This is a genomic window from Pseudomonas sp. BT76 TE3572, assembly GCF_050435365.1.
GTDB classification, from domain to species: Bacteria; Pseudomonadota; Gammaproteobacteria; order Pseudomonadales; family Pseudomonadaceae; genus Aquipseudomonas; species Aquipseudomonas fluorescens_W.
Genome location: NZ_JBNDKE010000001.1, coordinates 5,305,817 through 5,417,605 on the forward strand (window position 1 = coordinate 5,305,817; position 111,789 = coordinate 5,417,605).

Annotated in this window: 109 protein-coding genes and 1 pseudogene (2 of these 110 only partly in view); 63 read left to right on the forward strand and 47 right to left on the reverse strand. The window is 60.0% G+C overall.

Annotated elements, in window-relative coordinates; genetic code table 11:
- Positions 1–439, reverse strand: partial view of an acetaldehyde dehydrogenase ExaC gene (gene exaC, locus ABH912_RS24075; protein ID WP_033054129.1) — the start only. 1,082 nt of this gene lie to the left of the window's left edge; only the first 439 of its 1,521 coding nucleotides appear in the window; its start codon is at positions 437–439; its stop codon lies beyond the left edge, outside the window.
- Between the two features lie 424 nt (positions 440–863).
- Here exaC and ABH912_RS24080 point away from each other — a divergent pair, with 424 nt between their 5' ends.
- The 4 genes from ABH912_RS24080 (at position 864) to ABH912_RS24095 (ending at position 5,255) form a co-directional block, all read left to right on the forward strand.
- Positions 864–2,777: a sigma-54-dependent Fis family transcriptional regulator gene (locus tag ABH912_RS24080; protein WP_033054131.1), complete on the forward strand. Its 1,914-nt coding sequence runs from the start codon at positions 864–866 to the stop codon at positions 2,775–2,777.
- Between the two features lie 222 nt (positions 2,778–2,999).
- Positions 3,000–4,349: a UDP-N-acetylmuramate:L-alanyl-gamma-D-glutamyl-meso-diaminopimelate ligase gene (gene mpl, locus ABH912_RS24085; protein ID WP_033054133.1), complete on the forward strand. Its 1,350-nt coding sequence runs from the start codon at positions 3,000–3,002 to the stop codon at positions 4,347–4,349.
- The gene (gene ubiX / locus ABH912_RS24090; protein WP_033054135.1) at positions 4,346–4,978 is read left to right on the forward strand and encodes a flavin prenyltransferase UbiX; all 633 of its coding nucleotides are present in this window, start codon (positions 4,346–4,348) and stop codon (positions 4,976–4,978) included. Before mpl ends, ubiX begins: the two co-directional genes overlap by 4 nt.
- Positions 4,971–5,255 (forward strand): YceK/YidQ family lipoprotein, encoded by a 285-nt coding sequence (locus ABH912_RS24095; RefSeq protein ID WP_033054137.1) that lies wholly within the window; start codon positions 4,971–4,973, stop codon positions 5,253–5,255. The genes ubiX and ABH912_RS24095 overlap by 8 nt, the downstream gene beginning before the upstream one ends.
- A 118-nt stretch (positions 5,256–5,373) precedes the next feature.
- Here ABH912_RS24095 and ABH912_RS24100 read toward each other — a convergent pair whose 3' ends face one another.
- From ABH912_RS24100 to ABH912_RS24110, 3 genes are all read right to left on the reverse strand, one after another.
- Positions 5,374–6,015 (reverse strand): oxidoreductase, encoded by a 642-nt coding sequence (locus ABH912_RS24100; RefSeq protein ID WP_033054138.1) that lies wholly within the window; start codon positions 6,013–6,015, stop codon positions 5,374–5,376.
- A gap of 27 nt (positions 6,016–6,042) precedes the next feature.
- Positions 6,043–7,761: a C13 family peptidase gene (locus tag ABH912_RS24105; protein WP_033054140.1), complete on the reverse strand. Its 1,719-nt coding sequence runs from the start codon at positions 7,759–7,761 to the stop codon at positions 6,043–6,045.
- 112 nt (positions 7,762–7,873) lie between these two features.
- Complete coding sequence (locus tag ABH912_RS24110; protein ID WP_008152797.1) at positions 7,874–8,329, reverse strand: MaoC family dehydratase; 456 nt, start codon at positions 8,327–8,329, stop codon at positions 7,874–7,876.
- A 196-nt stretch (positions 8,330–8,525) separates the two neighbouring features.
- On the opposite strand from ABH912_RS24110, the gene ABH912_RS24115 reads away from it, so the two are divergent.
- From ABH912_RS24115 to ABH912_RS24135, 5 genes are all read left to right on the forward strand, one after another.
- On the forward strand, positions 8,526–8,888 hold the full coding sequence (locus ABH912_RS24115; RefSeq protein ID WP_046055557.1) for a CidA/LrgA family protein: 363 nt from the start codon (positions 8,526–8,528) through the stop codon (positions 8,886–8,888).
- On the forward strand, positions 8,885–9,601 hold the full coding sequence (locus ABH912_RS24120) for an LrgB family protein (RefSeq protein ID WP_056744547.1): 717 nt from the start codon (positions 8,885–8,887) through the stop codon (positions 9,599–9,601). Before ABH912_RS24115 ends, ABH912_RS24120 begins: the two co-directional genes overlap by 4 nt.
- A 10-nt stretch (positions 9,602–9,611) precedes the next feature.
- A complete protein-coding gene (locus tag ABH912_RS24125; RefSeq protein ID WP_429511818.1) occupies positions 9,612–10,202 on the forward strand; it encodes an LON peptidase substrate-binding domain-containing protein in 591 nt (196 codons plus the stop codon).
- A gap of 491 nt (positions 10,203–10,693) precedes the next feature.
- Positions 10,694–10,879, forward strand: a complete 186-nt coding sequence (locus ABH912_RS24130) for a hypothetical protein (protein WP_156363895.1) — start codon at positions 10,694–10,696, stop codon at positions 10,877–10,879.
- 61 nt (positions 10,880–10,940) lie between these two features.
- Positions 10,941–11,552 carry a hypothetical protein gene (locus ABH912_RS24135; protein ID WP_429511819.1) on the forward strand — a complete coding sequence of 204 codons (612 nt, stop codon included), beginning with the start codon at positions 10,941–10,943 and terminating at the stop codon, positions 11,550–11,552.
- 95 nt (positions 11,553–11,647) lie between these two features.
- On the opposite strand, the gene ABH912_RS24140 is transcribed toward ABH912_RS24135, so the two are convergent.
- Together ABH912_RS24140 and ABH912_RS24145 are read right to left on the reverse strand one after the other, a co-directional pair.
- On the reverse strand, positions 11,648–12,964 hold the full coding sequence (locus tag ABH912_RS24140; protein WP_033054144.1) for a bifunctional DedA family/phosphatase PAP2 family protein: 1,317 nt from the start codon (positions 12,962–12,964) through the stop codon (positions 11,648–11,650).
- Positions 12,965–13,008: 44 nt separating this feature from the next.
- Positions 13,009–13,704: a DNA-3-methyladenine glycosylase gene (locus ABH912_RS24145; RefSeq protein ID WP_033054145.1), complete on the reverse strand. Its 696-nt coding sequence runs from the start codon at positions 13,702–13,704 to the stop codon at positions 13,009–13,011.
- A gap of 189 nt (positions 13,705–13,893) precedes the next feature.
- On the opposite strand from ABH912_RS24145, the gene ABH912_RS24150 reads away from it, so the two are divergent.
- The 13 genes from ABH912_RS24150 to ABH912_RS24210 all read left to right on the forward strand — a co-directional run bounded on the left by ABH912_RS24150 (position 13,894) and on the right by ABH912_RS24210 (position 26,473).
- Positions 13,894–15,165 carry a glutamate-5-semialdehyde dehydrogenase gene (locus ABH912_RS24150; protein ID WP_429511820.1) on the forward strand — a complete coding sequence of 424 codons (1,272 nt, stop codon included), beginning with the start codon at positions 13,894–13,896 and terminating at the stop codon, positions 15,163–15,165.
- Position 15,166: 1 nt separating this feature from the next.
- Positions 15,167–15,856, forward strand: coding sequence for a nicotinate-nucleotide adenylyltransferase (gene nadD, locus ABH912_RS24155; RefSeq protein WP_429511821.1), 690 nt, complete (start codon positions 15,167–15,169; stop codon positions 15,854–15,856).
- Positions 15,857–15,928: 72 nt separating this feature from the next.
- The gene (rsfS, locus tag ABH912_RS24160; protein ID WP_033054148.1) at positions 15,929–16,423 is read left to right on the forward strand and encodes a ribosome silencing factor; all 495 of its coding nucleotides are present in this window, start codon (positions 15,929–15,931) and stop codon (positions 16,421–16,423) included.
- A gap of 9 nt (positions 16,424–16,432) precedes the next feature.
- Positions 16,433–16,900 carry a 23S rRNA (pseudouridine(1915)-N(3))-methyltransferase RlmH gene (gene rlmH, locus ABH912_RS24165; RefSeq protein ID WP_007937439.1) on the forward strand — a complete coding sequence of 156 codons (468 nt, stop codon included), beginning with the start codon at positions 16,433–16,435 and terminating at the stop codon, positions 16,898–16,900.
- 10 nt (positions 16,901–16,910) lie between these two features.
- Positions 16,911–18,806 carry a penicillin-binding protein 2 gene (gene mrdA, locus ABH912_RS24170; RefSeq protein WP_033054149.1) on the forward strand — a complete coding sequence of 632 codons (1,896 nt, stop codon included), beginning with the start codon at positions 16,911–16,913 and terminating at the stop codon, positions 18,804–18,806.
- Between the two features lie 31 nt (positions 18,807–18,837).
- Positions 18,838–19,941, forward strand: coding sequence for a rod shape-determining protein RodA (gene rodA, locus ABH912_RS24175; RefSeq protein ID WP_050482761.1), 1,104 nt, complete (start codon positions 18,838–18,840; stop codon positions 19,939–19,941).
- Between the two features lie 17 nt (positions 19,942–19,958).
- Positions 19,959–20,969, forward strand: a complete 1,011-nt coding sequence (gene mltB, locus ABH912_RS24180) for a lytic murein transglycosylase B (RefSeq protein ID WP_149628091.1) — start codon at positions 19,959–19,961, stop codon at positions 20,967–20,969.
- Entirely contained in the window at positions 20,969–21,979 is a 1,011-nt protein-coding gene (locus ABH912_RS24185; protein ID WP_033054152.1) for a septal ring lytic transglycosylase RlpA family protein, read from the forward strand. Before mltB ends, ABH912_RS24185 begins: the two co-directional genes overlap by 1 nt.
- Positions 21,980–22,163: 184 nt before the next feature.
- Entirely contained in the window at positions 22,164–23,321 is a 1,158-nt protein-coding gene (locus ABH912_RS24190; RefSeq protein WP_033054153.1) for a D-alanyl-D-alanine carboxypeptidase family protein, read from the forward strand.
- 80 nt (positions 23,322–23,401) lie between these two features.
- On the forward strand, positions 23,402–23,677 hold the full coding sequence (locus ABH912_RS24195; RefSeq protein WP_008152827.1) for a DUF493 domain-containing protein: 276 nt from the start codon (positions 23,402–23,404) through the stop codon (positions 23,675–23,677).
- Complete coding sequence (gene lipB / locus ABH912_RS24200) at positions 23,677–24,324, forward strand: lipoyl(octanoyl) transferase LipB (RefSeq protein ID WP_008152829.1); 648 nt, start codon at positions 23,677–23,679, stop codon at positions 24,322–24,324. The genes ABH912_RS24195 and lipB overlap by 1 nt, the downstream gene beginning before the upstream one ends.
- Before the next feature lies 1 nt (position 24,325).
- Positions 24,326–25,348, forward strand: coding sequence for a lipoyl synthase (gene lipA, locus ABH912_RS24205; protein WP_008152832.1), 1,023 nt, complete (start codon positions 24,326–24,328; stop codon positions 25,346–25,348).
- Between the two features lie 174 nt (positions 25,349–25,522).
- A complete protein-coding gene (locus ABH912_RS24210; protein ID WP_429511822.1) occupies positions 25,523–26,473 on the forward strand; it encodes a S66 peptidase family protein in 951 nt (316 codons plus the stop codon).
- A 116-nt stretch (positions 26,474–26,589) separates the two neighbouring features.
- On the opposite strand, the gene ABH912_RS24215 is transcribed toward ABH912_RS24210, so the two are convergent.
- From ABH912_RS24215 to leuS, 5 genes are all read right to left on the reverse strand, one after another.
- Positions 26,590–27,912: a lytic murein transglycosylase gene (locus tag ABH912_RS24215; protein ID WP_033054157.1), complete on the reverse strand. Its 1,323-nt coding sequence runs from the start codon at positions 27,910–27,912 to the stop codon at positions 26,590–26,592.
- Between the two features lie 62 nt (positions 27,913–27,974).
- Complete coding sequence (gene arfA, locus ABH912_RS24220; RefSeq protein ID WP_429511823.1) at positions 27,975–28,139, reverse strand: alternative ribosome rescue factor ArfA; 165 nt, start codon at positions 28,137–28,139, stop codon at positions 27,975–27,977.
- Between the two features lie 112 nt (positions 28,140–28,251).
- Complete coding sequence (gene holA / locus ABH912_RS24225) at positions 28,252–29,289, reverse strand: DNA polymerase III subunit delta (RefSeq protein ID WP_033054159.1); 1,038 nt, start codon at positions 29,287–29,289, stop codon at positions 28,252–28,254.
- A gap of 39 nt (positions 29,290–29,328) precedes the next feature.
- Positions 29,329–29,934, reverse strand: coding sequence for an LPS assembly lipoprotein LptE (gene lptE, locus ABH912_RS24230; protein ID WP_033054161.1), 606 nt, complete (start codon positions 29,932–29,934; stop codon positions 29,329–29,331).
- Positions 29,935–30,022: 88 nt separating this feature from the next.
- A complete protein-coding gene (leuS, locus tag ABH912_RS24235) occupies positions 30,023–32,629 on the reverse strand; it encodes a leucine--tRNA ligase (RefSeq protein WP_429511824.1) in 2,607 nt (868 codons plus the stop codon).
- A gap of 279 nt (positions 32,630–32,908) precedes the next feature.
- On the opposite strand from leuS, the gene ABH912_RS24240 reads away from it, so the two are divergent.
- The gene (locus tag ABH912_RS24240) at positions 32,909–33,229 is read left to right on the forward strand and encodes a hypothetical protein (RefSeq protein ID WP_033054165.1); all 321 of its coding nucleotides are present in this window, start codon (positions 32,909–32,911) and stop codon (positions 33,227–33,229) included.
- A 108-nt stretch (positions 33,230–33,337) separates the two neighbouring features.
- A complete protein-coding gene (locus ABH912_RS24245) occupies positions 33,338–34,096 on the forward strand; it encodes a YdcF family protein (protein ID WP_033054168.1) in 759 nt (252 codons plus the stop codon).
- Positions 34,097–34,223: 127 nt separating this feature from the next.
- On the opposite strand, the gene lnt is transcribed toward ABH912_RS24245, so the two are convergent.
- The 5 genes from lnt to miaB form a co-directional block, all read right to left on the reverse strand.
- The gene (gene lnt / locus ABH912_RS24250) at positions 34,224–35,747 is read right to left on the reverse strand and encodes an apolipoprotein N-acyltransferase (protein ID WP_429511825.1); all 1,524 of its coding nucleotides are present in this window, start codon (positions 35,745–35,747) and stop codon (positions 34,224–34,226) included.
- Positions 35,748–35,762: 15 nt separating this feature from the next.
- Positions 35,763–36,602, reverse strand: coding sequence for an HlyC/CorC family transporter (locus ABH912_RS24255; protein WP_008152854.1), 840 nt, complete (start codon positions 36,600–36,602; stop codon positions 35,763–35,765).
- A gap of 5 nt (positions 36,603–36,607) precedes the next feature.
- Positions 36,608–37,102 (reverse strand): rRNA maturation RNase YbeY, encoded by a 495-nt coding sequence (ybeY, locus tag ABH912_RS24260; protein WP_033054170.1) that lies wholly within the window; start codon positions 37,100–37,102, stop codon positions 36,608–36,610.
- The gene (locus ABH912_RS24265; protein ID WP_033054171.1) at positions 37,095–38,111 is read right to left on the reverse strand and encodes a PhoH family protein; all 1,017 of its coding nucleotides are present in this window, start codon (positions 38,109–38,111) and stop codon (positions 37,095–37,097) included. The genes ybeY and ABH912_RS24265 overlap by 8 nt, the downstream gene beginning before the upstream one ends.
- Before the next feature lie 206 nt (positions 38,112–38,317).
- Positions 38,318–39,646 carry a tRNA (N6-isopentenyl adenosine(37)-C2)-methylthiotransferase MiaB gene (miaB, locus tag ABH912_RS24270; protein ID WP_033054384.1) on the reverse strand — a complete coding sequence of 443 codons (1,329 nt, stop codon included), beginning with the start codon at positions 39,644–39,646 and terminating at the stop codon, positions 38,318–38,320.
- 134 nt (positions 39,647–39,780) lie between these two features.
- Between miaB and ABH912_RS24275 the strand changes: the two genes are divergently transcribed.
- Positions 39,781–40,110 (forward strand): DUF1820 family protein, encoded by a 330-nt coding sequence (locus ABH912_RS24275; RefSeq protein ID WP_007894425.1) that lies wholly within the window; start codon positions 39,781–39,783, stop codon positions 40,108–40,110.
- Between the two features lie 170 nt (positions 40,111–40,280).
- Here the strand turns inward: ABH912_RS24275 and ABH912_RS24280 are convergent, their stop codons facing one another.
- The 4 genes from ABH912_RS24280 to ABH912_RS24295 form a co-directional block, all read right to left on the reverse strand.
- Entirely contained in the window at positions 40,281–40,835 is a 555-nt protein-coding gene (locus tag ABH912_RS24280; protein ID WP_033054173.1) for a tetratricopeptide repeat protein, read from the reverse strand.
- A gap of 224 nt (positions 40,836–41,059) precedes the next feature.
- Positions 41,060–42,343 (reverse strand): glutamate-1-semialdehyde 2,1-aminomutase, encoded by a 1,284-nt coding sequence (hemL, locus tag ABH912_RS24285; protein ID WP_033054177.1) that lies wholly within the window; start codon positions 42,341–42,343, stop codon positions 41,060–41,062.
- A gap of 29 nt (positions 42,344–42,372) precedes the next feature.
- Positions 42,373–42,996 (reverse strand): thiamine phosphate synthase, encoded by a 624-nt coding sequence (thiE, locus tag ABH912_RS24290; protein WP_429511826.1) that lies wholly within the window; start codon positions 42,994–42,996, stop codon positions 42,373–42,375.
- Positions 42,997–43,028: 32 nt separating this feature from the next.
- Positions 43,029–43,826 (reverse strand): hydroxymethylpyrimidine/phosphomethylpyrimidine kinase, encoded by a 798-nt coding sequence (locus ABH912_RS24295; RefSeq protein ID WP_429511827.1) that lies wholly within the window; start codon positions 43,824–43,826, stop codon positions 43,029–43,031.
- Positions 43,827–44,150: 324 nt separating this feature from the next.
- Here ABH912_RS24295 and ABH912_RS24300 point away from each other — a divergent pair, with 324 nt between their 5' ends.
- The 4 genes from ABH912_RS24300 to ABH912_RS24315 all read left to right on the forward strand — a co-directional run bounded on the left by ABH912_RS24300 (position 44,151) and on the right by ABH912_RS24315 (position 50,494).
- Positions 44,151–46,535 carry a 7TM diverse intracellular signaling domain-containing protein gene (locus ABH912_RS24300; protein WP_429511828.1) on the forward strand — a complete coding sequence of 795 codons (2,385 nt, stop codon included), beginning with the start codon at positions 44,151–44,153 and terminating at the stop codon, positions 46,533–46,535.
- A gap of 74 nt (positions 46,536–46,609) precedes the next feature.
- The gene (locus tag ABH912_RS24305) at positions 46,610–48,259 is read left to right on the forward strand and encodes an acyl-CoA dehydrogenase family protein (protein WP_429511829.1); all 1,650 of its coding nucleotides are present in this window, start codon (positions 46,610–46,612) and stop codon (positions 48,257–48,259) included.
- A gap of 21 nt (positions 48,260–48,280) precedes the next feature.
- Positions 48,281–49,780: an AMP nucleosidase gene (gene amn, locus ABH912_RS24310; RefSeq protein ID WP_178082220.1), complete on the forward strand. Its 1,500-nt coding sequence runs from the start codon at positions 48,281–48,283 to the stop codon at positions 49,778–49,780.
- Positions 49,781–49,852: 72 nt separating this feature from the next.
- A complete protein-coding gene (locus ABH912_RS24315) occupies positions 49,853–50,494 on the forward strand; it encodes a pseudouridine synthase (RefSeq protein ID WP_033054187.1) in 642 nt (213 codons plus the stop codon).
- Here ABH912_RS24315 and ABH912_RS24320 read toward each other — a convergent pair.
- Both ABH912_RS24320 and ABH912_RS24325 read right to left on the reverse strand, forming a co-directional pair.
- The gene (locus tag ABH912_RS24320) at positions 50,489–50,698 is read right to left on the reverse strand and encodes a DUF2788 domain-containing protein (protein WP_007937369.1); all 210 of its coding nucleotides are present in this window, start codon (positions 50,696–50,698) and stop codon (positions 50,489–50,491) included. The genes ABH912_RS24315 and ABH912_RS24320 overlap by 6 nt on opposite strands.
- Positions 50,699–50,906: 208 nt before the next feature.
- Positions 50,907–51,386 (reverse strand): Lrp/AsnC family transcriptional regulator, encoded by a 480-nt coding sequence (locus ABH912_RS24325; protein WP_007937367.1) that lies wholly within the window; start codon positions 51,384–51,386, stop codon positions 50,907–50,909.
- Positions 51,387–51,822: 436 nt separating this feature from the next.
- Here ABH912_RS24325 and ABH912_RS24330 point away from each other — a divergent pair, with 436 nt between their 5' ends.
- Positions 51,823–52,845 (forward strand): DUF6515 family protein, encoded by a 1,023-nt coding sequence (locus tag ABH912_RS24330; protein ID WP_429511830.1) that lies wholly within the window; start codon positions 51,823–51,825, stop codon positions 52,843–52,845.
- Here the strand turns inward: ABH912_RS24330 and ABH912_RS24335 are convergent.
- Together ABH912_RS24335 and ABH912_RS24340 are read right to left on the reverse strand one after the other, a co-directional pair.
- Positions 52,830–53,735, reverse strand: a complete 906-nt coding sequence (locus ABH912_RS24335; protein ID WP_429511831.1) for a cation diffusion facilitator family transporter — start codon at positions 53,733–53,735, stop codon at positions 52,830–52,832. The two genes, ABH912_RS24330 and ABH912_RS24335, sit on opposite strands and share 16 nt — an antisense overlap.
- 29 nt (positions 53,736–53,764) lie before the next feature.
- Positions 53,765–54,184 carry a polyribonucleotide nucleotidyltransferase gene (locus tag ABH912_RS24340; protein WP_429511832.1) on the reverse strand — a complete coding sequence of 140 codons (420 nt, stop codon included), beginning with the start codon at positions 54,182–54,184 and terminating at the stop codon, positions 53,765–53,767.
- Positions 54,185–54,294: 110 nt separating this feature from the next.
- Here ABH912_RS24340 and hrpB point away from each other — a divergent pair, with 110 nt between their 5' ends.
- The gene (gene hrpB / locus ABH912_RS24345; RefSeq protein WP_429511833.1) at positions 54,295–56,811 is read left to right on the forward strand and encodes an ATP-dependent helicase HrpB; all 2,517 of its coding nucleotides are present in this window, start codon (positions 54,295–54,297) and stop codon (positions 56,809–56,811) included.
- 65 nt (positions 56,812–56,876) lie between these two features.
- Here the strand turns inward: hrpB and ABH912_RS24350 are convergent, their stop codons facing one another.
- Positions 56,877–57,797, reverse strand: coding sequence for a LysR substrate-binding domain-containing protein (locus tag ABH912_RS24350; RefSeq protein ID WP_008152888.1), 921 nt, complete (start codon positions 57,795–57,797; stop codon positions 56,877–56,879).
- 225 nt (positions 57,798–58,022) lie between these two features.
- Between ABH912_RS24350 and ABH912_RS24355 the strand changes: the two genes are divergently transcribed.
- From ABH912_RS24355 to ABH912_RS24375, 5 genes are all read left to right on the forward strand, one after another.
- Positions 58,023–59,513, forward strand: a complete 1,491-nt coding sequence (locus ABH912_RS24355; protein ID WP_429513150.1) for an aldehyde dehydrogenase — start codon at positions 58,023–58,025, stop codon at positions 59,511–59,513.
- A gap of 23 nt (positions 59,514–59,536) precedes the next feature.
- Complete coding sequence (locus ABH912_RS24360; RefSeq protein ID WP_429511834.1) at positions 59,537–60,907, forward strand: aspartate aminotransferase family protein; 1,371 nt, start codon at positions 59,537–59,539, stop codon at positions 60,905–60,907.
- Between the two features lie 396 nt (positions 60,908–61,303).
- The gene (locus ABH912_RS24365) at positions 61,304–62,290 is read left to right on the forward strand and encodes an ABC transporter substrate-binding protein (RefSeq protein ID WP_429511835.1); all 987 of its coding nucleotides are present in this window, start codon (positions 61,304–61,306) and stop codon (positions 62,288–62,290) included.
- A gap of 9 nt (positions 62,291–62,299) precedes the next feature.
- Positions 62,300–63,103 carry an ABC transporter permease gene (locus ABH912_RS24370; protein WP_033054201.1) on the forward strand — a complete coding sequence of 268 codons (804 nt, stop codon included), beginning with the start codon at positions 62,300–62,302 and terminating at the stop codon, positions 63,101–63,103.
- The gene (locus tag ABH912_RS24375; RefSeq protein ID WP_429511836.1) at positions 63,091–63,927 is read left to right on the forward strand and encodes an ABC transporter ATP-binding protein; all 837 of its coding nucleotides are present in this window, start codon (positions 63,091–63,093) and stop codon (positions 63,925–63,927) included. Before ABH912_RS24370 ends, ABH912_RS24375 begins: the two co-directional genes overlap by 13 nt.
- A gap of 108 nt (positions 63,928–64,035) precedes the next feature.
- Here the strand turns inward: ABH912_RS24375 and ABH912_RS24380 are convergent, their stop codons facing one another.
- The gene (locus ABH912_RS24380; RefSeq protein ID WP_429511837.1) at positions 64,036–65,109 is read right to left on the reverse strand and encodes an endonuclease/exonuclease/phosphatase family protein; all 1,074 of its coding nucleotides are present in this window, start codon (positions 65,107–65,109) and stop codon (positions 64,036–64,038) included.
- Positions 65,110–65,366: 257 nt separating this feature from the next.
- Positions 65,367–66,041 carry a YciC family protein gene (locus tag ABH912_RS24385; protein WP_033054208.1) on the reverse strand — a complete coding sequence of 225 codons (675 nt, stop codon included), beginning with the start codon at positions 66,039–66,041 and terminating at the stop codon, positions 65,367–65,369.
- A 178-nt stretch (positions 66,042–66,219) separates the two neighbouring features.
- On the opposite strand from ABH912_RS24385, the gene ABH912_RS24390 reads away from it, so the two are divergent.
- From ABH912_RS24390 to ABH912_RS24400, 3 genes are all read left to right on the forward strand, one after another.
- Positions 66,220–66,978 (forward strand): DUF2076 domain-containing protein, encoded by a 759-nt coding sequence (locus tag ABH912_RS24390; protein WP_429511838.1) that lies wholly within the window; start codon positions 66,220–66,222, stop codon positions 66,976–66,978.
- Between the two features lie 137 nt (positions 66,979–67,115).
- A complete protein-coding gene (locus tag ABH912_RS24395; protein WP_046048735.1) occupies positions 67,116–67,595 on the forward strand; it encodes an NYN domain-containing protein in 480 nt (159 codons plus the stop codon).
- A gap of 22 nt (positions 67,596–67,617) precedes the next feature.
- Positions 67,618–68,229 carry a 3'-5' exonuclease gene (locus ABH912_RS24400; protein WP_033054214.1) on the forward strand — a complete coding sequence of 204 codons (612 nt, stop codon included), beginning with the start codon at positions 67,618–67,620 and terminating at the stop codon, positions 68,227–68,229.
- Positions 68,230–68,251: 22 nt separating this feature from the next.
- Here the strand turns inward: ABH912_RS24400 and ABH912_RS24405 are convergent, their stop codons facing one another.
- Positions 68,252–68,704, reverse strand: coding sequence for an Lrp/AsnC family transcriptional regulator (locus ABH912_RS24405; RefSeq protein ID WP_008149219.1), 453 nt, complete (start codon positions 68,702–68,704; stop codon positions 68,252–68,254).
- A gap of 163 nt (positions 68,705–68,867) precedes the next feature.
- Here ABH912_RS24405 and yedA point away from each other — a divergent pair, with 163 nt between their 5' ends.
- Complete coding sequence (gene yedA, locus ABH912_RS24410) at positions 68,868–69,794, forward strand: drug/metabolite exporter YedA (protein WP_429511839.1); 927 nt, start codon at positions 68,868–68,870, stop codon at positions 69,792–69,794.
- 52 nt (positions 69,795–69,846) lie between these two features.
- Positions 69,847–71,181, forward strand: coding sequence for a DEAD/DEAH box helicase (locus ABH912_RS24415; RefSeq protein WP_429511840.1), 1,335 nt, complete (start codon positions 69,847–69,849; stop codon positions 71,179–71,181).
- Between the two features lie 226 nt (positions 71,182–71,407).
- Here the strand turns inward: ABH912_RS24415 and ABH912_RS24420 are convergent, their stop codons facing one another.
- Together ABH912_RS24420 and ABH912_RS24425 are read right to left on the reverse strand one after the other, a co-directional pair.
- On the reverse strand, positions 71,408–72,649 hold the full coding sequence (locus ABH912_RS24420; RefSeq protein ID WP_429511841.1) for a TIGR03862 family flavoprotein: 1,242 nt from the start codon (positions 72,647–72,649) through the stop codon (positions 71,408–71,410).
- A gap of 187 nt (positions 72,650–72,836) precedes the next feature.
- Positions 72,837–73,757 (reverse strand): histone deacetylase family protein, encoded by a 921-nt coding sequence (locus ABH912_RS24425; protein ID WP_429511842.1) that lies wholly within the window; start codon positions 73,755–73,757, stop codon positions 72,837–72,839.
- Between the two features lie 73 nt (positions 73,758–73,830).
- On the opposite strand from ABH912_RS24425, the gene ABH912_RS24430 reads away from it, so the two are divergent.
- The 3 genes from ABH912_RS24430 (at position 73,831) to ABH912_RS24440 (ending at position 75,963) form a co-directional block, all read left to right on the forward strand.
- A complete protein-coding gene (locus tag ABH912_RS24430; protein ID WP_429511843.1) occupies positions 73,831–74,400 on the forward strand; it encodes a GNAT family N-acetyltransferase in 570 nt (189 codons plus the stop codon).
- 103 nt (positions 74,401–74,503) lie between these two features.
- Positions 74,504–75,373, forward strand: a complete 870-nt coding sequence (gene tesB / locus ABH912_RS24435) for an acyl-CoA thioesterase II (protein ID WP_033054222.1) — start codon at positions 74,504–74,506, stop codon at positions 75,371–75,373.
- The gene (locus tag ABH912_RS24440; RefSeq protein WP_033054223.1) at positions 75,370–75,963 is read left to right on the forward strand and encodes an HAD family hydrolase; all 594 of its coding nucleotides are present in this window, start codon (positions 75,370–75,372) and stop codon (positions 75,961–75,963) included. The genes tesB and ABH912_RS24440 overlap by 4 nt, the downstream gene beginning before the upstream one ends.
- 80 nt (positions 75,964–76,043) lie before the next feature.
- Here the strand turns inward: ABH912_RS24440 and ABH912_RS24445 are convergent, their stop codons facing one another.
- The 4 genes from ABH912_RS24445 to ABH912_RS24460 form a co-directional block, all read right to left on the reverse strand.
- A complete protein-coding gene (locus tag ABH912_RS24445) occupies positions 76,044–77,003 on the reverse strand; it encodes an alpha/beta hydrolase (RefSeq protein ID WP_429511844.1) in 960 nt (319 codons plus the stop codon).
- Positions 77,004–77,897, reverse strand: a complete 894-nt coding sequence (gene ypfJ / locus ABH912_RS24450) for a KPN_02809 family neutral zinc metallopeptidase (RefSeq protein ID WP_033054225.1) — start codon at positions 77,895–77,897, stop codon at positions 77,004–77,006.
- 216 nt (positions 77,898–78,113) lie between these two features.
- On the reverse strand, positions 78,114–78,947 hold the full coding sequence (locus tag ABH912_RS24455) for an aldo/keto reductase (RefSeq protein ID WP_429511845.1): 834 nt from the start codon (positions 78,945–78,947) through the stop codon (positions 78,114–78,116).
- Positions 78,931–80,679 carry an FAD-dependent oxidoreductase gene (locus tag ABH912_RS24460; protein ID WP_033054226.1) on the reverse strand — a complete coding sequence of 583 codons (1,749 nt, stop codon included), beginning with the start codon at positions 80,677–80,679 and terminating at the stop codon, positions 78,931–78,933. Before ABH912_RS24460 ends, ABH912_RS24455 begins: the two co-directional genes overlap by 17 nt.
- A gap of 177 nt (positions 80,680–80,856) precedes the next feature.
- Between ABH912_RS24460 and ABH912_RS24465 the strand changes: the two genes are divergently transcribed.
- The 4 genes from ABH912_RS24465 (at position 80,857) to ABH912_RS24480 (ending at position 84,542) form a co-directional block, all read left to right on the forward strand.
- Complete coding sequence (locus ABH912_RS24465; RefSeq protein WP_429511846.1) at positions 80,857–81,633, forward strand: IclR family transcriptional regulator; 777 nt, start codon at positions 80,857–80,859, stop codon at positions 81,631–81,633.
- 113 nt (positions 81,634–81,746) lie between these two features.
- A complete protein-coding gene (locus ABH912_RS24470; protein WP_429511847.1) occupies positions 81,747–82,802 on the forward strand; it encodes a Gfo/Idh/MocA family protein in 1,056 nt (351 codons plus the stop codon).
- A gap of 2 nt (positions 82,803–82,804) precedes the next feature.
- Positions 82,805–83,620 carry a sugar phosphate isomerase/epimerase family protein gene (locus tag ABH912_RS24475; protein WP_429511848.1) on the forward strand — a complete coding sequence of 272 codons (816 nt, stop codon included), beginning with the start codon at positions 82,805–82,807 and terminating at the stop codon, positions 83,618–83,620.
- A 43-nt stretch (positions 83,621–83,663) separates the two neighbouring features.
- Positions 83,664–84,542 (forward strand): DMT family transporter, encoded by an 879-nt coding sequence (locus ABH912_RS24480; protein ID WP_033054230.1) that lies wholly within the window; start codon positions 83,664–83,666, stop codon positions 84,540–84,542.
- A 46-nt stretch (positions 84,543–84,588) separates the two neighbouring features.
- On the opposite strand, the gene ABH912_RS24485 is transcribed toward ABH912_RS24480, so the two are convergent.
- Positions 84,589–85,890, reverse strand: coding sequence for an MFS transporter (locus ABH912_RS24485; RefSeq protein WP_429511849.1), 1,302 nt, complete (start codon positions 85,888–85,890; stop codon positions 84,589–84,591).
- A 307-nt stretch (positions 85,891–86,197) separates the two neighbouring features.
- On the opposite strand from ABH912_RS24485, the gene quiC reads away from it, so the two are divergent.
- Positions 86,198–88,099 carry a 3-dehydroshikimate dehydratase QuiC gene (gene quiC, locus ABH912_RS24490; protein ID WP_429511850.1) on the forward strand — a complete coding sequence of 634 codons (1,902 nt, stop codon included), beginning with the start codon at positions 86,198–86,200 and terminating at the stop codon, positions 88,097–88,099.
- A gap of 102 nt (positions 88,100–88,201) precedes the next feature.
- Positions 88,202–88,879: a TetR family transcriptional regulator gene (locus tag ABH912_RS24495; protein ID WP_429511851.1), complete on the forward strand. Its 678-nt coding sequence runs from the start codon at positions 88,202–88,204 to the stop codon at positions 88,877–88,879.
- Positions 88,880–88,915: 36 nt separating this feature from the next.
- On the opposite strand, the gene ABH912_RS24500 is transcribed toward ABH912_RS24495, so the two are convergent.
- From ABH912_RS24500 to ABH912_RS24510, 3 genes are all read right to left on the reverse strand, one after another.
- Positions 88,916–89,770 (reverse strand): shikimate dehydrogenase, encoded by an 855-nt coding sequence (locus tag ABH912_RS24500; RefSeq protein WP_429511852.1) that lies wholly within the window; start codon positions 89,768–89,770, stop codon positions 88,916–88,918.
- A 5-nt stretch (positions 89,771–89,775) separates the two neighbouring features.
- Entirely contained in the window at positions 89,776–90,216 is a 441-nt protein-coding gene (gene aroQ, locus ABH912_RS24505) for a type II 3-dehydroquinate dehydratase (protein WP_008084592.1), read from the reverse strand.
- Between the two features lie 141 nt (positions 90,217–90,357).
- On the reverse strand, positions 90,358–91,269 hold the full coding sequence (locus tag ABH912_RS24510) for a LysR substrate-binding domain-containing protein (RefSeq protein ID WP_429511853.1): 912 nt from the start codon (positions 91,267–91,269) through the stop codon (positions 90,358–90,360).
- A gap of 338 nt (positions 91,270–91,607) precedes the next feature.
- Between ABH912_RS24510 and ABH912_RS24515 the strand changes: the two genes are divergently transcribed.
- Together ABH912_RS24515 and ABH912_RS24520 are read left to right on the forward strand one after the other, a co-directional pair.
- The gene (locus ABH912_RS24515) at positions 91,608–92,036 is read left to right on the forward strand and encodes a hypothetical protein (RefSeq protein WP_033054241.1); all 429 of its coding nucleotides are present in this window, start codon (positions 91,608–91,610) and stop codon (positions 92,034–92,036) included.
- Entirely contained in the window at positions 92,033–92,479 is a 447-nt protein-coding gene (locus ABH912_RS24520) for a DUF2442 domain-containing protein (RefSeq protein ID WP_429511854.1), read from the forward strand. Before ABH912_RS24515 ends, ABH912_RS24520 begins: the two co-directional genes overlap by 4 nt.
- A gap of 54 nt (positions 92,480–92,533) precedes the next feature.
- On the opposite strand, the gene trmA is transcribed toward ABH912_RS24520, so the two are convergent.
- Both trmA and ABH912_RS24530 read right to left on the reverse strand, forming a co-directional pair.
- The gene (trmA, locus tag ABH912_RS24525) at positions 92,534–93,613 is read right to left on the reverse strand and encodes a tRNA (uridine(54)-C5)-methyltransferase TrmA (RefSeq protein ID WP_429511855.1); all 1,080 of its coding nucleotides are present in this window, start codon (positions 93,611–93,613) and stop codon (positions 92,534–92,536) included.
- Positions 93,610–94,905, reverse strand: a complete 1,296-nt coding sequence (locus ABH912_RS24530; RefSeq protein WP_033054244.1) for an NCS2 family permease — start codon at positions 94,903–94,905, stop codon at positions 93,610–93,612. Before ABH912_RS24530 ends, trmA begins: the two co-directional genes overlap by 4 nt.
- 214 nt (positions 94,906–95,119) lie before the next feature.
- On the opposite strand from ABH912_RS24530, the gene ABH912_RS24535 reads away from it, so the two are divergent.
- Together ABH912_RS24535 and ABH912_RS24540 are read left to right on the forward strand one after the other, a co-directional pair.
- The gene (locus tag ABH912_RS24535; protein ID WP_429511856.1) at positions 95,120–95,575 is read left to right on the forward strand and encodes a DUF4879 domain-containing protein; all 456 of its coding nucleotides are present in this window, start codon (positions 95,120–95,122) and stop codon (positions 95,573–95,575) included.
- 66 nt (positions 95,576–95,641) lie between these two features.
- Positions 95,642–96,193, forward strand: coding sequence for a DJ-1 family glyoxalase III (locus ABH912_RS24540; protein WP_033054246.1), 552 nt, complete (start codon positions 95,642–95,644; stop codon positions 96,191–96,193).
- A gap of 6 nt (positions 96,194–96,199) precedes the next feature.
- Here ABH912_RS24540 and ABH912_RS24545 read toward each other — a convergent pair whose 3' ends face one another.
- The 3 genes from ABH912_RS24545 to ABH912_RS24555 form a co-directional block, all read right to left on the reverse strand.
- Positions 96,200–96,487: a HigA family addiction module antitoxin gene (locus tag ABH912_RS24545; protein WP_033054247.1), complete on the reverse strand. Its 288-nt coding sequence runs from the start codon at positions 96,485–96,487 to the stop codon at positions 96,200–96,202.
- Between the two features lie 13 nt (positions 96,488–96,500).
- Positions 96,501–96,779 (reverse strand): type II toxin-antitoxin system RelE/ParE family toxin, encoded by a 279-nt coding sequence (locus tag ABH912_RS24550; RefSeq protein WP_033054248.1) that lies wholly within the window; start codon positions 96,777–96,779, stop codon positions 96,501–96,503.
- Positions 96,780–96,863: 84 nt separating this feature from the next.
- The gene (locus ABH912_RS24555) at positions 96,864–98,102 is read right to left on the reverse strand and encodes an MFS transporter (protein ID WP_429511857.1); all 1,239 of its coding nucleotides are present in this window, start codon (positions 98,100–98,102) and stop codon (positions 96,864–96,866) included.
- A gap of 361 nt (positions 98,103–98,463) precedes the next feature.
- Between ABH912_RS24555 and ABH912_RS24560 the strand changes: the two genes are divergently transcribed.
- Genes ABH912_RS24560 through ABH912_RS24570 form a run of 3 tightly spaced genes read left to right on the forward strand, consistent with a single transcriptional unit; the run spans position 98,464 to position 101,142 of the window.
- On the forward strand, positions 98,464–99,903 hold the full coding sequence (locus ABH912_RS24560; RefSeq protein ID WP_033054250.1) for a cytochrome ubiquinol oxidase subunit I: 1,440 nt from the start codon (positions 98,464–98,466) through the stop codon (positions 99,901–99,903).
- Between the two features lie 3 nt (positions 99,904–99,906).
- Positions 99,907–100,914 (forward strand): cytochrome d ubiquinol oxidase subunit II, encoded by a 1,008-nt coding sequence (gene cydB, locus ABH912_RS24565; protein ID WP_008149156.1) that lies wholly within the window; start codon positions 99,907–99,909, stop codon positions 100,912–100,914.
- 57 nt (positions 100,915–100,971) lie between these two features.
- Positions 100,972–101,142 (forward strand): DUF2474 domain-containing protein, encoded by a 171-nt coding sequence (locus ABH912_RS24570; protein WP_080932640.1) that lies wholly within the window; start codon positions 100,972–100,974, stop codon positions 101,140–101,142.
- A gap of 83 nt (positions 101,143–101,225) precedes the next feature.
- On the opposite strand, the gene ABH912_RS24575 is transcribed toward ABH912_RS24570, so the two are convergent.
- Together ABH912_RS24575 and ABH912_RS24580 are read right to left on the reverse strand one after the other, a co-directional pair.
- Positions 101,226–102,350, reverse strand: a complete 1,125-nt coding sequence (locus tag ABH912_RS24575) for a methyltransferase (RefSeq protein WP_429511858.1) — start codon at positions 102,348–102,350, stop codon at positions 101,226–101,228.
- 175 nt (positions 102,351–102,525) lie between these two features.
- The gene (locus ABH912_RS24580) at positions 102,526–103,257 is read right to left on the reverse strand and encodes an autoinducer binding domain-containing protein (protein ID WP_429511859.1); all 732 of its coding nucleotides are present in this window, start codon (positions 103,255–103,257) and stop codon (positions 102,526–102,528) included.
- A 344-nt stretch (positions 103,258–103,601) separates the two neighbouring features.
- Here ABH912_RS24580 and ABH912_RS24585 point away from each other — a divergent pair, with 344 nt between their 5' ends.
- On the forward strand, positions 103,602–104,378 hold the full coding sequence (locus ABH912_RS24585) for a ferredoxin--NADP reductase (protein ID WP_033054254.1): 777 nt from the start codon (positions 103,602–103,604) through the stop codon (positions 104,376–104,378).
- Positions 104,379–104,423: 45 nt separating this feature from the next.
- On the opposite strand, the gene mscL is transcribed toward ABH912_RS24585, so the two are convergent.
- Positions 104,424–104,837 carry a large-conductance mechanosensitive channel protein MscL gene (gene mscL / locus ABH912_RS24590; RefSeq protein WP_033054255.1) on the reverse strand — a complete coding sequence of 138 codons (414 nt, stop codon included), beginning with the start codon at positions 104,835–104,837 and terminating at the stop codon, positions 104,424–104,426.
- A gap of 561 nt (positions 104,838–105,398) precedes the next feature.
- Between mscL and radA the strand changes: the two genes are divergently transcribed.
- Positions 105,399–106,766, forward strand: a complete 1,368-nt coding sequence (gene radA / locus ABH912_RS24595; protein ID WP_033054257.1) for a DNA repair protein RadA — start codon at positions 105,399–105,401, stop codon at positions 106,764–106,766.
- Between the two features lie 322 nt (positions 106,767–107,088).
- Positions 107,089–108,050: pseudogene (locus tag ABH912_RS24600) on the forward strand (IS110 family transposase).
- Positions 108,051–108,079: 29 nt separating this feature from the next.
- On the opposite strand, the gene ABH912_RS24605 reads toward ABH912_RS24600, so the two are convergent.
- Positions 108,080–108,448, reverse strand: a complete 369-nt coding sequence (locus ABH912_RS24605) for a PilZ domain-containing protein (RefSeq protein WP_033054258.1) — start codon at positions 108,446–108,448, stop codon at positions 108,080–108,082.
- Between the two features lie 158 nt (positions 108,449–108,606).
- Between ABH912_RS24605 and ABH912_RS24610 the strand changes: the two genes are divergently transcribed.
- From ABH912_RS24610 to yjiA, 3 genes are all read left to right on the forward strand, one after another.
- The gene (locus ABH912_RS24610; RefSeq protein WP_429511860.1) at positions 108,607–110,673 is read left to right on the forward strand and encodes a carbon starvation CstA family protein; all 2,067 of its coding nucleotides are present in this window, start codon (positions 108,607–108,609) and stop codon (positions 110,671–110,673) included.
- A gap of 14 nt (positions 110,674–110,687) precedes the next feature.
- Positions 110,688–110,885: a YbdD/YjiX family protein gene (locus ABH912_RS24615; protein ID WP_008154232.1), complete on the forward strand. Its 198-nt coding sequence runs from the start codon at positions 110,688–110,690 to the stop codon at positions 110,883–110,885.
- Between the two features lie 90 nt (positions 110,886–110,975).
- Positions 110,976–111,789, forward strand: the 5' portion of a protein-coding gene (gene yjiA / locus ABH912_RS24620) for a GTPase (RefSeq protein WP_429511861.1). The gene runs 164 nt beyond the window's last position; the window shows 814 of its 978 coding nt (coding positions 1–814); the start codon lies at positions 110,976–110,978; the stop codon falls past the right edge of the window.

The following is a 111,789-nucleotide window of genomic DNA, read 5'->3' on the forward strand; positions in this document are numbered from 1 at the left end:
CGGTATTGCCGTCGATTTCGGCGGCGCTGCCTTCCTGGGCGCGGATGCAGCCAGCGAAGTAGCGGAAGTGGTCGGCGGCCAGCGGGATGTCGGCGTTGAGGGTTTCACGCACGGCTTTGCCGTTGTCCCAGGATTCGGTGATTGCCAGGACTTCCAGGTTCTGTTCGATGCGGTCGGCGATTTTCAGCAGCACCAGCGAGCGCGCCTGGGCGGACGTGGCGCCCCAGGCATCGGCGGCCGCGTGGGCAGCGTCCAGGGCCTTTTCGATGTCTTCGGCCGTGGAGCGCGGGAATTCGGCAATCGGTTGGCCATTGACTGGCGAGGTATTGGTGAAGTACTGACCTTTGACAGGCGCGACGAACTCGCCGCCGATGTAGTTACCGTATTTACTCTTGAACGAAACGATAGCGCCTTCAGTACCGGGGTGAGCGTAACGCATAGTGATTTCTCCTTGGCTTTTGTACTTATCAGAGAGGCGCATGTGCGCTTGCTATAAGCGTAGAGCAAAGGTCGGGCCACTGCCTTGCAGGTCAGGCAAATCAAGGCCTTACGTTACTTTTGTCGGACAGGCGGACCGCGCCTGTGACGCTTTCGGTACAGCCCCCGTGACACTTTGTACCGCTTGCGGCACAACCTGTGACCGTGCGGTCTTGCCAGCATTGCAATGAAGGCTAGGCTGGAGGATGCTCGGCGTTCTGTGGCGAGGGAGCTTGCTCCCGCTGGGTTGCGAAGCAGCCCCAAGATGTCTGCCGATTATGGTTTTTGGCGAGCGCTTCGCACTCGAACGGGAGCAAGCTCCCTCGCCACAAGATGTGTTCAGCCCTTGATGGGATCAGCACAGCTCTCGGGGAGAACAATAAGAAATGCACGACAACCATTTGAGTCGCCATGCCCAGCAGGTCCTGACTGTCACTCAGGGGAAGTCCCACCTGCACGGTCCCGGCAGCGATCCGTCGATTGCCCGTTCCTGGCTGCGCTGTCTTGAGGATTATCATCTCGACCCGGCCCTGACCATGGCGCCGACGGTGCTGGAACATGGCCGCGTCCTGGAAAGCCGCGAGCGCTTGCAGCAAGTACTGCACATCGCCGGCAGCGAAATGACCAGCCTTCATCAGCAACTCTCCGGTGCCGGCCATGCGGTCCTGCTGACCGACGCCCGCGGCGTGATCCTCAATTGCGTCACCGCGCCTGCCGAGCGGAAGATTTTCGAGCGCGCCGGCCTGTGGCTCGGGGCGGACTGGAGCGAAGCCTGCGAAGGCACCAACGGCATCGGCACCTGTCTGGTGGAGCGTCAGTCACTGACCATCCACCAGGACGAGCACTTCCGCGGCCGTCATACCGGCCTGACCTGCTCGGCGAGCCCGGTGTTCGACCCACACGGCGAACTGCTGGCGGTGCTCGACGTGTCCTCGGCGCGCCATGAGGTCTCTCGTCAAAGCCAGTTCCACACCATGGCCCTGGTCAATCTTTCGGCGAAGATGATCGAGAGCTGCTACTTCCTGCGTTATTTCGACAATCAATGGTTGCTGCGTTTTCACCTTCAGGCCGAATCCGTCGGGCTGTTCAGCGAAGGATTGCTAGCGTTTGACGGGGAAGGGCGGATCAGCGCGGTCAACCAGAGTGCGCTGAACCTGCTGGGGCATATTCGCGGAGGGCTGCTGGGCAAACCGGTGGAGGCGTTTTTCGATTGCTCGCTGGATGAATTGCTCGGCCGCGCCAGCGTCAATGCCAGCGCCAGTTGGCCGTTGCGTACGCGCGACGGGCGGAGTCTGTTTGCGCTGTTGCGCGGGCAGCCACGCAGCGTTCCGGTGCCGGTGGTGCAAAGTCCGGTGATCGCCGAACCTTCGCGCTTGTCGGGCATTTGTCTGGGCGACACGGGGTTACAGGAAGACTTCCGCAAATCCTTGCGCGTGTTCGAGCGGGACGTACCGCTACTGATCAACGGCGAAACCGGATCCGGCAAAGAAGCATTTGCCAAAGCCGTCCACCAGGCCAGCCAGCGAGCAGAAAAAGCCTTCGTCGCCCTCAACTGCGCCGCCATCCCCGAAAGCCTGATCGAGAGCGAACTGTTTGGCTATCGCGGCGGCAGCTTTACCGGCGCTCGCAAGGAAGGCATGCGCGGCAAGTTGCAGCAGGCTGATGGCGGGACTCTGTTCCTCGATGAAATCGGCGACATGCCCCTGGCCTTGCAGACCCGGCTATTAAGGGTGCTGGAAGATCGTCAGGTGGTGCCGATCGGCGGTGAGCCGGAATCGGTCAATGTTCGGATCATCAGCGCCACTCACCGTAATCTGCTGGAACGTGTGCAGGACGGCAGCTTCCGCGAGGATTTGTATTACCGGCTCAATGGACTGGAAGTTGCTTTGCCGGCGTTGCGTGATCGCAGTGATAAGTCCCAGTTGCTCGACTTTTTGCTGGCTGAAGAGGCCGGCGGGGAAACCGTATTGATCGACGGTCCGGCACGCCAGGCGTTGCTGGCCTTCGCCTGGCCGGGGAACGTGCGGCAGTTACGCAATGTGTTGCGCACGTTAGCGGCGCTGTGTGACGGCGGGCGGATCGGGCTGGAGGATTTGCCGGCGATGATTCGTCAGGCCCGGCCGGTTCCGGTTGTTGCCGTTGAAGAGCCTTCGGACCATCCGCTGGATGACGCTGAGCGGCTGGCGTTGCTGAATGCGCTGGAACAGACGCGCTGGCATATGACACATACGGCTGAACAACTTGGCGTCAGCCGTAATACGCTTTATAGAAAGCTGCGTAAACACGGCATCGCCCGGTAAACCGCTTTTGTGGCGAGGGAGCTTGCTCCCGTTCGGCTGCGCAGCAGTCGTAAATCCAGAGTTCGCGGTGTATCTGAAAAAAGGAGGTGGCCGGTTTTGGGGCCGCTGCGCGACCCAGCGGGAGCAAGCTCCCTCGCCACAGAGACCGGGACACCATCAGCTAAAGAGTGCGATTTTTCCCACCCTAAGCTAACCTGCGGCCATGTTTTACGAGGTCGACTAATGCACATTCACATTCTTGGTATCTGCGGCACTTTCATGGGTTCGATGGCGGTTCTGGCCAAAGAGCTGGGCCATCACGTGACGGGCTCCGATGCCAACGTCTATCCGCCGATGAGCACTCAGCTGGAAGCTCAGGGCATTGAGTTGACCCAAGGCTATGACCCGGCGCAGCTCGATCCGGCACCGGATCTGGTGGTGATCGGCAATGCCATGTCTCGCGGCAACCCGGCTGTCGAATACGTGCTGAATAAAGGCCTGCCCTACGTCTCCGGCCCGCAATGGCTGTCAGATCACGTGTTGCAAGGTCGCTGGGTGCTGGCCGTCGCCGGTACTCATGGCAAAACCACCACCAGCAGCATGCTCGCCTGGGTGCTGGAGCACGCGGGCATGAGCCCGGGTTTCCTGATCGGCGGCGTGCCGCAAAACTTCTCGGTGTCCGCTCGTCTGGGTGATACCCCATTCTTCGTGATCGAAGCCGACGAGTACGACAGCGCGTTCTTCGACAAGCGCTCCAAGTTCGTTCACTACCGCCCGCGCACGGCGATCCTGAACAACCTGGAATACGATCACGCCGACATCTTCCCCGATCTGCCCGCTATCGAGCGGCAGTTCCACCATTTGGTGCGGACTATTCCGAGCGAAGGCCTGGTGATCCATCCGACCACCGAGCCTGCGTTGCAGCGTGTGATCGAGATGGGCTGCTGGACCCCGGTGCAAACCACCGGTGCCGGCGGTCAGTGGCAGGTCAAACTGCTCAGCGAAGACGGTTCGAAGTTTGAAGTGATGTTCGAAGGCGTCGCTCAAGGTGTGGTCGAGTGGGACATGACCGGCCAACACAACGTCGCCAACGCGCTGGCCACGTTGGCTGCGGCGCGCCACGTCGGTGTTGTGCCGTCCATGGGCATCGCGGCGCTGAGCGCATTCAAAAGCGTCAAGCGCCGGATGGAGAAAGTTGCGGAGGTCCGTGGCATTACCATCTACGACGACTTCGCTCACCATCCGACGGCGATTGCGACGACCCTCGACGGGCTGCGCAAGCGCATCGGCGATGCACCGTTGATTGCGATCATCGAGCCGCGCTCCAACTCCATGAAGCTCGGTGCTCACCGCGACGGCTTGCCGGAAAGCGTGGTCGATGCCGATCAAGTGATCTGGTACGCGCCGGCCAACCTCGGTTGGGATCTGGGGGCTACTGCTGCGTTGTGCACGGTGCCGTCGATCGTCAGTGATTCGCTGGAAGGCATCATCGAACGTGTGAAGAGCCAGGCCCAGCCCGGCACTCACGTGGTGATCATGAGCAACGGCGGCTTCGGCGGCCTGCACGGCAAACTCGCCGAGGCGCTGCGATGAACAATGGCCCGGAACGCATCACGCTGGCGATGACCGGCGCTTCCGGCGCCCAGTACGGTTTGCGCCTGCTTGACTGCCTGATTCGCGAAGACCGCGAAGTGCACTTCATGATCTCCAAGGCTGCGCAACTGGTGATGGCCACCGAGACTGACGTTACGTTGCCGCCCAAACCCCAGATGATGCAGGCCTTCCTCACCGAATACACCGGCGCTGCCGCCGGGCAGATTCGGGTGTATGGCAAGGAAGACTGGATGTCGCCAGTGGCCTCGGGCTCTGGCGCGCCGGCGGCGATGGTGGTGGTGCCGTGTTCCACCGGGACCTTGTCGGCCATCGCGACGGGTGCCTGCAACAACCTGATCGAACGTGCCGCGGATGTGACGTTGAAGGAGCGCCGTCAGCTGATTCTGGTGCCGCGTGAGTCGCCGTATTCGAGCATCCATCTGGAGAACATGCTCAAGTTGTCGAACATGGGCGTGACGATTTTGCCGGCGTCGCCTGGCTTTTATCATCAGCCGCAAACCATCGACGACCTGATCGACTTTGTCGTGGCGCGGATTCTCAATCTGCTGAACATTCCCCAGGACATGCTGCCGCGTTGGGGCGAACACCATCTGACCAGCGATGAATAAGCTGCTGGCGATTGTGCTGGCGCTGCAATTGGCTGGCTGCGCCACGGCGCGAACGCTTGATGCCGCCAAGCCTGGTGCACCGGTGGTGTATTCGGGGACGCGTCTGGATTTGTATGCCATGAACGGCGGCTGCTGCGCCATGGACCGCTTCGGCGCCGAAGCGCCGAGCTACCCCGGCATCGACCTGCCTGCCAGCGCGTTGCTCGACACGCTGCTGTTGCCGCTGTCGGTGCTCACGGTGATCGGGGTAAGTTTTCAGGCAACGGGCGGATTGTAAGACTGAGCGCGGCTCTTGTGGCGAGGGAGCTTGCTCCCGCTGGGCCGCAACGCGGCCCCAAAATAGGGACTGCTGCGCAGTCCAGCGGGAGCAAGCTCCCTCGCCACAGGTCCGCGGATTATTTGCCGAGTTTGCGCAACTCATCCGACTCAACAATCCGCACCCCATCCTGCTCTTCCAGCGCCAGTCGCCACATCGCGCGGGCCAGTTGGCAGGCTTCGATGCCGCGGTATTTGCCGGGGATCAAGCGGGACAAGGGGGCGACGAATTGCTCGGCCATACGCGGTTCCATACGCTCGCCCAGCAGCAGCGAAGGTCGGCAAATGGTCAGTTGCGGCCAGTCCTGTGCGCGCAATGCATATTCCATCTCGCCTTTGACCCGGTTGTAGAGAATAGAGGACCTGCGATCAGCCCCCAGGGCACTGATCACGATCAGGTGCCGTGCGCCCATCTCCCGTGCACGTTTGGCGAATGCCACCACCATGTCCAGGTCTACCGCGCGAAACGCCTGTTCCGAGCCGGCTTTCTTGATTGTGGTGCCCAGGCAGCAATAGGCAATGTCGACACGACCATTCAATTGCGGCAGAAACACCGCAGGGTCGCCGACCGGGTTTTCCAGATGGGGATGTTCGGCCAAGGGCCGGCGTGAGGGCGCCAATACTCGTGAGATCGTGGGCTCATTGAGCAGGCGATCAAGTAAATGTTCACCGGTCAACCCGGTAGCTCCGGCAAGCAGTACGTGCTGAGGCGTCAAGTACATAGTGTTTCCCCCTTGATACTATTCAGCTTAGTTGCTCTTTGGGTCCTTGCTGTCGCTGGAAACACTTTGTAGTGCCTTGCGTGCCTGCTGCTTGCGTAACAGTTGCCAGTGGGAGAGGACGGTTTTCGGCGCCCAGATCTGCGGTTCAGAGGCTTCGAAGCTGTCCGCCAGTTCACGTTCGGCGACGGTGGCCTTGGCCTGTTTGAAGGCTTGCTCCAGATCGTCGGTCTGGTTCAGTGCCTGGGCGAACAGCGCGTCGCCGAAGTAGGTGAAGTTGGCTTCTTCCGAGCAGCCGAAGGACACGCGGTCAGCGCGCGAGGCGGTCATGATCAGGGTGCGTTCATCCTTGAGTGCCGGAATGAAGCCACCGGAGTAACAGGATGAAATCACGATGATTTTGTCGCGGTTTTTCAACGGAGAGAGCACTGCGGCAAGTTCGTCGGCCGGCAGATCGGACAGTTCCATGCGCGGCTGGTCGAGCACCAGTTCGTGTTCGCTGGTGCCGTGGCTGGTCAGGTAGATGAAGATCAAGTCTTCCGGGCCACTGCGTTCGGCCAGGGTGGCGGCCGCGCGGCGCAGGTTTTCCCGGGTGGCCATCGGCCGGTCGACGAGGTGGTCGCGATGGTTCACCAGGCGGATCTGGCCAAACGCACCAAAGCGACTGTTGAGCATGTTGCTGACGTAATCGGATTCGCGCAGGAACACGCTTTGCTTGCCGTCACCGCCCAGGGTCAGGGTGTACAACTCGACTGCCGGGGTCGAAGCCGGCACGCTGGACAGTGCATCGTCGAGCAAACGGCCCTGGGCCAGCAAACCGAGTTCCAGGCTGTCGGGCAGCAGCTTGCCGTTGGCATCGCGAACACGCTGGCCAGCAATCCACGTGCCGTTTTGCACTGTGCCGTCAGTCAGCACCAGGGTGCCATGCCCCGAGTAACTGTCACCGTCGAATTGACCAATATAGAAGCTGCCGTCGGACAGGTTCAATCGACCTTGGCCGGCGAAGCGCCAGTCACTGAACTGGCCGATGTAATGGCTGCCGTCGGCCCCGATCAACTCGCCCTTGCCGTTCAGCGATCCTTCCTTGAATTGACCGAGCCAGACATCACCGTCGGCGTTCTCGTAACGGCCCTTGCCGTGCAGTTGGTTGTTCTTGAAGCCACCGACATAGATATCGCCATCGGCGCTGTTGAACGTCCCGTTGCCTTCGAGCTGACCGTCGACGAAATGCCCGGTGAACTGATTGCCGCTGGCGTCGCCCCGCTGGCCTTCGCCGTTGGGTTTGCCGTGGGCGAACTGGCCCTGATACGAGCTGCCGTCTTCGAGTTCGAGACGACCCAGCCCTGAATATTGATCGGCCTTGAATTCACCGCGGTAGGTCATACCGTTTTCTTTGAGGGTGCCTTCGCCGTCCCGTCGACCGGCTTTGAAACTGCCGGTGAAGCTGCTGCCGCTGGTGGTCAGTGTGCCCTTGCCGTCGAACAGCCCCAGACTGAATCCCCCGCGATAGACTTCGCCGTTACTGCCGTGCCATTCGCCCTGGCCATGCCATTGGCCCTTGTCGAAATCGCCGGCGTACCAGCTGCCGTTCGGGTAATCGATACGGCCCTGGCCTTGCAGCAATCCGTTGACCAGTTCACCGCGATAGCGTCCGCCGTCCGGCAAGCGGGCATCGGGGGGCAACAGCGATTCGCCGTCGCCGCAAGCGGTGAGCAATAGGGTCAGAGCGAGGAGTGCAAGTGGGCGCATAGCGGGATCCGGGCAATTAGGCGACCGAGTATGCCGCAGCTGTTTGACCTTATATAGCCAGTAAACAGGAGAGGGCGCGAAACAGCATGAGCTGCTTCGCATCCGGGATGGGTTACACGAAGCAGAGGGACAGTGGCTCAGCGATGTAGGCCGGTTTGTCCGAGCCTTCGATCTCAAGCGTGGCGGTGGCCTTGAGCAGCCATTGGCCGGGTTTCTTCTCGGTGACTTCGTTCATGTCGACCTTGAGTCGTACCCTGGAATTGACCTTCACTGGCTGGATGAAACGCACGGTATCCAGGCCGTAGTTGACCACCATCTTCGCCCCTTCAGGGAGGATCAGGATGTCTTCCATCAGTTTGGGGATCAGCGACAGCGACAGGAAACCGTGTGCAATGGTGCTGCCAAATGGCGTTTGCGCGGCTTTGACCGGGTCGACGTGGATGAACTGATAGTCCCCAGTGGCTTCGGCGAACAGGTTGATACGCTCCTGATCGATGGTGAGCCATTCGGAACGTCCGAGTTCCTTGCCGACATAATCTTTGAGCTCTGCAACTGGAACATAGGGCATTGAGACTCTCCTTGGGTTCATCGGTTTTATAGTTTTTGAGGTGGGGGGATTTGACCTCCCGGATTACCACTTTAGATCAACATGGCAAATGGCTCCGGTCAACTGACCATGATTTTGGCGAATGCCGGTCTATAGCGTTGGCGTGCTTATAATGCTCGGCCCGCTTGTGCGGGATGATATTGGCGGGAGATGACGGATGTTGTTACGTGGCCTGACCTGGCTGGTGCTGTTCCAATTGCTGGGCACAGCCATCAACCACTTGTTTTTACCGGTGCTGCCGGGGCCGATTGTTGGCCTGCTGTTGCTGCTGGTGTTCCTGATCAGCCGTGGCCAGGTCGGCGAACCGCTGAGTCTCGCGGCCAGCAGTCTGTTGCGTTACCTGCCGTTGCTGCTGGTGCCGCCAGCCGTAGGCGTGATGGTTTACGCCAAGGACATTGCCGCGGATTTCTGGGCCATCGTCGGTGCGCTGGTGTTGTCTCTGTTGCTGTCCATGGCCTTCGCTGGCGTGCTGATGCAGCGCATGGTCAAGCGTCACGCTCATCGTGAGGACGGCCAATGATCTTCGACTGGCACGGCGCCTGGACGTCGGTGATTCATCATCCGTTGTTCGGCATCGGTATTACGCTGGGGGCTTATCAACTGGTGCTGGCGGCATTCGAGAAAACCCGCTGGATCTTCCTGCAACCGGTGCTGGTCTCGATGCTGCTGGTGATCGGCGTATTGGTGGGTTGCGGCCTGACCTATGCCGAGTACCGCAAGAGCACTGAGATCCTCAGCATCCTGCTCGGGCCTGCGACCGTTGCGCTGGCTGTGCCGCTGTACCTCAATCTGCGACGCATTCGGCAGTTGTTCTGGCCGATATTTACTACGCTGGTGATAGGTGGCGTCGTCGCCACCGGCATGGGCGTTTTGTTAGGCTGGTCGTTTGGTGCCGAACACATGATCCTGATGACCATGGCGCCGAAGTCTGTGACCTCGCCGATTGCCATGTTGGTGGCGGAGCAGATCGGTGGCGTCGCGGCGCTGGCGGCAGTGTTCGTGTTGATTACCGGAGTGATCGGGGCGATCTTCGGGCCGAGTCTTTTGACCCGGCTGGGTGTGCACAGTCCTGAGGCGCGCGGCATGGCACTGGGCATGACGGCGCACGCGGTAGGCACTGCGGTGGCGATGCAGGAAAATGAAGAATGCGGCGCCTTCGCGGCGCTGGCGATGAGTCTGATGGGCGTGGCCACGGCAGTTTTCCTGCCGTTGGCGGTGTCGATGGTGGTGTAAGGAAATGTCTATGAGCTTGCCGCTTTTTCCGCTGAACACGGTGTTGTTTCCTGGCTGCATCCTCGATTTGCAGATCTTCGAGGCGCGCTACCTGGACATGATCAGTCGCTGCATGAAACAGGGCGGCGGCTTCGGCGTGGTGTGCATCCTCGACGGCGAAGAAGTCGGCATCGCCCCGGCGGGCTACGCGCTGGTCGGATGCGAGGCGCTGATCACTGATTTCAAACAGCAGGACAATGGTTTGCTGGGCATTCGGGTGCAGGGCGGGCGGCGTTTCCACGTGTTGCGCACCGAGGTTCAGCGCGATCAGCTGACCATCGCCGAGGTCGAGTGGCTGGAAGACGAACCTGAGCAACCGCTGCAGGACGAGGACGCCGACCTGGTTGCGCTGCTCAAAGCGTTGGCCGAACACCCGATGGTCGAAGCATTGAACATGGGTACCGAAGCAACCGGGCAGCAGTCGTTGGCCAATCAGTTGGCGTACCTGTTGCCGTTTGCCGAAGTGGACAAGATCGACCTGCTGCAACTCGATGATCCGCAGCAGCGACTGGATGCGATTCAGGCGCTGCTGGATGAGTTGCAGGGTGAGTTGTTTGCCTGAGTGAGGGGCGATGCGCCGTACTTAAATCGCTGGTTTTTTGCGTGCACAAAAAAGTCTTGCAGGTTTAACCATGCAAGGCTTTTTTTGATCAGTTTGGGTGTCAATTGGCCGCTAAGAGTAAAGTGGGTTGACTTTGTTTGGTCAGGTAGAGGTGTGGTCGTTTTAACGTGTCTACAACTTGATAATTATTAGCGAGGCCCTCGGTCGAAGAGGGCAGTCCGGTTATCCGGGTAGGGCAAAAAGTCACCTGTGACGTTCAACGAGGAGCTGACGGATAGTACTACGCAATCAATCTGTTGGTTATCGATGACGATGATGTAATGTTCGAATCTCTATTAATTCAGGCCTTATAGTTGTGGTTTGCAGTTTTATTTTGAAGTAAGTGCGCCGTAGGTGGGTGCTTGTCGGGTTAACAACTTTATATTAGTCTTTGGTTTCGCTTGCAGGAAGCGGGCGAAGTAACCGACTAACTAATTAAGGAGTTAATGGCCGTGATGACTATTCAAAGCAATGAGCTGGAATTCTGGGATGACATTTTTGCGCGCTATCTGCAGGTGAAGGGGCATCAGGAAGGTTGGGAGTATGCTTTTAATAATGCAGGCCGGTTTGCAGACCTGGCGGTTGAAGAACGACGTGAGCGTAATCGCATCGAAGACAAACGTAAAGACGAAGAATAAAGGGCCGGCTGAGTCCAGCGTGACGTTCGTGTGAATTTTAAATGGAATTTCAAGGTGTATCATGGAACAAAGCGAATTGAATTTGAAACACTCTTTCCTGGCGACTCTGGAGTTTGAAGGGAAGCCTGTTGTCATGAACTTTGAGCGGATGAAAAAACGCTTGGAAAATGACCGTTATAGCGTGCGCGAGCGTACCGAATTCGAGTTGATATTGCGTGGAGATAAGTATTCCAACTACTTGACGCTTGCTGACAAGGAAAGGCACGAGCCGCAATTGTTTTATTTTGAATGCCTGGGTGATAAATATACGATTCTGGTCGCCGAAGGCTCTGCTCAAGGGTTTTATTTGAGCATGGAAGGCTCGGAAAGAGTCTGTGTGCCTGTGGGAGAGGATCCGACCATGTTTCGTTTGTATGACGGTCATAAAGTGGTGGTGTATGACAGGCCTGACGTAGATCTTTTTGGTATTCACCTTGTTAGTTGGTCGACAAAGAGTTCGGTGTTTAAGCTTGGAGAGAGAGGTGATTACTATTTTTCGGACAGTAAGGAGGGGCGGTCCGAATTTGCACTGTTCCCGGATTCGACGGAGTTCGCAGTCAGGGTGATTTCCTCGGGTCATGGACACTCGATTGAGCGCAATGGAATCCCCCATCTGCCGACTGCAAACAATTAATTACTCAGATTGAGCTTGCGCGCTTAGATGGCTGGCGTTCATCAACGGCCGGTCAATTGATCGGGTACGCCCTGCTCCAGTCAGGGCGTTACCCGTTAGTACGCATACCGCAACATCGCATGGGGTAAATGCCGCAGCGCGAAGAACCCGAACAGCGCCACCAGTGCCGGTAACACCAGCCACCAGACCTTCGGTGGCAAGGCGTTGAGCGGCGCCGGGCGCTGACTCAGCCACAAACTCGCCGCACACACGCACGCTGCCAGCATCGCGCCGGCCAGCACATCCGTCGGCCAGTGGGCGCCCAGGTACACCCGGGACAGGGCAATCGCCAGCGCTGGCAAGCAACCTAACAGCAGCCAGGTAAGGCGCATGCGCGGTGGTTGTCCGCGGCCGGCCAGCACGGCTAGCGTCAGAAACAGCGCAAAAGAGCCCGAGGCATGGCCGCTGGGCATGCTGTAGCTGGTCAGAGGATCGCTCAATACTTCCGGGCGTAGGCGGGCGAAAAAGTGTTTGGTCGCGGTGTTGCCCAGTGCGGTGAACAGCAGGGTGCTGCCGGCGAAAATCGCCTGGCGCCATTGCCGGGTGAGCAACAGCAAACCCGTCAGCAGGGCGCTGAACAACAGCATGTTGCGAAACTCGCCGATCAGCGTGAACGTCACCGCCACTTCATCGAGCAGCGGGCTTCGGTGTTCCTGCACCAGGGTCATCACACCCTGATCGAGGGCGGTCAGGTGCGGATAGCCGATAAACAGTCCCGCCAGAATCAGGAAGCTCATTCCGGTAATCATCATCGTCGCTTTGCGATGACGGCGCAGACTGCTGGTGGCGCTCAAGCCCACCATGACGACGATGCTACCGGCGACGATGCCGGCCTCAGGCCAGAAGCCCTCCGGCAAAGGCAAGCGAATCGCCGCGCCTGTGGCCCAACCGGGCAGCAGATACGCGACGCTCCAACCGGCGGCGGCTAGCAAGCTGACGGCGGCGAAGCGCGGGAAGGGCATGTCGAACATCCCGGCGACCATCGGCAACATCGGTCGCAGCGGACCGATGAAACGTCCGACCAACAGGCTGGCAATGCCGTAACGCTGGAAATACGCCTCGGCCCCGGCGATCCATTCCGGATGATGGCGCAACCCAGGCAGGCGCCGGATGTTCTGATGGAAATGTCGTCCGATGAAGTAAGAGACGATATCGCCCAGAACGCCGGCGACGAATCCCAGTAATAGCGTTTCGCCCAGCGACAGCGCACCGCTACCGGCCAGTACCGCCACGGCAAACAGCAACACCGTGCCGGGCACGATCAGCCCGGCAATCGCCAGGCATTCCACAAAGGCCACTATGAACACCGCCGCGGCCAGCCATTGCGGGTTGACCGTCAACCAACCGGTCACGCTATCGAGCCATGGGCCCATAAAAACAACTCCCTCTTATTAATTGACCCCCGCAGGAGTTGTACTCACAGCAAAAAATAATCGCGACCTTCGACCTGACCCCGTCGCAGCGGGTTTCTCGTGCAATACGGCGCGTAAGCCGCATCGACGAAACGGTACATCAAATGCTCATCGCGGCCGTGGGGAATGCCCAGGCGCGTGGTTTGTATGATGTGAACAGGCGCCGGGCCGACATCCTCCACCAACAGCACTTCATGGTCGAAGCGCTTGGCGTCCCAGACTGGCACCTTCAGGCCCAGCGCCTTGCAGAGCAACGTCTGTCCGGCGCAAAGCTTTTGCGAGGGGCGAGGGCGGCCTTGGGCGTCGGGATTGTTCAGCAGCATTTGCGCCAGGCTCGCCGGCCCGCTCAAGTCATCGACCCACGGATAGGCGGATTTGATCAGCACAGCATTGCCCGGGCCCTGGGCGCTGAAGTTCAGGGAGTCGCCGCCCCGGGCGTAGTACATATAGATGTGGCCGCCATCCAGAAACAAAGCCTTACGTTTTTCTGTGTAGCCGAGGGAGGCGTGGCTGCCTTTTTCTTCGAAGTAATAGGCCTCGGTCTCGATAATCCGGGCGCTGAGCCACAGGTCGTCGACCCGGTGACGAATGACTTTGCCGAGTAAATCCCGGGCCAGCGTTTGGGCGTCTCTGTCGAAAAATGCATCCGCGAGCCCCTTGGGCAGGCCCGTCGCGGACGTGCGAACGGTCAGGTTAGTCATGATGAACGGCGTTTATCAGGGCTGATTGAGTCGCGATGATAACAATTTGCAGCTTAATCACGGCTGAACGTCGGCAAATTGCCCTCCATTTCGACCATCCGCCCGTCACCGCTGTTAGTCCCGGGACGCGACAGCTATAATCTGCCGCTTTACTCTTTACCAAGACCTTAGCAAAGACCACTCCAGACCATGACTGAGTCCGTTCTTGACTACATGACCCGATTGGGTCGCGCTGCCCGCGAAGCTTCTCGCGTCATCGGCCGTGCCAGCACCGCGCAGAAAAACCGCGCCTTGCAGGCTGCTGCCAATGCGTTGGACGCCGCACGCGCCGAGCTGACGGCTGCCAATGAGCTGGATTTGGCCGCTGGCCGTGCCAATGGTCTTGAACCGGCATTGCTTGAGCGTCTGGCGCTGACCCCGGAACGCATCGACGGCATGATCGTCGGTTTGCGTCAGGTGGCGGCTCTGCCGGACCCGGTCGGCGCGATCCGCGACATGAGCTTTCGCCCGTCGGGTATTCAGGTCGGCAAGATGCGCGTGCCGTTGGGCGTGATCGGGATCATCTACGAATCCCGGCCGAACGTGACGATCGATGCCGCCAGCCTGTGCCTGAAGTCCGGCAACGCGACCATCCTGCGTGGCGGCTCCGAAGCGATTCATTCCAACCGTGCCATTGCCGCCTGCATCCAGCGCGGTCTGGCCGAAGCCGATTTGCCTGCCGCCGTGGTGCAAGTGGTCGAAACCACTGACCGTGCCGCCGTTGGCGCACTGATCACCATGCCTGAATACGTCGACGTCATCGTGCCCCGTGGCGGCCGTGGCCTGATCGAGCGCGTTAGCCGTGACGCCCGCGTGCCGGTTATCAAGCATCTGGACGGTATCTGTCACGTCTACGTCAGTGCCCACGCCGATCTGCCGAAAGCCCAGCGCATCGCGTTCAATGCCAAGACTTACCGTTATGGCATCTGCGGTGCGATGGAAACGTTGTTGGTGGATCAATCCGTTGCCAAGGATTTCCTGCCGTCGATGGCTGCACAGTTCCGCGAAAAAGGCGTCGAACTGCGCGGCTGCGAGCGCACCCGGGCGATCATCGAGGCGGTGGCGGCCACGGAAGAAGACTGGAACACCGAATACCTGGCGCCGATTCTCTCGGTCCGTGTGGTTGACGGGCTGGACCAGGCCATCGAACACATTAACAAGTACGGCTCCCATCACACCGATTCGATCGTCAGCGAAAACCTTGCTGACACCCGGCGTTTCGTCGCGGAAGTCGATTCGTCGTCGGTAATGATCAACACCCCGACGTGCTTCGCCGATGGCTTCGAATACGGATTGGGTGCCGAGATTGGCATTTCTACTGATAAGCTGCACGCCCGCGGCCCGGTGGGCCTCGAAGGTCTGACCTGCGAGAAGTACATCGTGGTCGGTGATGGCCAGTTGCGCGGCCAGGCGTCGGACTGACTTGGGCGACCTCGACCTGTCAGCCCCGGTAACCGCCAGCGAGCCTGCACCTCGACGCATTGGCATGCTGGGCGGGACCTTCGACCCGGTGCACATCGGCCATTTGCGCAGTGCGCTGGAAGTCGCCGAATCGCTGGCGCTCGATGAGCTGCGTCTGACACCCAGTGCCAGACCGCCTCATCGCGGTACGCCGCAAGTGTCGGCGGAAGACCGTCTGGCGATGGTCGAGTGCGCGGTGGCCGGTGTGGCGCCGTTGGTGGTGGACGCCCGCGAATTGCAGCGGGACAAACCGTCCTACACCATCGATACCCTGGAACTGATGCGCGCCGAACTGGCCGTTGAAGACCAGGTTTTTCTACTTTTGGGCTGGGACGCATTTTGCGGCCTGCCCACTTGGCACCGCTGGGAAGAGTTGCTCCAGCATTGCCACATCCTGGTGCTGCAACGCCCGGATGCCGACAGCGAACCGCCGGATGCCTTGCGCAACCTGCTGGCAGCGCGCTCGGTGAGCGACCCGCTGGCCCTCAAAGGGCCGAGCGGACAGATTGCATTCGTCTGGCAGACACCGCTCGCGGTATCCGCCACCCAGATCCGTCAACTGCTGGCCAGCGGTAAGTCGGTACGTTTCCTGGTGCCCGACGCGGTCCTGGCCTACATCGATGCGCACGGTCTCTACCGTGCGTCGAACTGAAAAAGGGAGCGCTTCAACACACGTGAACGCGTGTACCGAAGCGCCCGAACATACGAGCAAAACGAGTTTTATATGACGAACAAAGACGTAACTAAAGTAAAGCGCAAAGGCACGTTCAAGAGCGCCCCTCTGCCAGTAGAGGTTCCAACCGGCCCTGAGCTGCGCGGCGAAGAGCTGGTCAAGGTTGCAGTAGCGGCCCTGGAAGACGTGAAAGGCCAGGACATTCAGGTCATCGACGTTCGTGAAAAGCAGAGCATCACTGACTTCATGATCATCGCTACCGGTACCTCCAACCGCCAGATCGGCGCGATGCTGGATAAGGTCCGCGAAGCGGTCAAAGCCCTGGGCGTGAAGCCGCTGGGTGAAGAAGGCAAGGGCGACAGCGACTGGGTCCTGCTGGATATGGATGATGTCATCGTGCACATGATGACCGCTTCGGCTCGTCAGTTTTACGACCTGGAGCGTCTGTGGTCCGGTGCAGAACAGAGCCGCGCTCTGAACGCTGCTCACCACAGCCCGGAAAACACCCATGAGCACTTCGTCAAGCTCAACAAAGACCAGCAATAAGGGACCGCTGTGCGACTGCGACTGATCGCCGTCGGTTCTCGCATGCCCAAGTGGGTGGAAGAAGGCTGGCATGAATATGCCAAGCGTCTTCCGTCCGAGCTGGCGCTGGAACTGGTGGAAATACCGCTCAACACCCGTGGCAAGAACGCCGACGTGGCGCGCTTCATCCGTCAGGAAGGCGAAGCCATGCTGGCCAAGGTCGGGCCGAACGAGCGTGTTGTGACCCTCGAAGTCCACGGCAAGCCCTGGAGCACCGAGCAGCTGGCGGTCGAGCTCGATCGCTGGCGGCTGGACTCGCGCACGGTGAATTTCATGGTCGGCGGCCCCGAAGGGCTGGCGCCGGAAGTCTGTGCCCGGGCCGATCAGCGCTGGTCGCTCTCGCCGTTGACGTTGCCGCACCCGCTGGTGCGAATCCTGATCGGCGAACAGCTGTATCGTGCCTGGACAGTCCTGTCCGGCCACCCTTACCACAAGTAGTTCTGCCCTCATGCCCCAGCCGATCCGCATCAAGGACCACGAAAAAGACGCCCGTCTGGTGCGTGGCCGCGTCGTGTTCGGGGCAATTGCGGTCGTGACGCTGATCGCAGTGCTGATCGCGCGGCTGTATTTCCTCCAGGTGATTCAGTACGAGTACCACTCGACCCTGTCGGAAAACAACCGCGTCCATGTGCAGCCGATTCCGCCGACACGCGGGCTGATTTTCGACCGCAATGGCGTGGTGGTGGCGGATAACCGGCCCAGCTTCAGTCTGAGCATGACCCGCGAACGCTCCGGCGACTGGCAGCAAGTACTCGACGTCATTGTCGAAGTGCTGGAGCTGACGCCCGAGGATCGGGTGATCTTCGAGAAACGCATGCGTCAGGGGCGTCGGCCGTTCGAGCCGGTGCCGATCCTGTTCGAGCTGACCGAAGAACAGATCGCCCGCATCGCGGTGAACCAGTTCCGTCTGCCGGGCGTGGAAGTGGTCGCGCAGCTGGTGCGTCACTATCCGCAGGGCGCGCACTTTGCGCACTCGGTGGGTTACATGGGGCGGATCAACGAGAAAGAGCTCAAGTCTCTGGACCCGGTGAGCTACAGCGGCACCCATCAAATTGGCAAAACCGGCATCGAGCGCTTCTACGAGCCCGAATTGCACGGTCAGGTCGGTTACGAAGAAGTCGAGACCAACGCCCGTGGCCGCGTGCTGCGGGTACTCAAACGTACCGAACCGATTTCCGGCAAGGACATCGTCCTGAGCCTGGACATCAAATTGCAGGAGGCCGCCGAAGCTGCACTCGGCGGTCGCCGTGGCGCCGTGGTGGCGCTGGACCCGAAAACCGGCGAAGTCCTGGCGATGGTCAGTCAGCCGAGTTTTGACCCGAACCTGTTCGTCACCGGCATCAGTTTCAAGGCCTATTCCGAGCTGCGCGATTCCATTGATCGGCCGCTGTTCAACCGCGTGCTGCGCGGCCTGTACCCGCCGGGCTCGACCATCAAGCCGGCCGTGGCAATTGCCGGCCTGGATGCTGGCGTTGTGAACGCGTCGAGTCGGGTGTATGACCCCGGCTATTACCAGTTGCCCAACTACGATCACAAATACCGTAACTGGAACCGTACCGGTGACGGCTACGTCGATCTGGACACGGCGATCATGCGGTCCAACGACACCTACTTCTATGACCTGGCCCACAAACTGGGAATCGATCGGTTGTCGGCGTACTTGAGTAAGTTCGGCATCGGCCAGAAGGTTTCGCTGGACATGTTCGAAGAGTCGCCGGGGCTGATGCCTACACGTGAGTGGAAGCGTACAACCCGGCGTCAGGCCTGGTTCCCGGGCGAAACGCTGATTCTCGGGATCGGTCAGGGCTACATGCAATCAACGCCATTGCAACTGGCCCAGGCCACGGCGCTGGTCGCGAACAAGGGTGTCTGGAACCGTCCGCACCTGGCCAAGACCGTCGAAGGCGAGCGGCCGAAGGATGAAAACCCGATGCCGGACATCATTCTGCGTGACCCGTCTGACTGGACCAAGGTCAACCACGGCATGCAACAGGTGATGCACGGTGCCCGGGGTACGGCACGCAAAGCGGCGATCGGCGCTCAATACCGCATCGCGGGTAAAAGTGGTACTGCTCAGGTGGTCGCGATCAAGCAGGGCGAGAAGTACGACCGCTCCAAGGTTCAGGAGCGCCATCGCGACCACGCCTTGTTCGTCGGCTTCGCACCCGCCGACAACCCGCAAATCGTGGTGTCGGTGATGGTCGAGAACGGCGAGTCCGGTTCCGGCGTCGCCGCGCCCGTGGTGCGTCAAATCATGGACGCCTGGCTTCTGGACCAGGACGGTCGGTTGAAGGCCGAATACGCCAGCCCTATCAGTGCGGAGGCTACGGCCCGTGAAGAGTAATTTCGATCGCATCCTCTCCAGCGAGGATGTGATGCGTCGCCGCGCGACGCTGTTGCAACGCATGCACATCGACGGCCCGTTGCTGATCCTGCTGCTGACCCTCGCTGCCGGCAGCCTGTTCGTGCTGTATTCGGCCAGCGGCAAGAGCTGGGATCTGCTGGCCAAGCAAGCCACCTCGTTCGGCATCGGCCTGGTGTCGATGATCGTCATCGCCCAATTCGAGCCGCGCTTCATGGCCCGTTGGGTGCCGGTCGGTTATGTGATCGGTGTGCTGTTGCTGGTGGTGGTGGATGTCATGGGCCACAACGCCATGGGCGCCACACGCTGGATCAACATTCCCGGGGTGATCCGCTTCCAGCCCTCGGAATTCATGAAGATTCTGATGCCGGCCACCATCGCCTGGTACCTGTCCAAGCGCACCTTGCCGCCGCAGCTCAAGCATGTGGGCGTCAGTCTGTTTCTGATCGGCTTGCCGTTCATCCTGATCGTGCGTCAGCCCGACCTCGGCACTTCGCTGCTGATCCTCGCCGGTGGCGCTTTCGTGTTGTTCATGGGCGGCCTGCGCTGGCGCTGGATCATCAGCGTAATCGCCGCCGCCGTGCCGGTGGCCGTCGCGATGTGGTTTTTCATCATGCACGACTACCAGAAACAGCGAATCCTGACCTTCCTCGACCCCGAAAGCGATCCGCTGGGCACTGGCTGGAACATCATCCAATCGAAAGCCGCCATCGGTTCCGGCGGTGTGTTCGGCAAGGGCTGGCTGCTCGGCACTCAGTCGCACCTGGACTTCCTGCCGGAAAGCCACACGGACTTCATTATTGCGGTCATGGGCGAAGAATTCGGCCTGGTAGGTATCTGTGCACTGCTACTGATTTACCTGTTGTTGATCGGCCGCGGACTGGTGATTACCGCCCAGGCCCAGACATTGTTCGGCAAATTGCTCGCGGGCAGCCTGACCATGACGTTTTTTGTTTACGTTTTCGTCAACATCGGTATGGTCAGTGGCCTGTTGCCGGTTGTGGGGGTGCCGTTGCCGTTCATTAGCTACGGAGGAACTTCGCTGGTAACGCTGCTGTCAGCGTTTGGGGTTTTGATGTCGATCCATACCCATCGTAAGTGGATCGCTCAGGTTTGAATAAGGTGAAGATTTCAATGCAAGTAATGCGTGGCTGGGCGACTCGATATGCGCCATGGGTCGGCCTGGTAAGCATCCTTGGCACAGCGCAGGAAGCGTTGGCCGGCGATTACGAAGGCTCACCCCAAGTGGCCGAATTCGTCGGTGAAATGACCCGCGACTACGGTTTCGCCGGTGAGCAGCTGATGAGCGTGTTCCGCGAAGCCGAGCGCAAGCAGTCGATTCTGGACGCGATCTCGAAACCGGCCGAGCGGGTCAAGCAGTGGAACGAATATCGTCCGATGTTCATCACCGACGCGCGCATCGCCCGTGGTGTGGACTTCTGGCGTCAGCACGAGGCGGTACTGGCCCGTGCCGAGCAGGAATATGGCGTGCCGGCGCAGGTTATTGTTTCGATCATCGGCGTTGAGACCTTTTTCGGCCGCAATACCGGCAATTTTCGGGTAATCGACGCCTTGTCGACCCTGGGTTTCGACTATCCTCCCCGTGCCGAATTTTTCCGCAAGGAATTGCGTGAGTTCCTGTTGCTGGCCCGGGAAGAGCAGGTCGATCCGCTGACGCTCAAAGGCTCTTACGCTGGCGCGATGGGTTTGCCGCAGTTCATGCCGAGCAGCTTTCGCGCCTATGCGGTGGACTTCGACGGTGACGGCCACATTAATATCTGGACCAATCCGGACGATGCCATTGGCAGCGTCGCCAGTTATTTCAAGCGTCACGGCTGGGTCGCCGGCGAACCGGTGGTCAGCCGCGCCGATGTACGTGGCGATCAGGTGGACGAAGGTTTGACCACGGGCATCGAGCCGACTAAAACCGTCGGGGAGTTGCGGGCGCTGGGGTGGTCAAGTCATGATGCGCTGCGCGATGATATGCCGGTCACGGCTTTCCGCCTGGAAGGTGACAATGGCCCCGAATACTGGATGGGCTTGACGAATTTTTACGCAATCACGCGTTATAACCGCAGCGTGATGTACGCCATGGCCGTACATCAACTGTCTGAACAGCTGGTCCAAGCACGGGGCGTCAAGTAATGCGGGCATTGCCTATGAATAAACCCCTGAAGCTGATGGCATTCGCCGCGTTGGCGGTGCTGCTCGCCAGTTGCTCGACCAGCCGCGCGCCGACCCAAAAGTCTTCCACCGCCGTGCGCGCAGCGCCAGGCCTGGACATCAACCGTGCGCACAAAGATGGCGCGCCGTGGTGGGACGTCGATGTATCGCGCATCCCGGATGCCACGCCGACCCTGCATACAGGTCCTTATAAAGCCAACCCGTACACCGTGCTGGGCAAGACGTATTTCCCGTTGCAGGAATCCAAGACCTACGTGGCCTCGGGCACTGCGTCCTGGTATGGCACCAAGTTCCACGGTCAGAACACCGCCAATGGCGAGGTTTACGACCTGTACGGCATGAGTGCCGCGCACAAGACCTTGCCGCTGCCAAGTTACGTTCGGGTGACCAACCTGGACAACAACAAGAGCGTCGTCCTGCGAGTCAACGACCGCGGGCCGTTCTATTCGGACCGAATCATCGACTTGTCCTACGCGGCCGCCAAGAAGCTCGGCTATGCCGAAACCGGTACCGCGCGGGTCAAGGTCGAAGGCATTGACCCGCAGCAATGGTGGGCAGCCAAAGGCCGTCCGGCGCCTTTGATGCTTAACGAGCCGCAAATCTCGCAAAATAGCGCCCCGACGATTACGGCTTCGGCCGGTACCGTCGAACAATGGACACCACCGCCGCAGCAGCACGCCGCGGCCGTTGTGCCCGTACCGATGGATGCAAAAAAAAACGCTTCTGTACCAGCCTCTGGCCAGTATCTGCAGGTGGGCGCGTTCGCCAACCCGGACGCTGCAGAGCTCCTGAGATCGAAGCTCAGCGGGATGGTGAGCGCTCCGGTGTTCATCAGCTCGATCGTGCGCAATCAACAGACGCTGCATCGGGTGCGCCTGGGGCCGATCGGCTCGCCGGGTGAAATCCAGCAAGTGCAGAACAGTGTGCGCCTGGCCAATCTCGGTTCGCCGAGCCTGGTCACTGCCGAGTAATACGTAGTACTTGATTGACGGTTCGCTTGCGGTTTGGGGGGTGGACCTGGTTGTTGGCTCGTTGAAGAACAAAAGCCCGGCAAGGGTTACAGAGTGAGCAACTGAACACGCGATGACCCGTTAGAAGGTCATCTGATTAGTTTTGCCCCTTAGGGCAGTTTCCATTAGCGATTTCGAGAGACGGATGAACATCACCACCTTTGCCAAACGCCTGTGTCTGCTAGTCCCGCTGCTCCTCTCGCCTGCCGCTTTCGCGGTCGAGATGATGCCGTCGCCACCGCAACTGGCCGCCAAAGCCTATGTACTCATGGACGCCAGCAGCGGCAACGTGCTGGTGGAGAACAACGGTGACCAGCGTCTGCCTCCGGCCAGCCTGACCAAGCTGATGACCGCGTACATCGCGACCCTGGAAATCCGTCGTGGCCAGATCGGCGAAAACGATCCGGTGACCGTCAGCGAGAACGCCTGGCGTACCGGCGGTTCGCGGATGTTCATCAAGGTCGGCTCGCAAGTCACTGTCAGCGACCTGCTGCACGGCATCATCATTCAGTCGGGTAACGACGCCAGCGTTGCGCTCTCCGAGCACATCGCCGGCAGCGAAGACGCCTTCGCTGACATGATGAACAAAACCGTGGCCGATCTGGGCATGACCAACAGCCACTTCATGAACCCGACCGGTCTGCCGAACCCGGAGCACTACTCGTCGGCTCACGACATGGCGGTGCTGGCTCGCGCGATCATCCACGAAGATCCGGCTCACTACGCGATCTACTCGCAGAAAGAGTTCTTCTGGAACGGTATCAAGCAACCTAACCGTAACCTGCTGCTGTGGCGCGACAAGACGGTCGACGGCCTGAAAACCGGCCACACCGACGAAGCCGGCTATTGCATGGTGTCTTCGGCTGTACGTGACGGCATGCGCCTGATCGCCGTGGTGTTCGGCACCAACAGCGAAGTGGCTCGCGCCTCTGAAACCCAGAAGCTGCTGACTTACGGTTTCCGCTTCTTCGAAACCCAGACGTTCTATCAGAAAGGCGCCGAGCTGGCTCAGGCTCCTGTCTGGAAAGGCACCACCAATCAAGTCAAGGCCGGCCTGGCTGAAGACCTGACCATGACCCTGCCAAAAGGCCAGCTGAAAAAGCTCGCCGCCAGCATGACCATGAACCCGCAACTGGTTGCGCCAATCGCCAAGGGCGACGTAATCGGTAAAGTCGAAGTGAAGCTGGACGACAAAGTCGTGCACAGCGCTGACCTGATCGCTCTGGACGCGGTCGACGAGGGTGGTATCTTCCGCCGCATGTGGGATAGCATCCGTCTATTCTTCTACGGCTTGTTCAACTGAATTAGTGTGGACCTGCATGGCCCTGTTCCAATCCGGAACGGGGCCATGTCCGTTGCCACGGCTTACGAGGCCGTTACGCCATGACAGACACCGAAGTAAAGGCGCCAAAAATCGAATTCCCCTGCGCGGATTACCCTATCAAGGTCATCGGCGACACCGGCGTGGGTTTCAAGGACAAGATCATCGCGATCCTTGAGAAGCACGCGACCGTTGACCACAAGACCCTGGCCGAGCGCCAGAGTACCAACGGCAAGTACACGACTATCCAGCTGCACATCATCGCCACCGGTCAAGAACAGCTGTACGACATCAACAGCGAGTTGCGGGCTACCGGTTTCGTGCACATGGTGCTGTGATGTCTGGCACGCTGGGCTTTCGCGAGCTCGGCCAGATGGCTTACGAGCCGGTCTGGCATGCCATGCAACGCTTCACCAACGAACGCGGCAGCGATGCCGCGGACGAGATCTGGCTGGTCGAGCACCCACCGGTGTTCACCCAGGGGCAGGCCGGCAAGGCCGAGCACTTGTTACTCCCGGGAGATATTCCGGTGGTAAAGGTTGATCGCGGTGGTCAGGTGACTTATCACGGTCCCGGCCAATTGGTGGCCTACCTGTTGCTCGATGTGCGCAAGCTGGGTTTCGGCGTGCGTGACCTGGTCAGCCGCATGGAACAATGCCTGATCGAGTTGTTGGCCAGCTACGGCGTCACTGCCGTGGCCAAGCCGGATGCTCCAGGTGTCTACGTCAATGGGGCGAAAATCGCTTCTCTGGGTCTGCGGATCCGCCACGGTTGCTCCTTTCATGGCCTGGCCCTGAATGTGGACATGAACCTGGAACCGTTTCGACGGATTAATCCCTGCGGCTACGCCGGGCTGGCGATGACCCAGCTGAGCGATCACGCAGGATCGATTGAATTTGCCGAGGTAAGTGCCCGGCTGCGCGCGCAGCTCGTCAAACACCTCGACTATGCTGAGCAGACGACCCTAACGGGCGGAATCGACTGATATGACTACTGATGCAGTGCAAACCATGATCCCGACGCTGGATGTCACCGAGCGTCCGGCCCCGCGTGCCAAGGTTGAAGCCGGCGTGAAGCTGCGCGGCGCCGAGAAGGTTGCACGTATCCCGGTGAAGATCATTCCGACCACCGAACTGCCGAAGAAACCTGACTGGATTCGCGTGCGTATCCCGGTTTCCCCGGAAGTCGATCGCATCAAAGCCCTGCTGCGCAAACACAAGCTGCACAGTGTCTGCGAAGAGGCGTCCTGCCCGAACCTGGGCGAATGCTTCTCCGGTGGCACCGCGACCTTCATGATCATGGGTGACATCTGCACCCGTCGCTGCCCGTTCTGCGACGTTGGCCACGGTCGTCCGAAGCCACTGGACACCAACGAGCCGGAAAGCCTGGCCATCGCCATCGCCGACCTGAAACTCAAGTACGTGGTGATCACCTCGGTTGACCGCGACGACTTGCGTGACGGTGGTGCCCAGCACTTTGCCGACTGCATCCGCGAGATCCGCAAGCTGTCGCCGAACGTGCAGCTCGAAACCTTGGTCCCGGATTACCGTGGCCGCATGGACGTTGCGTTGGAAATCACCGCTGCCGAGCCGCCTGATGTGTTCAACCACAACCTGGAAACCGTGCCGCGCCTGTACAAGGCTGCGCGTCCGGGTTCGGATTACCAGTGGTCGCTGACCCTGCTGCAACGCTTCAAGCAGATGATGCCGCACATTCCGACCAAGTCCGGCCTGATGCTGGGTCTGGGCGAGACCGACGAAGAAGTGATCGAAGTCATGAAGCGCATGCGCGAACACGACATCGACATGCTGACCCTGGGCCAGTACCTGCAACCGTCCCGCAGCCACTTGCCGGTGCAGCGTTTCGTGCACCCGGACGTGTTCGCCTGGTTCGCCGAGGAAGGTTACAAGATGGGCTTCAAGAACGTCGCTTCCGGCCCGCTGGTACGTTCCTCGTATCACGCCGACGAGCAGGCGAAACTGGTTAAAGCCGAGCTGATGTCGTCCTGATCGGTTGCAAGACATGAAAACGCCCGCAAGGCCTTGCGCCTTGCGGGCGTTTTTTTGCCTTGCCCACGGCAATCAGCGTTTTTTCCTGCAACCTGCGGGGCAACGAACCCTCTTCTGTTTGTCCCCGTTCCTGACTACTGTGTGCTTGACGTTTTCACGCAGGGAGATTCATGGATGACCGTTCGACCGACCCACACCCTTTGTCCTCATGCACCCGTTCCGGCTTTGCCGTCGCAAGGGCTGATCGGCGTCATTGCTCCCGCCGGTCCCGCAGCGCTGGACACCGATAAAGCCATCGCCTGGATGCGCGCTCGCGGGTATTCACTGCGGGTTTTCCCCGGCGTGTATGAGAAAGACGATTACCTGGCCGGCAGTGATGATGTACGGCTCAATGACCTGCACGCAGCGTTCGCCGACAGTGAGGTCGACGCCATCATTTGCATGCGTGGGGGGTACGGTACGCCGCGGTTACTCGATCGCATCGACTTCGAATTGCTGCGCAGCAATGCCAAACCATTCATCGGCTACAGCGACATCACCGCGCTGCACTTGGCGATCAGCCGTTATGCGGGCTTCGTGACTTTTCATGGCCCGATGCTCAACGCCGACCTGCTGGGTGACAAGCAAAAACCTACCGAGCCTTCATTCTTCAACATGCTCAGAGGGCAGGTGAAGGCCGGCAGCGTGTTGACGCACCCGGTGGCCTACCCGTTGACCACCATCGAGCCTGGTATCGCTCACGGCCGTTTGCTGGGGGGCAATTTGTCGATGATCGCTGCGACCATGGGCACGCCGTATGAGTTGGAAGCCGAGGGCGTCATCCTGTTCATCGAGGACATCAACGAGCCGCTGTATCGCATCGACCGGCTGCTGACCCATCTGCGGCTTGCCGGCACGCTGCACAAGCTGCGGGGGGTTTTGGTGGGGGATGTGGCGGGGGTTGATACGGTTTCTCTGGAGCGCTTGCTCAAGCAGACCTTCGAGCCATTGCGGATACCGGTGTTGTCCGGCTGGCGCAGCGGGCATTGCGATCCGAACCTGACGTTGCCGATGGGCGCGCTGGTGAGGCTGGATGCGGGGAACAAGGAATTGGTGTTGGAGCAGGATGTGGTGACCAAACGTTAGATCGTCACAGCCTGACAGTCAGTCATCGCGGGCAAGCCCGCTCCCACAAGTTCAAGGTGAATACCGCATTTGCGTACACCTTGCCCCTGTGGGAGCGGGCTTGCCCGCGATGCTTTTCAGCGGTTACGCAAACCTTCCAGCAACTTGTGCGTCGGATACCCATCCGCCGGCCAGCCAAACGACTGCTGGGCACTGCGGATCGCCTTGCGGGTGTTGGCGCCGATAATGCCGTCGGCATTGCCCGCGTCGTAGTTCTGCGCGCTCAGCAGGCTTTGCAGTTCGATCCGCTCGGTACGGCTCAGCGGCAAATCATCTTTGGGCCACGTGCCGCTGATGAAGCCTGAACCGTTGAAACGTTCGGACAACAGGCTCACCGCCAAGGCGTAGGACGACGAGTTGTTGTACTTGAGGATCGCGCGGAAGTTGTCGAGGACCAGGAACGCCGGGCCACGGTAACCGGCCGGCAGCAGCAGGGCGGCTGACAGGTGTTCGGAGCCCGGCGGAACCTGGCCGCCATTGGGCAGGGTGACGCCCAGTTGCTGCCATTCAGCGACGCTCTTGCGAATCGTGCCATCGGCCAGGATGTAGTTGAAACTGCCCGGTAGCTGCACTTCAAAGCCCCACGGCTGGCCTTTCTGCCAGCCCGAGCTTTGCAGGTAATGCGCCGTCGACGCCAGCGCGTCGGCCGGGCTGCCCCAGATGTCGCGGCGGCCGTCGCCATCGAAGTCTACGGCGTGGGTGTTGTAGGTGGTCGGGATGAACTGGGTCTGGCCCATGGCACCCGCCCAGGAACCGAGCATTTTCTCAGGTTCGATATCACCCTGTTGCAGGATCTGCAGGGCGGCGATCAGTTGCGCGTGGGCAAATCCGGGACGCCGACCTTCATAGGCCAGGGTCGCCAGGGAATTAATCACCGACTTGTTGCCCTGAAACTGCCCGAAGTTACTTTCCATGCCCCACACCGAGACCAGTGCCTGACGATCGACGCCGTAGCGCTGTTCGATGCTTTGCAGGATGTCGGCGTACTGGCTGACCAGCGCCTCGCCTTTGCGTACCCGCAACGGCGAAAGGGCGCCGTCGAGGTATTCCCACACCGGGCGGGAGAATTCCGGCTGGCTGCGGTCGGCACGGATCACGCTGGTGTCGAGGCTGACATTGGCGAAGGCGCGGTCGAACAGATCGGCGCGGATACCGGCGGCCAAAGCGTCCTTGCGGAACCCTGCCTGCCATTCGGCGAAGGTCTGGGTGGGCTGGATGTCGAGATTTTCACCCGTCGGAACCACGGGCGGAATGACCGCAGGGGCTGTCGCAACGGGGAGGGTCTGAAGCGGCTTGGCGTCGGCTGCGGTCGGTTTTTCCGCGCAGGCGACTAGCAAAACGAGGCTGGAGGCAGCTATCAGTTGGCGCAGGGGCCAACGACTGGAAATACAAAGGGGCATGCACGGGTCCAGAGAGTACGAATCAGGTGCAGACCTTAACATGTTGAGCGAGCGCTTGCCTTTCAGGCTGCCAGAAAGTAAGAAGCCTCCCAGCTATTAGACTGGAAGGCTTCGCGGCGGTAGCTGCCTTTGCCCTTGCCGGCGGGTTCCTGACGGCAGCGGAACAGTGGCTGGGCGATGATGGATTTGGCCTTGTTGGGGCCATTTTTGGATGGCTTTTTGCTCATGATGATTTCTCGCAAGTGAGTGGGTTTTGCGGGGCAAATCATCGGCCGAAGTCGGGGCTCTGTCTATAGGACAAATGCAGGTTGTTTTTGTAGGAAGCAGAATCAAAAGATCTTATTCAGCGGGCAACGACAATCTTTGGCCGGCCATCAACAACGACAATCGACTGAGGCTCATCCACGGAGAACCGGCGGCCTGGCCTTTGATCTGTGCGTCGATGCGCTGCGCTTCCAGCAATAGCTGCGCCCAGCGTTGCGCCGAATAACGTTGCAAGGCTTTGCTCATCAGCGGTTTGCGTTTGTCCCAGACCGGTGGTCGGGCAGAGCTGAAGGCTTTGTCCAGCGGCACGCCCTGGCTGTACTGCAGCGACAGATTGGCCAACAGGCGCAGTTCCCGGGCCAGCGCCCAGAGAATCACGGGTGGTTCGACGCCTTCTCCGCGCAGGCCTTCGAGCATGCGCAGGGCATGAGCTGCTTCGCCGTTGAGAATCGCATCGGTCAAGCCAAAGACATCGAAGCGCGCACTATCGGCCACCGCCGCTTGCACGGTTTCAACGGTGATCTGACCACCTTCGGCCATCAGCTTGAGCTTTTCGATTTCCTGGGCGGCGGCCAGCAGGTTGCCCTCGACCCGTGCGGCGATCAGTTCGACGGCGTCCTGACTGGCGGAAAGCCCGGCCTGGGACAACCGTTGACGGATCCAGCTCGGCAACTGATTGGCCTCTATCGGCCAGATTTGCACGAACTGGGTCTGCTGACCTTCAATCAGCGCCTTGCCCCACTTGGTTTTCTGCGCACTGCCATCAAGTTTCGGCAGGCTGATCAGCAACACCGTGTCTTCGGCGGGCCGTGAACAGTACTCGATAAACGCGGCAGCGCCTTTGTCACCGGGTTTGCCGGACGGCAGACGCAGTTCCAGCAGGCGTTTTTCGGCGAACAGCGACATGCTCGCACCGGCTTGCAGCAGCGTCCCCCAGTCGAAACTGGCGTCGGCGGCGAAGACCTGGCGCTCGTCGAATCCCTGTTGGCGGGCGGCGGCACGAATGGCGTCGGCGGCTTCCTGACACAGCAGTGGGTCATCGCCACTGATGATATAGACCGGCGCGAGGGCACCTTGCAGGTGTTTGGCGAGTTGGGCGGGGGCGAGTTTCATAGGAGAGGGCAAACGGGGCGCCTGAGCGCCCCGTAAGTCTTATTGCTGCGGGATTTCGATGGGCGACTGACGCGGGGTTTCCGCTTCAGCCTTCTGTGCAGCTTCCAGTGCCTGGGCTTCGGCCTTGGCCTTGGCGTCGGCAGTCTGTTGCAGTTGCTCCAACTGAGTCGGAGTGAGCTGTGACAGACGCAGCATCATGCGTTGAACCAGCTCGCGACGGGTTTCAGCGCGAGCAGTCGCGGCTTCTTGATCAGAACCCACCAGGTTGTTGCCGTCGTGGATAAAGATCTTCTGCACTTCAAGCTTGTCGCTCATCAGCGGCAGGTCGCGTGCACCACGGATGTCGTAGTTCAGCACTGTGCTCACCTGATACTCGCCAGTACGACCGGCACCTGCATAGCTGAGGATGCGCTGGCTTTCCTGCTCATTGGTCAGCACCAGCTTGTAAGGTGCACCCTTGTAGACCTTGACGCCGCTGCTTTCCAGCACCTGACGCAGTTGAGTCACGGTTTCGCCGTAGGCGTTACGGGCACTCAGGTCGAGTTCCTTGACCGCCAGTTCATTGGTGCCGGTGCCGCGCAGCTGGAAACCGCAGGCGCTCAGCAGGACCGCAAGGCCCATCACCAGCAAATTGCGTTTGATCATCTTGTTGCTCCCCTTGAAACCATGTGGGCCGATCTTGCGGCCCGAAAGGTTTTACTCGGCGCCAGGCATGACCTAGCGCCTGATCCAATTAGCTGGCGACGATATTGACCAGTTTCCCGGGCACTACGATCACTTTACGAATGGTCAGACCGTCGACAAAGCGCAGCACGTTCTCGTTGGCCCGTGCGGCGGCTTCGACTTCTTCGCGGCTGGCGCTGGCGGGCATTTCGATGTGGCCGCGCAGCTTGCCGTTGACCTGAATCACCAGTTGCAGGCTGTCTTGCACCAGAGCGCTCTCGTCCAGCACCGGCCAGCCGGCGTCGATCACCGGATCGGCGTGACCCAGGCGATGCCACAGTTCATGGCTGATGTGCGGAGTGATTGGCGCCAGCAGCAGGACCACGGTTTCCAGGCCTTCGTGAACCAGCGCGCGATCCTGTTCGGTGCCTTGCGGGGCTTTTTCCAGCACGTTCATCAGCGTCATCACCTGGGCGATGGCGGTGTTGAATTTGTGGTTCTGGCCGACGTCGTGGCTGGCCTGCTTGATGGCCTGGTGGATCGAACGGCGAATGACTTTCTGGTCGTCATTGAGGCCGGCGACGTCCAGTTTGCCCGGCAGGCCCTGAGTGACGTGGGCTTGAGCCAGGCGCCAGACGCGCTTGAGGAAACGGTGCGAACCTTCTACTCCAGAGTCGGACCATTCCGCGCTCATGTCGGGTGGCGAGGCGAACATCATGAACAGGCGGCAGGTGTCTGCGCCGAACTGGTCAATCATCGACTGTGGGTCAACGCCGTTGTTCTTCGACTTGGCCATCTTCTCGGTGCCACCGATTTCCACCGGCAGGCCGTCTGCGATCAGCTTGGCGCTGATGACTTTGGCTTTGCTGTCGCGTTCGAGTTCGACGTCCGCCGGGTTGAACCAGGTGTAAGCACCGTTGGCTTCGCGACGATAGTAAGTCTCGGCGATCACCATGCCTTGGGTCAGCAGGTTCTTGAACGGCTCGTTGGAGCTCACCAGGCCTTCGTCGCGCATCAGCTTGTGGAAGAAGCGCGCATAGAGCAGGTGAAGAATGGCGTGTTCGATACCGCCGATGTACTGGTCCACCGGCAACCAATGGTCGGCCGCCGATTTTTCCACCAGACCGCCTTCATAGTGCGGCGAGGCGTAACGGGCGTAGTACCACGAGGACTCGACGAAGGTGTCCATGGTGTCGGTTTCACGCTTGGCCGGTGCGCCGCATTTCGGGCAGCTGCACTCGTAGAACTCGGGCATGCGCGCCAGTGGCGAACCCGCGCCGTCCGGTACGACGTCTTCCGGCAATACGACGGGCAACTGATCTTCCGGGACCGGTACATCACCGCAGGTGTTGCAGTGGATGATCGGGATCGGGCAGCCCCAGTAGCGCTGACGGCTGATGCCCCAGTCGCGCAGGCGGAACTGGGTACGCGAGGCGCCGAGGTTCTTCTTGATCAGCGCGACTTCGATGGCGTTGAAAGCGCCCGCGAAGTCGAGGCCATCGAACTCGCCGGAATTGATCAGCGTGCCGTATTCGTTGTAAGCGTCCTGCCACGGAGTCGGTGTTTCGTCGCCGGCGCTGGTGCGCACGACAGGTTTGACCGGCAGGTTGTATTTGGTGGCGAACTCGAAATCACGTTCGTCGTGCGCCGGAACGGCCATTACCGCGCCATCGCCGTAGTGCATCAGCACGTAGTTGGCGACCCACACCGGGAGTTTCTCACCGGTCAACGGATGCTCGACGAACAGCGAGGTGCGCAGGCCTTTTTTCTCTTGAGTGGCGACGTCGGCTTCGGCAACGCTGCCGCCCTTGCATTCAGCGATGAACGCTTGCAGCTCAGGGTTGTTCTGCGCGGCCAGGGTCGCCAGATGGTGTTCGGCGGCTACGGCAACGTAGGTCGCGCCCATCAGGGTGTCCGGACGGGTGGTGAACACTTTCAGAACACCGGCTTCGCCGATGGAAGCGACGTCGTACGGGAACTGCACTTCCATGCCGCGGGACTTGCCGATCCAGTTGCGCTGCATGGTCTTGACCTGTTCAGGCCAGCCAGTCAGTTCGTCGAGGCTCTCCAGCAGCTCATCCGCGTAGGCGGTGATCTTGAAGTAATACATCGGGATTTCGCGCTTTTCGATCAGCGCGCCGGAACGCCAGCCGCGACCGTCGATCACCTGTTCGTTGGCCAGGACGGTCTGGTCGACCGGGTCCCAGTTCACGGTGCCGCTTTTTTTGTAGATCACGCCTTTTTCGAACAGGCGAGTGAACAGCCATTGTTCCCAGCGGTAGTAATCAGGCTTGCAGGTGGTGACTTCACGGGACCAGTCCACCGCGAGACCCAGGCTGCGCAGCTGGTTTTTCATGTAGGCGATGTTTTCGTAGGTCCACTTGGCGGGCGCTACGTTGTTCTTCATCGCGGCGTTTTCCGCCGGCATGCCGAAGGCGTCCCAACCCATGGGTTGCAGGACGTTCTTGCCTTGCATGCGCTGGTAGCGGGAGATCACGTCGCCGATGGTGTAGTTGCGCACGTGCCCCATGTGTAGCTTGCCGCTGGGGTAAGGGAACATCGACAGGCAGTAGAAAGTCTCCTTGCCTGGCTGTTCACTGACTTCAAAGGACTTTTGCTCGTCCCAGAACGACTGGGCGGCGGCTTCGATTTCACGGGGCTGATATTGTTCGTGCATGGCTACTTTTGAACTGAATAGGGGTGGCCTAATCCTCTTCAATGCAACGCTGGACGGTGATCACGCCAAATCGGCGTTTCGGTGTCCAGACGAGCTGGAAGTGGAGTTACAGGAAGCGCCGTAGCATACATGACCGCACTCTACCGAGGGAAACCCTGATTACGGCTGCGGGTCGCCCAAAAAACGCTGCGAGGGCCGTTGGTCGCAGCATTCAGCCGGTTTGTTCATGGAAGCTAAGCTCTAAATGGGGAGTGAGTCTTATCTTCAATGAGGTGATGGATGGTTGAGTCACGAAAAAAAGTTACAAAACCGGAGCTGTACGAAAGACTGATCGATCGTCTGGGAATGGCCCTGGACGCGGCAAAAACCGCTGGCCGGTTACGCGATGAGCGCCCGCTGGAACTGGAATTGCGTGGCTTGAGCCCCGCAGAGTTTGCACTGGTCAAGGCGTATCTCGATCGCAGTGAACGTGAGACACACGGATGCTTGTCAGAAGCAGTGAAGCAACTCGACGCACCACGTTCGGCCAAGATCATCTGGCTCAAGGACAAGGTTCCCGGCAGGGACGCGGTAAAGGTCCGGTCTTTGCAATTCAAGTAGGGACACTGGAAGTAATGTCTGATGTATTTGTGAAGCATAGTCCTTTCGTATTTGTTGTCGCATTGCGTCAACCCACTTAGGCTTCGGGCATCTTTTTGGAGATGCTCGATGCCTTTTCGCTATTTCGTTAAACAACTCCTGTTGCCGCCCGGCATTCTTTTGCTGTTGTTGGTGCTTGCCTGGTGGTTGCGTCGCTCAAGACCGCGCCTTGCCGGATTCTGCTTTGCGTTGGGCGTGGGCGGCTTCTGGCTGATGAGTCTGCCGGTGGTGGTGCAGTGGGGTGCCAAGGCGCTGGAGCGTGAAGCGCCGCTGGCTCGCGATGAATGGGCAACGCTGAGTCAGCGCGCCGATGCGATCGTGGTGCTCGGTTCGGGGCGTGAGCGGGGCGATCTGGCATGGGGCGCTGACCAGCCAACGGGCGTGGGCCTGGAACGTGAGCGCTATGCGGCGCGGCTGGCCAAGGCCTCCGGTTTGCCGATTCTGACCAGCGGAGGCCTGCATTACGACACGCCGCCGACCGAAGCGAAGTTGATGGCGGACTCGTTGCGCGATGATTTCGGCATGGCGGTGCGCTGGCAAGAAGGGCGCAGCCGCACGACCTGGGAGAACGCGCAGTTCAGCGCCGAGGTGTTGTTGCCGGAAGGGATCAAGCGCGTGGTCGTCGTGACTCAGGCCTGGCACATGCCACGAGCGGTCTGGAGTTTCAAAAAGGCAGGATTTGAAGTGGTGCCGGCACCGGTGGGGTTTCTAGGCGTGGACAACGCCCGGCCACTGGGCGGCTGGATGCCGGAATTCAAGTCGATCTGGCAGAGCGGGCAGTTGTTGAATGAGGCGGTGGGGCAGATCGGATATTCACTTTTCTACTGATAGAAGTGGTGAATAAAGAATCTGTGGCGAGGGAGCTTGCTCCCGCTGGGGCACGAAGTGGCCCCAAAAGGGGACCGCTGCGCAGTCCAGCGGGAGCAAGCTCCCTCGCCACAAAAGCTCGGCAGTGTTAAACGGTTTTCGCCATCCGGTTAGCCACCAGCGCCCAACCAAACAACAGCACGCAAACAATGACCAGCGGCCACGAACGCCATTCCAGATAAGGCGTCAGGTTGTGCATGGGCACCACTTCGCCGTACAAAATGCCGCGCTCGAACTGCGGGATCTGTGTGGTGATCTGGCCGAACGGGTTGATCAAACCGGTCACGCCGTTGTTGGTGGCGCGGATCATCCAGCGACCGGCCTCCAGCGCGCGCATCTGCGCCATTTGCAAGTGTTGCAGCGGGCCGATCGAGGTGCCGAACCAGGTGTCATTGCTGATGGTCAGTAGCAGATCGCTACGCGCTGCGAGGCTGGCGGCAAATTCCGGGTAAACCACTTCGTAGCAGATAAACGGCGCAATTTGATAACCCTTGGCCTGCAGCATCGGCTGATCAGCCGGGCCACGGGCAAAGTCTGACATCGGCAGGTCGAAGAAGGCGATCAGCCCGCGCAGCACGTCCTGCAACGGAACATATTCGCCAAACGGCACCAGCTTCTGTTTGAGGTAAGTGCCATCGCCTTCGCCCACGACGGTGATGCCGTTGTAGAAGCGCTTCTGGTGATGGACTTCCTCGCGAATCGGTACGCCGGTAATCAGCGCGGAATTACGCTCTGCAGCAAAATTCCCCATCATGTTCAGGTAGCCCTCGGCAGACTCCTTGAGCACCGGGATGGCCGTTTCCGGCCAGATCAGCAAGTCGACCCGTTTCGAGCTGAAGCTCATGTCGCGGTACAGCGCCAACTGCGCGTTGAGCTGCGCCGGGTCCCACTTCATGCTTTGTTCGATGTTGCCCTGAATCGCCGCGACACTCAGCGGAGCACCCGCCGGGCTTGTCCAGGCGTGTTCCTTGAGCGCCATGCCGGCCACCCAAGGGCCGACCAGCAGCAACACGCCCGCGGCGATGAAACCTTTGCGACCGGTGCGCACCAGACGCAAAGCGTTATAGAACAGCGCGGCCGTCAGGGCCAGGGTGAAGGAGATCAGCCACATCCCGCCGAGTGGCGCGAGCCCGGCCAATGGACCGTTGAGCTGACTGTAGCCGGAATAAAGCCAGGGGAAGCCGGTCAGGAACCAGCCACGAAAGGCTTCCTGGCCGACCCACAGAGCCGCGAACGCCAAGGCATCGGCCAGCGGCGCTTCGTTACGGCGCAGCCAGCGCGCCCAGATCCAGGCGGGCAGGGCGAAGAACCAGGCAATCGCCGCCGTGAAGATCAGCATCAGGAAACCGGCCAGCAGCACCGAAGCGCCGCCGAAGTGGTGAATGCTGTAGTAGATCCAACTGGTGCCAGCGCCAAACAGGCCGAAACCGAAACACCAGCCACGGCCCAGGGCCTGACGTGGGTTCAGCTCGCGTAAGCCGGCATAGAAGAAACCGACCGCCAGCAACGCCAACGGCCAGATATCGAACGGCGCCAGGGCCAGGGTGGTGAGTGCACCGGCCGCCACGGCCAGCAGGTTACCGGGCCAGCCGGGGCGGGTTATCCAGCGCATTTCTATCCTTAGTTTTTACCGAGCAATAGGCGTCAGGCGAAGCAAGTGAATCCGACGGCTGTCGGCGTTCAGGATGCGGAAGCGATAAGGGCCGATTTCAGTGATTTCGTTGCGTTTTGGCAGGTGCCCGAACGCGCTCATCACCAGACCGCCGACAGTGTCGAATTCGTCATCGGAGAATTGGCTGTCGAAGAACTCGTTGAAGTTCTCGATCGGCGTCAGGGCCTTGATCAGGAAATCACCGCTGGGCAGCGGCTTGATATAGCTGTCTTCTTCGACGTCATGCTCGTCTTCGATGTCGCCGACGATCTGTTCCAGCACGTCTTCGATGGTGACCAGGCCGGCCACACCGCCGTATTCGTCGATGACGATGGCCATGTGGTTGTGGTTGGCGCGGAACTCGCGCAGCAGCACATTCAGACGCTTGGACTCAGGCACGAAAGTGGCCGGGCGCAGCAGGTCCTTGATGTTGAAGCTGTCGCCGTTCTCCTTGAGGATCAACGGCAGCAAGTCCTTGGCCAGCAACACGCCCATCACGTCATCGTGGCTTTCGCCGATCACCGGGTAGCGGGAGTGGGCCGAGTCGACCACGGCAGGCAGGAACTCGCGGGGTGTCTGGGTCGCCTTGATGCTGATCATCTGCGAGCGCGGGACCATGATGTCCCGAACTTGCAGGTCAGCGACCTGGATGGCGCCTTCGACAATGGCCAGCGCTTCGCTGTCCAGCAACTTGTTTTGGTGTGCATCGCGCAGCAGCTCCAGCAGCTCCTGGCGGTTCTTCGGCTCGTGGGCAAAAGCCTGGGTGAGCTTACCCAGCCATGACTTTTGCCCGTTGCTCGATCGATCTTCGCTCATAGCGATTACTCTGAATCCTTTGTTGTAACGATAGGGGATGCGTCTGTTTCGTCGTCCGCATACGGGTCGGGATAGCCCAACTCTGCAAGCAACGTTCGTTCCAGTGCTTCCATTTCTTCGGCTTCATCGTCATCTATATGGTCGTAACCCAGCAGATGCAAGCAGCCGTGAATGACCAGATGAGCCCAATGGGCCTTGAGTGCCTTGCCTTGTTCGGCGGCTTCTCGCTGAACCACCGCCACGCAGATCACCAGATCGCCCAGCAGAGGGATGTCGAGAAACTCGTCGGGCACATCGGCAGGAAACGACAAGACGTTAGTGGCGTAATCCTTTTGCCGCCAGGTGTGGTTCAGCTCGCGACCTTCCTCTTCATCGACCAAACGGATGGTCATTTCGGAGTCGGCTGTGCGCTGGCGCAGCGCCAGTTCGCACCATTGGCGGAACTCGGCTTCGCTTGGGGCAGGCGCGTCGGTAGCCAGTTGCAGATCAAGCTCAAGCATCGTGGCGATTGTCCTTGGACGAGAACTTCGCCGGTTCGTCGGCCACGCGATTCTCGAAGCGCTCGTAAGCTTCGACGATGCGCTGCACCAGCGGATGGCGCACGACGTCTTTGGGCATGAAATGGGTGAAGCTGATGCCCGGCACGTCTTTGAGCACTTCGATCACATGGTGCAGCCCGGATTTTGTGCCTTTCGGCAGGTCGACCTGGGTGATGTCACCGGTGATGACCGCAGTGGAGCCGAAGCCGATCCGGGTCAGGAACATCTTCATTTGCTCGACGGTGGTGTTCTGGCTTTCGTCGAGGATGATGAAACTGTTGTTCAAGGTGCGACCGCGCATGTAGGCCAGCGGCGCAACTTCGATCACCTGACGCTCGATCAGCTTGGCGACGTGTTCGAAGCCGAGCATTTCGTAGAGCGCGTCGTAGAGCGGGCGCAGGTAAGGGTCGATCTTCTGCGACAGGTCACCGGGCAGGAAGCCGAGCTTTTCGCCTGCTTCAACCGCCGGGCGCACCAGCAGGATGCGGCGAATCTGCTCGCGTTCCAGCGCGTCTACCGCGCAGGCAACGGCCAGATAAGTCTTGCCGGTACCGGCCGGGCCGATGCCGAAGTTGATGTCGTTACCGAGGATTTCCTTCACATAGCGCAACTGATTCAAGCCGCGAGGGCGAATCATGCCTTTTTTGGTGCGCAGGGCGACGGAAGGTTCGGAGGGGGAGACGTTGTCCAGCTCTTCGACGGCCGATTCCTGCAGGAACAGGTGAACCATGTCCGGCGACAGCTCGGTACCCTTGGTTTCCCGGTACAGGCGGCGCAGGAGGTTTTCCGCGGAGGTGGTGTGCTTGGGCTCGCCGATCAGTTCGAACTGGTTTCCGCGATTGCGGATCTCGATGGTCAGGCGCTGTTCGATCAAGCGCAGATGCTCGTCGAATTGCCCGCACAGATTGGCGAAGCGGCGAGCTTCAAAAGGCTCGAGGATAAAACGATGTGGTTCTATGGGTGCGTTCAAGGTCGTATTTAGCCGCCCTGGGGCAATTAAGATGAAATCAAGGATAACGCCAGTGGCCTGGGTGCGAAAGCTCTTAAATAACCCAAGCTCAAACACCGTCCCCTGTGGGAGCGAGCTTGCTCGCGATGGCGGCATGACAGACGACTTATATGTTGAATGTCAGACCGTAATCGCGAGCAAGCTCGCTCCCACAGGGTAATGGGGTGTTATTGGATCAACGAGCCCCGCAGCGAGTGCGGCTGGGCGGCGTCGATGCGCACATCGGCGAACTGCCCAATCAGCGTGGGATTGTCGCAGCGGAAATTGACGATGCGGTTATTCTCGGTCCGGCCTTGCAGTTCGCCGGGGTCTTTTTTCGAATAATCGGTCACCAGGATCCGCTGGATCGAACCGACCATTTGTCGGCTGATCTCGAAGCCTTGCTGGTTCAGGCGATGTTGCAGGGCGTTCAGGCGTTCTTTTTTCAGCGCTTCCGGCGTTTCGTCGGCCAGATCGGCAGCCGGAGTACCGGGGCGCTGGCTGTAGACGAACGAGTAGGAGAAGTCGAAGCCGACGTCTTCGATCAGCTTCATGGTCTGTTCGAAGTCTTTTTCGGTCTCGCCCGGGAAGCCAACGATGAAGTCCGAGCTGATGCAAATTCCCGGCACAGCGGCCCGCAGCTTGCGCAGTTTGGATTTGTATTCCAGCGCGGTGTGGTTGCGCTTCATCGCCGCCAGGATCCGGTCCGAGCCCGATTGCACCGGCAAGTGCAGGTGTTTGACCAGTTCCGGCACGTCGGCGTGGGCCTGGATCAGGCTGTCGGAGAACTCCAGCGGGTGTGAGGTGGTGTAGCGGATGCGGTCGATGCCATCGACGGCGGCGACGACGCGGATCAGTTCGGCCAGGTCAGCCAAACGACCGTCATGAGTGGTCCCGCGATAGCCATTGACGTTCTGCCCCAGCAGGGTCACTTCGCGCACGCCGTTTTCAGCCAGGTGGATGATCTCGGCGATCACGTCATCGAAAGGTCGGCTGACTTCTTCGCCGCGGGTGTAAGGCACCACGCAGAACGTGCAGTACTTGCTGCAGCCTTCCATGACCGACACGTAGGCGCTTGGGCCATCGATGCGCGGCTCGGGCAAGTGGTCGAACTTTTCGATTTCCGGAAACGAGACGTCGACTTGCGGCAGTTTGGTAGCGCGGGCGGCGTCGATCATTTCCGGCAGGCGGTGCAGAGTTTGCGGGCCGAAGACCACGTCCACGTACGGTGCGCGATCGCGGATAGCCGCGCCTTCCTGGCTGGCCACGCAACCGCCGACGGCGATGACCATGTCCGGGTTGGCCAGTTTCAGTTCGCGCCAGCGGCCGAGCTGGGAATACACCCGGTCCTGGGCGCGCTCGCGGATCGAGCAGGTATTGAGCAGGATCACGTCGGCATCTTCAGCGCGAGCGGTGACTTCCAGGGCCTGGTGTTCGCCCAGCAGATCGACCATGCGCGAGCTGTCGTACTCGTTCATCTGGCAACCGTGGGTTTCGATGTAAAGCTTCTTGGCCATGGAAAGAGTCATCACGTGATTCAAAGAACCGCGCATTATAGGGAACATGACCCAAGGTTCCTACCGCTGTGCGTCCGGTGGCTATGCTATAGTTCGCGCCCTCATTTTTATCCCCGATGTGTTGCTCGCCCACCATGACCAAACGTGAAGCTCCAATCTACAAGGTGATTTTCCTCAACCAGGGCCAGGTGTACGAAATGTATGCCAAGCAGATCTATCAAAGTGATCTGTGGGGCTTCCTGGAAGTGGAAGAGTTCGTCTTTGGCGAGCGCACGCAAGTGGTCGTCGATCCGAGCGAAGAGAAGCTCAAGGCTCAGTTCGAAGGCGTTGTGCGCAGCTTTGTGCCGATGCATTCGATCGTGCGGATCGACGAAGTCGAGCGCCTCGGTACGCCGAAAATCAGCGAAGCCCGCGGCGCGGTCGGCAATGTCATGCCGTTTCCGATGCCGATGCCTGAGAAGTAAGCAGCAGACCCTGTGGCGAGGGAGCTTGCTCCCGCTCGGCTGCGAAGCAGTCGTAAAACCGAAGAATGCGGTGTGCCTGACAGACTGTGATTGCAGGATTCAGGGCCGCTTCGCGCCCCAGCGGGAGCAAGCTCCCTCGCCACAAAAGCCCACCAGGTTGTTAGCAGGATTCAGGGAAGGGGTGAGAACGGCGTACGCCCATCGGCGCTCTGCAATTCCATCAGATACTTGCGGAAGATTTGCCCCAGCACCTGGGTCGCCACTTCAAGTTCTTCGCGGGGCATTTTCTCGGCGACTTCGTCGGCGGTGTCCAACGCTTCTTCAGCGCCATTGACCGCAGCCATTTTCAGCACGATATACGCCTGAACGTTATTGGCCGGTACGCCTTCGCCGTGGAAGAACATGGAGCCGAGTTTGAATTGCGCCTGAGCATGGCCTTGCAGCGAGGCCTTTTCGAAGTAGCCCAGGGCTTTTTTGAGGTCGCGCGGCGTATTTTTGCCGTCGTAGTAGAACTCACCCAACTCGTATTGCGCTTGCGCATCCCCTTCATCCGACGCTTTCTGGCAGGCGGCGAGAGCCTGCGCCAGATCTTGCGGCTGAGTATTGAGGGTGCAACGACCCATCGCTGGGATTAACAACGAGTTGCCGCCTGCTTGTGCGAGCGCGAGCAGGGGCTGAAGGAGCAACAGGCAGCCCAATGCAAGGGCGCGGCCGGTGCGGTTCATGGGAATCGACTTACCTCTGAAGGGCGCGTGGACCCATCGAGGGATCCAATAAGCGCGCATTATGAAATAAGCAGGGCCAACCTTACAAAGTCTTTACTCGTTTTTCTGCTGCGCGGGGAATATATCGCCCACTTTGCTGGGAATTTTGAGCAGAGGCGTAGGAATAAGGGCGGGAATGCAGGTGAAAGCTGACGCTGGCAGTCGCCAACGTCAGCGGCACAGCGTTATTTCAATGCAGCAAATGCGCGCTCGGCGGCATCCAGCGTCAGTTTCAGCTCGGTTTCGCCGTGGGCGATCGAGGTGAAGCCGGCTTCGAAGGCACTCGGCGCCAGGTACACGCCGCCTTCGAGCATCAGGTGGAAGAAGCGCCCGAACAGGGCGGCGTCGCTGGCCATCACGTCATCGAAGGTCACGATGTCGTCGGCACCGCTGAAGTACAGGCCGAACATGCCGCCGGCCTGTGTGGTCACGAACGGAATGCCCGCCGCATCGGCGCGCTGTTGCAAGCCATCGAGCAGGCGACTGGTGTAGTCAGTCAACTCTGCGTGGAAACCCGGGCGGCTGATAAGGCGCAGGGTCGTCAGGCCGGCAGCCATGGCCAGCGGGTTACCCGACAAGGTGCCCGCCTGATAGACCGGGCCCAATGGCGCGATGTGCGACATGATTTCGCGCTTGCCGCCGAAGCAGCCAACCGGCATGCCACCGCCGATGATTTTGCCGAAGGTGGTCAGGTCTGGATTCACGCCGTAGTGGGCTTGTGCGCCGCCAAGGGCGACACGGAAACCAGTCATCACTTCGTCGAAAATCAGTACCACGCCATGCTTGTCGCACAGGGTGCGCAGGCCTTCGAGGAACCCTGGCGCCGGCGGTACGCAGTTCATGTTGCCGGCCACTGGCTCGACGATGATGCACGCCACGTCCTGGCCGACTTCGGCGAGCATGGTTGCTACGGCGTCGATGTCGTTGAATGGCAGGGTCAGGGTGTGTTTGGCGAAGGCCGCCGGCACACCGGCCGAACTCGGTACGCCTTGGGTCAGGGCGCCGGAGCCGGCCTTGACCAGCAGGCTGTCGGAGTGACCGTGGTAGCAGCCTTCGAACTTGATGATGCTGTCGCGGCCGGTGAAACCACGGGCCAGACGGATCGCACTCATGGTCGCTTCGGTGCCGGAGCTGACCATGCGCACCATTTCCATCGACGGCACGATCGAGCAGACCAGATCAGCCATCTGGGTTTCCATCTCGGTCGGCGCGCCGTAGGACAAACCGTGCTCAAGCTGTTTGCGCACGGCGTCCAGCACGTCGGGGTGGCTGTGGCCGAGAATCATCGGCCCCCAGGAACCGACGTAATCCACATACCGCTTGTTGTCTTCGTCGGTGACGTAGGCGCCTTCCGCGTGTTTGAAGAACAACGGCGTGCCGCCCACGCTTTTGAAGGCGCGAACAGGCGAGTTCACGCCACCGGGAATGTGTTTCTGGGCATTGGCAAACAGCGTTTCGGAACGAGACATGATTTGGCTCTCAAAGTCAGACTAGCTTTCTAAATATGAAGCAATTCGTTGAATGCGCGGGCGCGGCGTGTCACTTCAGCCGTGCTCTCGGCGCCAAACAGGCCATGCACCACCGCCAGCAGATCAACCCCGTGGGCCACCAGTGGCGCGGCGTTTTCCAGGGTGATGCCGCCAATCGCGCAGATCGGCAGGTGCAGTTTGCTGCGGGCCTGGTCGAGCAATTCGAGGCTGCAAGTCGGTGCGCCGGGTTTGGTGTTGGAGTTGAAGAAACGACCGAAGGCGACGTAACTGGCGCCTTCCTTGGCCGCTTGCTCGGCGAGTTCGAGTTGTGCGTGGCAGGTCGAACCGATGATCGCCTGGCGACCGAGCAGTGCCCGAACCGGCATCAGCGGGCCGTCGGTCTGTCCCAGGTGCACGCCGACGTTCAGGCGTGCGGCCAGTTCGGCATCGTCGTTGATGATCAGTTGGGTTTTGTAGCGTTCGCACAGATCGCGCAAGGCTTCGGCCTCGCGCAGGCGACGGGCCTCGTCGCTGCTCTTGTCGCGGTATTGCAGCAGGGTGACGCCGCCTTCCAGCGCCGCCTCCACGTACGAAAGAAATTTACCTGCCAGCAGTTGGCTATCGGTAATGGCGTACAGGCCACGTAGCTTCATCGGGCAATCCTTTTTGCTTTACGCATGGACAGTTACGAACAGAAATCCAGCGGCAGGCGGCGCGGCACGAACTGGCCTTTGCCCAACTGCTCTGCATCACGCAGGGTGCGCCACGTGTAGTTAAGCGCGGTCTGCACGGCACTGGCGAGGTTTTCGCCGAGGGCCAGACGACCGGCGAGGGCGCTGGCCAGCGTGCAACCGGAGCCGTGATAACTGCCGGGCAAGCGCTGGCAGGTGAAGGTTTCGCGGTGACCGTCGCGGCTGTACAGGCGATTGTGGATTTCGTGTTCATCGCCATGGCCGCCGGTGATCAGCAGGTGTTTGACGAATGGCAGGAGTTTTTCAGCGCACTCGTCCGCGGTGCCTTCGGACAGTTCGGCGAGGATGCGGGCTTCGGGAAGGTTTGGAGTGGCGATGATCGACAGAGGCAGAAGGCGCTCGCGCATGGCGTAGCCGACTTCGTCCTTGCCCAGGCGTCCGCCGCCACCGGCGCGCAACACCGGGTCGCAGACCACCGGCAAATGCGGGTGCGCCGACAACAGTTCGACCACGGTGTCGACCATTTCCAGTGAACCGAGCATGCCCAGTTTGACGGCAGCGACTTCGGAATCGTTGAGCACGGCATTGGCCTGGGCCAACACCCACTCACGGTCGAGGACGCGGAAGTCAGTGACGTTGACCGTGTCTTGCACGGTCAGGGCGGTGACGGCCGGGGCCGCATGACAACCCTGAGCGAGCAGGGCTTCGATATCTGCCTGCAAGCCGGCGCCACCACTTGGGTCGTGGCCGGAGAGACAGAGGACAACGGGGCGAGAGCTGTAGATATTCATGGTGCGCGAGCTTACCACCAAACATTGTTTTTCGGGGGCAGTGACCGTCAGGTTTGCCGATACATTGTGGCGAGGGAGCAAGCTCCCTCGCCACAGAAGTTCGGCATTGTCACAATCTGACCGGCGAAACAGCTCTAGACCAATGTATTGAGCTGGAACGCCCGTGCTAGAGCCTTTGTAGGAAAAATTTCAATGGTGTTCAATGGCCACCAACGGCTATGCTAGAGTGGATCCAAACGAATAACAGGTAATACCGGTTTTACGTCTACTCAAAAGGAATGAGGGGCTTCCTGAGATAACCGGACAGGCCACGCTGGGGCTTAAATGCGCTATTTGCTGATGTTGCTGTTGTGCTTGCCCCTCATGGCAAGTGCAGTCGAATTCGACGAGTTCACTCAAAGCCTTCCCCTGGGCCGAACCTTGCAAGTGTTCGAGGACGCGGGCGGTCAGGCGAGCATCGCCGATGTCCGTGCACAAGCCGCGGCTGGAAACTTCAAACCCCACGACAAAGCCACCCTCAACGCCGGTTACTCGCGTTCAGTGTTCTGGCTGAAAATCGACCTGCATTACCGCCCGACCAACCCTGCGGCTCAACGCACCTGGTTGCTGGAACTGGCCTATCCGCCCCTTGATCACATTGACCTCTATTTGCCCGATGCGGCCGGTGGCTATCAACTGGCACGTCAGACCGGCGATGCCTTGCCGTTCGACAGTCGCGAAATCCGCCAGAACAACTACCTGTTCGATCTGAACTTCACCCCTGATCAAGCGCAAACCCTGTACCTGCGCCTGCAAAGTGAAGGGTCGATCCAGGCGCCGGTCACCCTATGGTCGAGCACTGCTTACCTGGAAGCGCAACCGGTCCGACTCTATGTGCTGGGGCTGATCTACGGCGTGTTGCTGGGGATGCTGGTGTACAACCTGTTCATCTATCTCAGCGTGCGCGATACCAGCTACCTCTATTACATCTTCTATATCGCCTCGTTCGGCTTGTATCAGCTGTCAGTGAACGGCGCGGCCGTGGAATATTTCTGGCCGAACAATCCCTGGTGGGCCAACGCCGCGACGCCGTTTTTCATCGGTTGCGCAGGCCTGTTCGGCAGCCAGTTCGCGCGCAGCTTCTTGCAGACGGCAACCCACAGTCGTTGGCTCGACCGCTTGTTGCTGGCGTTGATTGCGTTTAGCGCGGTGGTGGTCGGGTTGTCGTTGATGACCAGTTACGCACTGGCCCTGCGCCTGGCGACGGCGCTGGCACTGACCTTCACCGTGGTGATTTTTGCCGCAGGGATTTTCGCCTGGCTGCGTGGCCTGCGAGTGGCGCGTTATTTCATCATTGCCTGGTCGGCGTTTTTACTCGGCGGCATCGTCAACACCCTGATGGTGCTGGGTTACCTGCCAAACGTGTTCCTGACCATGTATTCCAGCCAGATTGGCTCGGCAATAGAGGTGGCGCTGCTGTCCCTGGCGCTGGCCGATCGCATCAACGCCATGCGCGAGCAACAGGCGCAGACCTTGTTCGATGCCGGTCAAACGCTTGAAGTGCTGAACCAGCAACTGGCTCGCAGTAACAAGCTCAAGGACGAATTCCTCGCCACGCTGACCCACGAATTGCGCACACCCATGAACGGTGTGATCGGCTCGCTGGAACTGATGCAGACCGTCGAGATGGACCCGGAGCTGGAGCAATACCAGCAAACGGCCGCCGGTTCGGCGCGAGACATGATGCGCATGGTCAACGGCATCCTCACCCTGACCGAATTGCAGGCCGGCAAGCTCAAGACCTATCCGGCCGTTTTCAGTTTGCGCGGCGTGGTCGAGGCTTTGCGCCTGCAGTTCGAGGGCAATGCGATGAGCAAGTCGCTGGACTTCAAAGTCGAGGTCACGCCGGGGCTGCCGGATCGCTTGAACGGCGACAGCGCCAAGTTGGCGCAATGCCTGGAATGCCTGCTGGATAACGCGATCAAGTTCACTCGGATCGGCGGACTGGCGCTGCGGGTGACGGGTAAACCCGTGGCGCCCGACCGACTGGCCCTGTCCTTTGCGGTGATCGACACCGGCATCGGCTTCACCGATCTGGGGGAGGCGACGCTGTATCAGCGGTTCTTCCAGCTCGATGGCTCGATGACCCGTGAATACGGCGGTCTGGGCGTCGGCCTGGCGATCTGTCGGCAACTGGTCGAATTGCTCGGTGGAAAACTGACTCACCGCTCCGAGCTCGGTCGCGGCAGCCGCTTCCAGCTCGACGTCGAGTTCGAATTGCCTGTGGTCGAGCGGCCGTCAGTGCCCTTGATGACCCGGGAGTTTCCTCGTTTGCGGCTGCCTCAGGACTGCACCGTCCTGCTGGTTGATGACAACAGCATCAATCAGTTGGTGATGCGTGGCATGTTGCTCAAGCTGGGCTTCCGGGTTCGCACCGCCGACAACGGGGCTGGCGCGATCGATCACTTGCAGCGCGAAACCTTCGATGCGGTATTGCTCGATGGCCAGCTTCCATCTCTGGGTGGCACGTCCCTCTGTTGCCAGATCCGCGCGTTGCCGGGCTGCGGCGAACTGCCGGTATTCGTGATTGCCTTGAGCATTCATCGGGAACGCTGCCCGACCGGTGCCTTGATCGATTACCTGAGCAAACCGGTGAAATTCGAGGACTTGCAGGCAGCGCTCTATCGCCGGGTGCTGTGCCCAAGACAGGGTGAAAGCGCCGACAGTTAGGCGGATATGACACTTTGTTCGGTCAAGGGGCGGTGCTTAACTGAAGTCACTTGGCTGACCAAAGGAGCCCCGTCATGAACCTGCATCAGTTCGCCGAAACCCACGAAGTCACCAACCAGCCACCGTCGCTGGACGGCGCCAACCTGTATCGCATCGACCTGCCGTTGCAGGAGTGGTCGCGGCGTTTCGGGGCCGGGTGGGCCGAGTCGCGGATCGACGCTTACGGTGCACTGGCCGGCGGGCCGCTGATGGAAGCGGGGTTCCTGGCCAATCAGAACAAGCCGGTTTTCAGCAGCCATGACCGTTACGGCCATCGCATCGATCTGGTGGAGTTTCACCCGGCGTATCACGAGTTGATGCGCACCGCGGTCGAACACGGTTTGACCTCAATGCCCTGGGCGCATCCGCAGTCCGGCGCTCATGTCGCCCGCGCCTCCATGACCTACCTGCACAGCCAGGCCGAAGCCGGCAGTGGTTGCCCGCTGACCATGACCTTCGCCAGCGTTCCAGCGATGCGTCTGCAACCGGACCTGGCCGAGCAGTGGCTGCCGAAAATCCTCTCTACCGAATACGACCCGCGCAACGTCGGCATGGCCCACAAGGCCGGGGTCACCATCGGCATGGCCATGACCGAGAAACAGGGTGGCACCGACGTGCGGGCCAACACCACCAAGGCTTTTCCGGTCGGTGCCAGTGGTCCGGGGCAGGCGTATGAACTGGTGGGCCACAAGTGGTTCTGTTCGGCACCCATGTGCGATGCCTTCCTGACCCTGGCCCAGACAGACAAGGGTTTGACCTGTTTCCTGCTGCCGCGCCATCGCCCGGATGACACGCGCAATCAGTTCTACATACAGCGCCTGAAGAACAAACTTGGCAATTGCTCCAACGCTTCCAGCGAAGTGGAGTTCCGTGGTGCGCTGGCGTGGATGGTCGGCGAGGAAGGGCGGGGCGTTCCGACCATCATCGAAATGGTCGCCATGACCCGCTTCGATTGCATGGTCGGTTCCAGTTCGCTGATACGCCAGGCCCTGACCCAGGCCAGCCATCACTGCGCCCACCGCAAGGTCGGCGGCAAACTACTCAGCGAACAACCCTTGATGCAGAACGTCCTGGCCGACCTGGCCCTGGAAAGCGAAGCCGCCCTGGCCTTGAGCCTGCGCATGGGCCGGGCGCTGGATCATCTGGATGACGAGCATGAAGCCAAATTCGCTCGGCTGGTCACGGCGGTGGGCAAGTACTGGATCTGCAAGCGCGCGCCCGGGATGATCAACGAAGCTGCCGAATGCATGGGCGGCGCCGGTTATGTCGAAGACAGCATCCTGCCGCGGTTGTACCGTGAGGCACCGGTCAATTCGACGTGGGAAGGTTCCGGCAACGTGCAATGCCTCGACGTGTTGCGAGCGTTGTCGAAGGAACCGGGTGTGCTTGACGTATTGTTCAGCGAATTGGGCGATGGTCATGGCAACAAACGTCTGGCCGCACACATCACTCAATTGCAGGCCGCGTTCAAGGACACCCGCGACATTCAATATCGTGCGCGGCAGCTCACCGAAGACATCGCCTTGGGCCTTCAGGCCAAGCTGTTGCTGGAAGCGGGCAACTCCACCGTCAGCGAAGCCTTCATCGCCAGCCGCCTCGGTTCGGCCGGTCGGGTGTATGGCGCGTTGCCACGTGGGCTGGATGTGGAAGCGATTGTTGCCCGGTCGACACCACAGGGCTTCTGATCGCGCTGACTTGCAGGCAAGATGAAGGCCTGCAAGTCAGAACACAGGATGCTGATCGTGACCGAAGCTTTTATTGTCGTTCAAACCGCCGAGCAAGCCGTGGACCGGCTTGCGCTCTTGCACAATCGTGCAACCACCGCGCTGAACCAGGCGCTCAAGCGTTACCTCAAGGATCGAGTCGAACCGGACGCCGAACAGCGTGCGATGTTTCGTTATCCCGAATTGCGTCTGACCTACCTTTGCCAGGGCGAAGTCCCACAGACCACTCGCGCCTACGCCAAGGTTCAGTTGCCCGGAACCTACAGCGTCACCGTCACCCATCCGGCGGCTTTCCGTAAGTACTTGCTGGAGCAACTCGTGCCGTTGATGCACGACTTCACCGTGACCGTGGAAGTCGGCATCAGCCAGCAAAACATTCCTTATCCGTATGTGGTCGAGCAGGGCGATGAGCTGGCGGGCTCCGGCGTGACTGCGGCCGTGCTGGCGCGGGTGTTCCCGAGTACCGACTTGTCGGCCGCGACCGATGGCATTGCCGACGGTTTGTACGATTGGGAAAACACCGACCCGCTGCCGTTGGCCTTGTTCGACGCTGCGCGGGTGGATTTCTCCCTGCGCCGTCTGGTGCATTACACCGGCAGCGACTGGCGTCATGTGCAGCCATGGATTCTGCTGACCAACTACCACCGCTACGTCGACCAGTTCATCGTCCATGGCCTGGAACAGTTGCGCAGCGATCCGCGTTTCGTGCGCATGGTCTTGCCGGGCAACGTGATCATCGAAAAGAGCATGGACCACGGCGAAGCCTCGGCGATTGCCGCCGGTGTGGTTTGGCACCGCTATCAGATGCCGGCCTATCACCTGATCGCCAGCGACGGCCACGGGGTGACCCTGGTGAACATCGGCGTCGGCCCCTCCAACGCCAAGAACATCACCGACCACCTGGCGGTGCTGCGTCCGCATTGCTGGCTGATGATCGGTCACTGCGGCGGTTTGCGTCAGTCGCAGACGATTGGCGATTACGTGCTGGCGCACGCTTACATGCGCCGCGACGGGATTCTCGATCGGGTCGTGCCGCCGAATATTCCGATTCCGGCCCTGGCCGAAGTGCAGATGGCGTTGCAGCAAGCGGCGGCCAATATCACCGGTGAGAAGGGCGACGAACTGAAAAAACGCCTGCGCACTGGCACTGTGCTGACCTACGACGACCGTAACTGGGAGTTGCGCTGGGCTCAGGAGCGTCCGCTGATCAATCTGTCTCGCGCCGTGGCGGTGGACATGGAAAGCGGCACCATCGCGGCGCAAGGTTATCGCTTGCGGGTTCCGTACGGCACGTTGCTCTGCGTCTCGGACAAACCGTTGCACAGCGAAATCAAACTGCCGGGTTCGGCCAACGCCTTCTATGAGCGTGCGGTCAGCCAGCATTTGAAGATCGGTATCGAGGCGGTGGACCTGTTGCGCACCGAACTCAACTCGTTGCACTCGCGCAAACTGCGCAGCTTCGACGAGCCGCCGTTCCGCTAACGGTTTGTCGTGGTCATTTGGCGGTCAGGGCACTAGCATTAGCAGCCCTGACCGTTAGATGTTCCTTTTCCCATGTCCCGTCCTCAACGTCCCGTTTCCCGCCGCCCTGGCGTGAAGCCTGCGCCATCGTCCTCAGCCCCGCGCCGTGTCGCCAAAGCGCCGCCGGCCGAGCCGAAGCTGATTCTGTTCAACAAGCCTTTTGATGTGCTGACGCAATTCAGCGACGGAGAAGGGCGGGCGACGCTCAAGGATTACATCGAGATTCCGGGGATTTACCCGGCAGGACGGCTGGACCGCGACAGTGAAGGTTTGCTGCTGCTGACCAACGATGGCCAGCTTCAGGCGCGAATCGCCGACCCGAAACACAAACTGGCCAAGACCTATTGGGTGCAGGTGGAAGGCGAGCCGAGTGCCGAGCAATTGCAGCGCTTGCGCGATGGCGTGGAGCTCAACGATGGCATGACGCTTCCGGCTGAAGCGCGACAGCTTGAAGAACCTGAACTGTGGCCACGCAACCCGCCCGTACGCTTTCGCAAAAGCGTGCCGACGAGCTGGCTGGAGTTGGTGATTCGTGAAGGGCGCAACCGTCAGGTACGGCGCATGACCGCGGCGGTCGGCTTGCCGACGTTGCGTCTGGTGCGGGTCAGAATCGGCGACTGGTCGATCGAAGGGCTCGATCAGGGCCAGTGGAAGGAAGTGCCGGCGCGTTTATAACGTGCCGGATTCGATCAGGCCGATGACCACACTTTTGATCACGAACGCGGCCACGCCCAAGCCGAGTACGAAGAACAGGATGAATGAGCCAAAGCGTCCGGCTTTGGATTTCTTCGCCAGATCCCAGACGATAAAACCCATGAAAATGATCAGGATGCTGACCAGTCCAGTCATCATCCACTCTTCGAATACTGCAGGATCCATCGGACATCTCCAGCGCAGGCGGGGGTAAAAGGCGCTGGAGTATACGTTATGGGGGATTGGCGAAGTATTGACCTGCGGCAGTGTGTCGCAGTCATTTGTCTGAAAGCACACTGTGGCGAGGGGATTTATCCCCGTTCCAGTGTGTAGCACTGGCCGAGATTTTAAGGGTTGCTTCGCAACCCAGCGGGGATAAATCCCCTCGCCACAATCAGCTGCGCAGGTGAGTGAGGGGCAGTTCAGTACTGTTGAGCACCTGATTCAACACAAAACTCGACCGCACACTCGTCACCCCTTCAATCCGGGTGAGGTGTCCCAGCAGCAATTTCTGATAATGGTCCATGTCCGGCACCACCACCTTGAGCTGATAGTCCGCATCCATCCCGGTCACCAGGCTGCATTCCAGCACCTGCGGTAGCGTACGAATCGCCGCTTCGAAGTTCTCGAACCGCTCTGGCGTATGCCGGTCCATGCCGATCAATACGTAAGCCGTCAGGCTCAGGCCGAGCATCTTGCGGTCTAGCAGGGCCACCTGGCGGGAGATGTAACCGTCGTCCTCCAGTTGCTTGACCCGCCGCGAGCATGGCGAGGGGGACAGGCCGATGCGTTCGGCCAGCTCCTGGTTGGAGATGCGCGCGTCACGCTGCAATTCCGCCAAAATGCTCAGGTCGTATCGGTCGAGTTTGCTCATCAATCAGGCCTTTGTCATAACTATTGCGGTGGATTATCTATCCAGGGTTAAAAATTGCGCAAGTGATGTTTATTTGAGCAATCTTCGCAATCCTCTGCCGGCGCCGCGAGCCTATTCTTATCACCAGAATCACTGCTCGGACAAACAGTCCACAGCGGCTCGCCCAATCAGGCCAGCTGCGGTCGCCACCCCCACAGGGGATGTGTCGGCCCCCGAGCTACACACTGTCCAGAAGACGGCGTGAGGTGAGCCGACGTCATAAGCGTCGAGCACGGACGAAGTTCTCTAAAGGGAGGCCGACGGGTCTCCCTTTTCTTTTGCCCGGAATTTGCCGACTGCCCTCAATAAATAAGTTTCGTGACTGATAACCTGTTGCAGAACCGGCCTGAGCTTTCCCAGTCTTACGTACAGGCCCTAACCCGCAGTGAGGAAAAGCATGAAGTCGCGCATCTGGCGTCTGGCCGGTGTTGGTTTGCTGTGTGTAAGTGTCACTGCGCAATCGCTGGCCGATGAGCCGCAAAACCGTGGCCCCGATGGCGGGCAACGCGGCTCGGATGGCCACCAGGGAAACAATCAGGGCCACGGCGGCAATAACCAGCCGCGTGCGCAGAATAACGACATCATTCGTGGCGACAACAGCCGTCAGTTCGAGCACAACGGCCAGAATCAGAACAACGGCCAGTGGCAGAACCAGTCCCGGCCGCAGCACGATTACAACAATCCGGTTCGCTCGCCGCCGCCACCGCCGCAGTTACCGGCCAACGACCTGCCGATTCAGGGTCGGCCCGACACTGTGCGCCAGACCCAGCAGCCGCAGCGTGGTTACTACCAGGACGTCCCGCGGCGCAACGATTACAACCAGCATTGGCAGAACAACGGCCCGCGTCCCGATGACCATCGCTGGGCCGGTCGCCCGGATGGGCATGGCAATGGCTGGGGACCTGGTCCGCAGTATCGTCCCGGTCATGTGATCGATCGCTTCCCCGACCGTGATTACCGTGTGCCGTACCGTGGTCAGGATTACTTCTACTCCGGCGGCTACTGGTATCGCCCGCTCGGCCCGCGCTACGTGGTGGTTCAGCCGCCACGCGGGATTCGCGTCAGCTACTTGCCTGATTACGCGCGCGAAGTGTGGATCGGCGGGGCGCTGTTGTTCCTGGCGGCCGGTTCTTATTACGCCTATCAGGAAAGCACTCAGGATTACGTCGTGGTCGAACCGCCCATGCAACCGCAGCCGCAACCGGTCAGCAATGGTTATGACGTGGTGGCGTATCCGGCCAACGGCCAGTCGCCAGAGCAGGTCAACCAGGACGGTTACGAGTGCTATCAATACGCGGTGCAGCAGAGTGGCTTCGATCCTCGAACGGCCACCTACCAGCCGGATCCGTCGGTGGTGCAAGCCTACCGCCAGGCCCAGGGCAACTGCCTGAGCAGTCGCGGCTATCAGGTTTCTTTCTGAGTCCTGTCTGCCCGTACCACTTCCTGCGGGTCGGCGTGCACCAGCACTTCGGCTCGCGGGTACGCGGCATGAATGGCATCGGCGGCTTGGTCGCTGATGCCGTGAGCGACTGACAGGGTCAGATCGCCCGGCAATTCCAGGTGCAACTGCACGAACCACTGGTTGCCGGAAACCCGCGTACGCAGGTCGTGCGCCCCCAATACTCCCGGTACGCTGCAGGCCAGTTCGAGCATGTGCTGGCTGACGTCCGACGGCAGTTCTTCATCCATCAGCACCGTAAAACTCTCTCGGGCGATCTGAATCGCGCTCCAAAAAATGTAGGCGGCGATCCCCAACCCGAACCAAGGGTCGACCTGATGCCAGCCAAACCCGGCGAGCACCAGCGCCACCAGAATGCTGCCGTTGAGCAGCATGTCCGAGCGGTAATGCAGGGAGTCCGCGCGTACCGCGTTGGAGCCGGTCGCCTTGACGACCCGATGTTGCAACATCAGCAAGGCCAGGGTCAGCACCAGGGAAAACACAATCACCCCGATGCTGATCCACGGCGCTCCCACCGGTTCCGGGTGTTTCAGTCGATCAATCGCCTGCAAGGCAATCAGTACCGCACTGCCGCCAATGAACAACGCCTGAGCCATGCCCGCCAACGACTCGGCCTTGCCGTGTCCATACCGATGATCATCGTCGGCCGGGCGCAAGGCGTAATGCACAGCGAGCAGGTTGAGCAGCGAGGTGACGCCGTCGAGGGTCGAGTCGGTCAACCCGGCGAGCATGCTCACCGAACCACTCAACCACCAGGCGATGGCTTTGGCGACGATCAGCGTGCACGCCACCGCCACCGAGGCACGGGTCGCCAGCCGCAGCAGGCGGGCGTGTTCGGAGCTGGAGATCATAAGTGCGGCTATTCCTTTAAATGCACGGATTACGCGGCAGGTTGCAGACCGAACATGGCCAGTTGCTGGGCGCTACCCTTGTGCTGGATCAGGCGTGGGTCATCCAGCGGGAAGCTGCGGCCCAGTTCAGTTTCGAGAATAGTCTGCAACTTGTGGTTATCGACCTTGCCGTCGGCGCCGATGGCTTCCTTGAGTTTTTCCGGGGCCACTTGGGCGGTCTCGCCGGGTGCGAAGTAAATCGCGCCAGTGGCGAAGTCCACGGCAAACGCGATCAGGCCGGGAATGATGTAGAACAGCAAACCCACGGCATCGAGCGCAGCGATGGCCGGGTCGATCTTGCCGTCAATCTGACCGCGACGGTCAGGGTAGAAAATCGATCCGCAAGCGGTCACCTGGGTCAGCAACGTCGCGACCAATACACCGCCAATCAAGCGAAAGGGAGCACGCATATTAAATCTCCTGAGTCATCTGGAAAACGAAGCGTCGTCGATATGAATTAGGACAGCAACGAGCGACAAGCAGTTCGCCGTTATACTCGGCCCTCTGTTTGGGAGCCAGCATGATTTCTTTGCCGATTGATGAAGTTTTACCCGCCCTGCGTGAAGCCTTGGCTACACGCCACGAAGCTGTGCTCGAAGCACCGCCCGGCGCCGGTAAAACCACCCGCGTGCCGCTGGCCTTGCTCAACGAGCCCTGGTTGGCCGGGCAGACCATTCTGATGCTTGAACCGCGCCGTTTGGCGGCGCGGGCGGCAGCGGAGCGTCTGGCCAGTGAGCTGGGCGAGAAGGTCGGCGAAACCGTCGGTTATCGCATTCGTCTCGACAGCAAAGTCGGCCCCAACACCCGCATCGAAGTGGTCACCGAAGGGATACTGACCCGACGCTTGCAGGATGACCCGGCGCTCGAAGGCGTTGGCCTGCTGATCTTCGACGAATTCCACGAGCGCAGCCTCGACGCCGATCTGGCGCTGGCCTTGAGCCTGAATGGCCGGGAGCTGTTTCGTGACGACCAACCGCTGAAAATCCTGTTGATGTCGGCAACGCTGGAAGGCGAACGCCTGGCCGGGTTGCTCGATGACGCGCCGATCCTGCGCAGCGAAGGCCGCATGTACCCGGTGGCGATGCGCTGGGGTCGGCCGTTTCAACCGGGTGAATTCATCGAGCCGCGTCTGGTGCAGACCATTCTCGAAGCACTGAATGATGAAACCGGCAGCGTGCTGGTGTTCCTGCCGGGGCAGGCGGAAATCCGTCGGGTACATCAACAACTGGCCGATGCACTGGGCGAGAGCACGCAGGTTCTGCTCTGCCCGTTGCACGGTGAGCTGGACCTCTCCGCCCAACGTGCGGCGATTGATCCGGCCCCCGCCGGCAAACGCAAAGTGGTGCTGGCGACCAACATCGCCGAGACCAGCCTGACCATCAATGGCGTACGCGTGGTGATCGATGCCGGGTTGGCGCGGGTGCCGCGTTTCGACCCGGGCAGCGGCATGGCCCGCCTCGACACTCAGCGTATTTCCAAAGCCAGCGCCACTCAGCGCGCGGGCCGGGCAGGGCGTTTGGAACCGGGTGTGTGTTATCGGTTGTGGTCGCAGGATCAGCATGAACAACTGGCGGCCTACGCCAGCGCGGAAATCCTCTCGGCGGATCTTGCCGGGCTTGCTTTGCAGCTCGGCCGCTGGGGCGTGACACCGGGGCAATTGGTGTGGCTCGACGTGCCGCCAGCGGCCGCTTATGCACAGGCTCAGGACTTGCTTGAGCGCCTGGGTGCATTGGACGGTGAAGCGCTGACCCGTCACGGTCAGGCCATGGCCGAACTGCCGGCGCATCCACGTATCGCGCATTTGCTGTTGCGCGGTCAGGCGCTTGGCTTGGCCGACATGGCCTGCGATGTCGCGGCATTGCTCGGTGAACGGGATATTTTGCGTGGCGCCGGGGCGGATCTGCACAGCCGATTGGTGCTGTTGTCCGGCGAAGAACGCGCCGCACGCGGTGCTCAGGGTGGCGTGCAACGTGCCCGGCAACTGGCGCGGCAATATCGCGGCTACCTGCGGGGTAAAGCGTCGGAACCGGTCAGCGATCCGGATCATCCGCGTTGGCTCGGTGCGTTGCTGGCGTTGGCCTATCCCGACCGCGTTGCCCAGCAGCGTCGTGCCGGTGGCGCGGAGTATCGCCTGGCCAACGGTCGCGCAGCGTTGTTCGCCGAAGCCGACAGTTTGATGAAGCAACCGTGGCTGGTGATCGCCGATCTCGGTAGTCGCCAGGGCCAGCGTGAAGAACGCATTTATCTGGCGGCGGATTTCGATCCGGCGCTGTTCGATTCAGTGTTGGCCGAGCAAGTGCGCGTGGTCGATCAACTGGATTGGGACGAGCGCGAAGGCGTGTTGCGCGCCGAGCGTCAGCGGAAGGTCGGTGAATTGATCCTCAGCCGCGAGCCGTTGACCGGACTCGATGAGACCGCTCGCAGTCAGGCGCTGGTCAATCTGGTGCGACGCAAAGGTCTGGAGCTGTTGCCGTGGACTCCGGAGCTGCGCCAGTGGCAAGCGCGAGTGGCGTTGCTGCGACAGCTGGACCTCAGCAGCAAAGAGCAGAGTGAATGGCCGGATGTCAGCGACGCCGCCCTGCTCAAAAGCCTCGAACATTGGCTGATGCCGTATCTGGGCAAAGTCTCGCGGCTCAGTCACTTCGCCAATCTGGACCTGTCGAGCATCGTCCATAACCTGTTGCCGTGGCCGCTGCCGCAACGGCTAGATGAGCTGGCGCCGCATCATTTGAGCGTGCCGTCGGGTTCATCGATTCGTCTGGACTACAGTGAGCAGCCGCCGATTCTGGCGGTGCGGTTGCAGGAGTTGTTCGGCCTGGCCGAGACCCCACGGATTGCCGGTGGCCGGCAGGTGGTGAAGTTGCATTTGCTGTCCCCGGCGCGACGGCCGGTGCAAGTGACCCAGGACCTGGCGAACTTCTGGCGCAGCACGTATGCCGAGGTGAAGAAGGACTTGAAGGGGCGGTATCCGAAGCACTACTGGCCGGATGATCCGCTGGTGGCCGAGGCAACCGCGCGGATCAAACCTCGTAAATAATCGCTAAGATCGAACACAAACCTGTGGCGAGGGGGGTTCGACTGGCTCAACAGTTGTGCCAGGCATTAAGGCCTGGTAGCAGCCTTCGCGGTCAACTGCTCCCGACAATAATCGGCAAACAACTGCGCCGGTTTGGTCAACTGCCCGCGCTTGAGCCACGCCGCCACCAACCCTGAGCCGGTGATGTCTTCGACGATGTCCACGCACACCACTTTCTGGCCGTCATAGGTGCACTCCGAATGCGGCCGGGTGACCAGGATCGAGAAGCCGAAGCCTTGCCCGACCATGCCCCGGACCATCTCGATTGACGGTGAGCTGAAGGCAATGTTCGGCGTCAGCCCCAACTCTTCGAACAGGCTGACGAAGTAGGTCCGGCTCGGTTGCACGTCCAGCAGAATCATCGGCTCCAGGCACAGGTCACGCAGCGACACTTGCTTGAGTTGGGCAAAGCGGTGATCCGCCGGCAGCAACGCATAAGGCCGTTGCGCCGGCATCAGTGGTTCGGTCTGGATGGTGGCGTCGAGATCGTGCTCATAGAGGATCGCCAGGTCGAAGGTGCCCGAGGTCAGGCCTTGCACCAGTTCTTGCTGTTCGCCGTCGCGGATGCGGATTTTCACCCCCGGATACAGCGCCGAGAACCCGGCAATCAGTTGCGGCAGGTACAGCGGCGCGACCGTCTCGAAGCAACCGATATCGATTTGCCCGGCCACCACGTCGTTGTCGGCGAGGGCGTTCTGTTCGAACTCCTTGGCCATACGAAGCAGTTCCTGAGCTTTGCGATAGAAGCGCGCGCCGCTGGGGGTCAAGGACACACCTTGGGCGTGATGACGGATCAATAGTTGCACGCCGAAGCTGTCTTCCAGGCCTTTGATCGCCGTGGAGATCGCCGGCTGGGCGATGTACAGCTTGCGCGACGCCTCGGCGACGCTGCCGCATTCGACGGTGGTGATGAAGTACTTCAATTGACGCAGGTTGTAGGCAGCCACGGCAAACCTCGGGGTGGATGATTTCGACATCCAGGCAATTTTCGCGCCGACTGCATCCGTTCTGACGACGGTGTTGTTGTGCTTGAACAATAACCACATACCGCGCCACCGGGGAGATTGGCTGCCCAGTTTTTTCATGGTCTGCGAAAACATTTTTACTATTTTTCGTGGACACGGGGCTGGGCCACCATCCAATCACAAGAAAAGCCCATGGAGCATCTGAACGTGTTCGAGCTTACATTCTGGCAAAACAAAGCCGCTGCGCTGCGGTTTCCCGATCAAGCCGTGATCGACGGCAAACCCCGTGCGGCGCAGTCGGGGCAAACCTTCGCCGCGATCAATCCGGCCACCGGCCAGTGCCTGGCCAACGTGGCCGCGTGCGGCGATGAAGACGTGGACGCAGCAGTGCGCAATGCGCGGCACGTGTTCGAGGCCGGAACCTGGTCAACGCGTTCGCCGAGTGAACGCAAGCAAGTGCTGTTGCGCCTGGCCGATCTGATCATGACCCATCGTGAAGAACTGGCATTGCTCGATTCGTTGAACATGGGCAAACCGGTGATGGACGCCTACAACATCGACGTACCGGGCGCCGCCGGGGTGTTTCGCTGGTACGCCGAAAGCCTCGACAAACTCTATGACCAGATCGCCCCGAGCGCACAGAACGTGCTGGCGACCATCACCCGCGAAGCGCTGGGCGTGGTTGCGGCCGTGGTGCCCTGGAATTTCCCGCTGGACATGGCCGCCTGGAAACTCGCACCCGCGTTGGCGGCGGGCAATTCGGTGATTCTCAAACCCGCCGAGCAGTCACCGTTTTCCGCCCTGCGTCTGGCCGAGCTGGCGCTGGAAGCCGGTCTGCCAGCCGGCGTGCTGAACGTGCTGCCGGGGCTCGGCGAGCAGACCGGCAAAGCCCTCGGCCTGCACCCGGACGTCGATTGTCTGGTGTTCACCGGTTCCACCGAAGTGGGCAAATATTTCATGCAGTACTCGGCGCAATCCAACCTGAAACAGGTATGGCTGGAGTGCGGTGGCAAGAGCGCCAATCTGGTGTTCGCCGATTGTCAGGACCTGGATCTGGCCGCCGAGAAAGCCGCGTTCGGGATCTTCTTCAATCAGGGCGAAGTCTGCTCGGCCAACTCGCGCTTGCTGGTGGAACGCTCGATTCATGACGAGTTCGTCGAGCGCCTCAAAGTGCACACCGAACGTTGGCAACCAGGTGATCCGCTGGACCCGTCGAGCAGCGCCGGCGCAATCGTCGACAGCCGCCAGACCGCGCGCATCATGAAGTTCATCCAGCAGGCCGAACGCCAAGGCGCAACGAAACTCTGTGGCGGTCGACAGTCGATGTTCAACGGCTCCGATAACTTCATTCAGCCGACGATTTTCACCGGTGTGAGCCCGGACATGCCGCTGTTTCGCGATGAAGTGTTCGGCCCGGTGCTGGCGGTCACGGCGTTCGATGATGAGGCCCACGCCTTGCAACTGGCCAACGACAGCGTCTACGGTTTGGCCGCGTCGCTGTGGACTGACGACCTCAACCGCGCCCACCGCGTGGCGCGGCAATTGCGGGCCGGCACGGTGTCGGTCAACAGCGTCGATGCGTTGGATGTGACCGTGCCTTTCGGTGGCGGCAAACAATCCGGTTTCGGCCGCGACCTGTCGCTGCACTCATTCGATAAATACACCCAGTTGAAGACCACCTGGTTTCAATTGCGATAACAACAAGAAACGGAGAACTGGCGATGACCACACCACGTGAAACCCGCGACTACCAGGCCGCCGACGCTGCGCACCACATCCACGCATTCGTCGATCAAAAAGCGCTCAACGATGAAGGGCCTCGGGTGATGGTCCGTGGCGAGCGTCTGCACCTGTGGGACAACGATGGTCGGCGTTACCTCGATGGCATGTCCGGGCTGTGGTGCACCAACCTCGGTTACGGCCGCAAGGACCTGGCTGCCGCCGCGACCCGGCAGTTGGAGCAGTTGCCGTACTACAACATGTTTTTCCACACCACCCACCCGCAGGTGATTGAGCTCTCGGAGCTGCTGTTCAGCCTGTTGCCAGGGCACTACAGCCACGCGATCTACACCAACTCCGGCTCCGAGGCCAACGAGGTGCTGATCCGCACCGTGCGCCGTTACTGGCAGGTTCTTGGCAAGCCCGAGAAGAAAATCATGATCGGTCGCTGGAACGGTTACCACGGCTCGACCCTGGCGGCGACGGCGCTCGGTGGCATGAAATTCATGCATGAAATGGGCGGCATGCTCCCCGACATTGAACACATCGATGAGCCGTACTTTTTCGCCCACGAAGGTAATCTGACCCCGGCGGAATTCGGCCTGCGGGCGGCGCAGCAACTGGAAGCGAAGATTCTCGAACTCGGCGCGGACAAGGTTGCCGGGTTCATCGCCGAACCGTTCCAGGGCGCTGGCGGGATGATCTTTCCACCAGAGAGTTACTGGCCGGAAATTCAGCGGATTTGCCGTAAATACGACGTGCTGTTGTGCGCCGATGAAGTGATCGGTGGCTTCGGTCGCACCGGCGAATGGTTCGCCCACGAGCACTTCGGTTTCGAGCCGGACACGCTGTCGATCGCCAAGGGGTTGACCTCCGGTTACATCCCCATGGGCGGATTGATTCTGTCGAAGAAAATGGCTCAGGTATTGGTGGAGCAGGGCGGGGTATTTGCCCACGGCTTGACCTACTCCGGGCACCCGGTAGCGGCGGCGGTGGCCATCGCCAACCTCACGGCATTGCGCGATGAAGGCGTGGTGACGCGGGTCAAGGACGACATCGGGCCGTACCTGCAACAGTGCTTGCGCGAGGTGTTCGGCAATCACCCGTTGGTGGGCGATATTCAGGGTGTCGGCATGGTGGCGGCGCTGCAATTGGCTGAGGACAAAACCAGTCGCAAGCGCTTTGCCAACGAGAATGACATTGCCTGGCGTTGCCGCACGATTGGGTTTGAAGAGGGGGTGATTATTCGTTCGACGCTGGGGCGGATGATCATGGCGCCGGCGTTGATTGCGAGTCGGGAAGAGGTTGATGAACTGGTTGGCAAGACCCTGAAAGCCGTTGATCGTACGGCGCAGGAATTCGGCCGACTTTAAGATTGACTGAAGGTCCTGCGGACCTTATCGCGAGCAGGCTCACTCCTACATTGGATCTGTGTGACCTTGGTAGAGAGGGCAACACAGAACTCCTGTAGGAGTGAGCCTGCTCGCGATTGCTTTTACCCATTCAACACACCTTTCAACTTTTGCACCCACCTCGGGCACCCCCGCCCACAGCGCCCTTTCGCAGCGCGCACTACCCAGTTTTTTCATCGCTCGCAGCGACATATTTCCTAATTTTCCTAATCCCCGCCTTGGGCCAACATCGACCTCGCCAGTCAGCCAAACGCTGACCTCCGAAAGGTCCATCAGAGACCTCAGGTTGCTTGTGCTCCAAGGCCGCTGGCCGTACTGCCCATGACAAAACTAAATCAACAGCTTTGGGAGTGCTCCATGATCAAGTCCTTGCTTATCCGCTTCGCACATCCACTGGCGGTCACCGCCATCGCCGCGACGGTCGCCACCAGCGTCCAGGCCGGCACCCTCTCTATCGGCCACACCACGTGGGTCGGCTACGGCACGCTCTACCTGGCTCAGGACCTGGGCTACTTCAAGGAGAACGGTTTGACCGTCGAATTGCCTGTCGTCGAAGAGGCTTCGATGTACATGGCTGCGCAAGCCTCGGGCGAATTGTCGGGCTCGGCGTCGACCATCGACGAAGTGCTCAAGTACCGCCCGCAATTCTGCTTCAAGGCTGTAGCTGCATTGGATGACAGCCATGGTGGCGACGGTGTTCTGGTCGGCAAGGACATCAAGAGTCTGCAGGAGCTGAAAGGCAAAGCCGTGGCGGTGAACGAAGGTTCGACTTCGCAGTTCTGGCTGTCTTACCTGCTGAAAAAGCACGGCATGAAAATGAGCGACATCACCGTGCAGAACATGACGGCCGACGACGCCGCCACCGCGTTCATCGCCGGTCGCGTGCCAGCCGCCGTGACGTGGGAACCGCACCTGTCGATGGTTCGCAGCAAGCAACAAGGCAAGGTGCTGATCGACAGCAGTAGCACACCGGGCGTGATTGTCGACGTGGTCGCGCTCAACTGCACGGTGATCGAGAAGCAGCCGGAAGACGTCAAGGCGTTGGTGGCCGGTTTGTACAAAGCGGTCCAGTACACCAAGGATCATCCGCAAGAAGCTTACAAAATCATGGCCAAAGGCGTTGGTGGTTATCTTGCCGATCCGAAGGAACTGGCCGCCGCGGCACAAGGCGTGCGCTTCTACGATCAGGCCATGAGCGAAAAACTTCTTGGCTCGCCGGGCAAACCGGGTGACAGCGAACCGCTGATCAAACTGGCCAACGAGACCGCCAGCGAATTGCAGGGCAAGCCCTACAACGTCAGCAATGACGACCTGATCGACAACCGCTTCGTCAGCCCGCTCTAGGAGGTTTGCATGTTCAAGCGCAATTCATGGCTGAGCCGCTGCATCACGCCCAAGACCGGTTTGCCGGTGTCGGTGATCTGGAGCGCGAGCGGTCTGGCCTGGGTGTTGTTGGTCGGCCTGTGGGCCGGGTTGTCTTACGGCGGTGTGGTGCCGGGCATGTTCCTGCCGACACCGGGCGCGGTGGTCGAGGCCGCCGTGCGCCTGAGCCGCGACGGCACACTCGGCCAGCATGTGTGGGCCAGCGTCGAAGTGGTGATGGTCGGTTTCATCGTCTCGTCCTTGGTAGCGGTGCCGCTGGGGTTGCTGATGGGCAGCTTCCGTATCGTTCAGGCGTTCCTTGAACCGATGGTGAACTTCATCCGTTACCTGCCGGTAACTTCGTTCGTGCCGCTGTTTATTTTGTGGATCGGCATCGGTCTGGAGCAGCGGGTGTCGGTGATCATCTTCGGCGTGTTTTTCCAGCAACTGGTGATGATCGCGGACGTGTCCAAAGGCATCTCCAAGGACTTGATCAACGCGTCTTACACCTTGGGCTCGAACCGTCGCGATGCGGTGCTGCATGTAATCGCCCCGGCGTCGTTGCCGGGTGTGCTCGACACCTTGCGCGTGACCATGGGCTGGGCCTGGACTTACCTGGTGGTCGCCGAGCTGGTCGCGGCCTCCAGCGGTCTGGGTTACTTGAGCCTTAAAGCCATGCGCGGCTTTCAAGTGGATGTGATTTTCCTGGCAATCGCGATCATCGGCCTGCTGGGCCTGGTCACCGATCAACTGTTCCGTTTCCTACGTCTGAGGATCGCCGCATGGGCTCAGTAAGCGCCGTCAACCCTCGTTTCATCACGCCACAGGCTGCGCCGGTACACGCCGCGCCACGGCTGCAAGTGGACAAGGTCAGCCTTCGCTATCAAAAGCCCGATGGGGGAGTGTTCACCGCGCTGGATCAGGTGTCGTTCGAAGTGCCGGATCAGCAATTCGCTGTACTGGTCGGGCCTTCGGGCTGTGGCAAGTCGAGTCTGCTGTACCTCACCGCCGGATTGAATGAGCCCACGGAAGGCGAGATCTACGTCGGGGGCCAGCAAGTTCAAGGGCCGGGTGCGGATCGCGGCATGGTGTTCCAGAGCTACACGCTGTTCCCGTGGCTGACGGTGCGGCAGAACGTCGAGTTCGGCCTCAAACGTCGCGGTATGGCCGCCGCTCAGCGCAAGGAGATCGTCGACTACTACGTCAACGAAGTCGGCCTGACCGGGTTCGCTGATAACTACGCCAAGCAGCTGTCCGGCGGCATGATGCAGCGCGTGGCGATTGCTCGGGCGTTGGCCAATGACCCGCAAATCTTGCTCATGGACGAGCCCTTCGGTGCACTCGACAGCCAGACGCGCCTGCAAATGCAGCAGCTGTTGTTGCGGGTCTGGGGCAACAGCAAGAAGACCGTGTTGTTCGTGACCCACGATATCGACGAGGCGATTCTGCTGGGCGACCGGGTCTACGTGATGGGCGCACGGCCGGGTCGGATCAAGCAGATTCTGGACGTGCCGATCGAACGCCCACGGACCCTGGACATGGTCATGGAGCGCTCGTTCATCGACATGAAACGCAGGATTTTCGGGCTGCTGCATGACGAGTTGGAGGAGGTGCATTGATGTCAGCCTTGCACCAATCGCCTGCTCGCGATTGCGGTGTTCCAGCTACATTGATGTCGACTGACACGACGCCATCGCGAGCAGGCTCACTCCTACAGTTGCTCGTTGTCAGTTGGCTGGCAGCAGGAAACGCGCGATCACCGGCAAGTGATCGGAGATCCGCAAGGTGTCGTCCTGTCTCACCGTCGCCTCGACCCGTTTGATCCGCGGGCTGTAGAACAGGTAGTCGACAGTCCGGTCCGGGCCGTTCAAGCCCGGATCATTCGGGTAATGGGTCAACCACCGCGCCCGGTCGATGCCGCTGGCTTCGTTGTTGGTCGGGATCATCGGGTATTTGTCCCACAGCACATGCAGCGCGCTGTCGGCGGAGTAGGGCGTGCGTTGCTCGTCGGGCAGGCGTCGATATTGCCCCAGCGGCAACAGGCTGAAGTCCCCGCCGATCAACCACGGCGTGCCGCGGCTTTCGAGCTTGTCGAGGACTTTGACCGTGGCCGTCACCTGGGATTGCAGCGTTTCGTCGGGCGGGATAACGCGGTCCAGATGGGTGTTGAGCACCGCTATCTGACTGCTGTCGCTCAACGGCAGGTACGTGACCATCAAGGCATTTTTCGGTTTGAACTGGCGAGTGATGAAGTTGGCCGGTTCGACCGGTAACTGCAGGCGTTCGGCGTGTTTGATCTGGTAGCGGCTGAGGGTGGCCAGTTGTCGGCCGACGCTGCCGAAGATGTGCGGCTCAGGCACGAAGTCGGCTTTCCAGTCAAAGGCGTGAGCGCTGCACGGATACAGGTCTGCGACCCGTTCCTGAAGCAGTTTGAACTGGTTTTGGTAATCGCTGGCCTTGGCGCCTTCATCGAGTTCTTGCAACAGCACGACATCCGGTTGCTCGTCGCGGATCACCCGCGCCACTTCATCGAGGCTGAAGGCCATGTCTTCGGGCGTGGGTTTTTCGTCATTGCCGGCCGCCAGGTCATTCCAGAACACGTAGCGCTTTCCCGCCAGGTACTGGACGTTCCAGGTCATCACCTTCAGCGCCTGGCCGGGCACCAGCGTCGGTGCCTGGGCGTTGCAACTGACCGGCAGGGCTTCCTTGGCTTCGGGGCGCCAGGTCAGGTTGTAGATCAAGGCAATCAGGCCGGTCAGGGTCAACAGGCCCAGCAGGGTGTAGCGCAGTAGGCGGGTCATGGCTCGGCTTATAGCGTTACAAAAGTTGAGCCCGAGCATAACCGAGCGTCGGACTTAAGCCCAAGGGCGAAACGGCCTGCGCATCAATTAGCCGTAACACGCCCCCCTGTAGCAGCTGGCGAAGCCTGCGTTCGGCTGCGCAGCAGTCGTAAATCCGGCGAGCGCGGTCTACCTGATTCACCGAGAGCACTGATTTTACGACTGCTGCGCAGCCGAACGCAGGCTTCGCCAGCTGCTACAAGTTGCGCGTCGTCTAGTCAGAGCGGCCCGTCAATTTTCTCGGGCACCTCGTCGATCAGCATGAACAAGCGGAACAGCACCACGCTGACGAACAGTTGCAGGAAGCTGTGAGCGCTGTCGATCAGAAGGGAAATCACCGGGTTCTGCGGTTCGGGATAGACCGCAAGGGTCGCGCCCTTGAGCACCCACAACGGGCCCATTACACAGAGAATGCACACCAGAATGCGCAGGAAATGGCCGCGGGTCAGGCGCAGGCTTTCCTTCATCGCCGCCAGCGGTGCGAAGCCGCGCAGCACCAGCAGGTACTCGCCAAACGCCAGCGTCACCATCAGCCAGATGCCCGGCAGGAAATACAGCGACAGGCCGATCAGGATCAGCAGGGTGTTGAGCGCGGTGAGCAGGGCGAAGCGTGGCCACAGTGTCGCGGACATCGCCAGCAGGTCGCGATTGCGCGGTGATTCGCCACGACTGCGGGCATCGAGAAACAGGATCAGCGCGGCGGTGTACAGCGGATAAACCAGCAAGCCGACCATCACGCTGATACCGGGAAAGCTGTCCGGCTCGGTGGAGTGGTCGACCACTTGTTGCAGGAGCGACTCGAAGATCACCAGCGGCAGGCACAGCCGCACGATCTGGCCCAGATTGCGCTTGAAGAAATACAGAGAGTCACGCAGCACATCGAACGAATTCATCAGTCGGTATCGCAGGTTGGAAGCAGTGGCCCACTTTAACCGATGATGCGCTTTGGGGCGCAAACGTAAACGTTCGGTAAAGGCTATTGAAACAACTTGTTTCAGCCTCCATTAAGGTCGTGCGCCTTATCCTCTTTGGAAAAGGGCAACGATTTCTCCGGCAATCTACGAGGTCGCCATGAACAGCGAAGAACAAACCCTGATCGATGGACTGTTTTCCCGGCTGCAACAGGCCGAAACGGACTCAGCCCCGCGCGACGCCCAGGCCGAGGCGCGGATCAAGGAACACCTGACTCGCCAGCCCGCGGCAGGCTATTTCATGACCCAGGCGATTCTGGTGCAAGAGGCCGCTATCAAAAGCCTCGACGAACAGAACAAACAACTCGCCCGGCAAGTCCAGCAATTGCAGGCCGAACTGCAATCGGCCAAGGCTCAGCCCGCTGCTGCGGCACCGAGCAGCGGTGGCTTCCTGTCGAGCATCTTCGGTGGCGGTTCCCGTGATCCGCAGCCAGCGCCGACCCAAAGTCCACCCGCATCGAGCGGTGGCGGCTGGCGTGAACCGGCGCGGCCGTCGCTCAACTCGCAGCCGCCACAACAGAACTTCGGTGCGGCGCCGCCTCAGCAGAATTACGCACAACCACAACAGCCGGTTGGCAGCGGTTTCCTCGGCGGCGCGCTGAAAACCGCCGCCGGTGTGGCCGGTGGCGTGATGCTGGCGCAAGGCATCAGCAGCCTGTTCCATCACAATCAGCAGCCGGAAGTGGTTGAAGTGATCAAGGAAGAACCGGCTCAGGTCAACGATCAGAGTGGTGACAACGGCTGGGGCGAGGATCAGCGCGTGGCGGACAACGCCAATGATCAGGGCGGCTTTACCGACGCCGACTACAGCGATGACAGCTCATCGTTCTTCGGCGGCGACGACGATTCCTTCGTCTGATAAGCCATTCGTCCGGAGCGCTACGGCGCTTCGGGCCGATTATTCGCGGAACAATCCTTCAGACTGGCATACTGGGCCACTTTTCGGGCCTGGTGCCTGATCCTGCCCGCGCTCCGGCGCGCCAACGAGGATGACCGGTGAAAAAAATCGCAGTGTTCGCCGATGTCCAGAACCTCTATTACACCGTGCGTCAGGCCTATGGTTGCCATTTCAACTATGCCGCGCTGTGGGCTGATATCAGCAAACAGGGCGATATCGTCGAGGCCTATGCCTACGCCATCGATCGCGGCGACAGCAAACAACAGCAATTCCAGCAGATCCTGCGCAACCTCGGCTTCGTCGTGAAGCTCAAGCCCTACATCCAGCGCAGCGACGGCTCGGCCAAGGGCGACTGGGACGTGGGCATCACCCTCGACATCATGGACGCCGCCGATCATGTCGACGAAGTGGTGCTGGCCTCTGGTGATGGTGATTTCGACATGTTGCTGGAGCGCATCATCACCAAGCACGGGGTGCAAGCCGTGGCCTACGGCGTGCCGGGCCTGACGGCCAATTCGCTGATCCGCGCCGCCAGCCGCTATGTGCCGATCGAAGGCGCGTTGCTGCTCAAGAATTGATTTTTACGGAGTTGAAACAGGTTTGGAACGCATAGCAGTCATCGACTTTGAAACCACCGGGATCTCCCCGAGCAGCAGCTGCCGGGCCACGGAAATTGCCGTGGTGATCCTTGAACAGGGGCGCATCGTCGAGCGTTACCAAAGCCTGATGAATGCCGGCGTGCGCGTTCCGGCCTTCATTGAACAACTCACCGGCATCAGCAACGCCATGCTGCGCACCGCGCCATCGGCGGAGCAGGTGATGAACGAGGTCAATGAATTCGTCGGCATCACACCGCTGCTGGCCCACAACGCCGCGTTCGACCAGAAATTCTGGGACTTTGAGTTGGGGCGTATCAAACGTACACGTTTGCAGAACTTCGCCTGCTCGCTGCTACTCGCCCGCCGTTTGATGCCTGCCGCGCCGAATCACAAACTCGGCACGCTTACTACGTTCGCCAACCTGCCTCACACCGGTAAAGCTCACCGGGCCATGGCCGATGCCGAGATGGCGGCCAACCTGACGGCGCATCTGGCGCAGGAATTGCGGCACAAGCATGGGTTGCGCGAGTTGTCGCATGATCTGCTGGTCAGCTTGCAGAAAGTGCCGGCGGCGAAGATCAATGAGCATCTCAAGCGCCATCGCGGGTTCTGACAGAAACAGCTCCTACAGGGGATTATTTGCCATTCCCTTCCAACTGCCCCAACGGCACGCGCTTCTCTATCGCGCTCGACAACACAATCGACGTCTTGCTGAACCCGAACTTGGCGATCCGGTTGATCAACTCTTCCAGCTCCGGCATCGAACCCACGGCCGCTTGCATGATCACGCACGGATCACCCGTCACTCGATGGCATTCGGTCAGTTGCGGGATTTTGATCAAATCGTCGTAGGCCTTCTGGTTACCGTGCTGGTTCAAACGCAGTTCGATCACGCACTGGATCGGCAAGCCCAGCTTGGCCATGTCGACTTTCGCCTGGTAACCGGTGATCACCCCGCAGGCTTCGAGTTTGGCCACGCGCTCGGCTACGGCCGGAGCGGACAGGTTCACTTTGCGCGCCAGGTCGGCATAGGACGCACGACCGTTTTCCAACAGGGCGCTGAGGAGCATGCGGTCGTATTTGTCCATCGTCGGACTCCTGAAAAATGACTGACTTTCGAAAACACGGTTTATAGCGATGATCTCCGTGTTTTGAAAAGTGTACCGGCGCTATAAACAGGTTTTGTAACTTATTTTACGCCGCTGGCCTTTCTAGAATAGCTGTTCACTTGTCTTGCCTACGAGCTGCCCCATGCCTGGCTTACGTCGTTTTCCCTTACCGTTGATCGCTGCCTTCTTCGCGTTGTACGTGATTTGGGGCTCGACTTACCTGGTGATTCGCATCGGCGTGGAGTACTGGCCGCCGTTGCTGCTCGCCGGTATCCGCTTCGTGATCGCCGGGACGTTGATGTATGCGTTCCTGCGTTGGCGCGGGGCGCCGGCACCGACCTGGGCGCAGTGGAAAGCCGCCGGGATCATCGGGATTTTGCTGCTGGCGTGCGGTAACGGCGGGGTGAGCGTGGCCGAACACATGGGCGTCGCCTCGGGTGTAGCGGCGTTGGCGGTGGCGACGGTGCCGCTGTTTACCTTGCTCTGCGGATATTTCTGGGGCGCGCGTAATACCCGTCTCGAATGGGCCGGGATTGTGCTCGGGCTGATCGGCATTGCCATGCTCAACCTCGGTTCCAACCTGCAATCGAGCCCGCTGGGTGCCATGTTGCTGATATTCGCGGCAGCGTCCTGGGCCTTCGGTTCGGTGTGGAGCAAACACTTGCCGTTGCCCCAGGGCGCGATGGCCAGTGCCGTGGAAATGTTGGTGGGCGGCGTAGCGCTGCTGATCGGCAGTGCGCTGAGTGGTGAGCATCTGGAAGCCATGCCGCCGATCGAAGGTTGGGCGGCCCTGGCTTATTTGACTTTCTTTGGCTCGATCATCGCTTTCAACGCTTATATGTATTTGTTGAAAAACGTGCGGCCGGCGGCGGCCACCAGTTATGCCTACGTCAACCCGGCCGTGGCGGTGTTGCTGGGGATCGTGTTTGTCGGCGAGACCATCGGGATCGAAGAAGCGCTGGCCATGTTGGTGATCATCAGCGCCGTGGTGCTGATCGGATTGCCGCAGTGGCGTCGAGCTCCCGTTCAACCTGCCGTAGCGGTGCCGACAGAATCCCGTGTGAATTAGGGTAAACTGCGCGCCATTGCACACCCGCGCTGATTTTTCCTACGGTAATCCCATGACTTTCGCCACCCTTGGCCTGATCGAACCCTTGCTGCGCTCTCTCGAGACGCTCGGCTACCAGACCCCGACGCCGGTTCAGGCGCAAGCCATTCCGGCGGTGCTGGCCGGTCGCGACCTGATGGCCGCCGCCCAGACCGGGACTGGCAAGACCGCCGGATTCGCGCTGCCGCTCCTGCAATTGCTGGCCATGGAAGGGCCGAAAGTGGCGTCTAACTCGGTACGCGCACTGATCCTGGTGCCGACCCGCGAACTGGCCGAACAGGTTCACGAAGCCGTGCGTCAGTACGCCGAGAACCTGCCGCTGAGCACTTACGCGGTGTACGGCGGCGTCAGCATCAACCCGCAAATGATGAAGCTGCGCAAGGGTGTTGACGTGCTGGTGGCGACGCCGGGGCGTTTGCTCGACCTGTATCGCCAGAAGGCCCTCAAGTTCAATCAGCTGCAAACCCTGATTCTGGACGAAGCCGATCGCATGCTTGATCTGGGTTTCTCCGAGGAACTGGGGAATATCTACCGCGTGCTGCCCAAGCAACGTCAGACGCTGTTGTTCTCCGCGACGTTCTCCGACGCGATCCGCTTGCTGGCCGGACAAATGCTCAACGATCCGCTGAGCATCGAAGTCAGCCCGCGCAACGTGGCTGCCAACACCGTCAAGCAATGGGTGGTGACGGTCGACAAGAAGCGCAAGTCGGAACTGTTCGTTCACTTGATGCGCAAGGGCAAGTGGAAGCAGGTGCTGGTGTTCGCCAAGACCCGCAACGGCGTGGATGCGCTGGTGGAAAAACTCCAGGGCCTGGGCATCAATGCCGACGGCATCCACGGCGACAAACCGCAGGCAACCCGCCAGCGCGCACTGGACCGTTTCAAGGCCAGTGAAGTGCAGATTCTTGTGGCCACCGACGTTGCGGCCCGTGGTCTGGATATCGAAGATTTGCCATTGGTGATCAACTTCGACCTGCCAATTGTCGCCGAGGACTACATCCACCGGATCGGCCGTACCGGTCGCGCGGGTGCAACCGGGCAGGCGATTTCGCTGGTCTGCGCCGATGAAGTGAATCTGCTGTCGGCCATCGAGACGTTGACCCGTCAGACATTGCCTCGCCAGATGGAGCATGACTTCGAGCCTGAGCACCGGGTACCGGATACCGATGCCAGCGGTCAGGTGGTCAAGAAGCCGAAAAAACCGAAGAAGCCAAAGACCTCCGGTGGCGGTAAACGCAATCTGGGCAAGTGGGTCGAGAGCGGTGATGCGTCGGCGCCGGAGCCTTCGATCAAACCTGTGCGGAAAGTGCCGGTGTTTAATACCGGGCCGCGTAAGAAGAAGCCTTGATTTGTGGGATCGGCTTGAGAACCGTCCCCTCACCCTAGCCCTCTCCCCAGGGGGCGAGGGGACTGATCGAGTTGTTCTTAGAGCTACATCGACCTGAAAGATCTGAGTCGAACTCCGGATTTGAAAGGCGTGGAGATCTGCTCCCTTTCCCCCTCTACCCTTTGGGGAGAGGGCTGGGGTGAGGGGTGGATCTCGAAGGCTGTAGAAGTACATGTGGGCCAACACATCACGCCCCTCGTTTCAACCACTCCACCATCCCCAACCCCGCCGCTCGCCCACTGGCGAAACACGCGGTCAGCAGATAGCCGCCCGTCGGCGCTTCCCAATCCAGCATTTCCCCCGCGCAGAACACGCCTGGCAGTTGCTTGAGCATCAAACGCTCATCCATCGATTCGAACATCACGCCACCGGCGCTGCTGATGGCCTCGTCCAGTGGGCGGGTTTTCACCAACGTCAGTGGCAACGCCTTGATCGCTTGTGCCAGCAGCGCCGGATCAGCGAAGGATTCGGCCGGAGTGAGTTCGCGCAGCAACGCCGCTTTTACACCATCGATCCCGAGCTGGCTGTGCAGATGTTTTGACATGGAACGAGACCCACGCGGCTTGCTTAGCGCAGCCTGCACTTTATCCACAGGCCTGCCCGGCAGCAGGTCCAGGTGAATGGTTGCCGAGGCGTGCTGATTGATGGCTTCGCGGATCGGCGCCGACAGGGCGTAGATCAAACTGCCTTCAATCCCGGTTGCCGTGATCACACATTCCCCGAGCCGCGGCACGTCGTCATTGAGGCCGATGGCGATGTTTTTCAGCGGGGCGCCGGCGAATTTACTGACCATCAACTCGCTCCAGGCCTGCACCTCGAAGCCGCAATTACTCGGTTGCAGCGGCATGAGTCCTACGCCGCGTTGTTCCAGTGGCAGCATCCAGGCGCCGTCCGAGCCGAGCCGCGACCAGCTGCCGCCGCCGAGGGCCAGCAAGGTTGCGTCAGGCTTGACGGTTTTTTCGCCTTCGGGGCTGTCGATGCGCAAACCACCGCTGTCATCCCAGCCGAGCCAGCGGTGACGGGTGTGGATAACGACGCCGCTGTCTCGCAGACGTTTGAGCCAGGCACGCAACAGGGGGGCGGCTTTCATGTCGGTAGGAAAGACTCGGCCGGAGCTGCCGACAAAGGTTTCGATGCCCAGGTCATGAATCCATTGGCATAGCGCATCAGCGCCAAATGACCGCAACAGTGGCGCAATCTGCGGCGCGCGTTCGGCGTAGCGAGAGAGAAATGCCGGGTAGGCTTCGGAATGGGTGATGTTCATGCCACCCACACCGGCCAGCAGGAATTTTCGCCCCACTGAAGGCATGCCGTCGTACAGGTCGACCTTGATCCCGGCCTGACTCAACACTTCAGCCGCCATCAAACCGGCAGGGCCGCCGCCGATGATGGCAACGTGAGAAGAGGAGGAGGGCGAGGGCTGGGTCATGGCGAGAGCTGCGGCGTGGCGGAATAAGCCGCGCATTCTACCAGCACGGATCATGGTGGGAGTTGTTGAAGGCGCTGATCAAAAAACAACCACCCATTTACAGGCTATATGCAGCATGGCCTGTAGGCGCTTTCACTCAGGTTATCCACAGGCAGTTCCACAGGCATTGTGGGTAAAGACCCACACCTCAATGACAACCTGATGACTGCCAGACCCGCTGCGCACTGTGATGCAGGATTCCATGACGACGCGCCAGCGCCTTGCGGTCCTTGCTGTAGCCGCCGCCGATCACGCCAACCACCGGGATATCCCGGCCCAGGCAATGACGCATCACACTTTCATCGCGAGCGGCAACGCCTTCGTCTGTCAGCTTCAGGTAGCCGAGCGCATCATCTTTATGCACATCGACACCGGCGTCGTACAACACCAGGTCAGGTTGGTAGAGCGGCAGCAAATAATTCAGCGCATCGTCCACCACCTTCAGGTAGTCAGCATCGCCCATGCCCTTGGGCAGTGGAATGTCCCAGTCACTTTCGGCTTTGCGTGCAGGAAAGTTCTTTTCGCAGTGCAGGGAAACGGTCACTGCTTCCGGGGTGTTGTGCAGGATACGTGCAGTCCCGTCGCCCTGGTGCACATCGCAGTCGAAGATCAGCACCCGGTTCACACGGCCGCTTTCCAGCAGGAAATGGCTGATCACCGCCAGGTCATTGAAGATGCAGAACCCGGCGGGATGGTCGTAATGCGCGTGATGGGTGCCGCCGGCCAAGTGACAGGCCAAACCATGTTCCAGCGCCTGCTCGGCGGCCAGCAGCGAGCCGCCAACCGCACGCACGGTGCGCCGGGCCAGGGCTTCGCTCCATGGCAGGCCGAGGCGCCGCTGGTCTTCGCGGGACAACTCGCCGCCCATGTAGCGTTTGATATACGCAGGGTCATGTGCGAGCGCGAGAATCTCTGGCGGGCAGAGGTCGGGGCGCAGCAGGTCTGCGTCCCGGGTCAGTCCGCTGTCCACCAGGTGATCGCGCAGCAGGCGAAACTTGTCCATGGGGAAGCGGTGATCCGCCGGGAACTCGGGACTGTAGTCTTCGTGGTAGATCAGGGGCAGGGGCATGACGAATTAATGTAGGAATGAAGGACGGATCCTACCAGCGTTGTAGACTTGCGGCATGGAAAGGGGGGCGATGATGGAACCGATACTGGAACTCGAGAGCGCGCGATTGCTGTTGCGGCAGTGGCAGGATGAGGATTTGCCGGAGTTTGCGGCGATGTGCGCCGATCCACAAGTGATGCGATATTTTCCGGCGCCCTTGAGTCGTCTGGAAAGTGCCTCGCTGATCGGGCGGATTCGTGGCCATTTTGCCGAAAATGGCTTCGGTCTCTGGGCGCTGGAGCGCAAGGACACCGGGGCATTTATTGGTTTTACCGGGCTCGCCGTGGTCGGTTTCGACGCGCGTTTTACCCCAGCCACCGAAATCGGCTGGCGCCTGGCCCGCGAGCACTGGGGCCTTGGCTACGCCAGTGAAGCGGCGTGGACTGCTCTGCGCTGCGGGTTTGACCGGTTGGCGCTGAAAGAAGTCGTGTCCTTCACCACCGAAACCAACACGCCGTCGCAGAAAGTCATGCAGGCAATCGGCATGCACCATGATTCAGCCGATGATTTCGATCACCCGATGCTCGCGGCCGATCATCCCCTGCGTCACCATGCGTTGTACCGCATCACCCGTGAACAATGGCTGCAAACCTTGCATGGATAAGCCGGCGCGGACGTTTACAATGGCTCCCACGGGCCCTGGCCAGAAATTGAATCGACCGTCGCAGCCAAGACTGCGCGGCATGCGTTGTGTGAGGAGAGTCTGAATGAGCCAAGTGTTGGATGATCTGGTTGACCTGCTGACCCTGGAACCGATTGAAGAAAACCTGTTCCGTGGCCGCAGCCAGGACCTGGGTTTTCGTCAGCTGTTCGGTGGTCAGGTAATCGGTCAGTCCCTGTCGGCGGCCAGTCAGACGGTCGAAGAAGCGCGCCATGTGCATTCGATGCACGGTTATTTCCTGCGTCCGGGTGATTCCGCGCTGCCCGTGGTTTATCAGGTTGATCGGGTACGCGACGGTGGCAGTTTCAGCACGCGCCGGGTGACGGCGATCCAGAAGGGCAACCCGATTTTCACCTGCAGTGCGTCGTTCCAGTACGACGAAGAAGGCTTCCAGCATCAGTCCGAGATGCCCACCGTAGTCGGCCCGGAAAACCTGCCGTCAGAGCTGGAGCTCGCTCAGCAGCGTGCGGACCTGATTCCCGAGCACATGCGTGAAAAACTGCTGTGCCCGAAACCGATCGAGTTCCGCCCGATCACCGAGAAAGATCCCTACAACCCGCAACCGTCTGATCCGATCAAATACGTCTGGTTTCGCGCCGACGGTGCTTTGGCCGATTCGCCGGCGCTGCATAAATACCTGCTGGCCTACGCCTCGGATTTCGGTCTGTTGACCACGTCGATGCAGCCCCATGGCAAATCGGTCTGGCAGAAAGACATGCAGGTCGCCAGCCTCGATCACGCGCTGTGGTTCCATCAGGATCTACGCGCCGATGATTGGTTGCTGTATGCGATGGACAGTCCTTGGGCAGGCAACTCGCGCGGTTTCTCCCGCGGCAGCGTGTTCAATCGTGCCGGGCAACTGGTGGCGTCGGTCACGCAGGAAGGCCTGATTCGCCACCGTAAGGATTGGGCATGAGCCTGGCCGAGGTGCGGCACTGGGTGTTCGACATGGACGGCACCCTGACGGTGGCCGTGCATGACTTCGCGGCGATCCGCGTGGCGTTGGCGATTCCTGCCGAAGACGACATCCTGACCCACCTCGCCGCGCTGCCGGCCGATGAAGCCGCCGCCAAACATGCGTGGTTGCTGGAACACGAACGAGACCTGGCGCTCGGTTCGAAAGCGGCTCCGGGTGCGGTAGAGCTGGTGCGTGAGCTGGCCGGGCGCGGTTATCGCCTGGGTATTCTCACGCGCAATGCGCGCGAACTGGCGCATGTCACGCTGGAGGCGATCGGCCTGGCCGACTGCTTCGCGGTGGAAGATGTGCTGGGCCGTGATGAAGCACCGCCAAAACCGCATCCCGGTGGTTTGCTGAAGTTGGCCCAGGCCTGGAATGTCCCGGCCAGTGAGATGGTGATGGTCGGTGACTACCGCTTTGATCTGGATTGCGGTCGGGCGGCAGGGGCGCGGACGGTGTTGGTGAACCTGCCGGATAATCCATGGCCGGAATTGACGGATTGGCATGCCGCCGATTGCGTGGTGTTGCGGGAAATGTTGTCGGCTTGAGGGCCCCTTCGCGGGCAAGCCTCGCTCCTACAGGTGGTGCGTCGCTCTTGTAGGAGCGAGGCTTGCCCGCGAAGGCGTTATCACTGACCGAACAACGCCTTCTGCCCCTGCGGCGAGTTAAACATCCCATCCCCGTCATGCCCGACCCCGGGCACTTCAATCAGTTGCTGACTCAATCCTTGAGGATGCAGCCGCTTCAGATAAGCAAAATAATTGCGCCCGCGAGCCAATCGATTGGCTCCCTGAGCCTGGGCCTCACAGCTTTTATCCAGCGCCGGCTGCTTCGGGTCGCTGTCCTGCTGCCCGAGTAGGTAAACGACATCGCGTTTGACGTAGTTTTCCTCCAGCTGCTTGGCGTTTTGCCCTTTGGCATAAGCGGGTAAATCCGTCAGCCCGTACTTCCAGCGATTGAAATTCGGGCAACCGGCATGGCTGAACGCCGCCGGCCGTCGCTCATCGAAGTACGCATAAGACGATGGGTTGGCAATGACATAACGCACCTGTATGTCGGCCGCCTTGAGCGCTGGCTGATCGTGGCCCAGCAACGCGTATCGCTGCACCACCTGAGCGCCGCCGGAGTGACCGGCAATGACAATCTGCTTCACGTCCGGAAACTGTTTTCGATCGCCGATTCGGGCGATGATTTCGTCGAGCGCCGCGTAGGAGCTCATGGAAAGTGGAGCGGTGGATAAACCGCCCGCCATCCAGTCATTGCCCTGCCAGCGCAATACGCTGTCAGCCACGGTATGGGCCGTGACGTCGGTTTCATTGAGAAATTGCGGTGCGATCACCAAGGTACTCGCGCTTTGCCCGGCCTGTTCGGCCGCGCGCACGGCGCTCTGGCGATAGGTGTCGGCATTGCGCAATCGACCATGGATGATGATCAGCACGCGTTCGATTTTTTTCGGCGCCGGGCCGATGCCCACCGCGATTTCACCTGAAGTCAGCAACAGGCGTCCGGGGCTGACGTCCTTGACCGCATGCTCGGCAGCCTGGGCGCTTGCGCAGGTGATCAGTAGAGCTAACAGCCACTTATTCATTTATAGGTTTTTCGCTGCAAAGGTATCGCACTGGCCGACCTGGCCCTGCGCGAATCCGGTTTTGAACCAGCGCACCCTTTGCGCCGACGTACCATGAGTAAACGAGTCCGGCACCACCCGACCCTGACCTTGCTGTTGCAAGCGGTCATCGCCGATGGCGTTGGCGGCGTTCAAGGCTTCTTCGATGTCACCGGGTTCCAGCCAGTTCAGCCGTTTCTGCGCATTGTTGGCCCAGACGCCGGCCAGGCAATCGGCCTGCAGTTCCTGGCGTACCAGCAAACCGCCGTCGCCTTCCATCTGCCGACCCTGTTGGCGGGCAGTCTGAATTTTTGCGGAAACACCGAGCAAGGTCTGCACATGGTGTCCGATTTCGTGAGCGATCACGTAGGCCTGAGCGAAGTCGCCAGCGGCGGCAAAACGTTGGGACATTTCCTGGAAGAAACTCATGTCCAGGTAGACCTTCTGGTCCGCCGGGCAATAGAACGGGCCGGTCGCGGATGTCGCCAGGCCACAGGCCGAGTTAACGCGGTTGCTGAACAGCACCAGGGTCGGGTCTTTATATTGACGACCGGCCTGCTGGAAAATCTGCCCCCAGGTGTCCTCGGTATCGCCGAGGATCGAACGCACGAACTCGGCGCCTTCATCAGTGGCCGGCGGCGCCTTGCGGGTTTGAGTCGGGGCCGGTGCCGATTGCTCGCTCATCTGCCCGGTCAGTTGCCCGAGGATTTGCATGGGGTCCTGGCCGGTGATCCAGCCGATCCCGACGATCAAGATAATCGCCGTCAGGCTCAGCCCCTTGCCGCCACCGAAGCGCATTCCTCCACCGCCACCGCCGACATCATCACCACGGGCATCGACCACGTTGTCGCTGCGTCGGCCTTTTTTCCATAGCATGTGGGAATCCTCTGAGTGTCCGTGGGGATGAGTGTTGCTGCTGAGTGGGAGCGGCGCCAGTCCGGTCGTCCATCTTTTGTTGCGCACAGCAGCCTTCCCGGCAACCTGTGATGGGTTGCCGGAAGTCTTCCAGACTCGTATTGAACACGGACAACCCATCTAATTCCTTCAGGCGACGGGTTTTTATCGAGCAGGCGACCACCTGCGTCGGCGAAATTAACGGTCGAACGCATCCCACACTGGCGCAAAGTCTGGATTGACCTGGCGTTCGCGTTTGGACAAACCGGCGATCAACGTTCGGTCTTCGTCATCCAGATTCACCTCGAGCGCTGCCAGGTTGGCCAGTTGATTGGCCTGGCTGCGGGCTTTTGGAATGGCGGCCACGTTCGGTTGATCAAGCAGCCACTTGAGTGCCACTTGCGTTGGCAGGACTCCGTGTTTGGCGGCGATCTGCCGGATTTGTGGGATGTCCGAGACCTTGTTGCGGGCCAGTGGCGTGTAGGCCGTCAGCGCCAGATCATGTTGGCGGGCGTAGTTCAGCAGAGCGTTTTGTCCGAGCAGTACGTGGTACTCGACCTGAATGGTTGACAGCGGCGTCCCCAGTTCCTCGACGACTTTGCGCAACAACGGCAGTGGAAAATTCGCCACACCGATGTTGCGCGCCAGTCCTTGTTCCTTGAATGACACCAGGGTCTCGATCGTGCTCGGCAAGTCCCAGTCGGTGGTCGGCCAGTGGATCATGAACAGGTCAACGTAATCGCTGCGCAAGGCCTTGAGGCTGCGGTCCATGGAATGGCGCATGGCATCGGGTTGAAGCTGATCCCACCAGACTTTGGTGGTGACGTGGATGTGATCGCGAGGGGTAGGACTGTTCACCAGCGCCTGGCCGACGGCGTCTTCATTGTTGTAGGCCGCGGCGGTGTCGATGTGCCGATAACCCAATGCCAAGGCCTGTTCCACGGCGCGAGTGCATTCCTCGCCGAGCATCGGCCAGGTGCCGAGGCCGAGTTTGGGCATGTTCAAACCCTGTGCGTTAACGATGCGCTGCATAGTCGATCTCCTGTTCGTAAGCGGTAATACCTGCGATATGTCGCGCGGCGATGTAGCCGAAGGTCAGCGCCGGGCCCAGATTGATGCCGCCGGCGGGGTAGTGCCCGCCCATGATGCTGGCCATGTCTCCGCCTGCTGCGTACAGCCCGGCGATGGCCTCCCCCGATTCGCCGAGCACCTGGGCATGTTCATTGACCTTGAGGCCGGCGAAGGTGCCGAAGCAGCCGGGCTGGACTTTCACGGCATAGAAGGGGCCTTGTTCGATCGGTGCGACGCAAGGGTTGGGTTGTTGCAACGCATCACCCTGTTTGCGGTTGTAAGGCGTCGAACCGCGACCGAACAGCGGGTCTTCACCCTTGCGCGCGTGCCGGTTGTATTCGGACACGGTGCTGCGCAAACCTTTCGGGTCGATGCCGCAGGCCTGGGCCAGTTCCTCAAGGGTGTTGCCGGTTTTCAGATAGCCGCTGCGGATAAAGGATGACAGCGGCAGCGGAAACGGCCGAGAGATACCCAGGCCATAACGCCGCTGAAAGCCATGGGTGCAGACCAGCCAGGAGACGACTGCTTCGCCCTTCGGGGCGGCGGCGACCATGGCCGTCACATAGTCGAAGTAGCCGTTGGCTTCGTTGACAAAGCGCTGGCCGTTGCTCAACACGCCAATGATCCCCGGTTTGCCGCGCTCGATGATGTGCGGGAAGTGGCCGAGGCTGCCGTCCTTGTGTGGCACTTGCGAAACCGGTGCCCAGGCGACGGGCGACGCCAGATCGGTGTTCACCCGCGCGCCAGCGCTTTCGCCCAATCGCAGGCCATCGCCGCAGACGCCGAGGGGTGGCAGCGCCAGGTGTTCATGCCCGGTTGGCGTACGGGGAAACAATGCCTTGCGCCGCTCGATGTCATTGGCAAAACCGCCGGCCGCCAACACCACGGCCTTGCGCACACGGATGCGGACCTTGCCTTTGGCGGTGCTGACCATCGCGCCTCGAACCTGATCGCCATCGCGCAGCAGCTCGGTAACGGGCGCCGACTCCCAGAGCAATACGCCGAGGTCTTCGGCGGATTTTGCCAGCCGAGCCACCAGCGCGACACCGTTGACCAGTTGCATCGCCCGACCATGCACAGCGAGATCGAGCAGGTGCCGCGAAAAGCGCCGGGTCACGTGCCAGGCCGCCGCCAGCGAGCGGGTCAGATTGAGAAATGCCGAGAGGTCCGCGCCTGCCATGATTGGCATGCCCATGAACGAAGTTTCCCGCATGGTCTTGCGAAGACGCTTGAGCAGCTTGCCGACTTTTCGCCCATCGTAAGGCGCCGCGATGACCGAACGTCCTCCCGTGCCGGCACCCGGTGTATCGCCATGAATATCGGCAATGGCGTTGCCGTCGGCAAACTGCAGCGAGGTGTGCTGCTCAAAGAACGCCACCATCCGCGGACCGGCTTCGAGGAAAGCATCGATCATGGCCGGCTCGTAACGCTCGCCCAATTCGTGTTTCAGGTAAGTGCGTGGCTGCTCGACGTCTTCGACGATCCCGGCGCGTCGAGCCAGAGGATTGCACGGCACCCACGCCCAACCACCGGACCATGCCGTGGCGCCACCAAACACTGGATCTTTTTCGACCACGATGATTTTTAGGCCGTGCCACGCCGCGGTGACTGCAGTGGACAGTCCCGCCGCACCGGAGCCGACGATGAGCACGTCGCAATCGATATCCGGGAGATTATTTGATTCGGCAGGCATCGTCTGAAGCTCCAGCGGTTTGTATTTTTTAGAATTTGATTCCAGAAAATATAGGAGCGTAATCGAACTCGGCAACCTTTCACCGGGTAAAGCGGGCGGTTATCGGACAGTGGGTTCCAGATTTCGCATTCGGTCTGTTGTCTTCTAGAATCGGACAAATTTTGTGTGGAACCTCCCATGGCCGGCAGTCAGATCGAACGTGTTTTCAGCATGCTTGAAAGCCTCACCAGTGACCCTCGGGGCCTGCCGATGCAGACGCTGGCGGAGCAACTGGATATTCCCAAAAGCGCGACCCACCGGTTGCTCGCCGAGCTGATTCGGCTGGGTTACGTGCGACAAAATCCAGAGAACCTGCGGTATCACCTGTCGACCAAACTGGTGGCCATGGGTTTCCGTTACCTGTCGGGCAGCGGTGCCGATATTGTGCAGCCGGTGCTTGACCGCCTCGCCCAGGAAACCGGCGAGCTGGTGCGGCTTGGGGTGATTGAAGGTGAGCGGCAGATCTGGATCGCCAAATCCCAGGGCGCCCGTTCCGGCCTGCGCTACGACCCGGACATGGGCCGCGATGCGCCTCTGTTTTATACGGCGTCGGGGCATGCATGGCTGGCGTGTATGAGTGATGCCGAGGCGCTGTCCCTGGTCGAACGGCAGGGTGGCGAGCGGCCGAAGGACATTGGGCCGAATGCACCACGTTCCAACATCGAACTGCTGGAGCGCCTGCGTATGGCGCGGGAGCAGGGGTATGCCTGGGTCGAGGAAAGTTCGGCGGTGGGCACCTCGGCGATTGCTGCGGTGGTGCGACATCCGAGTGATGGTCGAGTCATCGGCGTGCTGAGCATCGCGGGGCCCAGCGCGCGGATGCCGGGGGCGCGATTGCATGAATTGGCACCATTGTTGTTGAGGTTTACTGAGGAACTGTCGGCGGCCAGTCTGGCGTCTGAGTTGTTCAGCTGATTGATGTGTGCGTTGTTCGCACACTTTTTCGGTTTGCTTGTGTAAGAATCTGGAACCAGGTTCTAAATTGTTGGAAGTCGCCCTTCCAACAATGATCACAAGAGGACCGCACGATGAGTTCACCCTTGCGTATTGCCCTGATCGGGGCTGGCAATATGGGCCAGCAGCATTACCGGCATCTGCAATCCCTGACGGAAGCAACCTTGTGCGCAGTGGCCGATCCGGGTCCGCAGGCAGTGGGGCTGGCGGCGGAGTGGGGCGTGGCGTATTTCGCTGATCACCGTCAGATGTTGGAGCAGGTCAAGCCAGACGCGGTGATCGTCGCCAATCCGAATACGCTGCACGTCAGCACCGCACTTGATTGCCTCGCTGTCGGCGTGCCGGTCCTGCTGGAAAAACCGGTGGGCGTGCACTTGAATGAAGTCCGCGAACTGGTCGGCGCTTCGAAAGCCACCGGCGTTCCGGTGCTGGTCGGTCATCATCGTCGGCATAATCCGTTGATCGTCCGCGCCCATGACCTGGTGCAAAGCGGCGCGTTGGGCCGGCTGACGACAGTGACCGCGCTCTGGCAACTGCGCAAACCCGACAGCTATTTCGAGACGCCCTGGCGGCGCGAACCCGGCGCGGGAATGTTGCTGACCAACCTGATTCACGACCTCGATCTGCTGCGGCATTTGTGTGGCGAAGTGCGGCAGGTTCAGGCGATCACCAGCAATGCGGTGCGCGGTTTTGCCAACGAAGATTGCGCGGCGATGTTGCTGCAATTCGACAGCGGCGCGCTGGGCAGCCTGACCGGTTCCGATGCGGTCGCGGCGCCCTGGAGCTGGGAGCTGGATTGCGGCGAGAACCCGGTGTACCCACGTCAGGCCGATCAACCGTGTTATCTGCTCGCCGGGACCGGCGGTGCGTTGAGCATTCCGCAACTTAAGCGCTGGCACTACGCTGATACCGATGGGGGATGGCATCAACCGTTGCTGACGGTGCAGGAAAACTTCAGCGCCGATGAAGCGCTGCGTTTGCAGTTGCAGCATTTCGTGCGTGTGGCGCGTCGGGAAGTCGAGCCGTTGGTGAGCGTCGCGGATGCCGCCCGCACCTTGGCGCTGATTGAAGCGATACGCGAGGCCGCCGAAATCGGTCGTGCCTGCGCACCGACCTTGATCGAGGAATGACCATGAACGATCGGATCTTTTCCCTGGCCAGCCTGACGGTGCTGGAATTGTCACCACCGGAGATGGTCGAAGTGGCAGCACAGGCTGGTTACAGTCATGTCGGATTACGGTTGGAGCCTGCGACGCCTGAAGAACACCACTTTGCGCTGGTCGCCGATGTCGGGTTAAGGCGCAAGACGTTGGCGCGACTGCGCGAGACCGGCATTCGTGTGTTGGATGTCGAGATCCTGCGTCTTAAACCGGAAACCGTCGTCGCCGATTTCGAGAAGATTCTGGCGGTCGGTGCCGAATTCGGTGCCAGTGAATTGCTGGTGGCCGGTAACGATTCTGACGAACAGCGGCTCACCGACAACTTCGCTCGACTGTGTGATCTGGCGGCACCTTACGGGTTTCATCCGCATTTGGAGTTCATGCCGTGGACCGATGCGCGCAATCTCGAGCAGGCGGTGCGCATCGTCGAAAACGCGGGGCGTGAAAACGGCGCGGTGTTGGTGGATGCGTTTCACTTCGACCGTTCGGCTTCGCGGCTGGAAGATCTGGCCAGAGTTGCCCCGTCACGGTTACGGTATGCCCAGCTGTGCGACGTTGCCGGGCCACGGCCGAATGACATGTCAGAGATTCTGCGCCAGGCCCGTAACGAGCGGCGTTTTCCGGGCGATGGCGATTGTGATCTGGCGGGGTTGTTGCAGTATTTACCGGCCGATATTCCGTTGAGCCTGGAGATCCCTACTGTGAAGTTGCTTGAGCAGGGCGTGAGCGGGTTGCAGCGGGCGCGGATGGCGTTGAGTAAAACCCATGAGTTGTTAGCGCGGCTGTAAGGGATGCTTTTAACTAGTTGATGCAAAACAAAAGGGATACCGAATGACCGTCAGCACTCCGCTCTCCGGTGTAAACCAACCCTTCAAAGGGATTCTGCTGATCGTCGTTGCGACCTTCCTGTTTTCCAGTCACGACGCCTTGTCGAAATACCTCTCGGGCTTCTACCCGATCGTCATGGTGGTGTGGGCCCGGTATGTGGTTCACACCTTACTCATGGCCGGGATTTTTCTACCGCAATCCGGGCTGGGTGTCCTACGAACCAAACGGCCGTTACTTCAGCTGTTGCGGGCGTTGTGCCTGTTGGGCACCAGTCTGTTTTTCACCACCGGCTTGCAGTACATCCCTTTGGCGGAAGCCACGGCGGTCAACTTTCTTGCGCCGGTTCTGGTGACTGCGCTGTCGGTGCCACTGCTGCGCGAGCACGTCACGCGTGGCCAGTGGATTGCGGTGATTTGCGGGTTCATCGGCGTGTTGATCATCGTCCATCCCGGCGGAGAACTCTTTACCCCGGCGGTGTTGCTGCCGCTCTGCTCGGCGCTGTTTTTCTGCTTCTATCAGTTGCTCACCCGCAAGCTCAGCAACATCGACAGCCCGACCACCAGTAACTTCTTCGCCGGGCTGTGCAACACCCTGGTGATGAGCGCGCTGGTGCCATTCTTCTGGCAAGTTCCCAGCCTGGGCCATGGGTTGATGATGGTGGCGCTGGGCGCCTGCGGGATGACGGCTCACCTGTTTCTGACACAAGCCTTCCGCCACGCTGCCCCGGCGTTGTTGGCGCCGTTCGGCTATTGCCAGATTGTCTTTGCCGGTTTGCTGGGTTGGTTGCTGTTTTCTCACACGCCGACCCTGACCACGGTGGTCGGGATCGCGGTGATTTGCTGTAGCGGGTTGGCGGCAGCCTGGCAGCAGAGTCGTCGGTGAGAGCAGCAGGGCAGGCCTGGAATCAGGCCTGCCAAGAGGAGGGTTTTTACGCGGTGACGGTAGGAATCTTGCGCGGTGCCATGAAGTACATCCAGATCAGCGCGATGAAGTACATCGCCGGAATCATGGTGAACAGCACGGTGTAGTTGTTGTTGGTGATCGTCAGAATATGGCCGACCAACTGGGTCATGAACATCCCGCCGATGGCCGCGCACATGCCACCGAAGCCGAACACCGTACTCATCATGTGTTTAGGCGTGTAGTCCATCACCAGGCTCCAGATGTTCGCGGTCCAGGCCTGGTGCGCACCGATGGCCAGGGAGATGGCGAACACCGCGACCCACAGACTGCTCGAACCCGCCGCCATGATTACGCCGACGATGCAGCAGGCGAACAGGAACATGGACATCAGCCGCGCCTTGATCGGGTTGACGCCACGGCCGATCAGGAACGAGGACAGGATCCCGCCGCCGACGCTGCCGAAATCGGCAGTGAGGTAGATGATGATCAGCGGGATACCCATTTGGGTCACGTTGATCCCCAGGTTGTATTGCTGATTGAGGAACGGTGGCAGCCAGTAGAGGTAGAACCAGAACACCGGCGCGGTGATCGCGTAAGCCAGGGCGAAGGCCCAGGTGCCACGCATGCGCAGGATTTTCGAGAACGGCACGCGGGATTGTTCCGGCTCGACTTCCTTCTGGATGTAGTCCAGTTCCGATTGTTTAACGCTCGGGTGATCTTCCGGGTTGAAGTACTTCAAGCCCCAGAACAACAACCAGATCCCGCCCAGTGCTGACATGCACAGGAACGCGGCCTGCCAGCCCCACACGTGAAGAATCAGCGGCAGCAGCATCGGCGTGAACATCGCCCCGACGTTGGTGCCGGCGTTGAAGATGCCGGTGGCCACGGCGCGTTCGCCGGCCGGGAACCACAACCGGGTGGTCTTCACGCACGCCGGATAGTTGGCGGCTTCCGTCAGACCCAGAATGAATCGGCAGACCATGAAACCGACGGCCGAAGTGGCCAGGCCATGGGCACCGGTCGCCAGGCTCCAGAGCAGCACGGCGAAGAAGAACACGCGCTTGACGCCGACCCGGTCGATCAACCGGCCTTGCAGCACGAAACCGATGGCGTAGCCGACCTGGAACCAGAAGTTGATGTTGGCGTAATCCATCGCCGTCCAGCTCATTTCCTTGGCCAGGATAGGCTGCATCACGCCCAGTGCGGCGCGGTCAATGTAGTTCAGGGTGGTGGCGAAGAACACCAGCGCCAGCATGCCCCAACGGGTTTTGCCGACCGCCATCGCGCCACGGATCTTGTCGCCGATGCCACCAGTGGCAGAAGTCATGGAGGAACGCTCCACGGGAGAGCTTTGAGAAGGAGTCATGTAGGCCACCGATTGTTTTTATGTGGTGTTCTGGGTCTTTGGTCACCGAGACCGAGGTGTGTGACCGGGCTCAATGTGGAGTCGATGTTGCGCAGTGGACGAAAAATCGTCAATTCGCCAAGGGCCATTGTGTTCGATAATCGCACGCAAAACTAACTGGGTAGTACACTTTGAATTGCTCATTAAACAACCCGGCTCAATAATTCGCACATTCTTTTAAAAGCGGCGCAAATTCCCTGTAGCCGAAGCCTCCACCGGGAGTCGATATATGCAGCGTTCCATTGCCACCGTGTCCTTGAGCGGTACCCTGCCGGAAAAACTTGAAGCCATCGCCGCCGCCGGTTTCGACGGGGTGGAGATTTTCGAGAACGACCTTCTCTACTACGACGGTAGTCCGCGGGAAATTAAACAGATGTGCGCCGACCTCGGGATCGCGATCACGCTGTTTCAACCCTTCCGGGATTTCGAGGGCTGCCGCCGCGACCGCCTGCCACGCAACCTGGAGCGGGCCGAGCGCAAGTTCGACCTGATGCAGGAACTGGGTACGGACCTGGTGCTGGTGTGCAGCAACGCTTCGGCCGACTCTATCGGTGACGAACAGATTTTAGTCGACGACTTGCGCCTGCTGGCCGAGCACGCGGGTGCCCGTGGTTTGCGGATCGGCTACGAAGCGCTGGCCTGGGGCCGCCACGTGAACACTTATCAACAGGTGTGGAACATCGTCCGTCAGGCCGATCATCCCAACCTCGGCGTGTTGCTGGACAGCTTTCACACGCTGTCGCTCAAGGGTGATCCGAGCGCGATTGCCGAGATTCCCGGCGACAAGATTTTCTTCGTGCAAATGGCCGACGCGCCGATCCTGGCCATGGACGTGCTGGAGTGGAGTCGGCATTTCCGCTGTTTCCCGGGCCAGGGTGAATTCGATCTGCCGGGTTTCCTCGCGCCGATCATCAAGAGCGGTTACACCGGGCCGTTGTCGCTGGAGATATTCAACGACGGCTTCCGCGCCGCGCCGCCACGGGCCAATGCCGCCGATGGTTTGCGCTCGTTGCTGTACCTGGAAGAGAAAACCCGCGAACGTCTGGCGCAGGAAGCCAAGCCCCCGGCGACTGTCGACATTCTGTTCGAGACGCCCAAGGCCAGCGAGTACAACGGCATCGAGTTTCTTGAATTCGCCGTGGACGAAAGCCTTGGCGCCAAACTGTCCCATTGGCTGGAGCGGCTGGGCTTCGTCAAGGCAGGGCAACACCGTTCCAAGAGCGTCAGCCTGCTGCGTCAGGGTGATATCAACCTGATCCTCAACTCTGAGCCTTACTCCTTCGCCCACAGTTTTTTCGAAGCTCACGGCCCCTCGCTATGCGCCACTGCCGTGCGGGTCAAGGACAGCGCCAGTGCGCTGGCGCGGGCCGTGGCCTATAAAGGTCAGCCGTATCGCGGGCTGGTTGGCCCCAATGAACTGGAGCTCGCCGCAGTTCGCGCGCCGGATGGCAGCCTGATTTATCTGGTGGACCAGCACGCCGATGTCTACGGCACCGACTTCAATCTGCAACCCGCCGCCGTGGCCAGTGGCGGCCTCAAGCGCATCGACCATATGGCCATGGCGCTGCCTGCCGACAGCCTCGACAGTTGGGTGCTGTTCTATAAAAGCCTGCTGGATTTCGAAGCGGACGATGAAGTGGTGCTGCCTGATCCGTATGGCCTGGTGAAGAGTCGGGCGCTGCGCAGTCGGGACAGTTCCATCCGTTTGCCGCTGAACATTTCCGAGAACCGCAACACCGCAATCTCACACGCATTGTCGAGTTATCGCGGCTCCGGCGTGCATCACATCGCCTTCGATTGCGACGACATCTTTGCCGAAGTCAGCCGGGCCAAGGAGGCAGGCGTACCGCTGCTGGATATCCCGCTCAATTACTACGATGACCTCGCTGCGCGGTTCGACTTCGACGACGAGTTCCTAAGCGAACTGGCCTATTACAATGTGCTCTACGACCGCGATGCCCAGGGTGGCGAGTTGTTCCATGTGTATACCGAACCGTTCGAAGGACGTTTCTTCTTCGAGATCATCCAGCGCAAGAACGGCTACGCAGGTTACGGCGCAGCCAACGTCGCGGTGCGACTGGCGGCCATGGCCAAGTCGCGAAGCGGTGCTGTACGTCAGGCAAAGTTGTAGGAAAATCGTAAACACGGAAACAAACCGCTGCCGCGCGGCTTCCTTCACTGTGCGGCGCGGCTCATAATCGCCCACCTGTGCAGTGATGGCCGTGAGCCCGCAATGACGATAACTTCAGAACTCTCCGCCGCGCCCGCCGAGCCGATTGTCGAGCCGCGCAAGAGTCGCAAGAACAACCCGGAAAAGACCCGCGAGAATATCCTTCAAGAGGCGATTGTCGAGTTCGTCCAGCAGGGGCTTTCCGGCGCTCGCGTCGATGCGATTGCCGAGCGCATCCACACCTCAAAACGCATGATCTATTACTACTTCGGCAGTAAGGAACAGCTCTACGTCGAGGTGCTGGAGAAACTCTACGGCGATATCCGCAGCACCGAAAACCGTCTGCACCTGACCGAACTGGCGCCGGTTGAAGCGATTCGGCGGCTGGTGGAATTCACTTTCGACCACCATGATCGCAACGTCGATTTTGTGCGGATTGTCAGCATCGAGAACATTCACAACGCTGAATACGTGAAGCGCTCCGATGCGATCAAGGCGATGAACAACACCATCCTCGATTCACTGGGCGAGATTTTGCGTCGCGGTGCTGAGGAAGGCGTGTTCCGCGCCGGGCTCGAGCCGTTGGATGTGCATCTGCTGATCAGCTCGTTCTGCTTCTATCGCGTGTCGAACCGCCATACTTTCGGTGAGATCTTTCAGGTCGACTTGCCGGACGAAAGCATCAAGCAGCGTCATCGAGAGATGATTTGCGAGTCGGTTTTGCGCTATCTACAGGCCTGACGTGGGGTGAGGGGATTGCCCCCTCACCGCATCCGTTCAGCCATTCATGCTCTGAAAATGCTCGAGCATCCGCTGCGCATCCGGCACCACGCCACTGAACAACTCAAACGCCTTCACCGCCTGAAACACGGCCATGTTGCCGCCATCCAGCGTGCGGCAACCCAGCGCGCGGGCGTTGCGCAGCAGTTCGGTCTCCAGCGGGAAGTAAACGATCTCCGCCACCCATAACTCACCTCGAAGAAGCTCCACCGGCACTGGCATGCCCGGCAGTTTTTTCATGCCCATGGGGGTGGTGTTCACCAGGCCGTCAGCCTGGGCCAGGGTGCTCGGCAAGTCATGGCCCGCCACCGCCCGGCCGACGCCGAAATGTTGATTGAGATTGTCCGCCAGGCTCTGGGCACGGCTGAGGTCCACGTCAAAAATGTTCAGCAGCTGTACGCCTTCACTCAAAAGGGCGTGGGCCACTGCCGCGCCAGCGCCACCGGCACCCATTTGCACTACGCGCTCAAGGGCAACGCCCTTCAAGCCACGACGGAAACCCTCGGCGAAGCCCAGGCAATCGGTGTTGTGGCCGATGCGTTTGCCGTCCTTCAGCACGACCGTGTTCACCGCTCCAATGCCTCTAGCTTCTGGTGACAACTCGTCGAGCAGCGGGATGATCGTCTGCTTGCACGGAAAGGTGATGTTCAGACCCGTGAAGTTCATCCGCTCGGCAGCCATCAGCAGGTCGGGCAGGGCACTGCTGTCGAGTTTCAACTGGTCCAGATCGATCAGACGATAGAGGTAACGCAAACCCTGGGCATCGCCTTCATGCTCGTGCAGCGCCGGGGTGCGAGAGGCCTGGATGCCGGCGCCGATCAGTCCGGCCAGTACAGCATTGGTCTGAGTCACGGCGTTCACCCCTTCAAACGTTGGCTGAAATGCTCCAGCGCCAGGCGATAGCCGTGGCTGCCGAAACCGGCCATCACCGCCGTGGCGATGGCCGACACAAAAGAGTGGTGGCGGAAGGGCTCGCGGGCATGAACGTTGGACAGGTGGACTTCGATCACCGGCAATTCGCTGGCGACCAGGGCATCGCGGATCGCGACCGAGGTGTGGGTCCAGGCGGCCGGGTTGATGACGATCCCGGCGCAACGGCCGCGCGCGGCGTGAATCCAGTCGAGCAGTTCGCCTTCATGATTGGTCTGGCGAAACTCCACCGCCAGGCCGAACTCTTCGGCGGCACGACCGCACAGCGCTGAGATGTCGGCCAGGGTTTCGTGGCCGTAAGTCGCCGGTTCACGGGTGCCGAGCAGGTTCAGGTTGGGGCCGTTGAGCACCAGAACGATAGGGGGCATCGGGGTCTCTCCACTTATTGTTTTTGGCATTGGCCGAGGGTTTCAGCCTGTGGAGATAAATTGTACTAGATGGTTAATTTGGTCAATTGAAGAGGCGGTTCTCTGGGTTAATGTGTGCGGTGATCGGACGGTTTTAGCTTTTCAGCGGGGCAGATGCTCCACCAGAAAATCGATGAACGCCCTCAATCGCAACGGCATATGGCGAGTTTGCGGGTAGAGCAGGGTGAACGGTCGCGAGCGTCCGCCATATGGCTTGAGCACTTCCACCAGCGAGCCATCGGCCAATTCGTTTTCGACGATAAAGCGATAGGTCTGAAACAGTCCCGCGCCATGTTTGGCCAGGGTCACGCCGCCCAGTACGTCGTCGGAACAACTGAGATTGCCCTCGGCGAGAATCTCCCGGTGCACGCCGTTGTCGTTGAACAGCCAGGCAATCCGCCTACCGCTGCTGGGCAATTCGTACTGGATGCACTCGTGCTGTTTAAGATCATCCAGCGTTTGTGGAGTGCCCGCGTGCTTGAGGTAGTCAGGACTGGCAATCATTACCAGCGCGGCGTCTTCCAACTGTCGGGCAATCAGGCCGGAGTCCGGAATCGCCCGCACGCGGATCGCCATGTCATAGCCTTCACCGACGAAATCGATGTTGCGATTGCTGATGTGCGACTCGACCTTCACCGCTGGAAAGCGTGCCCGAAAAGCCGGCAACAACGGCAGAATCCGGTGATGGGCATAGGTGGTGGGTATGCTGATACGCAAGGTGCCGGAAGGCTGTTGCTGCTGACCCATGACCTCACGCTGGGCCTCAACCAATTGCGCCAGCGCCTGGCGACATTCCTCGTAATACCGCCGACCACTGTCGCTCAGTTTGACGCTGCGGGTGGTGCGGGCGAACAACCGCACGCCCAGCCGTTCCTCCATGCGCGACACCGAGCGGCTCACGGCGGCGGGCGTCACGCCAGCCACCAGCGCGGCGGCGGTAAAACTGCCGGCTTCGGCCGCCAGACAAAACAGTTCGATGCTGCCCAGCTGAAGATCGTCGAATTGTCGCTGCATGATTGATTACACCAGGGATCAAATGAAGGACTGAATTCCGCCACTGTAGATGAATTAAGTCGACACCGATAATTGGGGTTACGCCGGAATGACCCCGACCGAGAACCGAAAAAATCAGCCTCAGTGATTGTGTAGAAAACCAGGAAAGCCGTCCTCGTGACGGCTTTTTTTGGGATCGAGGAAAGGATTGCTTACCATTTTGCGCGGTTATCCACCGGTCCGGGGCGAGGCTTGGCGCTAGTCTCAGAGTCGTGATGACGATTTAGCGAAGAGCCAATTGTCGGATTTTCCAGGGAATGTCGAGTCTTTGGACTCATTAACCTAACGGATGGGTTAGCATGAGATTGTTCAGCTACAAAGGGTTTTCAATGGTGATCATGTTGCGTGATGAACACTGTCCGCCGCACGCGCATGTGGACGCCGGAAGCTGGAGTGCGCGCTTCAAATTCAGCTTCTGGCATAACAGTGTCGAGTTGTGGGACGTGGTTCCTCATTCAAACCGGCCACCTGTTGCCGTGCTGGAAGGATTGCGTCATGCGCTGCGACAACCGGTCCACTTGCGGCGTGCTCGTACCATCTGGTGGGACAAGCTGAACACGGTCTGTCTCGATCATCAGATATGGGACTGGCAGTCCAGCGAAGTTGTGGTGGTAAAAAGGATTGCGAGTACGACCTGGATGATTGGCTCGGCTTGCTATGAACCCGAGACGAACAAGACCCTGCTGGCGCTGATCGGCGTTCCAGAGGGCGTGGAGATCCAGCTATGAAAACGATACAGGCAGGAATGCTGGTCGATCGGCCCGTGACCGATACGGTGCTGGATGAAGCCATTCAGCGTGGGCAAGTGCGCCACAAAAGCGGTTTGCGGGTGACTTCGGTGGCTTATGTAGAACCGTGTCTGGCGGTCAGTTTCATTGATGGCAGTGGCGTGCTGTTGCCCGTGCAGCACTATCCGGAATTTGATGATTTCGAGGTCGAGGATTTCGCAGGCCTGAAAGTCGGCTTTTCCGGGACTGCGCTCTGCCACGAGGGCAAGAATCTGCACGTTTCCATCGCCGGGATGATTTCGGCTAGCAAGCCGCTGATGGACATGGCCGCCTCGGTCATCGCCTCGCGCAATGGTCGCCAAAGCAGCGCCGCCAAAGCCGAGGCTGCGCGGGTGAATGGCCGCAAGGGCGGGCGTCCGCGCAAGACAGATGCCACCGATTGAACACCCACAAAAAAGCCGTCGTGATGACGGCTGATTTGTATCGGGTACTGGCAATTACCGCCGGGTCAACAACACCCCGGATTCCATGTGATGGGTCCACGGGAACTGGTCGAACATTGCGCATCGGGTGATGCGATGGGTGTCGTGCAACTGGGCGATGTTGGCCGCCAGGGTTTCAGGGTTGCAGGAAATGTAGAGGATGTTATCGAAGCGACGGGTCAGTTCGCAGGTGTCCGGATCCATGCCGGCGCGAGGCGGATCGACGAAGACGCTACCGAACTCGTAGCTCTTCAGATCGATACCGTGCAGACGACGGAAAGGACGAACCTCGTTCAGGGCTTCGGTCAGCTCCTCGGCAGACAAGCGCACCAGGGTGACGTTATCCACAGCGTTTTCGCTGAGATTGCTCAACGCGGCATTGACCGACGCCTTGCTGATTTCAGTGGCCAGCACTTTGCGTACGCGCGTCGCGAGTGGCAAGGTGAAGTTGCCGTTGCCGCAATACAGCTCCAGTAAATCGTCGGAGCGATCACCGAGTGAGTCGTAAGCCCAGTTGAGCATCTTCTGGTTCACGGTGCCGTTGGGCTGGGTGAACGCGCCTTCCGGCTGGCGATAGCTGAAGGTGCGACCGCCGACGTCCATCTGCTCGACCACGTAATCGTGACCGATCACTTCGCGTTTGCCCTTGGAGCGGCCGATGATGCTGACGTTCAAGTCGGCTGCCAGTTTCGACGCCGCCGCGTGCCAGTGCTCGTCCAGCGGGCGGTGATAGCACAGCGTGATCATCGCATCGCCGGCCAGGGTGGTCAGGAACTCCACCTGAAACAGCTTGTTGCTCAGGGCCGCACTGGCTTGCCACGCTGCCTTCAGCTGCGGCATCAACTCGTTGATGCGCAGGCTGGCGATCGGGAATTCTTCGATCAGGATCGGCTTGCGTTTGTCTTCCTGGGAAAACATCGCGTAGTGACGCTCACCGGCTTCGCGCCACAGGCGGAATTCGGCGCGCAGGCGGAAGTTTTTCAGCGGCGAGTCGAACACCGCAGGTTCTGGCGCACCGAACGGGGCCAACAGGTCACGCAGGCGCGTGACCTTCTCTTCGAGCTGAACGGCGTAAGCCTTGGAATCAAAAGTCATGCGTTGAACCAACCCAACTTGATCACGAACAGAATCGACAGAATCACCAGTGCCGAGTTGAGCTCACGGCCGCGGCCGGACAGCAACTTGATCGCGGTCCAGGAGATGAAACCGAAGGCGATGCCGTTGGCGATGGAATAAGTGAACGGCATGGCCAGAGCAGTGACCACGACCGGTGCGGCGACGGTGATGTCGTCCCAGTCTATTTCGGCCAGGCCGGATGTCATCAATACCGCGACGAACAGCAGTGCAGGCGCAGTAGCAAAGGCTGGAACGCTGGCCGCCAATGGCGAGAAGAACAGCGCCAACAGGAACAGAATCGCCACGACAACAGCGGTCAGGCCGGTGCGGCCACCGGCACTCACGCCGGCTGCGGATTCGATGTAGCTGGTGGTGGTCGAAGTGCCCAGCAGCGAACCGGCCATGGCCGCGGTACTGTCGGCGATCAGGGCGCGACCCATTTTCGGCATGTGGCCATCCTTGCCCATCAGGCCGGCGCGCTTGGCGACGCCGATCAGGGTGCCGGAGTTGTCGAACAGGTCGACGAACAGGAACGCGAAGATCACGCTGACCAGACCAATGTCCAGGGCGCCCTTGATGTCCAGCTGCAGGAAGGTCGGGGCCAGGGACGGTGGCATCGACATGACGCCGCCGAACGGGGTGAAGCCCATCACGATCGAAACGATGGTCACTGCCAGAATGCCGATCAGTACCGCGCCGCGCACTTTAAGCGCTTCGAGCGCCACGATCAGGGCAAAGCCGAGGGTCGCAAGGATCGGGGCCGGTTGTTTCAAATCGCCGAGGCCAACCATGGTGGCCGGGTTGCTGACCACGATGCCCGCGTTATGCAGGGCGATCAGCGCCAGGAACAGGCCGATACCGGCGGCAATCGCCGAACGTAGCGGCAGCGGGATGCTATTGATGATCCATTCGCGGATGCGGAAGATCGACAGCAGGAAGAAGCACACGGCGGAGATGAACACCGCACCCAGCGCCACTTGCCAGGTGTGGCCCATGTGCAGGACCACGGTGTAGGTAAAGAAGGCATTCAAGCCCATGCCCGGCGCGAGAGCGATCGGGTAGTTGGCGATCAGGCCCATCACCGTGGAGCCGAAGGCGGCTGCCAGACACGTGGCGACGAACACCGCGCCTTTGTCCATGCCGGTCTCGCCGAGGATGCTCGGGTTGACGAACAGAATGTAGGCCATGGCCAAAAAGGTCGTGAAGCCCGCCAGAATCTCGGTCCGCACGTTGGTGTTGTGTGCCTTGAGTTGAAACAGCCTTTCCAGCATGTCTGCTCCCCGTGGCGCGCCAGGCGCCGTGAATGTATCGACCTCAACAGCAAAGCACAGACCGCTGCTGGCGCCTGGTAATTTTCTGTGGGTCGGAAAAAGCCGCGCATCATACCAGCAGCGTGGGGCTATGGCTGCTTATGGCTGCGATCGTCGTCGATGTTTTGCGGTAAAGCCAAGTGCGCCATACTGCGCGCTGGTCTTGGGGGTACTTATGTATTGCATGAATAAACGTCTGATTGCCGTATTCGCAATGGCGATCGCCTTTTTCCTGGGGGCACACACCGCCTCGGCTGCATCGGCGGCCCCGCTGAGTCAGGTGAAGGTACTCAAGGTCGAGTCGCCGGGCTGCGGCTTTGAAGACATTGCCCAAGGGCAAGAGCAAACCCGCTGCAATCACAGTGGACCGAACATCAAGGTCTACGTGCTGGAAGTCGGTTACGGTCGTAGCGCGCATGTCGCGCTGGATGGTTTTGAAATGAACGGCACCCGGACCCCGGTCTGTGCTTTTGATAACGGCAATCTGACCGATTGCACTGTCGGGAAAAAAACCGTCGGCTATCTGTATGTCTTCGATCTGGCGGGTAAACAGGAAGGCACGTTCACCTTCAGCAACACGTCGATCAACTCGCCCGGCAATACGCTGTCGACGCAGCTTTACATCAAGTAACGGCCGGCTCGAACAAGGGGCAGGAAAGCTGACTACGCTTTAAAGATCATCCAGTGGACTGCGCCCATGACCTTTAGAGCTCTGATTACCCTCGCCGAGGGCATCGATGACCTGCAAGCAGTGACCCTGATCGATGTGCTGCGCCGTGCCAAGGTCGAAGTGGTGGTGGCCAGCATCGAGGGGCGGCGCATGCTCACCTGCGCGCGCGGCACCCGAGTGACGTCCGATGCGATGCTGGTGGATATGCTGGCCCAGCCGTTCGATCTGATCGTCCTGCCCGGCGGTGCCGTGGGGGCGCAACATCTGGCGGCGCATCAACCCCTGCAACAATTGATCAAGGATCAGGCGGCGGCCGGACGCCTGTTCGCCGGCATCGCCGAGGCCCCGGCGCTGGCGCTGCAAGCCTTTGGCGTACTGCGTCAGCGGCGCATGACCTGCCTGCCATCGGCCAGCCATCAACTGTCGGGCTGCACTTTCGTCGATCAACCGGTGGTGGTCGATGGCAACTGCATCACTGCCCAAGGTTCAGGGGCGGCATTGCAATTCGCCCTGACGCTGGTGGAACAACTCTGCGGCAAAGCCAGGCGAGCGGCAGTGGCGGGGGAGTTGGTGGTTTAGAGAGTGTCAGGCGTGGACGGCAATGGGTTCGATGACCGGTTGCTCACGATGCTCCGCTTGCCAAAGATCGTAGTCGGTCTGAATACCTAGCCACATTCTGGCCTTGCCAATTCCAGCCCGCTCCAGGCGTACCGCCAAATCAGGACTGATCGGCGCGTGGCCATGCAGCACTCGCGATAGATGCGGGCGCGCAAATCGCAGGTGCCGAGCCAGCTCTGTGACGGTGATGCCAAGTTCAGGCAATACATCCATCAAAAGGGTTTCGCCAGGGTGTGGCGGGTTGTGCATGGGCATGTCCTGCCTCCTGTCAGTGGTAGTCCAGATAGTCGACCAGTTCGATGTCTGAACCGATAAAACGAAAAATAACTCGCCAGTTCCCCGAAACGCTCAGTGACCAATATTCGGTCAACTCTCCCTTGAGTGGGTGCAATCGCCATCCCGGGAGGTCCAGATCGCCAGGTAGCATGGCGCGGTCCATGAACTGAAGCATTCGAGACAGACGCTTCGCATGGTCTGCGCGGATCCCACGAGTCGAACCTGTTTCATAGAAGCCACGAAGGCCTTTGTGCTGAAAGGATTTGATCATGGGACAAGTGTAAGGCGATACATTACACCAGCTGCACTATCTATGTATTGCACCCGCTCGGCAAAAGTGTGATTGGCAACTGCTCTATACCTTCACTTCTTCCACCGGCATATGCATGCGGTCGCGGTTAGCCAGGGTCGGGAACAGTTTGATCCACGCCCCGGTCACCACCAATGTGCCAATACCGCCCATGACCACCGCTGGCACAGTGCCGAACCAGTGGGCGGTCAAGCCGGATTCAAACTCGCCCAACTGGTTCGAAGCGCCGATGAACAAACCGTTCACGGCACTGACCCGGCCGCGCATTTCATCCGGGGTTTCCAGTTGCACGAAGGAGGCGCGGATCACCATGCTGATCATGTCCGCCGCGCCCAACACCACCAACACCGCCAGGGAAAACCAGAACGAGGTCGACAGGCCGAATGCAATGGTCGCGACGCCGAACACACCCACTGCGGTAAACATGACCCGTCCGACTTTGCGCTCCACGGCAAATCTCGCCAGGTACAGCGACATCAGCAGCGCACCGACTGCCGGCGCCGAGCGCAGCAGGCCAAGGCCCCAAGGGCCGGTCAGCAGGATGTCCTTGGCGAACACCGGCAGCAACGCCGTCGCACCACCGAGCAATACCGCAAACAAATCCAGAGAAATCGCCCCGAGAATGTCCGGACGACTACGAATGAAGCGGATGCCCGCCAACAGCGAATCCAGGGTTGCCTTGCCCTTGTTCAGCGGTGTCTGCCGTGCAGGCAGGTTGAGCATCAGCATGCAGGCGATGAGGTAGAGGATCACCGTCGGGCCATAGACCCAGACGCTGCCGAAGGCGTAAAGCAACCCACCGAGGGCCGGGGCAACGATAGTCGCCGATTGCTGTGCGGATTGGGCGGCGGCGACGGCGCGGGGGAACAGCGCGCTGGGCACGATGCTCGGCAACAGGGCCTGAGTGGTCGGCATTTCGAAGGAGCGGGCGGCACCGAGCAGGAACGCGAGGATGAAGATCATCTCCCGGGTGACATTGTCGGTCGCGCTACCGATGGCCAGCGACAGGGCGATCAACGCTTGCAGGGACTGACAGATTGCCGCCACCTTGCGCCGGTCATAACGGTCCGCGACATGCCCTGTGTGCAGCATGAACAGCACCCGCGGGGCGAACTCCACCAGACCGACCAGGCCCAGATCGAGCACATTGCCGGTCAGTTGGTAGAGGTTCCAGCCAATGGCCACCGTGAGCATCTGAAAGCCGCTGGCGGTAAACACCCGAGCCAGCCAGAACGCGATAAATGGGCGGTGATGACGTAACAGCAAGGGCGCTTGGCTGGGCATCTGAGGGCCGGTCTTGAGCGATGGGAGGGTCGAGATTATCACCAAGCTGTAACCAGAAGTTGCAGGGCTGGGAAATTTCGTTAGCTAGACACCGATATGCCTGGCCCGCATCGGTGAGGCAACCTGTCACGCGGCAAAAGACCACACCGTCCATCGTCAAAAATGGGACTACTCTTTTAACGTTGCTTGATCCAGATCAAGACCGCTCGTGGAATTGATCCGGCGGCCAGATGGCCAGACTCCCTACGTTGTGATGTTTGTAAAAAAAGAACGAATTCAAATTCGCCACACTCCATATCCGTGGGGGCAGTGGGTGTAGGCCGCAAGCCTTCAGCCGGTATTACCTGACAGAGGAAGACTTATGTTCGGTTTGGAGGCACTTGATCTCGCCCGGATGCAGTTCGCGTTCACCATTTCGTTTCACATTCTATTTCCCGCCATCACCATTGGCCTGGCGAGTTACCTGGCGGTGCTCGAAGGCCTGTGGCTGAAAACCCATAACGACACGTACCGCGATCTGTACCACTTCTGGTCGAAGATCTTTGCCGTCAACTTCGGCATGGGCGTGGTCTCCGGGCTCGTCATGGCCTATCAGTTCGGCACCAACTGGAGCCGCTTCTCGGACTTCGCCGGCTCCGTGACCGGGCCGCTGCTGACGTACGAAGTACTCACCGCTTTCTTCCTCGAAGCCGGTTTCCTCGGTGTCATGCTGTTCGGCTGGAACAAGGTCGGGCGCAATCTGCACTTCTTCGCCACGGTCATGGTCGCCATCGGCACACTGATATCGACCTTCTGGATTCTCGCTTCCAACAGCTGGATGCAGACGCCGCAAGGCTACGAAATCGTCAATGGCCAAGTCATTCCGGTGGACTGGCTGGCGGTAATCTTCAACCCGTCGTTCCCGTACCGCCTGATGCACATGGCGACGGCTGCGTTCGTCGCGACCGCCTTCTTCGTCGGTTCCTCGGCGGCCTGGCACTTGCTGCGCGGCAAGGACAACCCGGCGATCCGCACCATGCTCTCGATGGCCATGTGGATGGCCTTGATCGTGGCGCCGATTCAAGCGGTCATCGGTGACTTCCACGGCCTCAACACGCTCGAGCATCAGCCGGCGAAAATCGCCGCGATCGAAGGTCATTGGGAAAACCACGGCGATGAGCCGACCCCGCTGATCCTGTTCGGCTGGCCGGACATGAAAGAAGAGCGGACCAAATTCGCGGTAGAGATCCCGTATCTAGGTAGCCTGATCCTCACGCACTCGCTGGACAAACAGGTCCCGGCGCTCAAGGAGTTCCCGCCTGAAGACCGGCCGAATTCGACCATCGTGTTCTGGTCGTTCCGGATCATGGTCGGGCTCGGCATGCTGATGATCTTCACCGGTTTGTGGAGCCTGTGGCTGCGTAAACGCGACAAGCTCTATACCTCGCGGCCGTTCCTGTACCTGGCGTTGTGGATGGGACCGTCTGGCCTGATCGCGATCCTCGCCGGTTGGTTCACCACTGAGATCGGCCGTCAGCCGTGGGTCGTCTACGGCCTGATGCGCACGGCGGATGCGTCCTCCAATCACAGCTTCATGCAGATGAGCATTACGTTGATCATGTTCGTCGTGGTCTATTTCGCGCTGTTCGGTGCCGGCCTGGGCTACATGATGCGCCTGGTGCGCAAAGGGCCGAAGATCGACGAAGGCAAGGAAACCAACGACGGTGGTCCTGGCCAGAAACGCACGCCGGCCCGTCCGCTGTCCGCCGCCGATGACAATGGTGACAGCGACCACAGCCCCAGCCTGACCAAGGAGATTTGACTCATGGGTATTGATCTTCCGCTGATCTGGGCCGTGATCATCATCTTCGGCATCATGATGTACGTGGTCATGGACGGTTTCGATTTGGGGATCGGGATTCTCTTCCCGTTCATTCCGGGCAAGACCGATCGTGACGTGATGATGAACACCGTCGCGCCGGTCTGGGACGGTAACGAAACCTGGCTGGTGCTCGGCGGCGCAGCGTTGTTCGGGGCCTTTCCGCTGGCCTATTCGGTGGTGCTCTCGGCGTTGTACCTGCCGCTGATTTTCATGCTGATCGGGCTGATTTTCCGGGGTGTGGCGTTCGAGTTCCGCTTCAAGGCCAGGGACGACAAGCGCCATCTCTGGGACAAGGCGTTCATCGGTGGTTCGATTGCCGCGACGTTCTTCCAGGGCGTAGCGCTGGGGGCATTTATCGATGGGTTGCCGGTGGTCAATCGGCAGTTTGCCGGTGGCTCACTGGACTGGTTGACCCCGTTCACCCTGTTCTGCGGCGTGGCGCTGGTGGTGGCTTATGCGCTGCTCGGTTGCACCTGGCTGATCATGAAGACCGAAGGCAAGTTGCAGGAGCAGATGCATGACCTGGCTCGGCCGCTGGCTTTCGTGGTACTGGCGGTGATCGGTATCGTCAGCATCTGGACCCCGCTGGCCCACGCCGAGATTGCCGCTCGCTGGTTCACCCTGCCGAACCTGTTCTGGTTCCTGCCGGTGCCGATTCTGGTGCTGGTGACCATGTACGGTCTGATCCGCGCGGTGGCTCGCAATGCGCACTACACGCCATTCCTGCTGACGCTGGTGCTGATCTTCCTCGGCTACAGCGGTCTGGGCATCAGCCTGTGGCCGAACATCGTGCCGCCGTCGATCTCGATCTGGGACGCCGCCGCACCGCCGCAAAGCCAGGGCTTCATGCTGGTGGGCACGCTGTTCATCATCCCGTTCATCCTGGGTTACACCTTCTGGAGCTACTACGTGTTCCGCGGCAAGGTCACCCACGAAGATGGCTATCACTAGAGCACGCGACAGTGGCGCAGGGCTGATACCTGCGCCATTTCTTCAGAGGAGATTGCGATGAAGGCGGGTAAACATTCCTTGCAGGAAATCGAAGCAGCAGAGAAAAAGCCGCTCTGGCAGCGACTCGGCTGGCTGGCAATGATCTGGGCCGGCAGCGTTGTGGCGCTGTTCATCGTGGCCAGCCTGATGCGCATGTTCATGAATGCCGCGGGCCTGACGACCCACTGATTTTTTGCACCTGATCCCATCCCGTTGCCTTGCGGCACGGATTTACAACCCTCCTGTGCTGGAGGGTTTTTTTTTGCCTGGGATTATTTTCGGGCTTTAAGGATCACGAACTTGGGTGTGGCCGCCACTTGCTCGACACCGCGGAACAACCGAGCGAGCTTGCTGTGATATCCCAGATGACGGTTGCCGACGATGTACAACGCGCCGCCTACCACCAGCGCCTCTCGGGCTTGCTGGAACATGCGCCAGGCCAGGAAGTCGCCGACGACTTGTTGTTGGTGAAACGGAGGGTTGCACAGTACGACGTCCAGAGACTGAGGTTCCTGACCCGCCAAACCATCACCGGCACGTACAACCACTTCCCGGTCACCCAGCGCCACGCGCCAGTTTTCGGCTGCCGATTGCACGGCCATAAATGACTCGTCCACGAGCGTGTAGTGGGCCTCTGGGTTTTGCAGGGCGCTGGCGATGGCCAACACCCCGTTGCCACAACCGAGGTCGGCAACCCGCGCTGAGCCGAGGTTCGTTGGCAGGTGCGGCAAAAACGCTCGCGTGCCGATATCCAGCCCTTCGCGGCAGAACACATTGGCGTGATTCAGCAGTTCGATCTCAGGGGCGTCGAGTCGATAACGGGTCGGGTAGGGGGACACGACAGGCGCTTTGACTTCAGCGGTCGCGATCAATAACCGAGCCTTCTTCACCGCCAGCGAGGCTTGCACCGGCCCGATGTAGCGCTCCAGCAGATCGCCCGCGGCGCGGGGCAAGTGCTTGATCATCGCCGCAGCAATCACCTGAGCCCCCGGCGCCAGTTGACCCTGCAAACGAATCAGTTGTTCTTCCAGCAAGGCGAGGGTTTTCGGGACCCGGATCAGAACCCGGTCGAAAGGGCCTGAAAAGGCTTCGCTGGCCGGTACGCTTGGCACCGCATCAAACGCCTGGCCGTTACGGATCAGATTTTTTTCCAGCCCCTGAAAGGCCAGGAACGAGTCGCCGCTGCTGGTCACTTGAACCTTGCCCGCCAGGCTGGCGGCCAACGCGCCAAAGCTGTCGTTGAGCACCAGAACCCGAGTGTCGGCCGAGGGCTGTTGGTCGGCCAGATGGGTGAGCAGGTATTCGTCTGCGGCATCAAACGCTTGCAGCGGTTCGTTCTGCTGTTCGGGCTGGCGGATCAGGTCGAGTCGGGCGAAGGGTGTTTCGAGCAAGGGCATGAGGCGGGGCTCTGGGTAATCAACGGGGTCATCAACAGGTGTCCCGCAGCCCAAGGGCGTTGTAGCGGGCGAGACCGTCCGAGTGTACTGCGTCGTGAAGGTTCACACGTCAACACTCAAGAAGGACCGCAAATGGTACGTTTTTTTCTTTTGGATTACTTGCAGGTTTTTTGCGTCAGCGTATCGCGCTGCTTTTGAGAATACCGTCCCTGGTGGCGGCGATGACTGCGGAAATCTTGTTATTGACCCCCAGTTTCAGAATCGCGCTTTGCACATGAAAATTGACCGTGCGTGCGCTGAGATTGAGGATTCTGGCACTCTCATAGGCAGTCTTGCCATCCGCCGCCAGTTTCAATACATCAATTTCGCGGGGGGACAAATGCGGCACGGGTGGCTTCGCCGATTTCCTGGGCAGTGTCTGTGCGATCAACGCATGCAGGTGGCGCCCGATGAACACTGAAAAACCGAGGTTTTCATACAGCTCAAACGCAGTGATCGGGCAATGGCTTCTGGCCAGGCTCAGAATGCTGCAAGCACCACTGTCCTCGTCATGGACCGATTGCGACCAGCCGTGCTGCAATCCTTGTTTCTCAAGCGCGTCCCACAAGCACGGGGTCTTGGAAAAAAGTTCTTCGCTCCATAGGACAGGCAATCTGGAGTGATTGCAGTGAGCCACTATCGGGTCTATTGCGCTGAAATTTTTTTGTTCATATTCAATGTTCCAGTCCGTAGGGTAGTTGTTGAGCTGTACTGTATTAAAGTGGTCAGTTTTTATTTGGTATGTTGTTGAAAAGGCGAAAAATTTAAAGCCTATATTTTTCGCAAAACCCAGTGAAATCCGGTAGGCAATATCAATCTCCGTTGCCCGTGATAATTGGTTGAGTTGTGATTCCTTCCACCTCTCCATACTGTATCTCCAGGTGTGATGTTACTTGGGGGGTGCCTTTTTGGATCCAATGATCTGGCACGAGCCGAGTGTAGGATGTTTCCTATGTTTGTGTGAGACTTTTTGGCTTTGTTTGCGATTTTTAAGCAAGTATCTGGTTCTAACGTCATGGAGTACTGGCATAGATAACGAAATGTCGGGTTTGCTTAATCAGCCTTGGATTTATGTGTTAACCGGGTGGTTAATGTTAAGTCGTATTATGAAGTTAATGTGAATGAGTCCCTGGCTAAAGCCACTACAAATCACCGGTGTTTAAGCCCTCCGGTTTGCGGGACACTGTGGCTATCTGTTGAATGGAGCACCCCATGACCGCCAGCGCAGAAAAATTCACTCGCCAGACCTTGCTCGAGGTCCAGTCGCTGACCCCCAGTCTGTTCACACTGCGGACCACCCGGGATCCGGGTTTTCGTTTCCGTGCCGGGCAATTCGCCCGGCTGGGCGTTACCAAGGCTGATGGCAGCACCGTATGGCGCGCTTATTCCATGGTGTCGTCGCCCTATGACGAGTTCCTCGAATTCTTTTCCATTGTGGTGCCAGGCGGGGAGTTCACCAGTGAGCTGAGTCGGCTGGGCGTCGGCGATACGCTGCTGGTCGAGCGTCTGGCCTTTGGTTACCTGACGCTGGATCGCTTTGTCGACGGCCGTGATCTCTGGTTGTTATCCACAGGCACCGGACTGGCGCCGTTTCTGTCGATCCTGCAGGATTTCGAGATCTGGGAGAAATTCGAACGAATCGTCCTCGTCTACAGTGTGCGCGAAGCCCGGGAGCTGGCTTATCAGGACCTCGTCAGCGGGTTGGCCCAGCGCGACTATTTAGCGGAGTTTGCGCACAAGTTGCAGTTCATCACTACCGTCACGCGCGAGCAGCATCCTGGCGCGCTGAGCGGCCGGATCACTGCGCTGATCGAAAATGGCGAGCTGGAGCGGGCGGCAGGCCTGGCGCTGACGGCCGAGCACTCAAGGGTCATGCTCTGCGGCAATCCGCAGATGATCGATGACACGCGCAAATTGCTCAAACAACGCCACATGCACTTGAGCCTCAGTCGACGCCCCGGGCAAGTGGCAGTGGAAAACTACTGGTAAAAAAACGGCGCCTCAAGGGCGCCGTTTCTTGTTTGACTCACGCATTCAGGGCCGATTGTTCTGAGCCTTGAGCAGATCGCGGATCTCTTCCAGCAGCTCTTCTTCCTTGGTCGGAACCGGCGGCAGCGTTGGCGCAACGGCCTCTTCGCGTTTCAGGCGGTTGATGGCTTTGACGCCCATGAAGATCGCGAAGGCGACGATGATGAAGTCAATCAGGCTCTGGATGAATTTGCCGTACGCCAGCACTACCGCCGGGATATCGCCGTTGGCTGCTTTGAGCGTGACGGCCAGGTCACTGAAGTCCACCCCCCCGATCAGCAGGCCAATGGGCGGCATCACCACGTCGCCGACAAACGATGAGACGATCTTGCCGAAGGCGGCGCCGATGATGATACCGACGGCCATGTCGACCACGTTACCTTTGACCGCGAAGGCCTTGAACTCACTTATCACGCCCATAGGTTATTTCCTTGTTACAGATGAGGTTGGTGAATGCAGTGTAAATCAGCAGGATGCATCCTGCTCGAAACAACTGCTTACAGAGCTTGCCGGCTACCGACCTTCTCAACGGTAATCAGTCTGAAATGGCCATCAGTCTGCTCGGGGTAGCCGCTTTGGACTATGGCCTCTGCCCGCACTGGGTTGATGCAAGGCAATGTGCGGTACATGAAGTTTTTATATGTTTGGTTTGCAAGGTGTAAAGACTAACGCCTCAAACAAATTACCTGTGCTAAGTTTCAAAAGGCCATTATATTGCCATTGGGTTGGCTTAATAGTTGGGTTGTACGTTCGGGTTTTAAATGGCTAAGACTTGTACAGGTTTCGATTTTTGTTTCATTAGATAAAACTGGTATTTGGTTGGATATGTCGGAGTGGGAGGTTGTACAAGTTTTTATGATTGGTCATGCGGTAAATATGTTCCAGGGGCCGAACAAGTTGCCGCCGAAGATCCGCTGGGTAACTTCGCCGCGCTGATCCGCACCAGCTGAGCTATCATCGCGGTTTTTGCCGGGAGTTCAGATGGCCAAGGCCAAGCGCATGTACGGCTGCACCGAGTGCGGCTCAACCTTCCCCAAGTGGGCTGGCCAGTGCGGTGAGTGCGGGGCCTGGAACACCCTGACCGAAACCATGGTGGAGAGCGGTGGTGCCGCAGCCCCCAGCGGTCGCACCGGCTGGACCGGTCAACAGGCACAGATCAGGACCCTGGCCGAAGTCAGCGTCGAAGAGATTCCGCGCTTTTCCACAGCGTCCAGCGAGTTGGATCGGGTGTTGGGTGGCGGCCTGGTGGATGGTTCGGTGGTGCTGATCGGCGGTGATCCGGGCATCGGCAAATCGACCATTCTGCTGCAAACCTTGTGCAACCTCGCGAAAGTCATGCCGGCGCTGTACGTCACCGGCGAAGAATCCCAGCAGCAAGTGGCCATGCGCGCCCGCCGTCTCGGCTTGCCTCAGGATCAACTGCGGGTGATGACCGAAACCTGCATCGAAACCATCATCGCCACCGCCCGGCAGGAAAAACCCAAGGTGATGGTGATCGACTCGATCCAGACGATCTTCACCGAGCAACTGCAATCGGCACCGGGCGGCGTGTCCCAGGTCAGGGAAAGCGCGGCGTTGCTGGTGCGCTATGCCAAGCAGAGCGGCACGGCCATTTTCCTGGTCGGTCACGTGACAAAAGAAGGTGCATTGGCCGGGCCGCGAGTGCTGGAGCACATGGTCGACACGGTGCTGTATTTCGAAGGCGAATCCGATGGACGCTTGCGTTTGCTGCGGGCGGTGAAAAACCGTTTCGGCGCCGTCAACGAACTGGGCGTATTCGGTATGACCGACAAGGGGCTGAAAGAAGTCTCCAACCCTTCGGCGATTTTTCTCACCCGTGCCCAGGAAGAAGTGCCGGGCAGTGTGGTCATGGCGACGTGGGAAGGGACGCGGCCGATGCTGGTGGAAGTCCAGGCGCTGGTGGACGACAGTCACCTGGCCAATCCACGCCGGGTAACGCTGGGGCTGGATCAGAATCGACTGGCGATGTTGCTGGCGGTGCTGCACCGTCACGGCGGCATTCCGACCCACGATCAGGATGTGTTTCTCAACGTGGTTGGCGGGGTGAAGGTGCTGGAAACGGCCTCCGATCTGGCGCTGATGGCGGCGGTCATGTCCAGTTTGCGCAACCGGCCACTGCCCCACGATCTGCTGGTGTTCGGCGAGGTCGGGCTTTCCGGCGAAGTACGCCCGGTGCCGAGCGGCCAGGAACGTTTGAAAGAAGCCGCCAAACACGGCTTCAAGCGCGCCATCGTGCCCAAGGGCAATGCGCCTAAAGAAGCACCTCCGGGGTTGCAGATTATTGCCGTAACGCGTCTGGAGCAGGCGCTCGACGCGTTGTTCGAATAATCTGCCAGATAGTTCACAAACCCTGTGGGAGCGAGCTTGCTCGCGATAGCGGTTTAGCATTCAACGATGTTGTTGACTGATAGTCCGCTATCGTCGGAACGCCGCCCGGACCAAGCTCGCTTGTATGTTTAGACTTGAAGGGGTGGGCGTGACTAAAAGCTCGATTCCGACTCTAGCCAGTACGGACCGTGGGAGACTTCTCGTCCCGCCCTTTCTACCCAAAGCGCCGATAAGGAATTCATCGGTAAAACCGACGATAGAGGCAAGCCAGCGCAACGGTAGACCCCGACAAGCTCTTAAACCCTAGCTCCGAGGATTCGTCATGACAATCCTTACTTCGCAGACGGTTGTTGGCATCGATATCGCCAAGGCTGAAATAGTTGTCTATCGCTCCGACCTGCAATCCACTGACGCCATCAAGAACGATCGAACAGCCCTTAAACGCTGGCTTAAAACATTGCCCGCCCAAAGCGCTATCGCCGTTGAAGCCACCAACATCTACCACCTGGACACTGTCGAGCTGGCCCATGCGATGGGTCACCAGGTCTATGTCGTGGATGCTTATCGGGTAAGCAACTATCGCCGCGGCATCGGCCAGCGCGCCAAGAACGATCCCTGCGATGCCCGTCTGCTGGCGCGCTATTTGACGAACGAACAAGACGGACTACGGATCTGGAGCCCGCCACCCAAGGCCTACACCTCGCTGAAAAGCCTGCTCCACAGACGTGCAACGCTGATCCAGAACCATGCTGGCCTGATGCTGAGCTGGGCCAATGAACCCTTGTTGAAGAAAGTGCAGGCCGCCCAGCAAAAGGCCTTCAAGCAAGCGGATCAGGCCATTCAGAAACTGCTGCGCAAGGTCAGCAAAGAGGCGGGAATTGAAGAGAATATCGACCGCTGCAAAGCCATCGAAGGTGTTGGCGAACTGACTGCAACCGGGTTGGCGACGACCTTTATGCGCGGTGATTTTGCCAATAGTGATGCGTTCATCGCGTTTCTAGGGATGGACCTTACGGTCGATGACTCCGGGAAGAAGAACGGCCCCCGGCACCTGAGCAAAAAAGGGGATCCGGAAGTACGCCGGTTGGCTTACAACGCCGCAATGGCAGCCTGTCGCTCAGCTAAATGGAAACCGTTTTACGAGTCGTATTTGGCAAGAGGCTTCTCGAAAACCCAGGCATTGGTGGCCCTTGCCCGGAAACTCTGTCGGGTGGCATTTGCCCTGATGAAAAATCAGAGCGAATACCAGCCGGCCTGAAGTTGCAGGGTTGCCCTGCAACATAGAATCTCCCACAGGGATTTGCATCGTGTCATCAAATTTCGATCAGGGCGCCCAATTCGCGCTCCAGTTCCTCGGGGTCCCCCAAGTTGAATTCGATCAACCGCCGCAGGCGTTCGATGGATTCCAGGCTGATGTGTTTGCAGACGAAGCCGAGCTGGCCATGATCATTGTGGGTCAACACCACATCCATCTTGATCTCGACGTCTTCGTTGAGATGAATATCGACCAGAAAATGCCACTCCGGATTCCCCAGCCATGGCTCGGGCTTCTCGATCAGCAGCCCCTTCAGTGACAGGTCGATCAACTTCACCGGCCAGACGAATTCACCTTGGCTCAGCTCGGTTCGGGCATCGAACGCAATACGTTTGAAGCGGCGGCGATCGGTAGGGTGCTCGCTCATGGCGCAATCCTCGTAAATGTTCGCTGACTATAGACCCGCATTGTCAAAGGCTGCCAGCAAAGTGATGGCTCAACCTATGTCGGGGGATGGCCTTTGCGGCTGTTAGCGCTAAACTCGGGATGGCTGTCTTTCTTGTCCACCCTGGCTGGAATCATAAAATGAAAAATAATAATGGCCTGCTACGCCACCTACCCTGGCTACTGCTGGCGATCGTAGGGGCGTGCGCCCTCGGTGTAGTGGCATTGCGCCGAGGCGAGGCGATCAACGCCTTGTGGATTGTGGTCGCCGCCGTGGCCATCTATCTGGTTGCGTATCGTTACTACAGTCTGTTCATCGCTAACAATGTGATGCAACTCGACCCGCGACGGGCCACCCCCGCCGTGCTCAACAATGACGGTCTGGACTACGTGCCGACCAACAAACACATCCTCTTCGGTCACCACTTCGCGGCCATTGCTGGCGCGGGGCCGCTGGTCGGTCCGGTCCTGGCGGCGCAGATGGGTTACCTGCCCGGGACGCTGTGGCTGATCGCCGGCGTGGTGCTGGCCGGTGCCGTTCAGGATTTCATGGTCCTGTTCATGTCCACCCGCCGCAACGGTCGTTCCCTGGGTGACATGGTCCGTGAAGAAATGGGCCGCATCCCCGGCACCATCGCGCTGTTTGGCTGCTTCCTGATCATGATCATCATCCTCGCGGTGCTGGCGCTGATCGTTGTGAAAGCCCTGGCCGAAAGCCCGTGGGGGATTTTCACGGTGATGGCGACCATCCCGATCGCGATGTTCATGGGCATTTACATGCGCTACATCCGCCCGGGTCGCATCGGCGAAATCTCCGTGGTCGGTGTGCTGTTGCTGCTCGGTTCGATCTGGCTGGGCGGGCAGATTGCCGCTGATCCGTTCTGGGCCAAGGCGTTCAGCTTCACTGGCGTGCAGATTACGTGGATGCTGGTCGGTTACGGTTTCGTGGCCGCCTCGTTACCGGTGTGGCTGATTCTGGCGCCGCGTGACTACCTGTCGACCTTCCTGAAGATCGGCACCATCGTGGCGCTGGCGATCGGCATCCTGATCACCATGCCCGAGCTGAAAATGCCGGCATTGACCCAGTTCGTCGACGGCACCGGGCCGGTGTGGAAGGGCGGGTTGTTCCCGTTCCTGTTCATCACCATTGCCTGTGGCGCCGTTTCGGGTTTCCATGCGCTGATCTCCTCCGGCACCACGCCGAAACTGCTGGATAACGAGGTCAACGCTCGTTACATCGGTTACGGCGGCATGTTGATGGAATCCTTCGTTGCCATCATGGCCATGGTCGCCGCTTCGGTAATTGAACCAGGCGTGTACTTCGCCATGAACAGCCCGGCGGCAGTCGTCGGCGGTGACGTGGTAGCCGTGGCACAAACCGTCAGCAGCTGGGGCTTTGCAATCACCCCGGAAGCGCTGCAAGCGGTGGCCAAGGACATTGGTGAAACCACCATCCTGGCCCGTGCCGGCGGTGCGCCGACCCTCGCGGTCGGTATCGCGCAGATCCTGCACAGTGTCCTGCCGGGTGAAAACACCATGGCGTTCTGGTACCACTTTGCGATCCTGTTCGAAGCGCTGTTCATCCTGACGGCTGTGGACGCCGGTACCCGTGCCGGCCGTTTCATGCTGCAGGACTTGCTCGGTTCCTTCGTGCCAGCGCTGAAACGCACCGAATCCTGGACCGCCAACCTGATCGCCACCGCTGGTTGCGTGGCGATGTGGGGTTGGTTGCTGTACCAGGGCGTGATCGATCCGCTGGGTGGCATCAACACCTTGTGGCCGCTGTTCGGTATCTCCAACCAAATGCTGGCCGGTATCGCGCTGATGCTCGGCACCGTTGTGCTGATCAAAATGAAACGCCAGCGTTATGTCTGGGTCACCATGCTGCCCGCCGTGTGGCTGCTGATCTGCACCACCACCGCCGGCTTCATCAAGCTGTTCGATGCCAACCCGGCGATCGGCTTCCTGTCGCTGGCCAAGAAGTACAGCGATGCGCTGGCCAACGGTCAGATCCTCGCCCCGGCCAAGGACATTACGCAGATGCAGCACGTGATCTTCAACGCCTACACCAACGCAACGCTGACCGCGCTGTTCCTGTTCGTGGTATTCAGTATCCTGTTCTATGCGCTCAAGGTCGGTATTTCCGCCTGGGGCAGCAAAGAACGTACGGATAAAGAAGCGCCATTCCAGGCTCTGCCGGATGCGTAATCGAGGATTGCAGCGTGTTCAATGACCTGAGTCGCCTCGGTAAATACCTCGGTCAGGCCGCGCGCCTGATGGTCGGCATGCCCGACTACGACAATTACGTCGAGCATATGCAAACCAAACACCCGGACAAACCGGTGATGACCTACGAGATGTTCTTCCGGGAACGCCAAGAGGCTCGTTACGGTGGCAAGGGTGGGCCGAAGTGCTGTTGATCCGCTGACGGATCACAGTGTTTGAACAAAACGCGTCACGCCAGTCGTGGCGCGTTTTCATTTTTACGATCAGTTACGTTCGGGAGCCTTATGACCGAGTTGCAACCTATTCCCGTCACGATCCTCAGTGGCTTTCTCGGCGCGGGAAAAACCACGCTGTTGCGCTACCTGCTCAAAGCCGAGCACGGCCTGAAAATCGCCGTGATCGAGAACGAATTCAGCGACGCCGGTATCGACACCCAACTGTTGGGCGACGAACCGGTGCAAGTGATGACGCTGTCCAACGGCTGCGTCTGCTGCACCATCCACACCGATTTGACCAAGGCCTTGTACCTGCTGCTCGAACGCCTGGACAGCGGCGAAATCGCCTTCGACCGTCTGGTGATCGAATGCACCGGCCTGGCCGACCCGGCACCTGTGGCCCAAACCTTTTTCATCGATGAAGAGCTGCGCGAGCGCTACATCCTCGACGGCATCATTACCCTGGTCGATGCGGCGCACGCTGACACTCACCTGACTCAAACCATCGCCCAGGCGCAGATCGGTTTTGCCGACCGGTTGCTGGTGAGCAAACGCGATCTGGTGGACGAGGCGACCTTTAGCGCGCTGAGCGAGCGCCTGACCCGCATCAACCGTCGCGCACCGATCCGCGTGGTCGAGCACGGCAAGATCGATCTGGCCGAATTACTCGACGTGCGCGGCTTCAATCTCAATGCCGACCTGGGTGGCGGCGTCAGCCTGCGCCCGGTGAGCAAAGCGCCGTCCATCGACCGCATTTCCAGCCTGGTGCTGCGCACCGACAAGCCTCTGGATATCGATAAACTCAGCGAGTTCATGAACGAACTGCTGGAAGACCATGGCAAGCAATTGCTGCGCTACAAAGGCGTGTTGAACATCCTTGGCG

What these genes read in the sequence shown, in the direction of transcription:
- ABH912_RS24080 (WP_033054131.1), top strand. Translation starts at nt 864, where the DNA reads ATGCACGACAACCATTTGAGTCGCCATGCCCAGCAGGTCCTGACTGTC.
- mpl (WP_033054133.1), top strand. Translation starts at nt 3,000, where the DNA reads ATGCACATTCACATTCTTGGTATCTGCGGCACTTTCATGGGTTCGATG.
- ubiX (WP_033054135.1), top strand. Translation starts at nt 4,346, where the DNA reads ATGAACAATGGCCCGGAACGCATCACGCTGGCGATGACCGGCGCTTCC.
- ABH912_RS24095 (WP_033054137.1), top strand. Translation starts at nt 4,971, where the DNA reads ATGAATAAGCTGCTGGCGATTGTGCTGGCGCTGCAATTGGCTGGCTGC.
- ABH912_RS24100 (WP_033054138.1), bottom strand. Translation starts at nt 6,015, where the DNA reads ATGTACTTGACGCCTCAGCACGTACTGCTTGCCGGAGCTACCGGGTTG.
- ABH912_RS24105 (WP_033054140.1), bottom strand. Translation starts at nt 7,761, where the DNA reads ATGCGCCCACTTGCACTCCTCGCTCTGACCCTATTGCTCACCGCTTGC.
- ABH912_RS24110 (WP_008152797.1), bottom strand. Translation starts at nt 8,329, where the DNA reads ATGCCCTATGTTCCAGTTGCAGAGCTCAAAGATTATGTCGGCAAGGAA.
- ABH912_RS24115 (WP_046055557.1), top strand. Translation starts at nt 8,526, where the DNA reads ATGTTGTTACGTGGCCTGACCTGGCTGGTGCTGTTCCAATTGCTGGGC.
- ABH912_RS24120 (WP_056744547.1), top strand. Translation starts at nt 8,885, where the DNA reads ATGATCTTCGACTGGCACGGCGCCTGGACGTCGGTGATTCATCATCCG.
- ABH912_RS24125 (WP_429511818.1), top strand. Translation starts at nt 9,612, where the DNA reads ATGAGCTTGCCGCTTTTTCCGCTGAACACGGTGTTGTTTCCTGGCTGC.
- ABH912_RS24135 (WP_429511819.1), top strand. Translation starts at nt 10,941, where the DNA reads ATGGAACAAAGCGAATTGAATTTGAAACACTCTTTCCTGGCGACTCTG.
- ABH912_RS24140 (WP_033054144.1), bottom strand. Translation starts at nt 12,964, where the DNA reads ATGGGCCCATGGCTCGATAGCGTGACCGGTTGGTTGACGGTCAACCCG.
- ABH912_RS24145 (WP_033054145.1), bottom strand. Translation starts at nt 13,704, where the DNA reads ATGACTAACCTGACCGTTCGCACGTCCGCGACGGGCCTGCCCAAGGGG.
- ABH912_RS24150 (WP_429511820.1), top strand. Translation starts at nt 13,894, where the DNA reads ATGACTGAGTCCGTTCTTGACTACATGACCCGATTGGGTCGCGCTGCC.
- rsfS (WP_033054148.1), top strand. Translation starts at nt 15,929, where the DNA reads ATGACGAACAAAGACGTAACTAAAGTAAAGCGCAAAGGCACGTTCAAG.
- mrdA (WP_033054149.1), top strand. Translation starts at nt 16,911, where the DNA reads ATGCCCCAGCCGATCCGCATCAAGGACCACGAAAAAGACGCCCGTCTG.
- rodA (WP_050482761.1), top strand. Translation starts at nt 18,838, where the DNA reads ATGCGTCGCCGCGCGACGCTGTTGCAACGCATGCACATCGACGGCCCG.
- mltB (WP_149628091.1), top strand. Translation starts at nt 19,959, where the DNA reads ATGCAAGTAATGCGTGGCTGGGCGACTCGATATGCGCCATGGGTCGGC.
- ABH912_RS24185 (WP_033054152.1), top strand. Translation starts at nt 20,969, where the DNA reads ATGCGGGCATTGCCTATGAATAAACCCCTGAAGCTGATGGCATTCGCC.
- ABH912_RS24190 (WP_033054153.1), top strand. Translation starts at nt 22,164, where the DNA reads ATGAACATCACCACCTTTGCCAAACGCCTGTGTCTGCTAGTCCCGCTG.
- ABH912_RS24195 (WP_008152827.1), top strand. Translation starts at nt 23,402, where the DNA reads ATGACAGACACCGAAGTAAAGGCGCCAAAAATCGAATTCCCCTGCGCG.
- lipB (WP_008152829.1), top strand. Translation starts at nt 23,677, where the DNA reads ATGTCTGGCACGCTGGGCTTTCGCGAGCTCGGCCAGATGGCTTACGAG.
- lipA (WP_008152832.1), top strand. Translation starts at nt 24,326, where the DNA reads ATGACTACTGATGCAGTGCAAACCATGATCCCGACGCTGGATGTCACC.
- ABH912_RS24210 (WP_429511822.1), top strand. Translation starts at nt 25,523, where the DNA reads ATGACCGTTCGACCGACCCACACCCTTTGTCCTCATGCACCCGTTCCG.
- ABH912_RS24215 (WP_033054157.1), bottom strand. Translation starts at nt 27,912, where the DNA reads ATGCCCCTTTGTATTTCCAGTCGTTGGCCCCTGCGCCAACTGATAGCT.
- arfA (WP_429511823.1), bottom strand. Translation starts at nt 28,139, where the DNA reads ATGAGCAAAAAGCCATCCAAAAATGGCCCCAACAAGGCCAAATCCATC.
- holA (WP_033054159.1), bottom strand. Translation starts at nt 29,289, where the DNA reads ATGAAACTCGCCCCCGCCCAACTCGCCAAACACCTGCAAGGTGCCCTC.
- lptE (WP_033054161.1), bottom strand. Translation starts at nt 29,934, where the DNA reads ATGATCAAACGCAATTTGCTGGTGATGGGCCTTGCGGTCCTGCTGAGC.
- leuS (WP_429511824.1), bottom strand. Translation starts at nt 32,629, where the DNA reads ATGCACGAACAATATCAGCCCCGTGAAATCGAAGCCGCCGCCCAGTCG.
- ABH912_RS24240 (WP_033054165.1), top strand. Translation starts at nt 32,909, where the DNA reads ATGGTTGAGTCACGAAAAAAAGTTACAAAACCGGAGCTGTACGAAAGA.
- ABH912_RS24245 (WP_033054168.1), top strand. Translation starts at nt 33,338, where the DNA reads ATGCCTTTTCGCTATTTCGTTAAACAACTCCTGTTGCCGCCCGGCATT.
- lnt (WP_429511825.1), bottom strand. Translation starts at nt 35,747, where the DNA reads ATGCGCTGGATAACCCGCCCCGGCTGGCCCGGTAACCTGCTGGCCGTG.
- ABH912_RS24255 (WP_008152854.1), bottom strand. Translation starts at nt 36,602, where the DNA reads ATGAGCGAAGATCGATCGAGCAACGGGCAAAAGTCATGGCTGGGTAAG.
- ybeY (WP_033054170.1), bottom strand. Translation starts at nt 37,102, where the DNA reads ATGCTTGAGCTTGATCTGCAACTGGCTACCGACGCGCCTGCCCCAAGC.
- miaB (WP_033054384.1), bottom strand. Translation starts at nt 39,646, where the DNA reads ATGGCCAAGAAGCTTTACATCGAAACCCACGGTTGCCAGATGAACGAG.
- ABH912_RS24275 (WP_007894425.1), top strand. Translation starts at nt 39,781, where the DNA reads ATGACCAAACGTGAAGCTCCAATCTACAAGGTGATTTTCCTCAACCAG.
- ABH912_RS24280 (WP_033054173.1), bottom strand. Translation starts at nt 40,835, where the DNA reads ATGAACCGCACCGGCCGCGCCCTTGCATTGGGCTGCCTGTTGCTCCTT.
- hemL (WP_033054177.1), bottom strand. Translation starts at nt 42,343, where the DNA reads ATGTCTCGTTCCGAAACGCTGTTTGCCAATGCCCAGAAACACATTCCC.
- thiE (WP_429511826.1), bottom strand. Translation starts at nt 42,996, where the DNA reads ATGAAGCTACGTGGCCTGTACGCCATTACCGATAGCCAACTGCTGGCA.
- ABH912_RS24295 (WP_429511827.1), bottom strand. Translation starts at nt 43,826, where the DNA reads ATGAATATCTACAGCTCTCGCCCCGTTGTCCTCTGTCTCTCCGGCCAC.
- ABH912_RS24300 (WP_429511828.1), top strand. Translation starts at nt 44,151, where the DNA reads ATGCGCTATTTGCTGATGTTGCTGTTGTGCTTGCCCCTCATGGCAAGT.
- ABH912_RS24305 (WP_429511829.1), top strand. Translation starts at nt 46,610, where the DNA reads ATGAACCTGCATCAGTTCGCCGAAACCCACGAAGTCACCAACCAGCCA.
- amn (WP_178082220.1), top strand. Translation starts at nt 48,281, where the DNA reads ATGAAGGCCTGCAAGTCAGAACACAGGATGCTGATCGTGACCGAAGCT.
- ABH912_RS24315 (WP_033054187.1), top strand. Translation starts at nt 49,853, where the DNA reads ATGTCCCGTCCTCAACGTCCCGTTTCCCGCCGCCCTGGCGTGAAGCCT.
- ABH912_RS24320 (WP_007937369.1), bottom strand. Translation starts at nt 50,698, where the DNA reads ATGGATCCTGCAGTATTCGAAGAGTGGATGATGACTGGACTGGTCAGC.
- ABH912_RS24325 (WP_007937367.1), bottom strand. Translation starts at nt 51,386, where the DNA reads ATGAGCAAACTCGACCGATACGACCTGAGCATTTTGGCGGAATTGCAG.
- ABH912_RS24330 (WP_429511830.1), top strand. Translation starts at nt 51,823, where the DNA reads ATGAAGTCGCGCATCTGGCGTCTGGCCGGTGTTGGTTTGCTGTGTGTA.
- ABH912_RS24335 (WP_429511831.1), bottom strand. Translation starts at nt 53,735, where the DNA reads ATGATCTCCAGCTCCGAACACGCCCGCCTGCTGCGGCTGGCGACCCGT.
- ABH912_RS24340 (WP_429511832.1), bottom strand. Translation starts at nt 54,184, where the DNA reads ATGCGTGCTCCCTTTCGCTTGATTGGCGGTGTATTGGTCGCGACGTTG.
- hrpB (WP_429511833.1), top strand. Translation starts at nt 54,295, where the DNA reads ATGATTTCTTTGCCGATTGATGAAGTTTTACCCGCCCTGCGTGAAGCC.
- ABH912_RS24360 (WP_429511834.1), top strand. Translation starts at nt 59,537, where the DNA reads ATGACCACACCACGTGAAACCCGCGACTACCAGGCCGCCGACGCTGCG.
- ABH912_RS24365 (WP_429511835.1), top strand. Translation starts at nt 61,304, where the DNA reads ATGATCAAGTCCTTGCTTATCCGCTTCGCACATCCACTGGCGGTCACC.
- ABH912_RS24370 (WP_033054201.1), top strand. Translation starts at nt 62,300, where the DNA reads ATGTTCAAGCGCAATTCATGGCTGAGCCGCTGCATCACGCCCAAGACC.
- ABH912_RS24375 (WP_429511836.1), top strand. Translation starts at nt 63,091, where the DNA reads ATGGGCTCAGTAAGCGCCGTCAACCCTCGTTTCATCACGCCACAGGCT.
- ABH912_RS24380 (WP_429511837.1), bottom strand. Translation starts at nt 65,109, where the DNA reads ATGACCCGCCTACTGCGCTACACCCTGCTGGGCCTGTTGACCCTGACC.
- ABH912_RS24385 (WP_033054208.1), bottom strand. Translation starts at nt 66,041, where the DNA reads ATGAATTCGTTCGATGTGCTGCGTGACTCTCTGTATTTCTTCAAGCGC.
- ABH912_RS24390 (WP_429511838.1), top strand. Translation starts at nt 66,220, where the DNA reads ATGAACAGCGAAGAACAAACCCTGATCGATGGACTGTTTTCCCGGCTG.
- ABH912_RS24405 (WP_008149219.1), bottom strand. Translation starts at nt 68,704, where the DNA reads ATGGACAAATACGACCGCATGCTCCTCAGCGCCCTGTTGGAAAACGGT.
- yedA (WP_429511839.1), top strand. Translation starts at nt 68,868, where the DNA reads ATGCCTGGCTTACGTCGTTTTCCCTTACCGTTGATCGCTGCCTTCTTC.
- ABH912_RS24415 (WP_429511840.1), top strand. Translation starts at nt 69,847, where the DNA reads ATGACTTTCGCCACCCTTGGCCTGATCGAACCCTTGCTGCGCTCTCTC.
- ABH912_RS24420 (WP_429511841.1), bottom strand. Translation starts at nt 72,649, where the DNA reads ATGACCCAGCCCTCGCCCTCCTCCTCTTCTCACGTTGCCATCATCGGC.
- ABH912_RS24425 (WP_429511842.1), bottom strand. Translation starts at nt 73,757, where the DNA reads ATGCCCCTGCCCCTGATCTACCACGAAGACTACAGTCCCGAGTTCCCG.
- ABH912_RS24430 (WP_429511843.1), top strand. Translation starts at nt 73,831, where the DNA reads ATGGAACCGATACTGGAACTCGAGAGCGCGCGATTGCTGTTGCGGCAG.
- tesB (WP_033054222.1), top strand. Translation starts at nt 74,504, where the DNA reads ATGAGCCAAGTGTTGGATGATCTGGTTGACCTGCTGACCCTGGAACCG.
- ABH912_RS24440 (WP_033054223.1), top strand. Translation starts at nt 75,370, where the DNA reads ATGAGCCTGGCCGAGGTGCGGCACTGGGTGTTCGACATGGACGGCACC.
- ABH912_RS24445 (WP_429511844.1), bottom strand. Translation starts at nt 77,003, where the DNA reads ATGAATAAGTGGCTGTTAGCTCTACTGATCACCTGCGCAAGCGCCCAG.
- ypfJ (WP_033054225.1), bottom strand. Translation starts at nt 77,897, where the DNA reads ATGCTATGGAAAAAAGGCCGACGCAGCGACAACGTGGTCGATGCCCGT.
- ABH912_RS24455 (WP_429511845.1), bottom strand. Translation starts at nt 78,947, where the DNA reads ATGCAGCGCATCGTTAACGCACAGGGTTTGAACATGCCCAAACTCGGC.
- ABH912_RS24460 (WP_033054226.1), bottom strand. Translation starts at nt 80,679, where the DNA reads ATGCCTGCCGAATCAAATAATCTCCCGGATATCGATTGCGACGTGCTC.
- ABH912_RS24465 (WP_429511846.1), top strand. Translation starts at nt 80,857, where the DNA reads ATGGCCGGCAGTCAGATCGAACGTGTTTTCAGCATGCTTGAAAGCCTC.
- ABH912_RS24470 (WP_429511847.1), top strand. Translation starts at nt 81,747, where the DNA reads ATGAGTTCACCCTTGCGTATTGCCCTGATCGGGGCTGGCAATATGGGC.
- ABH912_RS24475 (WP_429511848.1), top strand. Translation starts at nt 82,805, where the DNA reads ATGAACGATCGGATCTTTTCCCTGGCCAGCCTGACGGTGCTGGAATTG.
- ABH912_RS24480 (WP_033054230.1), top strand. Translation starts at nt 83,664, where the DNA reads ATGACCGTCAGCACTCCGCTCTCCGGTGTAAACCAACCCTTCAAAGGG.
- ABH912_RS24485 (WP_429511849.1), bottom strand. Translation starts at nt 85,890, where the DNA reads ATGACTTCTGCCACTGGTGGCATCGGCGACAAGATCCGTGGCGCGATG.
- quiC (WP_429511850.1), top strand. Translation starts at nt 86,198, where the DNA reads ATGCAGCGTTCCATTGCCACCGTGTCCTTGAGCGGTACCCTGCCGGAA.
- ABH912_RS24495 (WP_429511851.1), top strand. Translation starts at nt 88,202, where the DNA reads ATGACGATAACTTCAGAACTCTCCGCCGCGCCCGCCGAGCCGATTGTC.
- aroQ (WP_008084592.1), bottom strand. Translation starts at nt 90,216, where the DNA reads ATGCCCCCTATCGTTCTGGTGCTCAACGGCCCCAACCTGAACCTGCTC.
- ABH912_RS24510 (WP_429511853.1), bottom strand. Translation starts at nt 91,269, where the DNA reads ATGCAGCGACAATTCGACGATCTTCAGCTGGGCAGCATCGAACTGTTT.
- ABH912_RS24515 (WP_033054241.1), top strand. Translation starts at nt 91,608, where the DNA reads ATGAGATTGTTCAGCTACAAAGGGTTTTCAATGGTGATCATGTTGCGT.
- ABH912_RS24520 (WP_429511854.1), top strand. Translation starts at nt 92,033, where the DNA reads ATGAAAACGATACAGGCAGGAATGCTGGTCGATCGGCCCGTGACCGAT.
- trmA (WP_429511855.1), bottom strand. Translation starts at nt 93,613, where the DNA reads ATGACTTTTGATTCCAAGGCTTACGCCGTTCAGCTCGAAGAGAAGGTC.
- ABH912_RS24530 (WP_033054244.1), bottom strand. Translation starts at nt 94,905, where the DNA reads ATGCTGGAAAGGCTGTTTCAACTCAAGGCACACAACACCAACGTGCGG.
- ABH912_RS24535 (WP_429511856.1), top strand. Translation starts at nt 95,120, where the DNA reads ATGTATTGCATGAATAAACGTCTGATTGCCGTATTCGCAATGGCGATC.
- ABH912_RS24540 (WP_033054246.1), top strand. Translation starts at nt 95,642, where the DNA reads ATGACCTTTAGAGCTCTGATTACCCTCGCCGAGGGCATCGATGACCTG.
- ABH912_RS24545 (WP_033054247.1), bottom strand. Translation starts at nt 96,487, where the DNA reads ATGCCCATGCACAACCCGCCACACCCTGGCGAAACCCTTTTGATGGAT.
- ABH912_RS24550 (WP_033054248.1), bottom strand. Translation starts at nt 96,779, where the DNA reads ATGATCAAATCCTTTCAGCACAAAGGCCTTCGTGGCTTCTATGAAACA.
- ABH912_RS24555 (WP_429511857.1), bottom strand. Translation starts at nt 98,102, where the DNA reads ATGCCCAGCCAAGCGCCCTTGCTGTTACGTCATCACCGCCCATTTATC.
- ABH912_RS24560 (WP_033054250.1), top strand. Translation starts at nt 98,464, where the DNA reads ATGTTCGGTTTGGAGGCACTTGATCTCGCCCGGATGCAGTTCGCGTTC.
- cydB (WP_008149156.1), top strand. Translation starts at nt 99,907, where the DNA reads ATGGGTATTGATCTTCCGCTGATCTGGGCCGTGATCATCATCTTCGGC.
- ABH912_RS24570 (WP_080932640.1), top strand. Translation starts at nt 100,972, where the DNA reads ATGAAGGCGGGTAAACATTCCTTGCAGGAAATCGAAGCAGCAGAGAAA.
- ABH912_RS24575 (WP_429511858.1), bottom strand. Translation starts at nt 102,350, where the DNA reads ATGCCCTTGCTCGAAACACCCTTCGCCCGACTCGACCTGATCCGCCAG.
- ABH912_RS24580 (WP_429511859.1), bottom strand. Translation starts at nt 103,257, where the DNA reads ATGGAGAGGTGGAAGGAATCACAACTCAACCAATTATCACGGGCAACG.
- ABH912_RS24585 (WP_033054254.1), top strand. Translation starts at nt 103,602, where the DNA reads ATGACCGCCAGCGCAGAAAAATTCACTCGCCAGACCTTGCTCGAGGTC.
- mscL (WP_033054255.1), bottom strand. Translation starts at nt 104,837, where the DNA reads ATGGGCGTGATAAGTGAGTTCAAGGCCTTCGCGGTCAAAGGTAACGTG.
- radA (WP_033054257.1), top strand. Translation starts at nt 105,399, where the DNA reads ATGGCCAAGGCCAAGCGCATGTACGGCTGCACCGAGTGCGGCTCAACC.
- ABH912_RS24605 (WP_033054258.1), bottom strand. Translation starts at nt 108,448, where the DNA reads ATGAGCGAGCACCCTACCGATCGCCGCCGCTTCAAACGTATTGCGTTC.
- ABH912_RS24610 (WP_429511860.1), top strand. Translation starts at nt 108,607, where the DNA reads ATGAAAAATAATAATGGCCTGCTACGCCACCTACCCTGGCTACTGCTG.